A 114,303-nucleotide genomic window follows, 5' to 3' on the forward strand; every position below is an offset into this window, starting at 1 on the left:
CCGACCCACCCGACAACGCAAGCCCGGCGGAACCCAACCCGACCCCCCACCCCGCCACCCGCCGCTGGTCGCCTTTCACCCCGACCCGGGCACCCACCCCCGACGAAACCCCACACCCCGAAGCCCCCACCGGCAGCGGCCCACCCCACGACCCGGACCAACCCTGCACCAGCCGGCCCGCAACCCCAAGCGCAACCCCCGCCGGAGCCGTCCGGCTCAAGTCGCCGACGTTGTTGTCAGGAACCTGGCGATCGCGCCGATCGCCGTCGTGGATTCCGGGATTTCCGGGTCGATGGCGGGCCAGGCGTGGGGGACGTCGGGGATCAGGTGGGCCTGGACCTGGACGCCGGCTGCGGCGGCTCGGGAGGCGAAGGCCGTGGTGTCGCCGAGCAGGGCCTCGTGGCACGACGCCATCAGCAGTATCGGCGGCAGGCCGGACAGGTCGGCGAACAGTGGGGAGGCCAACGGGTCGCTCGGGTCGTGCAGTTGCAGGTAGATCTCGGCGGCCTCGCGCAGCGACCGCTTCGAGATGAACAGGTCCGTGGCCGCGTTCGAGTCGTATGTGGGCTTGGTCACCGTCAGGTCCAACCACGCGGACAACAGCACCAAGCCCGCCGGCATCGGCACCCGCGCACCCCGCGCCGCGATCGCCAGCGCCGCCGCCAGGCCGCCGCCCGCCGAGTCGCCGCCCACGAACGGCGCCGCGTCGAGGCCCTCCTCCTCCACCGTCACGAGCGCGTCGTACACGCTCGCCGCGTCGTGCAGCGCGGCGGGGAACGGCGCCTCCGGGGCGAGCCGGTACTCGACCAGGATCACCCGCGCCCGGGCCGCGAGCGCGATCCGCGACGCGATCCCCAGCCAGCCCTCGGCGTCGCCCATGCGATAGCCGCCGCCGTGGAAGTAGAGCAGCGTCAGCGCCGGGGCCGGGACCTCCAGGAACGTGCACGGCACCCCGCCCACCAGGCGTCGGGCAACCGCCACCCCCTCCTCGGGTTCCTCGCGGTACGCCGCCGTGCCGCGGCGCCGCGCCTCCAACTCCTCCGGCGCAGGCCGCCCTTCCCGTACCGGCGGCAACTGCCAACCGTCCAGGCTCATCCCAGCTCCTCCCCGACCGGGCTCGACCGGGCCCTACCGTCCCCGGCGGCCCGCTCGACCCCACCGATCCCATGGATCCCGTCGACAACCCGTCCCGGCCCGCGGATCCGGGCCCATCCACCGTCTGCCCCGCCGTCGATCGTCCACGCCGGCGGGCCCGGCCCACGAACGGACCCGTGCGACCGCCCGATCGACCGCCCGGCCGGGAGCGCGCGTGTGCGGATCGAAGCTTGCGACAAACCCTGGTGGGGATCAAGCGATTGGCCGGGTTGTGACCTGGGCGCCGGCGCAATTGGGCGCCGGGCGCACCGTTCGGTTCGTACGATGTGGCGCGCGGGGTCCTTCGAACCGCTCCCGGACCGGCGCCGGGGAATCGGTCGTCTCGCCGACGACAGCAGGAGGGGGGTCCGTCGCATGGTGGTCCGGGTACGTGTTCTCGGCCATGTCTGCGTCGACGGCCCCGCGGGTCGCGCCGCGGAGGACCTGCTGGGCGGACCGCAGGCCCGGCTCGTCTTCGCCGCGCTCGCGCTCGGTCGCCGACACCCGGTGCCGCGCGAGGAGTTGGCCGCGCTCCTGTGGCCCGAGCAGGCGCCCAAGTCGTGGGAGGGCGCGCTGCGCGGCGTGCTCAGTCGGGTGCGCGGCTTCCTGGGGCAGGCCGGCTACGACGCGTCGTCGGTGTTGCGCCACCGGGCCGGTTGTTACGTGTTGTCCCTGCCCGAGGGCACCGAGGTCGACGTGGAGGCGGCGGAAAGCGCCCTGATCGAAGCCGAGGCGCTGGCCGTGCACGGCGCGTTCGCGCAGGCCAGGACCCGGGCGCACGACGCGCACGAGATCCTCGCCCTGCCGTTTCTGCCCGGCCTGGACGGCGACTGGGTGAACGAGCGGCGTACCCGCTGGCGTTCGGCCCGACTGCGCGCGCTCGCCGTGTCGGTGACCACCGAACTGCACCTGGGCCGCGCCGACGCGGCCGTGACCCGCGCCGCCCAACTGGTCGACCTGGATCCGTTCCGCGAAAGCAGCCACCGCCTGCTGATGACCGCGCACGCCGCCGGCGGCGACCGCGCGGCCGCGCTGCGCGCCTACGAGCGGTGTCGGCGGCTGCTCAACTCCGAACTGGGCGTGGGCCCCTCGCCCGAGACCGAGTCGGCGTTCCTGCGCCTGCTCGGCGACGCCACGCCGCAACCGCTGCCGGTGCCCGCGCCCGCCGCCCGCTTCGCCTCACCGACACCCGGTCTGGACGCGCCGCCCGCGCCCGCCCCGACCCGCTCGGCGCACGACGTGTTCCCGCACGGCGCGCCCGGGCCGATCGTGGGCCGCTCCGCCGAACTGCGTCTGCTCGAGGAGTCCACCCGGGCCGAGGTCGGCTCGCGCGTGATCCTGGTCAGCGGCGACGCCGGGATCGGCAAGTCCTTCCTCCTCAACGAGTTCGCCACCCGCGCCGGCCGCAACGCGTTGGTGCTGACCGGGCGCAGCGACGAGGGTGTGGCCGCGCCCTTCCAACCGTTCGTGACCATGCTGCGCGCCCATCTCGGCGACGTCGCGGCCGAGGAGCTGCGCGAGCGGGTCGGCGACCTGGGCGGCGAGTTGCACCGGCTGCTGCCCGAACTGCCGCTGGAGCCCGCGGGCCTGACCCAGCCTCAGGGACCGCCCGACTCGGACACCGAGCGCTATCGGTTGTTCGAGGCGGTCGCCGGGGTGTTCCGGCACGCCGCCGGCGAACGCGACCTGATCCTGCTGCTCGACGACGTGCACTGGTCCTCCACCTCGACCATGCTGATGTTGCGGCATGTCGCCCGCGCCCTGGTCGGCACCCGTGCGGTGGTGGTGATCGCCTTCCGGGACACCGGTCTGGGCTCGGTGCATCCGATGACCCGGCTGATCGCCGACCTCTACCGCGACCTGCACCCGCTGCATGTGCCGCTCGGCGGCCTGGACGTGGCCGCCCTGGTCGAACTGGCCCACGTACTGGCCGGCCCGCTGCCGCCGCGCGCCGAGGGCGTCCGGGCCCACGTACTGCGCGAACTCAGCGACGGCAATCCGCTCCTGGCCACCGAACTGCTGCGCCAGTGGGCCGACGTCAGCGACTGGTCGGCGCTGGGGAAGAGCGTGCCGGCCGACGTCCCGCGCCGGGTGCGCAACGTGCTGCGCCAGCGGCTACTCGGCCTGCCGCAGTCCACCCTGGAGGCGCTCACGGTGGCCGCGGTGGTCGGCCCCTCGTTCGACATCGACCTGGTCGCGGCGGTGCACCCCGGCGGCTTCGACACCGTCGTGGACGCGCTCGACGACGCGGAACGCGCGCACGTGGTGCGCGGCGAGGAGACCGACCGCCCGGGCCGCTTCACCTTCGTGCACGCCCTGGTCCGCTCCACGCTCTACCAGGAACTGCCCACCGCGCGCCGCCTCCAGCTGCACCGCAAGGTCGGCCTGGCCCTGGAAGCCCGGGGCGATCGGGATGCCCATCTGCCCGAGTTGGCCCACCACTTCCGGCTCGCCTGCCGCTTCGGCGAGGCCCGCCGGGCCCTGGACTACGCACGCCGGGCGGGCGACGAGGCGCGCGACGGCGGCGCGTTCGAGGTCGCCGCCGAGCACTACCGGCAGGCCCTGGAGGTGCTGCCGATGGTCACGGACCCCGCCCCGGAGACCCGCTGCGACCTGCTGCTGTCGCGCGGCGCCGCGCTGGACCGGTGCGGCGACCGGCGCTGCCGCGAGGTGCTGCGCCGCGCCGCCGAGGAGGCCCGGGCGCTCTCCGATTCGCGCAGGCTCGGCCGGGTGGCGCTGGCCATGGTCCGCCTGGGGCAGGTGTACCAGGTGGGCGTGGACCTGGAGTTGGTCGCCCTGCTGCGCGAGGCGCTGGCCGCGCTGCCGATCGCGTCCGCGCTGCCCGCCGACATCGCGCTGCGCTCGCTGCTGCTGGCCGCGCTCGCGGTGGCGCTCACCTTCGGGCAGGATCGCGAGGCCCGGCTGGGCATGCTGTACGAAGCCCTGGAGGCGGCCCGCGAATCGGGCTCGCACGACGCGCTGGCGCAGGGCCTGGAGGCACACCACCTGGCCGCGTCCGGCCCCGACCTGGTCGAGGAACGGCTGCGGATGAGCGGCGAGTTGACCGTGTTGTCCGGGCTGACCGGTGATCAGGAGTCGTTGTTTCGCAGCCACTTGAACCAGGCCTACGACCTGGTGGTGTGCGGCGCGATCCCGGCCGCGGAGCGCGAGTACGCGCAGGCGCAGCGGGTCGCCCGGCGGCTGCGGCACCCGTGGTTCACGTGGGAGGTGCTGATCTACCGCTGCGGCCTGGAACTGCTGCGCGGACGCACCGCGCGGGCCGCGGACGTACTGGCCGACGCGCTGCGGCTGGCCCGCCGTTCGGGGCTGCCGCGCGAGGCGGTGCGCTCGTTCAACCTGTCGCAGATCCTGGCGGTGCGCTGGGAGCAGGGCCGGCTGGGCGCGATGGCGCGTCGGGCGGGGGTGGCGGCCGGCTGGTCCCGGGACGTGTCCTGGTGGCGGGTACAGGCGTGTTGGGCGGCGTCCGCGTCGGCGGATCCCAAGTCGGCGCGCGAGGAGTTCCACGCCCTGTGCGTACCGGGCTTCGCGACCATCCCGGTGGACCTGCTGTGGACCGGCTCGTTGATGCGGCTGGGCGAGGTGTCCCTGGAACTGGGCGACACCGAGCGAGGGTTGCTGGTGGCAGAGGCGCTGGCGCCGTACGCGGATCACCTGGACTGGACCGGCTCCTCACTCGGCCCGGTACGCCGGGTGCTCGGCGGCCTTGCCGCGCTGGCCGGCGACGAGGCCGCCGCCCGCGCGCACTTCGCGGCGGCGCACGCGCGCTGCGTCGAACTGGGCCTGCCCGGACACGCGGAGCGTACGCTTCAGGACGCGGTGCGATTGCTCGGGGACCCGCCGGACGCCAGCGTACCGTCGCGGAGCTGACTGGCTGTCACCTTGCGCTTTCGCGCTGCTCTGACGCTGTTCTGACGCTGTTTGCCTACCGTTGGTGACGACCCGGCCGGTGTGCCGGGTGCACAACGGGGAGGACGGGGCAATGGGGATTGCGGGCGCGGGATCGGCGGTGGCGCACGACGCCGACCGGGGCACGTTCAGTGTGTTGGGCTGGCCGGTCGTGTGCTTCGATTCGTTTCATCGGGTGGAACTGCCACGCCGGCTCGAGGGCGGACTCGGCGAACGGGTCGCCTGGGACGTGGCCGGCCGCGCCCCGATCGCCCTGTGCATGCCCGACGGTTCGGCGTACAGCTATGTCGAGGACCGGGGCCAGGTGCGCATCGTGCCGGGGGTCAGCGCGGACGCCGAACTGGTCGTCGAGCTGGCGTCCGGCGCGTGGCAGGACTACCTGTACGAACTGCGCACCAGCCGCGGTCTGGTCGAGTCGCACGCGGTGCGCTTCGTGCGCGGCACGTTCGCCGACTGGGACACGTGGGAGCCGGCGATCCGCTGCATGTACTCCGGGACGCCGATCTACCACCCCGAAGCCCTCGATCTGCGCGACCTGGCGGATCGGCCGATCGACCTGCACCGCGACTTCACCACCCGGGACGAACCCGACGAGATGGCGCATTTCCTGCGTACCACCGGCTATCTGGTGGTACGTCAGGTCTTCGACGCGGACCGGGTCGAGGAGTTGGCCGGCGAGGTGGACCGGATTCGCGGGTTGTGCCGTGAGGGTGACCGGGGTTCGTTGTGGGCCGCGGACCCGGCCGGCCGGCGCTCGCCCTACCGGTTGACCTACCTGGGCATGCGCTCGCCGCGGATCGCCGCGCTGGCCGACGACCCGACCGTGCGCATGTTGTGCGGCCTCGCGGGCCAGGACGTGGTCGCGGTGACCGACCGGGACTCCGGACAGATCGCCGTGCTCAAGGAGTTCGGCACCGCGCCCGAGCCGCTGTCGATCCCGGACCTGCCCTGGCACAAGGACTGTGCGCTCGGCGGTTGTCCGATCACGTGTCCGCGCGTGCACGTGGGCATCCGGCTCGACGCGGTGACCCAGGACAGTTCACAGCTGTACGCGCTGGCCGGGTCGTGGGGCACGGTCGCGCACGAGCGCTACACGGCGGAGCAGTGGGCCCGGCTGCCGGTGGTGGGGATGACCACCGACCCGGGCGACGTGACCGTACACATGGGGTGCGGGATGCACGCGGGCCCGGCCGCGACCGGCGCCGCCCGTCGGCGCACGCTTTACGTCCAGTTCGACAACCCGCGCATCTTCGACGTCACGAGCCCGTACGAGAGCTATGAGCATGTGATCCCGGGTTACGACAACAGGGGGGACGAGTCGGCCCTGTCGTGGATGTGAGGCCGGGCGCGTGTTCGCGGTGCCCGGGCGCGGGGCCGGGCTTGCGGCTGGGCTTGGGGCCGGGCCCGGCCCAGCGGATCCCGACTCGGCGAGGATCCGCCGGGCCGCGCGCGGCGCGGCGCCTATTTCCCCGGACGGGTGAGTTCGCACCTCCCGTTCGCGCAGGAGCGGCGCAGGCGGCCGGCCGAGATGGTCTCCATCAGGCCGATCGCCCAGCACATCGGGCAACCGCGCAGCGCGACCAGGCCGACCGGCGCGAGCAGCAGGCTCACCCAGCCGGCGACCGGCAGCAGGGCCAGGGACGCGACGAGCGCGCCGAACCCGACGGCGCCCCGGGCCAGATGGCGCGGGACGGTGGCACTGGCGAAGCCGGCGGGCTTGGGCGCGACGTGGACGGCGTGCGCGGCGAGGGCGGCCTGCGCGTCGCGGGCAGCCGGCCGGACCGGATCGGCGGGCGGGGAGACGGGCTCGGCGGTGCGTGTCTTCGTGAGCGTGGTCGTCATCGTGGTCGTGGTCGAGTCGAGGGTCATCGTCGGTTCTCCTCACTACGGGACGGTTCGTCGCGCAGGGCCTCGCGTACCGCCGAACGGGATCGATGCAGGCGGGACTTCATCGCGGCGGTGCTGATTCCGAGCCGGTCGGCGACCATCCGGCCGGGCAGACCCTGGATGTCCCGCATGACCAGCACCTGCCGCAGGTCGTCCGGCAGGGCGGCGACGGCGGCCGCGACGCGTTCGGCCTCCAGGCGCAGCAGAGCGTCCTCCTCGGCGGAGCGCGCGGTACCACCGGGGGTGTCGAACGGGTCGGACTCGGCGGCCGATGCGTGGTGGACCAGGGCACGAGTGCGACGCAGGCACTCGTTGCGGACGATCCGGAACATCCACGACGCCAACGCCCCCGAGGCGCGCAGCATGCCGATCTTGCGGTAGAGGATGATCAGCGCCTCCTGCGCGGCGTCCTCCGCATCCTGGGGGGTGGCGCACAACGTATGCGCGAACCGGCGCACGTGCGGATGCGAGCCGTGCACGAGCGCGGTGAGCGCGTCGACGTCACCGCGCTGCGCTGCCGCGACCAGGACCGCGCCGGGCCAGGTGTGGTCAGCCACGCTGACGCTTCCGGCGGCGCAGCGTGACGGTGCACACGCACAGCAGCAGCGCGACTGCCGCGACGACGATGACGACTACGGTCATGGGGTCCTCCCGATGGGATGCGGGGCGGACGAGGTGCTCGTCCGCACACCCATGAGAGGCGCGACGGACGCGAAAGGATTCACCCGGGTTCGCGAGCGGGATTCGCGCGGGTTCGCGCGGGTTCGCGCGGGTTCGCGAGACGGTGACGACAGATCACGAACCCGATGATCCCGCGCCGGGCGGGGGCGGCCTCAGCGCGGGTTGCGCTTGGTGATCCGGCCCTCGGTGTCCGCCTCCAGCGACGCCTTGCCTTCGGCTCCGGTCACGGTGACCCGGATGACCACGGACCCGGGCCCGGGCGCGGACCCGGCCACCGGCTCGAAGGTGATCCGCCACGAATTCGGCTCGGCGATCCCCAGTTTGGTCTGCGCGATGCGGACCAGTCCGGGCAACCGCTCCAAGGGCAGCGTCTTCACGTCGATCACCGCCCCGGGGTCGACCGGCGCGCCGAGCACGCCCTGCATCGAGATGCCGTGCTCGTCGATGGTGAACGTGGCGGCGTTGCCCGTGTGCATCCCGCTCACCAGCGAACCGACCAGCCGGCGAAGCTCCCCCTCGGCCAGCATCGAGTCGGACGACGCGGTGCCGGAGACGGTCGTGCCCGTCGACACGCTACTCGTGACCTTCGTCTCGGAGTACGACGAGGACGAGGACGACGAGGACGTGGTCTTCGTACTCTGGTCGCCGATCTCGTCGGCCAGTTCCGCCCGGCAGAGCAGTACCACGATCCCCGCGCCGACCAACAGGCCGAACAGGACGAGCAGGCAGAACGCACCGTCGCCGCGCGGGGACTCGACCATGGCGGACACCGGTGCGGAGTCCACCGTCTCCACACTCGCCCGCCGGGCCCACTCCGCGGTCGGCTCGGTCACGAGCTTGACGTCCCACAGATCGTCGGGGCGGTACTCCACCACCACGACGCCACGCGGCCGATAGTCGGGGATGTCGACCAGGTTGAGGTCCTGACGCATCTTCACCCGGTACGCCGTGCGCTCGTCCGGCGCCACGGTCAGCTCGAACTCGACCGGGATGTCGGCCGTATCGCTCCCGAGGGCCCGCCGGCTCTCGATCACGGCGAGGGCAAGCCGAGCCGGCGCACGCACGTCCCGGGCCTCCTGAACGCGCCCGCGGACGGCCCACGCAGCCATGTTGAACAGGAAGAGCCCGACCCCGATCACGCAGAGCCGCCAGCTCTCCAGGATGCACGCAACCACGAAGCAGCCCAGCGCGGCGCCGATCACGCCGCCGGAGAGAAATCCGAGCGCGCCGGACTTCAGCCGCTCACCGACGGATTCGCGGGTCTCGATCATCGCCATGGCGGCGATTGTGCCGGTCCCGGATGGACGCCGAAAGACGTCCGGGCGAAAACCGACCACCTGTTCGCAGGACGTGGGGAGTTCCCCCGATTCCGAGCCGGACAGCGGCCCGAACGGCCGCCGCCATGGCCGCTCGCCTCAATACTTACCTTTTCGTCAGTACCTCACTTATTAGTAGGTACTTGCCGACTGGAGTGCACCGATCAAGGATGAATCCCGGCGCCGAACACCGTCGTCTCGCCCCTCCACCCCCTCCGCCCTCTCTCTTCTTCCCTCCTTCGCGACATCCGGAGAACTTTGTGAACGCGCAGCAGTCCCACTCCCACACCCCCGCAACCGTCCTCGGCCTCGGCGCGATGGGCCGGGCCATCGCCGGCGCGATCCACCGGGGCGGCCACCCCACCACCGTCTGGAACCGCTCCGCCGGCCGCGCCGACGATCTGGTCGCCCAGGGCGTCACGCTCGCCCCGAGCGCCGCCGAAGCGGTCCGCGCCTCACCGGTGGTCGTGGTGTGCCTCCTCGACGACGCGTCGGTCCGCGACACGCTGGCCGCCCTGGTCGACCCGCTCGCCGGCCGCCTGGTGATCAACGTGACCACGGTGACCCCGAAGCAGGCCCGAGAGACCGCGATCTGGGCCGCCGAGCACGGGATCGAATACCTCGACGGCGCGATCATGGCCATCCCGGAGATGATCGGCCTGCCCGTCGCCTCGCTCCTGTACAGCGGCTCGCAGGCCGCCTTCGACACCCACCGCGACCTCCTCGAACTGCTCGGCGGCGCACGCTGGTTCGGCGAGGACGCGGGCCTGGCCTCGCTCTACGACCTGGCCCTGCTCGGCTCGATGTACTCGATGTTCGCCGGCTTCGCCTACGGCGCCGCCCTGGTCGGCAGCGAAGGCGTCCCGGCAACCGAGTTCGCCGAGCTGGCGGCCCCCTGGCTCACCGCGATGACCGGCGGCCTGGCCGGCCACGCAGAGTACTTCGACAGCGCCGACTACACCGCCGAAACCCAAAGCCTGGCCTTCAACAAGGCCGCCGTCGACACCATCGCCGAGGCCGGCCGAGACCAGGGCGTGGGGACGGAGGTGATCGCCGTCGTACAACACCTGATCGACCGCCAAATCGCAACGGGCCACGGCAAGGAAAGCTTCGCCCGAATCGTCGAAAGCGTGCGACGACCGGCGGCCGGTGATGGCGGCGGTGGCGGTGGGGTGAGGTGAGGTGAGGTGAGTCGGGCTCCGCAGGGGCCTTCCCGAGTGGGTCGGATGCCTCCGGCGAGCGTTGCGCCTTCGGTCCCGCCGGCCGGTGCGGGGCTGGTCGGAGTCGGGGTGGGTCGCCGCCGGCGTGCGGGGCGCCGAGACTTCGAGGTCCCGACGAGGCGGGTGTGTTGGTCGGCTTAAAAGCGACCAGCAGCGGCGGGCAGGGCGGGTGCTCGGGTCGGCTCCTCCGGCGGGCCTTCCCGAGTCGGCCGGGTTCTTCCGGCGGGCGTTGCGCCTTTGGTCGCGGGTGGCTGGTGGGGGGTCGGTCGGAGTCGGTGGTGGCCGCCGCCGGCGTGCGGGGCTCCGAGACTGCCGGTCTCGACGAGGCGGGTGTGTTGGTCGGCTTGAAAGCGGCCGGCAGCGGCGGGCAGGGTGGGTGCTCGGGGTGGGTTCGCCGGGCGTGCGTTCCCGAGTGGGCCGGGTGTTCCGGGCGGGGGTTGCGCTTGTGGTCGCGGGTGGCTGGTGCGGGGCCGGTCAGAGTCGGTGGTGGGCCGCCGCCGGCGTGCGGGGCGCCGAGACTGCTGGTCTTCGGCGAGGCGGGCGCCTTGCTCGGCGAAGACCGGCCGGCAGCGGGGGAGCGGGAGGGCGGTCGGGTTGGGTTCTCCGGGTGCCTTCCCGGGTGAGATGGACAGGGCATTTCGAGGTGCGGTGGGCTTGTGGGGGGCGGGAGTTCACGAAACCGGACGGCGTGGGGTGCCGTGGTCTCGGCGCGAGAGAAAACCGCAGGTCAGCGGGAAGGGAAGCCGTTTCGAGTGCCTCGGGATCCGGTTTCGGCTCCCACTGGACACTTTCGGCCGGCTTGCCGGCCTCTGCGAGGTCGCAGCGCCCGAAACCGACCCCCCCACCGGCCAGTTTCGGTCTCCACAGCGGCGATGAAGAGGCCGGAGAACACGAAACCGGCACTCGACGCCCGACTCTCCACCCCAACCACGCAAAACCGCAGGTCACCGAAGCTCGACGCCCACAACCACCCACCGCAATCCGGTTTCGAACCCCAACACCCCTCCAAACACCCCCGAAACACCCCGACCCACCCGGGAAGGCACCCGAAGAACCCAACCCGACCGCCCTCCCGCTCCCCCGCTGCCGGCCGGTCTTCGCCGAGCAAGGCGCCCGCCTCGCCGAAGGCCGGCAGTCTCGGCACCCCGCACGCCGGCGGCGGCCCACCACCGACTCTGACCGACCCCGGACCAGCTCACGCGACCAAAGGCGCAACGCCCGCCGAAAGCATTTGGCGCACTCGGGAAGGCTCGCCGGAGGACTCGACCCGACCACCCACCTGCCCGCCGCTGCCGGCCGGTTTTCGCCGAGCAACGCGCCCGCCTCGCCGGGAACCCGGAGTCTCGGAGCCCCGCACGCCGGCGGCGGCCCACCACCGACTCCGACCGGCCCCGCACCGGCCACCCGCAACCACAAGCGCAACCCCCGCCGAAAACACCCGGCCCACTCGGGAACGCACGCCCGGCGAACCCGACCCGAGCACCCACCCGGTCCGCCGCTGCTGGTCGCTTTTAAGCCGACCAACACGCTCATCTCGTCGGAAACCCCAGGTCTCGAACCCCCCACGCCGCCGGCGGCCCACCACCGACTCCGACCGGCCCCGCACCGGCCGGCCCGCAACCACAAACTCAACGCTCGCCGAAAACACCCGACCCACTCGGGAAGGAAGCCCCCGGAGAACCAGACCCCTACCCCCACCCCCACCCGCACCCGCACCCGCACCCGCACCCGCACCCGCCACCTCCCCCACCAACCACCCACCACCCTTGAATAGTTCACCAAGTTAAGTTACAACACGTAACGTAAATCCCAAGGAGCCCCGACAGCCCGACCCGATCCCACCCCGGTAATCCGGCACAAGTAATCACAAGTAATAGGGAGAAGCCCCATGGCCGATCTGCTCGTACGCGGAGGCACCGTCGTCGACGGAACCGGAGCGCCCCCCACCCCCGCCGACGTGCGGATCAGGGGCGGCGTGATCGTCGAGGTCGGCCCCGGGTTGCTCCCGGACGGTGGCAGCGAGCGCGTCGTCGAGGCGGGCGGGGCCTATGTCGCGCCCGGGTTCATCGAGGCGCATACGCACGTCGACGGGGCCATGTGGTGGAACCCGGACCTCGATCCGCTGCCCGCCTACGGCACCACCACGGTCGTGTTCGGCAACTGTGGGATGTCGGTGGCGCCGTTGCGGGAGAGTGCGCGTGGGCCCGTGCTCGATCTGTTCTGCTTCCTGGAGGACCTTCCGCTCTCCGCCTTCCAGGACAAGGTGCCGTGGACATGGGAGCGCTGGCCGGAGTACCGCGGCGCGGTCGAGGGGCAGGCCGTCGCGGTCAACGTGGCCGGGTTCGTCGGGCACCTGACCCTGCGCACCACGGTGATGGGTGCGGAGGCGTCCTGGGCGCGGGCGGCGACCGCCGAGGAGATCGCCGAGATGGCCGCGTTGCTTGACGAGTCATTGACTCATGGAGCTATCGGCTTGTCGACCAATGTCTTCGACAAGGATCGCTACCTCAAGCCCGTACCCACCCGGCTCGCCGAGGACGCCGAGTTCGAGGCGCTGGCCGACGTACTCGCCCGGCACCCCGGGGCCACCCTCCAACTGATCACCCGGTTCAACGAACCGGACAACATCGACGCCGATGTGGAGCGCTTCGCCCGCATCTGCAAGCCGCGTGGGATCCGGGCCCAGTGGACCGCCATCCCGTCCACCGTTCGGGAGGACTACCTGCGCGAACAGACCATCGCACTGCACCGCAGGCTGCGCGCCGACGGCGTCGACTTCTGGCCCAACGTGCCGCATAAACCGCTGGAGCCGTTCTTCAATTTCGAGCGTGCGCTCACCTTCCAGCGGGTCGCCGCGTGGAACCACTGGATCAACGGTCCGGCCGAGACCAAGCTCGCCACCCTGGCCGATCCGCAGTGGCGGGCCCAGGCCCGCGAGGACTGGGACAACCGGGTCTCGTCGTCGACATCTCGACTGGATCGCCCCGAGTCGCTGATCCTGGCCATCTCGGAGACCGGTCACGGCCCGCTCGGCATCTCGCTCAAGGAGTACGCCGACCGGGAGGGGCTGCACATCTCCGACGCGCTGGCCACCTGGATCGGCCACAACGGGATCCTGTCCTGCCTGCGCGGCATCCCGGACGCGTTCGACGAGCCGGTCGTGGCCGGCCTGTTCGCCGAGCCGCACACGCTGACCAACATCAACGACTCCGGCGCGCACCTGCAACTGTTCTGCGGCTCCGGCGAGAACGTCTACCTGCTCACCCGCTACGTACGCGACACCGGCCTGCTGAGCGTCGAGCAGGCGGTGCACAACCTCACCGGCAAGCTCGCCGGCTTCTTCGGCCTGGGCGACCGGGGCGTGATCGCCCCGGGCCTGGCCGGCGACCTCGTGGTGTTCGCGCTCGACGAGATCGAGGTGCGGCCGGAGGAGAAGCGCTACGACAACCCGGACGGCTCGTGGCGCTTCACGCGCGGACCGGCCGGCGTACGGGCCACCATCGTGCGCGGCGTGCCCACCGTGCTCGACGCCGAGCCCACCGGAGAGCGACCGGGCACGATGGTCGGACTTGTTTCGTTGCCCGACTGACGGAACGTCACATAACTCCCCTTACCCTTGGAACACGGCGGTGGGTCACCGACCCCCCGCCGTGTCACGGTTTCGTGACGATCCGGCCTGGCCTTCACCATGGGGCAGGCGCCACAGGGACGCTACGGCCAACGTGATCGATGCCACGGACCGCGTACGGGGAGCGGGACCCGCGGCCTCTTCACAGCGGGCATGCGCGGAGGGCAACCTTGTGGATACGAGCAACCGGTTCCACGACCGAAAATGGCTCGATCGACGTCCGAATTACGCCGATTTGGGCAATGTCGGTACGTCGTGAGCAATCACCGCCGGAAGCGCGATGGCCCTCCGTCTAGGTAGCATCCGCCGAGTGCCGCCCGTTACCGACGGGCACGCCCCCCGACAAAGGTTCTCGATGAGTGACGATTCCCCCTCGCCGGCTTCGGCGGGGTTCGTGCCGACGCAACGGCCGCGCCTGGCCAAGGGAGCTTCTCCCTGGCTGGTGCCGACGGCCGTGACCGGCGCGTTGACCGGTTTGGCCGCACTGCGCAACCGGCGCTGGGCCCTCGCGGCCGTGCCGACGCTGGCGCTCACCGGTGGCATGCTGTGGTTCTTCCGTGACCCGGAGCGCGTCATCGGCGACGGCGTGATCGCCTCGGCCGACGGCGTGGTCCAGAGCATCGACCCCTGGCCCGACGGCCGCACCCGGGTCGCGACGTTCATGAGCCCGTTGAACGTGCACGTGAACCGTGCGCCGCTCGACGGCGTCGTGAAGTCCGTGGAGCACAAGGCCGGCGGATTCGTTCCGGCGTTCAACAAGGAAAGCGAACACAACGAGCGCGTTGTGTGGATCTTCGACACCGCGATCGGCGACGTGGAGCTGGTGCAGATCGCCGGCACCGTCGCGCGGCGCATCGTGCCGTATCTGGAGCCGGGTACCGAGGTCGCCCGCGGCGACCGCATCGGCCTGATCCGGTTCGGCTCGCGCGTGGACGTGTACCTGCCGCCGGGCGTCGAGCCGGCGGTGACCGTGGGACAACGGACGACGGCGGGAGAGACACGTCTTGACCGGGACTGATTACGACGATACGGCCGACCTGGATGTCGCCGAGCTGAACATCCTGGGCACCCCGGTCGAGGACGATCCGCAGGCATGCCTGTCCTCGCGGATCTCGGTCGCCGACGTGCTCACGCTGGGCAACGCGGCGTGCGGGTTCATGGCGATCTACTTCCTCGCCTGCTCGGTGATGGCGCAGCGCGGCGGCGACGTCGGCGTCTCGGCCGAGCGCGGCATGGCGGCGGCCGTGGTGCTGATGCTGGTCGGCGCGTTGTGCGACCTGTGTGACGGCATGGTCGCCCGCAAGCTGCGGATGTCCTCGCTCGGCGCGCAGCTGGACAACCTCGCGGACGTGATCACCTTCGGGGTCGCGCCGGCGTTCTTCGTGGTCACCTGGGCCGCCGTGCCGGTGAACGCGGGTCAGGCGCCGGCCGCGGTACTGGTCGCGTTGTCGGTACTGATCGCCGGTGTCCTGCGGCTGGCCAGATTCGCGACCACGCCGGGGCGCCCAGGGGTGTTCCAGGGCATGCCCATCCCGATGGGCGCGATGACGGTCGTCTCGATCGTGCTGCTCGACCTGCCGTTCACACCGGCCGCGGTGCTGATCGTGGCCGTGTCCGGGCTGATGGTCAGTCGGATCGAGTACCCCAAGCCGCAAGGCAACATGGCGATCCTGGTCATGGCGGGGATCGCGCTGAGCATGAGCTGCCTGATCGCCTGGGCGGCCGACGCGCCCGGCAGCGACTGGATGCTCAACATGGGCGCGACCACCCAGGTCACCCTGGCCCTGCTCGTGCCCGCGATGGCGATGGCCCGCAAGGGCGTGGAGCGCATCGGCCTGCGGATGATCCGCTAGCAGCGCCGGTACCCGCACCACCGCTTCGGACGCCGCCACCCCTCGGGGTGGCGGCGTCCGGCGTTTGCGGGCCCGGAGCCGGGCCTCACGGGGTCGGGTGAGCCGAGGTCGCGGACCACCCCTACCGCAACCGGTGCGCCAGCCCCGTGAACCGTTTGCCCGCCGACACCGTGCGCACCGCCTGGCCGAGCGCGCGCCGCGAGCCGACCAGGACCACCAGACGCTTGGCGCGGGTGATCGCGGTGTAGAGCAGATTGCGCTGGAGCATCATCCAGGCGCCCATGGTCACCGGTACCACCACCGCCGGATACTCGCTGCCCTGCGAGCGGTGGATGGTCACCGCGTACGCGTGCGACAACTCGTCGAGTTCGGCGAAGTCGTAATCGACCTCCTCGTCCTCCTCGGTGCGCACCACGAGCTTCTGCTCCTCGGGGGACAGTGCGACGACCACCCCGCCGGTGCCGTTGAAGACGCCGTTGGCGCCCTTGTCGTAGTTGTTGCGGATCTGGGTGACCTTGTCGCCGACCCGGAAGACGCGACCGCCGAACCGCTTCTCCGGCAGGCCCTCACGCGAGGGCGTCAGCGCCTGCTGGAGCAGCAGGTTGAGCGCGCCGGCTCCGGCGGGGCCGCGGTGCATCGGGGCGAGCACCTGGATGTCGCGGCGCGGGTCCAGACCGAACTTGCGCGGGATGCGCCGGGCGACCACGTCCACGGTCAGCGTGGCCGCGTCCTCCGTCTCCTCGGCCGGGAACAGGAAGAAGTCGCTCAGCCCGTCGGTGACCGGCGGGCGGCCGGCGTTGATCCGATGTGCGTTGGTCACCACGCCCGACTGCTGGGCCTGGCGGAAGATCTGGGTCAACCGCACCCGGGGCACCCGTTCGGCCGCGAGCAGGTCGCGCAGCACCTCGCCGGCGCCGACGCTGGGCAGCTGGTCCACGTCGCCGACGAACAACACGTGCGCGCCCGCCGGTATCGCCTTGATCAACTTGTTGGCGAGCAGCAGGTCCAGCATCGACGCCTCGTCGACCACCACGAGGTCGGCGTCGAGCGGCTTGTCCTGGTCGTAGGCCGCGTTGCCGCCGGGCTGGAGCTGCAACAGCCGGTGCACGGTGGCCGCTTCGCATCCGGTCAGCTCGGCGAGCCGCTTGGCGGCCCGGCCGGTGGGTGCGGCCAGGATCACCTTCGCGTCGCGCGCGCGGGCCAGTTCGACCACGGATCGTACGGTGAAGCTCTTGCCGCAGCCCGGGCCGCCGGTGAGCACCGCGACCTTGCTGGTCAGCGCGAGCCGTACGGCCTGCTCCTGCTCGGGCGCCAGCGCCGCTCCGGTCCGGCCGCGCAGCCAGGTCAGCGCCCGGGTCCAGTCCAGGTCGGCGAAGGCGGCCAGCCGGTCCTCGCGCGCGCCCAACAACGCACGCGCCCGCCCGGCGAGGGAGAGTTCGGCGCGGTGGAACGGCACCAGGTAGACCGCCTGGACCGGATCGCCCTGGGTCCCGGACACCGTCACCGGGCCTGGCAGTTCCTCGCAGACCACGCCCTCCTCCCCGATCAGGTCGTTCAGGCAGCGCACCACGAGGTCGGAGGGCACGTCGAGGATCTTCACCGCCTGGGCGACCAGGACGTCGGCGGGCAGGTAGCAGTGGCCGCTGTCGGAGCCCTCGGACAGCGTGTACTGCAGTCCGGCCTTGATCCGCTGCGGCGCGTCGTGCGGTATCCCGACCGCCTTGGCGATCGCGTCGGCGGTCTTGAAGCCGATCCCCCACACGTCGGCGGCGAGCCGATAGGGCTCGGTGCGCACCACGGTGATCGACGCGTCGCCGTACTCCTTGAAGATCCGCACCGCCGGGGAGGTGGAGATGCCGATGCCCTGGAGGAAGACCATCACCTCCTTGATCGCCTTCTGTTCCTCCCACGCGGCGGCGATCAGCTTGGTGCGCTTGGGTCCCAGGCCCGGGACCTGGATGAGCTGCGTGGCGTCCTCGTCGATCACGTCCAGCGAGCGCACCCCGAAGTGCTCGACGATGCGGTCGGCGGTCTTGGGGCCGATGCCCTTGATCAGCCCGGAGCCGAGGTAGCGGCGAATGCCCTGCACGGTGGCCGGCAGCACGGTGCTGAACGATTCGACCTGGAACTGTTTGCCGAACTGCGGATGGCTGCCCCACCGGCCGCGCATCCGGATCGACTCGCCGGGCTGAGCGCCGAGCAGCGCGCCGACCACGGTGAGCAGTTCGGTGCCGCTGCGGCCGGTGTCCACCCGGGCGACGGTCCAGCCGTTCTCGTCGTTCTGGTACGTGATTCGCTCCAGCACGGCCTCGAGGACGGCCCCTCCCCCGGCCCCGGATTCCGGGCCGGGCGGTATCCCCGGCAGCGTGCTCGTCATGCCGCCCGAGCGTAGTCAAAGGGGGCGACACGGTGACTAGAACACGTTCTCTTTTTGCTCCCCGACACCATTGACTGTGTCACATATCGGCGGTACGTTCCGTGCACTCCATGCTCCGAGCCGCAAGCTCTCCGCAGATCGAAACAGATCGAAACCGTGAGGACACACGCATGCCCGTCATCAACGAGCAGGTCGAGGTCGCTGCCAGTCCCGAGGCCGTGTGGGCGAAGCTGACCGACTACAGCGTCTTCGGCGAATGGATGGTCCCGCACGTCGAGTTCCCGAACGGCGCCCCGGAGAAGCTCGAAGCCGGCGTGGCGTACGACGAGAAGATGAAGCTGATGGGCTTCCCGGCGGACATCAAGTGGACGATCAAGGACGTCGAGGCGGGCAAGTCCCTCGCGCTCGACGGCAAGGGCCCGATGGGCGTGATCATGACCGAGACCTTCATCGTCGAGGCGTCCGGCGACGGTTCGATCCTGCGGATCGAGTCCGAGGTCAAGGGCGGCGCGGTACAGATGATGGCCGGCAAGGTCACCAAGGCCACCCAGGAGGCGCTGATCGAGTCGCTGGCCAAGTTCGCCGCACTCGTCAAGTAACACCCCCGCGCGGCACGCACGACCAACACGCACGACGACCACCCGCCCCGGGCACGTGCCCGGGGCGGGTGGTCGTCGTGCGTTCGCAGTCGCGCCCGCTCGGTGCGTCCGCCTGAAACAATGGCGGTCCGTCGTCGATCGCCGCACCCCCGGAGGAACCTGACGTGCCGTCAACTTCCGCCCACTTCCCGTGGGCCCTGCACCGGACCAGGCTCGCCAACGGTCTGCGTGTGGTGGTCTGCCCCGACAGCACGGTGCCGCTCGCCGCGGTCAACCTCTGGTACGACGTGGGCTCGCGGCACGAGGTCGAGGGCAAGCACGGCTTCGCCCACCTCTTCGAGCACCTGATGTTCGAGGGCTCCGCGCACGTCGACAAGGGCGGCCACTTCGCCGCGATCGAGGGCTGCGGCGGCGACGGGATCAACGCGTCGACCAACCCGGACCGGACCAACTACTACCAGACGGTGCCCTCGGGCCGGCTCGACCTCGCGCTGTGGCTGGAGGCCGACCGGATGGGCTCGCTCGCGCTGACCCAGGAAACCCTGGACAACCAGCGCGAGGTGGTCAAGAACGAGCGCCGGCAGCGCTACGACAACGTGCCGTACGGGACCTGGAGCGAGGAGATGACGGCCCTCGCCTACCCGGCGGGCCATCCCTACGCGACGTCCACGATCGGTTCGATGGAGGAGCTGGACAGCGCCGAACCGGCCGACTTCACCGCCTTCCACGAGACCTACTACGCGCCGGACAACGCGGTGCTGACCGTGGTCGGCGACGTCGACCCGGACCGGGTGGTCGCGCTCGCCGAGCGCTACTTCGGCGGGATCGCCCCGCGCGGCTCCTTCCCGCAGCCCTCCCCCGACCCGCTGCCCGCCCGCTTCGGCGCCGGACAGCATGTCACGGTGTATCGGGACGTGCCTACGCCGCGCCTGTTCCTGTGCCACCGGGCGCCGCGCTTCGGCACCCCGGACGCGCCCGCCTCGACCGTGCTCGCCGCGGTCGTCGGGCGTGGCCGGGGCAGCCGGCTGTACCGCGAGCTGGTCACCGCCCGCAATCTGGCCCAGTCCACCGGCGCGTTCCTGTCCGCGTGGGGCTACCTCAACCACGAGTCGGTCCTGATGGGCTCGTGCGCGCCGAGCGAGGGCACCGAACCCGGCGAACTCCTGGACGCCTACGTCGCGGTGTGCGACCGGGTGGCGGACGAGGGGGTGACCGAGGCCGAACTCGACCGGGTACGGGCGATGCTCGCCGGCGACTGGCTGCGCGAGTTGTCCACCGCCGGCGGCCGGGCCGATGCGATCGGCCGCTTCACCACCCGCTTCGGCGACGCCGAGTCGATCCGCGACCACCTCGACCACCTGCTCGCGGTCACCACCGAAGACGTGCACCGCGTCGCCCGCGAGATCCTGCACGCGGACAACCGCATCGTGCTGGAGTTCCTGCCCGAGGCCGCCGAGGCGGGCGCCGGGATCGACACGGACGAGCCGGAGGCCGCCGCATGAGCGCACACATCGGGACCCGACACACCCTGGTCGCCGAGCGGCCCACCGGCACCGAGCCGCGCCCGTACCGCTTCCCCGAGGTCCGCCGGGTCGGCGTGGCCGGCGGCGAGGTGGTCGGTGCGCACCTGCCCGGACACCGCCTGGCCTGGGCCAAGTCGGTCATGGAGAGCGGCGCGCTGCACGAGCCGGTCGGCCTGGACGGCCTGGCCCGGATCACCTGCTCCCTGCTGGACGAGGGCAGCCTGGACCGCGACGCGGACGCGTTCGGCGTGGCCGTCGAGGCCCTGGGCGCACAGTGGCGCATCGCCTGCGGGTGGGAGACCCAGGAGGTGGGCATCGACCTGCCCGCCGACCGGCTCGCCGAGGGCCTGGACCTGGTCGCCGAGGCGATCCGCCGCCCGGCCTTCACCGACGCCGACGTCGAGCGTTTCCTGGCCGACCACGTGCGGTCCCTGAAGACCGCCTGGGCACAACCCGGCACCCGCGCCCAACTCGCCTTCCGGCAGGCTCTGTTCGGACCGGAGCACCGGCTCGGCGGGGTGCTCGGCGGCACCCCGGACACCGCCGCCGCGCTGACCGCGGACGCGATCCGGGCCTTCCACGCGGCCCGGATGACCGCGCCCGGCACCCTGGCCGTGGTCGGCGACCTGGACACGATCGACCTCCGGGCGCTGGGCACGATCGTCTTCGCGGGCGCGACCGGCACCGGACACCCCGCCGAACTCGCCGAGTTCACCGGCGCGCCCTCGACCCGGCAGGCGATCGTGGTGGACCGACCCGGCGCGGTGCAGTCCGTGTTGCGGATCGGGCACACCGCGGCGCCGCGCTCGACGCCGGATCTGATCGCCATCGAGTTGTGCGCGGAGGTGCTGGGCGGCAGCTTCGGCTCCCGGCTCAACCACCTGCTGCGCGAGGTCAAGGGCTACACCTACGGCGCGCACGCGAGCTTCGGCCACGGCCGCCGCTCGGGCACGTTCACGATGTCCGCCGCGGTGCACACCGAGGTCACCGCCGCGGCGGTGGTGGACACGATCGCGGAGATCCGGCGGATGCACTCCGACGGGGTCACGGACGACGAGCTCGCCGCGACCCGGGCCCATGCGCTGGGCAGCATGCCGATCAACCTGCAGACGCCGGGCGGCATCGGCGGCAGGTTGATCGAGGCGATCGTGCATGGCCTGCCGGACGATCATGTGACGCGTGAGTACGCCGAGATCGGGTCCACGGATCGGGCCGCGGTCTCTCGGGCGGCGGCGACGCATCTGCGGCCCGACGAGCTTGCCATTGTGGTCGAGGGCGATGCGGGTCGGGTGGCCCCGGACCTGGAGGCGGCCGGGTTCGAGGTGGTGCGGTCCGAGGTGTGACGCTGCGGGTGCGTCTTGATTGGGTGGTGTGCCCGCCCGCTCCACCCGTTGCTTTGAGCTTCCACGCTGGGGTTTCACAAGCTTCGGCGTGGCCGATCGGGCCCCTGGGGCAATCGGCCGCGCTGGGGTTTTAGGGGCTTCGGCGTGGCTGGTCGGGCCCCTGGGCCGATCGGCCGCGCTGGGGTTTTGCGGGCTTCGGCGTGGCCGGTCGGGTGCCTTGGGCGATCGGCGGGCGAGCGGGTGTCAGGTGGGGGCGTCGGCGAGGTATACCTGGCGGTAGCCGCTCCATACCGCCGGGCCCAGGTCCTGCGGTACGTGTGGGGGGAGTGGCCACATCGGGCCGCTCACCTCGCACAGCAGCACGTGCAGGCCGTTGCCCGCGTCGAACCAGCGCAGGCCCACCGCGCCCGGTGAGCGCAGGAGTTCGGCCACCGCCTCCTCGTGCAACCAGCGACCCATCGCCGTGCCGGAGCCGTGCGCGGTCAGGTGCAGCACCTTGTCGCCGGCCGGGAACAGCCGGCTCACCGACACGTTGGGCCAGCGCCGCACCTCGCGACAGTCCAGCCGGGACGAGGTGATCGCGCCGATCAGTTCGGGCGGCAGCGGGGTGTGCACGTCGTCGCCCGCGGCGGCAAGCACACCCACGTGCTTGAGGTCGTACACGGTCAGGTAGCGCGCGGCCGGCGGCCCGGCCTCGGCCTCACCGTTGGTGAACGCGCCGCACAACACGAAGCGCCGGGCGCGCCGAAAGCCGGGCACCTTGAGCAGATCGTCGTGGTGTCGATCGCACCAGGGGGAGAATGTTCCGTCCAGGGCCTCGGGCAGGTCCGATCGCAGGTGCAGCAGCCCCGCGCCCGTGGGGAATCCGTCCAGGTCGAGTCGCGGTATCGCGGCTTGGTCGGACATCGTGTGCGCCTCCCCCGACACCCTCACGCCCGGCTGTCCCTGGCGCAGGCGGGAACTGACGGAGGGTCATGGTTTTGTTACCCACCGGTCGCCGAAAGCATGTCCTCCTTGCCGAACATCCGCGCGGTCTCGCGCGCGCTCGGCGTGCCCGCGTCGGGGTCGGCGCCGGCCGCCAACAACGCCGCTGCCACCTCCGGCTCGTTCTTGAACACCGCGCCCGCGAGCGGCGTCTGGCCGCGGTCGTTGGCCCGGTCCGGATCCGCGCCGCGTTCCAGCAACGCGCGTACCGCGTCGGCGTGTCCGTGGTACGCGGCGAGCATCACCAGCGTGTCGCCCCGGTCGTTGGCCAGGTTCGCCGGCAGCCCGCCGTCCAGGTAGGTGCCCAGCGTCTCGGCGTCGCCGACCCGCGCCGCCTCGAACATGCGCCCGGCCAACTCCTCGATGGCGCGCTCGTCCGCGGCGGACGGCGACTCCGGCCGCGACTGGGGCTGCTGCTCGCTCATGACGACCTCCGTGCACGTGACGGCCCGCACGGCGCGGGCCGGGCCGCCGTGCGACCCGATCCGAACCTATCGGGTGGCACCCCGCGCGAGCCGTCCCACCCGCGCGGACACGCGTGTGAGAATCGGTCCACGCCCGGCCCCGGGCCCCGGATCCGAAGGAGACGGCTCTTGCGCCGGCAACGCCATCAGCACCATCCGGACCTCGACGCCTATTTCGCCCGGATCGGCTGGTCCGGTGAGCGCGTGCCCACGTGGGCGACGCTGCGTTCGCTGCACTTGGCGCACGTCGTCGGCATCCCGTTCGAGAACGTCGAGGTCGTCATGGGCGGCGTGCCCTCGCTGGAGCCGGCCGACCTGGAGGACAAGCTGGTCCGGCAGGGTCGCGGCGGCTACTGCTTCGAGCACAACCTGCTGTTCGCGGGTGTGTTGGAGGCGCTGGGCTTCGGGGTGACCCGGCTGGCCGCGCGGGTGCGGATGGGCTCCGACGCGATCCGGCCGCTGACCCACATACTGCTCGCGGTCGAGGTGCCCGGCGAGGCGCACCCCTACATCGCCGACGTCGGCTTCGGCAGCGGTGGCCTGTTGGAGCCGCTGCCGCTGCTGCCGGGGGTGTCCAGCCCGCAGGGCGCGTGGCGCTACCGACTGGTGCGCGAGGACGATCTGTGGCTGCTGCAGACCGTGTACGGCGACGACGGGTGGTTCACCGTCTACGAGTTCACGCTCCGGCGCCGGGAGTTGGTCGACTACGAGGTGGCGAACTGGTACGTCGCCACCCATCCCGGCTCCCCGTTCCGGCACACCCTGCGGGTGCAGCGCAGCGGCCCGCACGAGCGTGCCTACGTGGTGGACCGGGTGCTGACCGTGGTGCGCAGCGACGGCTCCACCGAGGAGCGCCGACTCGCGAACGATCACGAGGTGCTGCGGCTCCTGGTCCGCGACTTCGGGCTGCTGCTGCCCTGGGACACGGCCTTCCCCCAACCGCCCGAGCGCCCGGAACGACCCGAGGAGAATTGACCGATGTCCTTCGACAAGCAGGTGCGCGTCACCCCGGAGCTGTACGACTACGTCCTGGACCACTCCCTTGCGCCCGACCCGGCGCAGCGCGCGGTGATCGAACGCACCAGGGGCATGGGCGGGTTGGCCCAGCTCCAGGTGCCCGCCGAGCAGGGCGCGCTGTTGACGCTGCTCTCCGGTGTGGTCCGGCCGCGGGTCGCGGTGGAGGTCGGCACCTTCACCGGATACTCGGCGCTGTGCATCGCCAAGGGGCTGGCCGCGGACGGCCGGCTGCTGTGTTGCGACGTGTCCGAGGAGTGGACCGAGATCGCCCGCGAGACGTGGCGGGAGGCGGGCGTGGCCGATCGCATCGACCTGCGGATCGCGCCGGCCCTGGAGACGCTGGACGCGCTGCCCTCGCATCCGCACATCGATCTGGCGTTCATCGACGCGAACAAGGACGGCTACATCTCCTACTGGGAGGCGCTGGTGCCGAGGATGCGGCCGAACGGTCTGCTGATCGCGGACAACGTGCTCTACGACGGGCAGGTGCTCAAGCCGAACGGCGACCCGACGCCGGCGGCGGTGCACGCGTTCAACGAGCACGTGAAGGCCGACCGTCGGGTGGAGCCGGTGATGTTGCCGGTCGCGGACGGGATCACGCTGGCCCGGGTGAAGGCGCTCGACGAGGACTGACCCGCCCCGGGCGCACGCCGGGCACCGGTTCGGCGAGCCGACGCCGCGGTGCCGGACGGGTCGACCCCGACCCGTCCGGCACCGCGCACCCGGTCCGGCTCAGCCGGTGTCGCCGTCGAGCACCTTCCGCAGTCGCCGTGCCTCCACCACCGCCCGGGACGAGCCCTTGCGATCGGCGAGTTCGGCCAGACCGGGGATGGACACCCCCCGCGCGCCCGAACCGGCCGCGGTCTCCGCGGCGAGCGCGAGCACGTCGCCGAGCCCGGTGGCCTTCGTCCCGGCGAGCAGGTCCGGCAGGAAGCCGCTCAGCGTGCCCCAGACGGTGCCCGTCGCGCCCGCCCGGGCCGCGTCGCGCAGCGAGGCCACCACGCGGGTGGTCTTGAGCCCGCGTGTGCGCACCGCCTCGCCCAAGTCGCGGCCCAGCGCCTCGGTGTCCCACGCGTCGTCCCGGGCGCTGAGCGTCACGAACGCGTCCACCGCGCCGGTGCGGTCCTCGGCGGCCTGCGCGCCCAGCGCGTAGGCCAGGGCCAACGACATGCCCGGGCCCAGCGGACCGAACGACTCGGCCAACGCCGGCAGCACCTCCGCGCCCCGGCTCGTGCCGTCGATGCCGCGTTGGGTACAGATCGCCAGGTGCGCCGCGATCACGTCCCGGTCCCGGGGCAGCAGCAGCGGCCAGCAGTGCAGGTCCGGCCCGGAGTCCTCGGACCAGGCCGAGGTGCGCGCGGCGGCGCCCGGGTCGGCCAGTCCGTACAGCGCCCACGCGGTCTCCGGCACGGTGTCCGGGGCGCCGGGGGCGACCGTGGCCAGGGGCCCGTCGCTGTGTACCCAGCCGCCCTTCGGTGCGGAGTATTCGCGGTGGATCCGGTCGAATCGACCGCGCCCGATCACACCCGGGGCGGGCCCGCCGGCCGCCATCGTCCGGGCCACCCGGCGGCCCGCGGGCGAGGTGAGCCGGCCGGCACGGGCGACCAGCGCGGGGCCAAGGTGCGACGGCAGCCGCAGCAGGGCCTGGTCGACGTCGCGCCGCCAGGGGCTGTGCCCGGACGCCTCCCACGTCTCCAGGCCGGCCACCAGGGCCTCGGGGTCCACGAAGCCGGCCGCGTCGGCGATCTCGGCCAGGTAAGGGCCGGAGTGCGGCACCCGCAACCGGGTGCCCACCTCGTACAGCCGGGCGAGCAGGAAACGTTGCGGCGGGGCGATCCGCTCGATGTCGCGCGTCTCGCCGGGGATCAGGTCGTGCTCGGCCGCGTCGCCCTTGCCGAACAGGCTGCGGAACCAGCCCTGTCGGCCGCCGTGGCCGGTGGCGGCGGCCACCATGGCGCCGACCGCGCCCCGTACCTGGTGGGCGAACCACTGCTGGTGCACGATGTGCCCGTGCTGCTCGGTGAGCGGAAACAGCGCGGTGTGCAACGCCTCGCGGTCCCGAGCGTGTTCGCGCAGCAGGGCGGCCACGATCCGCTCCACCGCGAGCGGGTCGGTGGCCTGGCCGCGCGGATTGACCCACGGGTTGGGGGTGCTCCCGAAGAACACCGCCAGTTCCTCGACCAGTTCGGCCATGGAGGAGATCGGCGGCGGCAGCTCGCGCGGTGGCGGCGGGCCGAGCGGGACCACGAACTCGGGCTCGGGTGCCCCGCTTTCCCCGATCAGCGCGGCCGCTTCGGGGCGGATCGCGTCGCCGAGCATCGGCAGCGCGTCGCGCACCTCGGTGAGCACGAGGTCGACCTGGTCGGGCGGCAGCGTGCGGACGTGCTTGGCGATCAGCGCGACGGCGCGTTCCTGGAGGTCACCGGCGGGTGAGCCGAACGCGGTGCAGGCGGTGGCGAGCAGGGTGCCTGCATGCTCCGGGTGCCGCTTGATCGCCGCACCCAGCCAGGTGAGTTGGGTGCGTACCAGGGTCTTCTCGGCGCGGAAGAGCGCACTGCGACTCGCCTCGGCGATCCGCTCCGGATCAAGCAGGTCCGCGCCGTCCACCCGGCGCAGCGCGGCCTGGGCGAGTGCGGCCACCGTGGAGGGCGCGTCGGGCAGCAGCCGGAGGTAGCCCTCGACACGGGCGGCGAGTTCGTCGTCGGTGGGTGCCAGCGCCTCGTGCAGGCGGACGAACCCGCGTAGTGCGCCGGGGCGTTCGCCGCGCAGCAGCCGGGACAGGCAGCCGTCCAGGAGCACGTCGCGCTGGATCGTCTTCGCGTCGGCGAGCGCGGCCAGCGCGGTGTCCCAGCCGGGCCGCACGGCGTTCGGTCCGGTAGTGGGGGTGTCCAGGTTCTGTCCAACCCCGGCGACCTCGAACAGCGCGGGCAGCAGGTCCGGGAAGTAGCGGTCGGCGGCCAGGTGTTCGGCGAGCGGGCGGCCGGAGCCGCGCCATCGGCCGGCCACCTCGGCCATCCACCGCAGCACGAAGCCGGGCGTGGTCGGCGTGGGCAACCCGGCGCCGCGCACCAAGGCGTCCACCACGTGCCACTGGTTGCCCCACAAATCCAGCGGCAGCCGGGCGGCCATGCGGGTGGCGATGTCGGGGATCCAGGCCGGGTTGCGCTCGGCGAGGATCGTGTATATCGCCTCCTGGCCGAACTTCTCGGGCCACCCCATGTCCTCGCGCAGCAGCCACTGGGCGATGCCGGCGGGGCCGCCCAGGAGCGCGACGCCGACGTGGCGCAGCGGACGCAGCGGGCGTACCTCGGGGCTGCCGTCGCGGCGGGTGCGGACCGCCTCCTTGTAGGCGGGCACCAGCGCGCGGCGCTCGGCCTCGGTGCGGCCGGCGAACAGCGCGACGATCGGCGCGGGGTTGTCCATGTGCCGGCCCGGGTCGTCCACGACCGCGAGCACCCGCTCCCACGTCAGGGGCTCGCGCGCGGACTCGCCGCCCGCCGGGCCGGCGCCGGTGGGCTGGGCGCCGGTCGATGTGGTGCCGGTCATCGGTTCGCCTCCTGGGCTGCGGTCGCGGTCGCGCCGCCGTTCGCGGTGCCGGTGGTGCTCGCGGTGGCGGGGATCGCGCCGCCGCTCGCCCCGCCGCCCGTGTCGGCCCCGGCCCGGCCGCGGACGATCTGCGTGGCGAGCAGATGTTTGCAGGGCCCGCGCCCGCCGCGATACTCGGCCCACCACTGACACGTGCAGCTGCCGTCCCCGGCCAACCGCAGGCCGTAGGTGCGGTCCCCACTGCGCACCGACGCCTCCTCGCCGCCGGTGAGCGTGACGGCGCCGGCCGCGACCAGGGCGTGCGCGTCGCGCAGGCGCGGGTTCATCCGCTCCACGCTGCCGGTGTCGTAGGGCAGCTCGCGGTGGTAGTAGGCCGCCTCGGCGACGTCGTAGCCGATCCGGCCCGAGGTGCCCAGGCGCACCAGCGCGGCCCGCACCCGCTCGGTGTCCAGACCCGAGCGGGCGGCCAACTCGCCGATCTCGACCCGGGGTTCCCAGGCCAGCAGGGCGCAGATCAGGTCCGCGTCGGCGCCGCTCGTCTCGCTCGCCAGGCCGGTGAGCACCGCGCCCTCGCCGGAGAAGCCGCGGGCCGGATCCGGGGACAGCGTCAACGTCAGCCGCATGCCGGGCAATTCGACCTCCCAGGCGGACGACACGGCCGTGCTGCGCGCCTGCACGGCGGGTCCGTATATACGGAGTGCGAGCGCGTGCCGCAGCAGCCTGGCGAGCGCCTGGAGGCGATCGGGCCCGGGCAGGCACACCGCGCCCGGCACGGGGCGGGCGGTCAGCCGCAACGAGCGCCCGGCCGGGACGGCCCACAGCGCCTGCCGGGACCCGCGCGGCAGCGCCCGCAGGAGACGCACCGCCTCGCCCGCGCCGACCTCGGCGCGCAGGTCGAACCCGCCGGAGATGACCTGGACTTCGGCGAAGCCGCGCAACCAGCGCTCGGGCAGCGGCACCTTCTTCTCCACCACCGGGCCGTCGAAGGTGGTGACGGTGACGTCGTCGGGGCCGACCGCCAAGTGCAGCGGATCGGCGCCGCCGACCCGGGCCAGCGCCTCGCGCAGCGGCGCGTTGACGTCCACGTTGGTGGTGCCGGTACCGAACATCTCGCCGTCGATGCCGGCCGGCAGCACGTCGAGGCGCGCATGCACGCCGCAGCAGGCGGAGAACGACTCGAAGCGCAGTCGGTCCCCGTTGCCGGTGACCACCGGATCCAGCGAACCCGGCCGCAGCGGCTGGTAGTAGCGCGCCGCCGCGACGTCGGCGACCGCGAGCAGGCCGCCGGCCGCCGCCTCGGGCGCGGTCAGGAAGCCGGAGAAGAAGCGCGGGAAGGGGGTCAGGCCGCGCGATCCGAGCCCGCCGCAGGTCTGCAGGCCGAGGGAGGGGGAGCCGTCGACGGCGCCGAGCGCGGACGGCCGCAGATAGGTGAAGGAATGTACCGGGGAGGACATGTGAAGACCGTAGACAGCCCGTCCGACAGCGGGAATCGGATGTTGTCGGCGTCCTCTCGGGTGGTCTCGGCGCGGGCGCGAGGTGCTTTCGTGCCGCCTTCGGCTGCGAGTTCGGCCGAAAGGATGCGGGCCGCTTCACCCGAGTGCACGAGTGCGCCCACGTCACTCGCTCGGCGCAGGATGCGACGCGTGTCACCGACCGCGCGCGCAGCGTGCGTATCGGGCCGTCGGTTCGTCGGAAACTTCCGGATTACCCGGCAGTAGAGGGGGATTCGCGGTGCCACGGCATCGATTAGGTGGTATCACCTGTGCGAGCATGGGCGGCTGGGGCCCGGAGCCCGAACATGACAAGCCGAGTGTGCGGCACATGGTCGAGCCGGGTGGGTGGTGGCACATCGTCAAGAGAGTGCTGTTGTAACCATGATCCGAGGACGCGTGGCAACGCGCCGGCATACTATGCGCTGGTCCATTCAGCCGGAGGTAGCAGATGCCCGCAACGCAGCCGGGGAGCGGCTCGACGGTTCGCCGTATTCTCCTCGGTTCCCAGCTTCGCCGTCTGCGCGAAGCGAAGGGCATTACGCGGGAGGAGGCCGGTTACGAGATCCGCGCCTCCGAATCGAAGATCAGCCGAATGGAACTGGGGCGCGTCAGCTTCAAGGAGCGAGACGTGGCTGATCTGCTGACCATGTACGGCGTGGGCGACGAGACCGAGCGGGCCGCCCTCCTGGGCCTCGCGGCGGAGGCCAACGCCCAGGGCTGGTGGCACAACTACAACGACATCCTGCCGAGTTGGTTCCAGGTCTACGTGGGCCTGGAGGAGGCCGCCTCGGTGATCCGCACCTACGAGGTGCAGTTCGTCCCCGGCCTGCTCCAGACGCCGGAGTACGCGCGGGCCGTGGTGATCGCCGGACAACCCTCGGCGTCGGCGGCCGAGGTCGACCGGCGCGTCGGTCTGCGGATGCAGCGCCAGTCGATCCTCTACCGCGACAAGCCGCCCAGGCTCTGGGTGGTGCTGGACGAGGCGGCCCTGCGTCGCCCGATCGGCGGCCGGGACGTGATGCGCGATCAGGTCCGGCACCTGATCGAGATGGCCGCCCTGCCCAACGTGACGATCCAGATCATGCCGTTCAGGTTCGGCGCGCACGCGGCCGAGGGTGGTCCGTTCCTGCTGCTGCGCTTCCCGGAGAGCGACCTCCCCGACGTGGTCTACCTGGAGCAGCTCACCAGCGCGCTCTATCTGGACAAGCGGGACGAGGTGGACGCGTACACCGAGGTGATGGACCGGTTGAGCGTGGACGGTATGCCGCCGGACAAGAGCGTGGATCTGCTCCAGCGCATCCTCAAGGAGAACTGACCGACACGGTCGCCCCGTCCCTCGGCCGGCGCAGCCGCGGATACACCCACCCGGGTGGAGCGCCCCGGGCGGGTCGTCATGCCAGCAGGTTGTCGAAGTCCCCGTCCTTGACCCCGAGGATGAGCGCCTCGATCTCGGCGCGCGTATAGATCAGCGCCGGCCCGTCGGGGTGGCGCGAATTGCGGACCGCGACGTCGCCGTCCGGCAGCGCGGCCATTTCGACGCAATTTCCCTGCGAGTTGCTGCGGCGGCTCTTCTGCCAGGTGACCCCGTCGAGCGCGGTCGCCGATACCCCGTTGTGCGTTGCCTGCATGACGCTTCTCCTGGACCTCTCGCCGAGCGACCCGACGGCGGTCGCCCGCCCCCCGGTTGCGGCACGTGTCGTTCCTTCGTCCCGGTCCGTCGCAATTTCTTCCAAAACCGGTCCGACTTACGCATGCACGTGCATCTGACCATGCATTTGCAGCGTACAACGGCGATGATAGCGCAGCCGGAGTTCACCCACACGTGAGGGCTCATGCATTCCTCAAGGTTTCAAAGGAAGCGTAAAAGCTGCTTAAGCCGGCGGGGACGAAACGGGCGTAAGAATGCAGAAAACCCGTCGACGGGATCGACGGGTAAACGCTTGGCGTCGGGTGACTCGGATACCGCCGCATTCGTTGCCGCCGGCGAATGTGAATTAAAACTCGCCACTTCGCTGCAACACAATGCCGCCACGCAATGCGGTCCCCATATTGCGGAACGTGTGGATCAGCCGCGTATCTCGAACATCGCCCAGACGACCTTTCCGGTGCGTCGGCCCATACCGTTCAGCGGGAACCAGCCCCAGGAATCACTGAAGCAGCCCACCAGGTACAACCCGCGGCCCGATTCCTCGTCCTCGCCGCCGGCCTGGGCCTCGGGCAGACTCTCGCCCGGATCCTGCACCGCGCACATGACACGTTCGCCCTTGCGCAAAAGCGCCAGTTGGATGTTGTGCGCGACATCCGTCGCGTCGTCGCGGCCCGCACCCAGACCGTGACACAGTGCGTTCGTGACGAGCTCGGACACGACCAGGGCGAGGTCGTCCTCGAGACAGGCGGCGCCCCAGCCGGCGAGCACCGACTGCGTGAAGTCACGAGCGGCCTTGACCGACTCACGACGTGCGGCGAGGGCTTGTATCGCGATATCGGATGTTGGGCCCATATCCCCGGCCAGAGGCTCCATCCACTGAAACGTCGACGTCCGGAACCCTGCGGGACTCGCGACGGTCATCCGTGCCTCCGAGCGGGTACTGGTCCCCGGCCTGTTGGGAACGCCGCCAGAGGACTCGCCTCACAGAGCGTCCATGCACATGCGCGTGCACATGCACACACTTCATTATGAGGATGCCGACCCCAACTGCAAGACCGGATGCACGTGCATCGACGATTTCTGCGTCTGCACCGCGCCGATGCACGTGCATTTCGATCGACCAAGGGCCGCTTTACACCCGGTTCCCGGACATTCAGGGAACCAGTCTTTTCTTTCTTTTGGTCCTACACCAGGAATAATCCGGACAACCTAGACACACGGTTGACGGACGGTTCCGCTGCGTCGCCGTCGAGCGGTCAGACCGCCGCACCGGACGGTTGCCTCGGCGCCCCCGCGTTCGGGTCGGTGGAGCCGCTGCTGCGCCCTGTGAATTGGATCACCAGCGCGACGCCGGCCAGCAGGAAGACCGCCGCACCCGGGCCGAGCAGCAGCCACGGCATGACCGAGACCTCGGTGTCCTTGTTGGGGATGCTGTCCGCCTTGTCGAAGGTGTCGATGTTGGCGCCGATGTTCTCCACCAGGGCGTTGAACTTGGCCAGGATCCGGTCGGTCTCCGCGAGGCCCTTGCCGACCTTGGGGTACTGCGTGGCCAGCTCGGCGGTGAACTGCGGGACGGGCTTGCGCAGGAGCGCGGCCATCGACGGGATGGACCTGGTCTTCATCCCGACGGCCATCTTGCCCAGCGTGTCCAGGTCGTCGTGCGCCTGCTTGTACCCGGCGTCGGTGAAGGTCGGCCGGAACGCGGTGAACATCTTCTCGGATGCCTTGGTCTTGCCGATCACGTCGGTGGCGAGGGTGCCCACCACCATGCCCAGGCCGACCACCGCGGCGATCACCAGGCACACCGTGCTCACCACGGCGCGCGATCCGACGAAGGAGAACAGCAGCCCGCCGGCGCCCACCACGAGCAGCACGATGCCCGGGATCAGATAGAGGTAGGTGACCGCGGTGTTCGGCGCGTCCGCGGTGGGGATGTCGTCGGCCTGGCGGAAGTTCCCGGCCTGCGCGTCCATCGTGCCCGCGAGCTTGTTGAACCGCGGCATGATCGTCGGGATCTCCTTGAGACCCTTGCCGACCTCGGGCGTGGTGGTGCCCATCAGGTTGATCAGCGAGGGCGTGGGGATCCCGGCCTGCTGGGCGAGTCCGGGCAGCGTCTCCGCCTGGAGTTGCTCCAGCATCTGGTTCATGGTGGCCAGGTCGGTCCGGCTCTGCTCGATGGCCTGCGGCGTGAAGGCGGGCCGGAAGGCATTGGTCAGGTCGTCGACGGCCTGCGTCTTCTTCGGCAGGCCGGCGGCCAGCGGGAAGATGATCAGGGCCGCACCCAGCAAGGCGATCAACACCAGCGCCACGTGGCGGTATGCACGCACAGCGGGCTCTCCCTTCGCTTTCCGTTATTCCTCGGATCGTATGGGTGATCGGCTCGATCCCCCAGGACCGTACGGCGGAAAGCAGCTGTTCTCGTCGGATGTCACTCGGGCAGCCGATCTTCGCAAAGAGCAACCCGCCAGTCAGCTACCGGCAAGTAATGTCATGGGATCGAGATCTCCGGCACATCGGTCACTTCGCCCCCGCGATGCCATGGAAGGGTGCGCCGACACCGGCTAGCGTGCGCCGGCCGGCTCGTGCGAGCGGTGAGGTGTGAACGGAGGTCGCCGGTGGATCTTGAACCGACGGAAGATCAAAAGGCGGTACGGAGCGCCTTTTCGGAGTTCTTCCGGGACCGATGCCCGATTTCCGTGGTACGCGCGGCCGAACCACTCGGCTTCGCGGCCGATCTGTGGCGGCGCCTGGCCGCGATGGGCGTACCCGGAATGGCGCTGCCCGAAGGCGCCGGGGGTGGTGGTGCGAGCCGCGCCGATCTGGTTCTGCTGCTGCACGAGGCCGGTCGGGTGCTGGCGCCGGTGCCGTTGAGCGCGCACCTGGCCGCGTCCCGGCTGCTGCTCGACACGCCATGGTGCGCCGGGGTCGCCGACGGCACGCTGATCGCGGCGCCGGCGCTGCGGCCGACCGTGGACGGGCTGGCCCGACTGGTGCCCGGCGGCGCGGTGGCGGATGTGGTGGTGGCGCTCGACGAGGACGAACTGGTCGCGGTACGGGGCGAGGCGCCGATGAGCGGGCCGGTCAACCACGCGGCGGCGCCGCTGGCCGACCGGTACGTGCGCGACGACCGGGGCGGGCGGGTGGTGCTGGCCCGCGGCGAGGAGGCGGCCCGGCGGCACGCCGCGCTGCGCCGAAAGTGGCAGTTGTATACGGCCGCCGCACTGGTCGGGCTCGCCGAGCGGGCGCTGGAGTCGGCGGTGGCGTACACGCTGGAGCGCGAGCAGTTCGGCAAGCCGATCGGCGCGTTCCAGGCGGTCCAGCAGGGACTGGCCGATCTGGTCGGGCCGCTGGACGGGATCCGGCTGCTGACCGCGCGCGCCGCGTGGTGCGCGGACGAGGGCGACCCGGCCGAGGCGGGGCGGCTCGCGGTGATGGCGTTCCTGGCCGCGACGGAGGTGGCCCGGACCACGACCTATCGCGCGGTTCACTTCCACGGCGGATACGGCGTCACCCTCGAATACGACATCCAGCTCTACTTCCGGCGCGCCCGGGGCTGGCCGCTGGTCCTGGGTGATCCGGACGAGGAGTACCGGGCATTGGCCGACGATCTCTTCGGAGCGGTGGGAGGCGTCTGATGGACTTTCGACCCAAGGAATCGGTCGAGGAGTTCCGGCGGTGGATCCGGGGCTTCGTCGCCGAGCACCTGACCGAGGACATGATCGAGCGGGCCCGGCGCACCGGCACCTTCCACGACTGGGAGTTCCACCGCGCGCTGGCCGCGACCGGGGTGATCGCCGAGGGCATGGCCGGGCCGGGACGGGCCGGCGGGCGCGACCCGTTGGAGCTGTACGTCTTCTTCGACGAACTGGGGCTGGCCGACGCGCCGTTCTACGGGCTGGCCAACACCATGCTGGTGGCGGGAGTCGTGGAGCAGATCGGCAGCGCGTTCCATCTGGCCGAGGTACTGCCCCGGTTCCATCGGGGCGAGGCGATCGCGGCGCTCGGCTACAGCGAACCCGGCTCGGGGTCGGACGTCGCGGCGGCGGCCACCCGCGCGGAACGCGTGCCCGGGGACCCGCGGGACGAGCCGGTGTGGCTGGTGAACGGGCAGAAGATGTTCACCACGCTCGTGCACGAGGCCGGCTATGTGATCCTGCTGACCCGCACCGACCCGGACGTGGCCAAACATCGCGGCTTGACCATGTTCCTGGTGCCTACCGACCTGCCCGGCATCTCCTTCCAGGCGGTGGAGACGATGGGCGGCGACCGCACCAACATCACCTACTTCGCGGACGTCCGCGTGCCCGACCGCTGGCGGCTGGGCGAGGTGCACGGCGGGTGGGAGGTGATGAAGGTGGCGCTGGCCTACGAGCGGGGCGTGTTCGGCAACATGAACCAGGGCGTGTCGCTGCTGCGTCGGTTCACCCGATGGGCGAGCGAGACCGGGGCGATGGACGACACCGCGGTGCGCAAGCGGCTGGCCCGGATTGCGATCGACAACGAGATCACCGCGCTGCTCGCGCTGCGCCCGGCGCTGATCGCCAGCGCGGGCGGCCTGCCCACCACCGAGGGCTCGATCGCCAAGTTGTACGCGAGCGAGGCGTACAACCGGGCGGCGGAGGCGTGCCTGGACATGGCCGGACCCGAGGGGCTGCTGGGCGAGCCGGGCGACGCGTGGTTCGTCGACCACGCCGCGCGGGACGCGCCGGTGACCACGATCTACGGCGGGACCAGCGAGATCCAGCGCAACAACATCGCGGAGCACCGGCTGGGGCTGCCCCGGTCGCGATAGGTGTGGCGGGACCCGTGCGCGGGTCCCGCGCCGCATGGACGGGCCGCTCGCGGGCGCGCCGCCCGGTGTTTTACGGATATGACGGGCTCGGCGGGGGTGCCGCCGAACGGGTGGCCGGAAGCGGGCGCGCTTCATGGCAGACTTCGGCACCGTTCACACCGGTGAGCGAAACGGAGTTTCTGCCATGCGGCCGCTGCACGACGAGGACCCTTCGAGCGTTGGCGCCTACCGATTGGTGGGCCGGCTCGGCGAAGGGACCACGGCTCGGACCTATCTGGGCGCCGCGCCCGACGACGCCCCCGTCGTCGTGCGGGTGATCCGGGCCGACCTCGGGCGTGATCCCGCCTTCCGCGCCCGCTTCGGCGAAGAGGTGGACGCCGCGCGACGGTTGCCCGGTCCCGGCACCGCCGTGGTCCTGGACGCCGACACCACCGGCCGGCAACTCTGGTACGCCACCACGCACGTGCCCGGACCGACGCTGGCCGAGACGGTCCGTCGGCACGGCCTGCTCCCCGGCCATTCGCTGCGCACGCTGGCCGGCGAACTCGCCGCCTCGCTCGGCCTGTTGCACGCCGCCGGGCTGTACCACGGGCGGCTCGACCCCGGCGCGGTGCTGCTCGATCCGAACGGCCCCCGGCTGCCGCACGTCGGGATCGCGCACGCCTCGCTGGGCTCGTCGGTGACCGCCGACGGCGTGGTGATCGGCACCGTGCTCGACTCCCCCGGTTTTCGTTCGCCGGAGCAGGTACGGGATCTGACGGTGGGTCCGGCCAGCGACGTGTTCTCGCTCGGGTCGGTGCTGGTGTTCGCCGCGACCGGCGCGGGCCCGTTCGACCGGGGCGAGGAACGTTCGCCGGCCGACCGGGTCGCCGAGGGCGAGCCGGAACTGGGCGACGTGCCCGCCTCGTTGCGCGACCTGATCGCGGCCTGCCTGGTCAAGGACCCGGACCGGCGGCCCGCTCCGGAGGAGGTGGCCCGGGTCGCGGCCGGCACTCCCGGCCCGAGCTGGCTGCCCGCGGCCACCGCGACGTGGGTGGCCGAGCGGGTGGCCAACCCGTGGGAGCCGCCGGAGCCGATGCCCGGCAGCGAGCCGTACGCGGCCGACACCGTACCGGCCCCGCCACCCGGCGCGACCCCGCCGCCCGAGCCCGAGCCCACGCCTGCGACCGTCCCCTCCCCCGCCGCGCCGCCCGCCCCCGAGCCGGAACCGGCGGCGCCCACCACCGCGGCCCGGACCCACCGCGCGGCCCGGACCGAACCCGCCGCGCCGCCCGCCGGGGGCGAACCGCCCACCCGCGCGCACCGGGCCGCCGGCTCCTCCCGGGCCAAGTCCCGCCGCGGCTTCCTCGCCGTCGCGGCCGGCGCCGCCGTCCTGGGCGGCGGCGGTGCGGCATGGGCGCTGAGCCGGGGCGGCGACAAGACGCCCAAGACCGCCCCGAAGCCGTCCGCGACGGCGCCGAGTCCGACGGCACACACGCCGGGGCCGGCCGTGCCCGGCGCGGTCCGCGAACTCACCGTCTGGACCACGGAGAGCCTGGTCCCCGCCTCGCTGCTCGGCGAACTCGGCCTGGAATTCGGCAAAATGGGCACCACCGGCGCCGGCGTGCGGATCGGCACTCGGGTGCAGCCGAAGGCCGGCTACACCCAGGCCCTCGAACAGGCGCTGCGCGCGGGCCGCGGACCCGACGTGTTCGAACTCGACCTGCTCGCCCTGGCCCGGTTCAAGGCCGCCGACCTGGTGATGGACCTGACCCCGCTGCAGAGCCGGTTCGACGGCGGCAGCTGGTTCCCCGCCGTGCGGGCCGCGGTCACCTCGGGGGGCCGGATCATGGCCTTGCCCCTGGGCGCCGGCGTGCCCGTGGTGCTCTACGACAAGGGGCTGTTCCAGGCCGCGCAGGTGGGCGTGCCGACCGACCGGGTGACCTGGGTCGCGGACCTGGAGAAGTTGCGCCAGGCCAACGCGAGCAACCCCGACTACCGCGCGCTGTACGTACCCGGCGGGGCCTGGCCGGTGTTGGCCTCGTGCGTGTGGGAGGACGACGGGACCATCGCGGTGCAGGAGGGCGATGCCTGGCGCGGCACGCTCGACCTGCCCGGATCGGTCGAGGGGGCCCGGTTCTTCCGACACCTCCAGTCGTACGCGCCGGACGCGGTCGGGGCGGGCAACGACGACCCGGCGACCACGACCCGCGTCGCCAAGGGCGGGGTCGCGTCGGTGATCGCCGACGCGTCGCTGTACGACGCGGTGGTGGCGGCGAATCCGGCGCTGCGCCCGGTGCTGGGCGCGTTCGCGATCCCGGGCCGCACGGCGGGCAAGCCGGCCGCCGTCGGGGTGCGCGGCACGGTCTTGGCGGTGTCGGCGGCCAGCCTGTTCAAGGAGGCGGCGATCGACCTGCTCTCCCTGGTCGCCACCGACCGCTGGCGGGCGCGGATCGCGACGGAGGCCCGTCTGGTTCCGGTCCGCAGTGGCCTGGATCGAGCGGTGCCGTCGGACAATCCGATGATCCAGGCCGCACTGTCCGCGCTGCCCGTGGGCGGTCGGGCGTATCCGGTCGCCCCGGGATGGTCGGAGCGTCCGCTGACCGAACTCTCCCGGCAGACGCTGGCGGGCACCGACCCGCTGGCGGCGGCTGCTGCGGCGAACACGATCGTGGCCCGCGAATTCGGCGTCGACCCCACTTGACGGATCTCCCTGGCGGCAGGGATCGCCGCGCCACCTAGGGTTTGCGCAGGCATGGCATCCGGCCATGCCTGTCGCCCACTCTCGGAGGAGCCGCACCGTGTCGTCGTGGAACGAGGAACCACCCGCGTCGAGGGACGACGACCCGTCGGCCGAACCACCGCCTCGGCCCACGTATGCCCCGATGGCCGTGCCGCCGCCTCCGGGACGGCCGGCCGGACCGGCGGGGCAACAGCCGGCGGGCCACCCGGCCGGTGCGGCCGCGCAGTCCCCGGCCGGCCAGGCACCCGGGTACCCGGCGGGGGCACAGCCCCCGGCAGGCACGGTGCCGCAACCGTCGCCAGGCGCCGCGCCGGGCTACCCGCCCGGCCAGGCCCCCCAATACCCGGCGGGGCAATCCGCGCAGCCCCCCGGCCAGGCCCCGCAATACCCGAACCAGGCACCGCAGTACCCGGCGGGGCAACCCGCCCAGCCCCCCGGCCAGGCTCCCCAATACCCGAACCACGCACCGCAGTACCCGGCAGGGCAGCCCGCGCAACCTCCCGTCCAGGGGGCGCGGTATGGCGCGGGCTCGTCGTACCCGGGAGCCGCCCCGCAATACCCCGGCCCGCCGCAGTACCCGGGCGCGCCCGGGGGCTGGGGCCCGCAACCCCCGCAGCCCGCCGCAGGCGCCGGCACCTCCCGGCGCCGGGTGATCGTGGCCGGTTCGGTCGCGGCGGCCGTCGCGGCCGGCGGCGGGGTCGCGGCGTGGCTGCTCACCCGGGGCGACGACAAGAGCGCCGCCCCGCCGCCCAAGCCGAACCCGACCACCCCCGCACCGGTGCCGCCGGGGCCGCCGGCCCTGCCCGAACCGCCCACCACCGAGAGCGGTCCGTACACGCTCACCATGTGGCTGGACAAGATCTACACCCCGGGCGTCGACCAGGCGAAGACCACCACCGACCTGGCCGCCGCGCTGGTCAAGGCGGATCCGCTGGGCACCGTGCGCAGCGATGTCCAGGAGTACATCGACCAGACGAAGCTGGACACCGCGCTCGCCGCGGGCAACGGCCCCGATCTCTTCCAGATGGACAGCCTGGTCCTGGCCCGCCGGGTCAAGCAGGGCACACTGCTCGACCTGACCCCGTACGCGAAGCGGTTGAACGCGGACTCCTGGCACCCGGCGGCCCGGGCCGCCTGCACCGTCGACGGCAAGCTGTACGCACTGCCGATGGACGTGTACGCCCCGGTCGTGCTGTACGACAAGCGGCTGTGCGATCCGGCCGGGTTCGTCGTGCCGACCACGCGCGACGAGTGGATCACCCAGTTGGACAAGCTCAAGCAGCACTACGCGAGCGACCCGAAGTTCGAGGCGCTGCACCTGGTCGGCCGGGCCTGGCAGACGATCGCCGCGTGCCTGTACGCGAGCGGCTGCGAGATAGCCGTGCCGCAGAACGAGCGCTGGGCCGGGCGCCTGAACACCGACGCGGGCCGCGCGGGCATCGCGTTCTTCCAAAAGCTCCAGTCCTATTCGAGCGCGCCGAAGAACGTCGAGGAGTACAAGGACCCGGCCGGCAACATCATCGCCGTGCTCACCGCCGGCAAGTCGGCGATGGCGATCCAGCCGGACTGGGTGGTGGCCGAACTGCTGCGCACCTCCCCCGAGACGGCCCGCAACCTGGGCGCCTTCCCGATGCCCGGGACCACCGCCGGCAAGCCCGCGACGGTCGGCGTGTGGGCCGGTGTGCTGGCCGTGTCGGCGAAGACCGAACATCCGGTGGGGGCGAGCAATCTGCTCCGGGTGATGTCCTCGTCGGTGTGGCAGGAGCGCTGGGCGAACGAAAACGAGACGATGCCGGCGCTCGGCGGCCTGACCACCACCTCGGGTACCGCGAACCCGGCCCGGGCCGCGACGCTGACCGCGCTCGCCCAGGGCAAGCCGTATCCGGCCGCACCGGGCTGGACGGCGGTTCCGCTCAAGGACTTCGCCGAGAACGTGCTGGGCGGCGCCGACCCGGTCGTCGTCGGCGCCGACCAGGACGCGAAGATCGCGGGCACCTTCGGCCGATACCAGCCCTGACCCATGGCGGGCGACCGCTCCTCGACCGGGCGGTCGGAGCCCGGCCGCCGTGTCACCCACACGGCGCAAGAAATCCTCAAGCGTAAGCCCGTCGCGGTTGCCCGCGGCGGGCTTACCGCATTACCCACCCTCCGCAGTCGAACCAGCGCATACCGTCGGGTCACTTCCCCTTCGGGCGACCGGCGGTTTCCGGCTTCGGTGGTACATGTCCGGCCGTCGGATCGCTCTCCGAGCACACGAGGATGCGGTCCGTCATGTCCGGAAGTCCCGACCCCTCCCGGGCCGATCTGCTCCGCGGCAGCCTCGAGGCCGTCGCGCCCGCCGCGCACGATCTGGTCTCGCACTTCTACGCGCTGCTGTTCCTGCGCCGCCCCGACCTGCGCGCGCTGTTCCCGCCGGCCATGGACCACCAGCGCGATCGCCTGCTCGCCGCGCTGCTCCGGGTCGGCGGAAGCAGCGACGAACCGCACGAGTTACGCCGCTATCTGCGCGGATTGGGCCAAGACCACCGCAAGTACGGGGTGCTGGACGAGCACTACGACGCGGTCGGCAGCGCGCTGATCGGCGCGCTGGCCCGCTACCTGGGCGAGCGCTGGACGCCGGAACTGCAGGCCGCGTGGGCGGAGGTGTACACGTGGGCGGCGGCGGTGATGATCGAGGCCGCCGCCGACGACGCCGAGGACGCGCCCGCGTGGTGGGACGCGGTGATCACCGCCCACGAGCCACGCGGCCGGGACATCGCGGTGATCACCGTCGAGCCGGATCGCCTGCTGCCCTACCACCCGGGCCAGCACGTCACGGTGGAGACCCCGTGGTGGCCCAGGGTGTGGCGGCACTACTCGATCGCCAACGCCCCGCGCGTCGACGGCCGGCTGGAGCTGCACGTGCGCGCGGTGCCGGCGGGGTGGGTGAGCAACGCGCTGGTCCATCGGGCCCGGGTCGGCGACCGGATCCGGCTCGGCCCGGCACGCGGCGGCCTGGTGTTGCGCGGCGAGACGCTGCGCCGGACGTTGTGCGTGGCCTACGGCACCGGCCTGGCGCCGATCAAGGCGCTGGTGGAGCACATGGCGCAGCGTCAGCTGGCGCACCGCGCGCATGTGTTCATCGGCGCCAAGTACCGGGCGGACCTGTACGACCTGGGCGCGCTGTCCGCGATGGCCGACGTGTACCCGTGGTTGAACGTGATCCCCGCGGTCACCCACGACCGCTCGTTCGCGGGCGACCAGGGCGCGCTGCCCGACGTGCTGGCCAGGTACGGCGACTGGGCGGACCACGACGTGTTCGTCAGCGGCTCGGCGGCCCTGGTCCGGGCCACCGCGCACCGGCTGACCGACGAATTGGGAGTGGCCCCGCAGCGCCTGCGTACCGAGAGCCTGGACGGGGCGGCTCACGGGACGGTGCTGCTCCGGGGCCGCTGAGCTGCGGGGGACGGAACCCGGGGGCGTAACGTACGGGTCATCAGGGTCGTGTCGAGTCGTGTCGATACGACCGCTTCGAGCCGCAGGAGCACGCGCATGGTCAGCAAGCCGCCCGTGGACGACGTCGGCGACGAGGGGCTTGTGGTCGGGCCACCCAAGGAGTACGCGGCCGGGCTGCCGGCCGTCGCCTGGTCGCTGCGTCACGCCGGCCGCCAGATGGGGGTCAAGCGCAGCCTGCTGACCCTGGTGCAGGTCAACCAGAAGCAGGGCTTCGACTGCCCCGGGTGTGCCTGGCCCGAGCCGGACCACCGCAGTGTCGCCGAGTTCTGCGAGAACGGCGCGAAGGCGGTCGCCGAGGAGGCCACGGTACGCCGGGTGGGCGCCGACTTCTTCGCCGCGCACCCGGTGGCCGAGTTGGCCGACAAATCGGACTACTGGCTGGGCCAGCAGGGTCGGTTGACCGAGCCGATGTATCTCGCCGAGGGCGCCACGCACTACGCGCCGATCTCGTGGGATGACGCGTTCGGCGTGGTCGCCGAGGAGTTGGCGGCGCTGGACTCGCCGGACGCGGCGGCGTTCTACACCTCGGGCCGCACCAGCAACGAGGCCGCGTTCGTGTACCAGCTGTTCGTCCGCGCGTTCGGCACCAACAATCTGCCGGACTGCTCCAACATGTGTCATGAGTCGAGCGGTTCGGCGCTGACCCAGACGCTCGGGGTCGGCAAGGGCAGTGTCTCGCTCGAGGACCTGTACCGGTCCGACCTGATCTTCGTGGTGGGTCAGAACCCGGGGACCAACCACCCCCGGATGTTGTCCGCGCTGGAGAAGGCCAAGCAGGCGGGTGCCTCGATCGTGGCGGTCAATCCGCTGCCGGAAGCCGGTCTGCTGCGGTTCAAGAATCCGCAGAAGGTCTCCGGTGTGCTCGGCTCGGGCACCCAACTGACCGACGAGTTCGCGCAGATCCGGGTGAACGGCGACCTCGCGCTGTTCCGGGCGCTGAACCGGCTGCTGCTCGAAGCCGAGGACGCCGCGCCCGGCACCGTGCTCGATCGCGACTTCATCGACGAATACGCGCACGGGTTCGAGGAGTTCGCGGCCGACGTGCGGACCACGCCGTGGGCCGACGTGCTGGAGGCGACCGGGCTTTCGCGCGAGCAGATCGAGCGCATCCATCGACGGGTGCTGGGTTCGCGGCGGATCGTGGTGTGCTGGGCGATGGGCCTGACCCAGCACAAGAACTCGGTGCCGACCATCCGTGAGGTGGTCAACTTCCTGCTCCTGCGCGGCAATGTGGGTCGGCCGGGCGCGGGGGTGTGTCCGGTGCGCGGGCACAGCAACGTGCAGGGCGACCGCACGATGGGGATCTACGAGAAGCCCGCGCCGGCGTTCCTGGACGCGCTGGAGCAGGAGTTCGGCTTCGCGCCGCCGCGTGCGCACGGGCACGACGTGGTGGACACGATCCGGGCGATGCGCGACGAGAGCGTGAAGGTGTTCGTCGCGGTGGGCGGCAACTTCGTCTCGGCGACGCCGGACACCGCCGCCACCGAGGCGGCGCTGCGGGCCACCCGGCTGACCGTGCAGGTGTCCACCAAGCTCAACCGTTCGCACGCGGTCACCGGGCGGCGCGCACTGATCCTGCCCACCCTGGGGCGAACCGAGCGGGACCAGTTCGTCACGGTCGAGGACTCGATGAGCGCGGTGCACATGTCGCGCGGCAAACTGCCGCCGGCCTCGCCGCGGTTGCGCTCGGAGGTGGCGATCGTCTGCGGGCTGGCCGAACGGGTGCTCGGTGACCGGGTGTCGGTGCCGTGGCGCGACCTCGCGCGCGACTACGACCTGATCCGGGACCGGATCGAGCGGGTGATCCCGGGCTTCACCGACTTCAACCGCCGGGTGCGCGAGCCCGGCGGGTTCGTGTTGCCGCACGGGCCGCGCGACGCGCGGCGGTTCCCGACCACCACCGGGAAGGCCAACTTCTCCCGCAACGAACTCGCCGTGTTGCGGGTGCCCGAGGGGCGGTTGATCCTCCAGACGGTGCGCTCGCACGACCAGTACAACACCACCATCTACGGCTTGGACGACCGTTATCGCGGGATCAAGCAGGGTCGCCGGGTGGTGTTCGTCAACCCCGTCGACCTGACCGCGCTGGGTCTGGCCGACGGTGCGCTGGTCGACCTGGTCAGCGAATGGCACGACGGGTCGGAGCGGCGGGCCGAGGCGTTCCGGGTGGTGTCCTACGACACCGCCGCGGGCTGCTGTGCGGCCTACTTCCCCGAGACCAACGTGCTGGTGCCGCTGGACAGCACGGCCGACGAGAGCAACACGCCGACGTCCAAGTCGATCGTGGTCCGCCTGGAGCCGCACTCGCATTGAGGGCGGTCGCGCCGGACGGGCCGTCCGCCCGTCCGGCGCCCGGGCGATCGGCCCGGTCCTGCCGCGTCGGCCCGGTCAGCCCGGTCAGCCCGGTCAGTCCTGGAATCGGGCCGCCAGTACCGCCGCGAGTCGGCGGGAGGCGAAGTCGCCGCCGTGGACGAAGCGCATCGCCGGGCCGAAGGTGGCGGCGGCGGGCGGGCCGGTGACGTACAGGCCGGGCACGGTGGTCTCGAACGACGCGTCGAGCGCGGGCAGTCCGCCCACCGTGGCGATCCGGCGCCGCACGGATGCTGTCAGGAAGCCGAGGGCGGCCAGATCGACCCGGTAGCCGGTCGCGGCGAGCACGTGGTCGGCGTGTACCTGGCGCTGGTAACCGGTCCGGTCCCGCAGCCACATCCGCACCCGCCCGTCGGGCTCGCGCCGGGCCCGGGTGACGGTCTGCGCGTCCCGGACCGGGACTCGCCCGTCCAGTCGATCGCGCAACCACCACGCGGCGGACGGGCCGAGGATGCGCCGGGCCAGGTCGACCCGGACGCAGGCGGGCAGCAGCCGGAACGCGGCCGGGCCCCGCGCGGCGGCAGCGATCGTCCAGCCGGCTCCCAGCGGCGAGTCCGGGGTGAGCCGCCGGACTCGGGGCGGGGCGCCGAACCGGATGTGCGCGGCCCGGCCGAACACCCGAACCCGTGCGGCGCCGCCCTCGTGCAGCAACGCGGCGCTCTCCAGGGCCGATTGGCCGGAGCCGATCACCACGATGTCCCGGTCCGCGCCGAGTTCGGCCAGGTCGGGGCGCTGCGCGGGGTGTGAGACCAGGTCGTCGCCGAGTTGTTCGAGCACGGCCGGCACATGGCGGTGCGCGGCCAGGCCGGTGGCCAGCACCACCGCGTCGACCGCCAGGTCCGGGCCGCCGTCCCGGGCGAGCACGAAGCCGTGCCCGGCCGGCTCGATGCCGGTGACGCGCTCGCGCTCCACGTCCGGGACCAGGCGCTCGGCGAACCACCGCCCGTAGGCCACGAACAGCTCCAGGGGCACGGGCTGATCGCCCGTCAGCGGGCGCTCGCCGCGGGCGCGTTGGAAACAGGCCAGGGTGAATCCGGGCCTGGGCGCGGCGATCGAGGAGGCGTCGGGCCTGGATTTCAGCAACATGCCGATCGGCATGTGCCGCCGCCAACTCTCCAGCGGTTCGCCGAACACCCGGGCGGTCACCCCGAGTTGGCGCAGGTGGGCGGCGAGCGAGAGGCCATAGGGGCCGGCTCCGACGATGGCCACGGTCATGGCGGTGCCCTTCGGGTATTCGAGTGGATTATTGGCTTATCCGGTGAAAAGTCGGTTCACGCTGCTAGAAAGGTCCGGACGGGGAGGCGACGAAATGGTTGTCCGAGGAGTCGAGCTGGATCGTTCGGTGCCCGCGCTGCTGTTCAAGGTCGGCCGCTATCCGCTGCACCAGGGCTCGGTCGGCGCGGTGCGCTCGCTCGGCCGCGCGGGTGTGCCGGTGCACGCGGTGGTCGAGGACGCGTACACCCCCACCGCCCTGTCCCGGCACCTGAGTCGGCGGCACGTGTGGCCCACCACCGGCCTGGAGGACCCGCGGGCGCTGGTGGAGCAACTGCTCGGGATCGGCCGCCGCTTGCCCGCCCGCGCGGTCCTGGTGCCCACCGACGACGAGGCGGCGCTGCTGGCTGCCGGCGCCCAGGACCGCCTCGCGGAGTGTTTCCTGCTGCCCAAGATCGATCCGGACCTGCCCGCCGGGCTGGCGGGCAAGCGCGGGCTCTACCGGCGCTGCCTGGCCCACGGGGTGCCCGCGCCGGATACCCGCTTCCCCGCCGACCGGGAACAACTGACCGCGTTCGCCACCGAGTTGGGCTACCCGGTGGTGGTCAAAAACCTCGCGCCGTGGGATCGGCTGCGGGCGCCGGTGGTGCCGGGCACCACGCTGGTCCGCGACCGGCGCGCGCTGCTCGCGCTGGTCGGCGAGCCGCGCGGGGTGTTGTTGCAGGCATACGTGCCGCGCGAGGCGGCGCAGGACTGGATCGTCCACCTGTACGCCGCGCCGGACGGTCGGTGCGCGCCGGTGTTCACCGGACTCAAGCTCCGCTCCTGGCCGCCGCACGCGGGGGTGACCACGTACGCCCGGGCGTTGGCCAACCCGGGTCTCGCCCGCCGTTCCGCCCGGCTGTGTCGGGCGCTCGGCTACCGGGGTCCGGCCGATCTGGACTGGCGGCTCGACCTGCGCGACGGGCGCTACAAACTGGTCGACTTCAACCCGCGGGTGGGCGCCCAGTTCCGCATGTTCGAGACGGCGCGGGGCCTGGACGTGGTGCGTGCGCTGCATCTGGACCTGACCGGGCGGCCGATTCCCCCGGGTGGCCAGCGCGAGGGTCGGCGCTATGTAGCCGAGCATCTGGATCTCGCCGCGTTCGTGGCGTACCGGGGGCGCTGCGGCGTGGCCCGGCCACCCGGTCGGGCGCCGGGGTGGGGCGGGGTGGAGGCAGCCTGGCTGGCCCTGGACGATCCGCTGCCGGCGGCGGTCACGGCGGTGCGCACGCTCGCCCTGGCCGTGCGCCGGCGGCGGCACTGAGGAGAGTGGGTGGGTTCGATGGGGACGGGTCGAGCGATGCGGGTCCGCCGACGGCTGTCCGCGGTGTTGCCGGTCGTGGTGCCGGTGCTGCTGCTCGCGGGGTGCGAGTCCGCGCCGCCGGCCGGGCCGCGGTTGTTGTTCGCCGACGACTTCGCCGGGTCGGCGCTCGCCGCCGAGCGCTGGGTGACGTGCTACGACTGGAACGTGGCCGGCTGTACCAACGCGGGCAACCACGAGCAGCAGTGGTACCTGCCCGAGCAGGTCCGGGTGCGGGACGGGCAGGCGATCCTGACCGCCGCGCGGCGGCCCACCACCGGTTCGGACGGCGTGGCCTACCCGTGGGTCTCGGGCATGTTGTCCACCGGGCGACCGAGTTGGTCGGGTCGGCCGAGGTTCACCTTCACCTACGGCCGGGTCGAGGCCGAACTGCGGTTGCCTCGCGAGCCGTTCTCGTTCCCGGCGTTCTGGCTGATGCCCGCCGCCAAACGCACCCCTCCCGAACTGGACGTGGTCGAACTGATCGGCCTGGACGGCCTGGCCCGGGCCACGGTGCACTGGACGGGGCCCGACGGCCGGCCCGACGCGGAGACGCACGCCTCCCCCGAGCGCGACTGGGCCGGCAGGTTCCACCGGTTCACCCTCGACTGGCGGCCGGATCGGGTGACGTGGTCGATCGACGGCGAGCAGGTGTTCGCCGTGACCGACCGGGCGCATGTCCCGCACGAGCCGATGGAGGTGTTGTTCACCCTCGCGATGGGCTACCCGGAGCCGGTCCCCGACTCGGTGACCGGCGCGGAGATGCGGATCCGGGCGGTGCGGGTCTGGGAGCGCTGAACCCGCCCGCGCCGGCCCCGGTCGGACGCTCACCTCAACCGGCCCGGCCGGCCACCGGGTCGGAGTGCTCGTGCCAGGGATCGGGCCGGCCGCGCCGGCGGGCCCTGATCCGGCGCCAGGCCCGCCAGCCGAGCGTGGGCAGCCCGTCCCGAAACGGCGCGACCCGGGGGCCGACACCGGCCAGCCAGGCGTCCAGGCGGTCGAGCCCGGTGTCCGCGCGCACCATCAGCCGGGAGATCCGCCACGGATCGTCCTCGCGCGAGCTGTGCGCGTCGCGTACCGCCATAGCGGTACGAAAGCCCGCGTGCCGCACCGCGGCCCGCACGGCGGCGTCGTTGTAGCCGAACGGGTAGGCGAACGAGGTTACCGGGCGCTCCAGTTCGCCCTCCAGGCGCTGCCGCGAACAGACGATCTCGCGGTGCATCGATGCGAGCGGGAGGGTGTCGAGTTCGCGGTGCGTGCAGCCGTGCGCGCCGATGGTCAGGCCCGGCGCGTCGGCGATCCGGCGCAGCTCGCGCCAGGTGAGCATGGCGGCCGGCGGCAGTACCGGGTTCGGGGTGGGCCACAGCGCGTCGGTGGTGACGTAGAGCGTCACGGGCAGGTCGCGTTCGACCAGTTGCGGCAGCGCGTACCGGGCGAAGTCGGCGTAACCGTCGTCGAAGGTGATCAGCACGCTCTCCCGGGGCAGGTCGCGACCGCCGTGCAGGGCCTCGGTGAACCGGTCCAGGCCGATCGGGACCCGGCCGCTCGCCGACACCCGGTCCAGGTGTCGGCCGAACTCGGCCGGGGTGACGGTGAACGGCGCGATCCACGGCGGCGGGTCGTCCCGTACCGCGTGGTAGAGCAGGACCGGTACCGCGGCCTCGGATCTCATCGAAGCTCCTCTCGGGAGGTGTGCGTACGCACGACGGTGCGGATCAGCGCCGCGGTGGTGGTCAGGCCGGCGAGGGTGCCGATCACGCGCGGGGCGGAGAAGGCGCCGGCGAGCAGGTATGCCTCGGCGGTCAGCGCGCACAGCGCTGCGCTGCCGGCCACCGAGGTCACCGCCGTGGCCAGGACGCTCGCACCCTCGCCGGCGAGGGCGTAGCCGGGTCCGACGGCCAGGAAGGCGACCACGACCAGGACCCGCAGCGGGTGTTCGGCGGGCAGTTCGAGCGCGCCGAACGCCGACCACCCGGCGGCTGCGGGCCACAGGGCCCGGATCGGGCCGGTCATCGCACGGGCCCCGGTCGTGGGCCGATCCGGTAGATCACCGCGTCCCGGTCGCGCAGCAGCAGGGTGAATCGGGGCGCGGTGGACAGCGCCCGGTCGATGCGCCCGAGGGTGCCCGCCGGCAGCAGTCCGGTCTGTTCGCACTCGGCCCGCTGGCCGGCGGTCAGGAAGAGGTACGCCGTGTCGCCCGGATACTCGTCGGCCAGCGCGCTCAGCCCGGCCACCGGATCGCGCACCACCCCCTCGCGCAGCGCGGGCGTCTCCATCGCGAACCAGCGGTGTCGCTGTTGCTCGTAGTCGGCGTAGGCGCCGGGGAAGTTGTTGCTCGCCGCGACGATCAGGTCGCCGGGCGCGGACACCCGGGCCAGCCACTGCCGGGCGGCGATCTCGCCGTCGTCGAAGTGGTTCTGGCGCTCCTTGCCGTAGTAGCCGAACACGAATCCGGTGAGCAGCAGCGCGAACAGCACGGGCAGCAACACCGCGCGCGGGCGCGGCCGGCCCCGGTCGCCGAACAGCGGCGCGAGCCATCCGGCGATCAGGAACGCGGCGGCGGGCAGCGCGAACAGGTAGACCCGGAAGATGATTTCGCCGCCGTACGCACCGGCCGCGAGCAGCGGCAGCGGTGCCAGCACCAGTGGCATGGCGGGCGAGCGGCGCAGGCGCGGACAGCGGATCGGCGCGGCGGCGGTGAGCAGCGCGACGCCCGCGGTCAGCGCCCGGTCCACCCGGGCGACCAGCACCTGGCCCGGTTCGGCGCTGCCCAGATTGACCATGCCGGCATGCGCGTTCGACTTGAAGTCGCCGAACTGGGCCCAGGAGGAATCGAATTGGTCGAACAGGAAGGGTCGGGCCACGGTCAGGTCCCAGCCGAGCACGGCCACCGCGGTGAGCCCGAGCAGCGGAAGGGCGACGGGCCGATGGGCGCGCGAGCAGGCAAGCGCGGCCAGCGCGACGACGAGCATCAGCGGGGTGAGCTGATGCGCCGTGACCACGGCGAGCACCAGCGGCGTGCACAGTCCGACGGTGGCGAGCGGGCGCCGGTCGCGGTCCAGGACCAGCGCCAGGATGCTCACGTACAGGACGAACGCGAAGGTCTGCGGGGCGAAGTAGTCCTGGCCGACCCAGGCGGTGGCGAAGTAGATCCACACCGCCGCCCAGACGATCCGCCGGTTGCGGGTGAGCGTGCGGTAGAGCAGGACCAGGGGGCCGATCAGCAGCAGGTCGAAGGCGAGCGGCGACCAGGTGGCCATGGTCAGCGCGTCGGGCGCGCCGGATGCGCGCACGGCCGTGGCGGCGGCGGAGAAGAACCCGGGCCACTGGTGGTAGGGCGCCAACTCGCCCGCGTCCGGCAGGGTTCGGCCGGTGCGCAGGAACTGGTCGACCACTTCGACGTGTTTCCAGGCCCACGCGTAGCGCAGGTGCTCGTACAGCACCGCCGGTGTGGCGTGCAGCATGGTCACCAGGGCGCCGGTGTACAGCGCGTAGCGCCCGGTCCGGGCGGTGCGGTCGAGCAGGCTCACCGCGAAGCCGACGGTGAGCACGGCCAACGCGCACCAGTACAGGGCGGGCAGCACGTCGAGCAGCCCGAGTCCGCCCATCCGGTCCACCGCGACGGGCATCCGCATCGCCAGGATCCACAGCAGTACGGCGAGCGGCAGGGCGAGCCGGCCGAACGCACGGAACGCGAGCGCGGCGGGGGTGGGCAGCGGGTCCCGCCCCAGACCGCGCGCCCGGCCCGCGGCGTAGCCGAGCGCGGTGGTGAGCACGCCCAGGACCAGCGCGGGGATGGTGGCCTTGGGCGGGCCCGGTTCCGGGGCGAACGGGCGCACCAGGGCGCGCGGGATGGTCGAGGCCAGGTAGGAGCGTTCGGAGGCGAGCGCACGGCCGGTGCCAGCGTGCCGGCCGACCGCCGCCTTGGACAGGCCCTCGGCCCAGCAGCGGGCCCGGAAGTAGCGCCAGGTGGTGCGCGCGGCGGGCACGCGGTGGCGGACCACGGCGGCCGGCTCGTACCCGAGCACGCCGCCGCGGTGTCGGGCCGCGGCGCGGATGCACAGCTCGGTCTCCTCGCAGCCCAGCGGGCGGGTGCCGACGCGGCCCAGGTCGGTGCGGAAGCCGCCGACGTCGAGCAGCACGCTGCGCCGGAAGGACATGTTGGCGCCGATCAGGTTCCGTACCGGCGCGGCCTGTTCGGGCATGCCCCGGTAGGTGCAGCCGACCACCCAGTCGAATTCGGCGGGGAACCAGGTCGGGCGTCCGGTGTCCCAGTTCGGCCGGATCCGGCCGCCGACGCCGAGCACGTTCGGGTCGGCGTAGCCGTCGAGCAGGCGCATGGTCCAGTCGGGTTCGGCGACGGCGTCGTCGTCGAGGAAGGCCACGACGTCGCCCCGCGCGCCCTCGACGCCGGTGTTGCGGGCGCCGGAGAGGCCGCGTCGGCCGCGGTTGCGCAGCACGGTGACGTCGGGGAACGCGGCGCTCGCGCGGGCGGCGAGTTCGTGGCAGTGGTCGGCGACCAGGATGACCTCGGCGGGCGCCTCGTCCTGGGCCCGGAGCGAATCGAGCGCGGCGGTGAGGTCGTCCCAGCGGTCCATGGTGTACGCGCAGACCACCACGGTCAGGGTGGGGCGGGGCGGGGTGCGCTCGACGGCGGGGCCGGCGCCGCGGGCGCGGGCCAGGGCCCGCTTGGCGGCGGCCTCCTCGGCGCGGATGGCCACCCAGGCCAGGCGCCTTGTGCGCGGTGGGGTCTCCGTCATGCGGACCTCCCGGAAACGGTGGGGAGCCAGATCCGGCGGGCCGCGAGCAGCACGAGCGCGGTCGCGGTCTGGGCGCCGAGCCAGGCGATGCCGGCGCCGAGCAGGCCGAGCGCGGGCAACAGGACGACGGTCAGGGTCAGTACGGTCGCCGCGAGGCCGGCCTGGATGGCGACCACGACGCGCATCCGGCGCAACACCCGGCAGGCGCTGATCGCGGTCGCGACCACCAGGTGCGGCAGCGCGGACAGGGCGAGCAGTTGCAGCAGTCCGGCGCCGTTGCGGGCGTAGCCGGGGCCGAACACGCGCAGCACCAGCGGCGCGCCGAGGACGAGGACGCCGATCGCGAGCAGGAGCAGCGCCCCGGTGTGGCGCAACACCCGCCGGCAGCCGGCGGCGAGCCCGGCGGTGCCGCCGGCGGCCTCGACGAGCAGCGACGCCCCCATGTTGAGTCCGACCAGGTAGAGCGTGTTCGCCACCACCCAGGCCAGTGAGAAGTAGGCGCTCTCCCGGGCGCCGACGCGTTCGAGCACGATGATCGGCGGCACGGTGGTCGCGGCGAGCCAGCACAGCGTGCCGAGGTAGTCCGCCCCGGCGTACCGCACGAGCCCGGCTCCGGGTCGAAATCGCGCGTCGGGGTGGGGGGTTCGGTGCCGGGCCGGCGGGCGCGGGTCGTCGCCCGCGGCCGGACGCGAGGTCACGCGTGGGTTGGGGCCCGGGGTGACGCCCGCCGCCCGTACGGACTTCCGGGCGGGCAGCAGGCGCGCGAACAACCAGGTGTCGACGACCAGCAGGGTCGACACCAGGGCCAGCGTCCAGGACATCAGGATGCCGAGCGTGGGCAACAACGCGGCCAACGCGGCGACCAGGACCAGCTTGGCGATCGCGAAGCCGCTGTTCTTGCCCACCACCAGGCCGGGTCGGCGCAGGCCGGTGAGCGCGCCGTCCTGGAGCGCGAACAGCGCGTAGGCCACCGTGGTCGCCGCGAAGCAGCAGCCGGCCGCCGGTTCGCGCAGGAAGCCGAGGCCCGGCGCGCACAGCGGGATCAGCGCGAGGAAGCCGAGGACGGCCACCAGGGTCGCGCCGAACGCGGCGGCGTACGCGGTGCGGATCAACCCGCGCCGGTCCGCGCCCGGCTGCGGCAGGAAGCGTACGAGCACGTTGGCCAAGCCGAGTTGGCCCAGCCCGGAGAGCAGCATCATCGCGGACACCGCCGCGTAGGTGCGCCCCACCGTCGCGTCCCCGTACCAGCGGGTGGCCAGCGCCCAGTAGCCCGCGCCGAACGCCGAGGTCACCAACGAACCCACGGTCAGCACATGCCCGTTGCGCAGCAGCGGGTCCACCCGGGGTCGGGCCGACCGGCGCAGCCCGGCCTGGATCACCGGCCGGACTCCGCCTGCTCCCAGGGCGTGCGCACGCCGTGCATCCGCACCCGCGAGCGCAGGTAGGCGAGCGGGCCGGCGGCCAGCGCGCGGCGCTCCAGCGTGGCCAGCCGGGCGGGCCAGGGGATGTCGGGCCGCCCGGGCGCGCGGGTCCGGGCCAGCGCGTATCGGATGCCGTCGGGGGTGCGTCGGGCGAGCGCGCCGAGGGTGCGCGGCTCGCGCAGTACGGCGGCGGTCAGGTAGGCGCCCAGACCGGTGCCGTACCCGCGCACCTGGGCGGCCACCGCGGCCCGATCAGCCCGGTGTCGGTGCCAGATCAGCGCGCCGGGTTCGTAGCCGATCCGGTGTCCGCGCACGATGGTGCGGAAGAAGGCGAGCAGGTCGTCGCCGCCGCACGCGGGGGTACCGACGCCGGTGGCCGGGTCGAAGCCGCCCATCGCGCGCAGTACGTCGGCCCGGAAGGCCATGTTGGCGCCCGAGCCGAAGCGGCCGGCGGTGAACGGGAACAGCGGGTCGGCGGGCGGTGCCTGGGGGTCGTACAGGATCGGCTCGAAACCCTTGGCGAAGCCCCCGTGGTGATGGAGCATCAGTTGTGCGGGGGTGCGCAGTTCGGCGGGCAGGATCAGGCCGGTGACGCACGCGGGCCGGCCCGCGCGGGCGAAGCCGGCGACCAGGGCCGCGACCCACCCGGGGTCGGCCAGGACGTCGTCGTCGGTGAACGCGAGCAACTCGCCCGTGGCCGCGGCGATGCCCCGGTTGTGCGCGAGGGCCAGTCCCGGGCGGGGTTCGCGCACGTAGCGCACCAGGCCGGCGCAACCGCCGCGGACCACGCTCGCGGTGCGGTTGGTGGTGGGGGCGTTGTCCACCACGATCAGTTCGATGTCGGGGTAGGTCTGCCACAGCAGGGTGCGCAGGCACGCGGCGAGCAGTTCGGGCCGCTCGCGGGTGGCCACGATCACGCTGACCCGGGGCGTACCGCGCGGGGTTGGCGGGCCGGGGGCGTGGTCGGGTGCGGCGGGGGTGCCGAAGCGGGCCGTCGCGCAGGCGATCAGCCGATCCGGGCCGGGGGTGGGCAGTTCGAGGTCGAGCAGGCCGACGGGGGTGCCGGCGTGCCGGACCAGGGCGAGCATGGCGCCGGCGGGGCAGTCGGCGGGGGTGCCGTCGGGGGTGCTCAACCTCGGCCCGGCGTCGGCGACGAGGTCGAGGACCCGGACGTGCACGAGGTCGGGGGGTGGGACGGGCGGAGCCGGGGCGGGCGCGGCGGACTCGGCCTGTGGCGCGGACTCGGCCTGTGGCGCGGACTCGGCGGGCGCGGCGGACTCGGCCGGTGGCGCGGGCCGTTCGTCCGTGGGCGTGGCGGCGGTCGGCGCGGCGGCCGTCGGCGAGGCCGGGCGCGGGATGGCGATCGGGGTCGGCGTGGCCGGTGGGCGCGGGCCGGGCAGCGGGGCGTTCGGTTCGGCCGGACGCTGCCTCGGGATCAGCGGCCTCGGGTCGGGTTCGGGATCTCGGCGGGGCGTCAAGCGTCCTCCCCCGCTCGCTTCGGGCGGGCGCCGGCGTGCTCGCGCAAAACGGTGCGCAGCACCCGGTGTCCGTCGCGGAGCGCGTTGAGGTTGGATCGGCCGCTCCGGCGCGGCAGTTCGAGGCTGGGTACCTCGGCGATCCGCAGTCCGGCGCGCAGGGCCCGGACGATCATCTCGGCCTCGATCTCGAAGCCGGTCGCGCGCAGGTCCAGGTGCTCCAGGAAGCACCGGCGAAACGCGCAGAACCCATAGCACAGATCGGTGAGCCGATATCCGTACAGCCGGCTGACCAGGGCCATCAGCGCGTGGTTGCCGAGGCTGCGGACCGCGGTCAGGTCCAGCGATCCGCCGCCGCCGACGAACCGGGAGCCCTTGACGAAGTCGTAGCCGTTGCTCAGGAAGTGCACGTAGTGCGGGATCTCGTGCGGCGACATGCTGCCGTCGGCGTCGATGGTGACGATGATGTCGCCGGTGGCGTGCCGGAATCCGGTGCGCAGGGCGCTGCCCTTGCCGGGGCCGGACTGCGGGATGACCCGGGCGGCCGGCAGGTAGCGGCGGGTGATCAGCGAGGTGGCGTCGGTGGAGTCCCCGTCGATCAGCAGGACTTCGTCGACGCCTTCGGGTATCTGCTGGAGCACCCAGGGCAGATTGCGGGCCTCGTTGCGGGCCGGCACGACCAGGGTGACCCGGTCCCGGGACACCGGGTCGGCCGGTGCCTGTCCGGCTCGTACCGGTGCGCCGCCGGGCAGTTCGGCAATCCGGGGCAATGGGCGTTTCGGGTGCGTCGCGTGCGTCGTGTCGTGCATGAACGGCCCCCTCCCGTCTGCCGCGTGCCCCGGAGAGCACACGGCATCGGGCCGGCGGAACCGGCCCGAGATCGGTGACACCGGGTGCCGATCGCACGACACCCGGTCATCGCTGATCGTGGTTGGGCGGCGAAAGCAGGGTCAATCGGACCGAAGATGCTTTGCCAAGACGTTACGGTTGGGCGTTTTTCCCGTCGAATGCCAGTTCGGGAACTTTCTCGGCTTTCCGATGCCTTGTCGGATACGGCGCGCCCGGCGGGAGCGCCCGGCAGCGGGTCGGTGCGGGCGCCCGCGCGAAGATCGACGCGAGCGCCCGCGTGTGGTCCGGCGCGCTCAGCAACCGCAGTCGCACGAGCAACATTCGCCGCATTCGCAGCAGTTGCCGCAGCAGTCGCATCCGTCGCAGCAGTCCCCGCAGTCACACTTGTGGCAACACCCCTGCCGCTGTTGGCCGGTGCACGGGTCCTCGAAGGTCTCCCGGCAACACCACTGGCAGGTACAGCACAGCCCGGCCCAGATCGCGCAGGCGACGAACACGTTGTGCCCGCCGGGCGGCGGCGGGGGCGGGGTGGGGCCGCCGGGCGGACCCCACGGGCTGTTCGGGTCGTACGGGCTGCCGGGCGGCGGCTGGGTGGGCGTCTGGTTCGGCGGCTGGTTCGGCCAGGACCCGTCGGGGCGCGCGGCGAGCCGGGGTTCGGCCCGCTCGCCGTGCTTGGCGCAGCCACTGCCGTGCTTGCCGCCAACCGCGCAGGAGGGGTTCTCGACGGGGAAGCCCGCGTGCCGGAACGACCGGTCGATCGCCTCGTCGACCTCGTGCACGAGCAGCCGGTGGGCGAGCGCGCCCGTGACGAACTCGACCTCGGCCAGGGCCAGTCGAATCCCGGTCGCCGCGTCGCGGCACAGCCGGTACGCCTCGTCCGGCCCGGTCCCGGTGGCCAACAGCGGGTTCCACGCGCCGGCCGCCCGGTCGGCGTGGACGTCCTCGACCGCGTCGAGCAGGTGCGCGAGCCGGCCGAACAACCGTCCCGCCTCGGCCAACGACTCGGCGTTGTCCGGCCGTTCGGCCAGCACCGCGGTGTGCGCGAACGCCGCGCCGGTGGCCGTCTCGGTCGGCTCGGTCACCACCAGCACCGACCCGCCCGGTCCGGCCAGCGCCTCGACCTCGACCTGCCGGTCCACCGCCTCGACCATCACGGCCGTATCGAAGCCCACGTCGAGCGCGGTGCCCGCACCCTGCCGGGCCCAGCGCTCGGCGACCCGGCGCGCGCCGCCCGCGACCGCGCGCCGCCGGTACACCCCGTCGCCGTCGTCGATGTGGTCGCGCATCTTCGCCGACGCGAGCACCAGGGACACCGCGCCCGCGAGCCGCGCCCCCTCGCCCATGGCCACCTCGGCCCGGCGCATCGCGCGCAGCGGACAGGGACCGGCCTTGCGCCGCCCGTCCGCGGTCGGCCGGGCGGACTGCGCCTCGACCAGGACCGAGATGATCAACCCGTCGTAGTTGGTGGCGACGCGCGCCGCCTGCCCGTGGTCGTCCCGCAGCGCCAGACACATGCCGCACAGGTGCGCCATCCACTCGCTCTGCAACTTCTCCGACAGTCGATGCCGGCACGGCCGGATGATCCCGAACAAGCCCTCGCCCCATTCACTGCGCCGATTCCTGGCCCCCTCAGCGCGGTCAGCCTACTGATCACCGGTCATCCCCGTACGGATCCGCTCCGGGATCCGCCCCGGGGGCGATCCGAGGACCGCGCTCGCGGCGTTCTAGGATCCGCAGCGTGACTGCATCGGTGCTGGTCGTATGTAGTGGGAACATCTGCCGCTCCCCCGTCGTCGAGGCCATGCTGCGCGGCCGGTTGGCCGGGTCCGCGCTGCCGAGCGAGGTGTCCTCGGCGGGCACCATCGACTGGAACGCCCGGCCGATGGCGGACAACAGCGCGCTGGTACTGATCGAGCACGGCATCGACCCGCCCGTGCACCGCAGCCGCAAGCTCACCGCCGAGCTGCTGCGCGCCGCCGACCTGGTGATCGGCATGTCCCGCGAGCACCACTGGGCGATCGACGCCCTTGCCGCCGACGCCCTGCCGCGCACCTTCCTGCTCGGCGAACTGGTGCGCCTGGGCGAGGCCTTCGGCCCGCGTGGCGCACTGCCGCTCGCCGACTGGGTGGCCGGGGTGGACGCGCGGCGACCGGCGAGCCGACTGGCCCGTCCCGCCGACGAACTCGACGACCCGATGGGCGAGCCGATCGAGTCGTTCCGGGTGATGGCGGCGCGGGCCGACGAGCTGACGACCCGGCTGGCAGCGCTGCTGACGACGTGATCCCGGGGCGTCCGCCGCGGGTCGCCGAGCGACTCCTTGTTCGAACAAGTGCGCTTTCCCCTCGGCGACAAAAGGGCCTTGGCGCCCACCGACTCTTTGGCGGGCCCGTAAACTCACGCCCCTGCCGCCGGAGCCGGCGGCACCGCATGGGGGTGGGCATGCACGACGCAGAGCACTACCGGAGCGAAGAGCCCGACGAGCGCGACGAGCGCGAGTACGGCGGCGGATTCGGCGACTACGAAGACGCGGACCACGGCGGGGCCGGACGCCGGGGCGGTTGGATTTTCCTGGTCCTGGCCCTGGTGTTGGTCCTCGGCACCGGCTACGGGGCCTATTCGTTCCTGAAGGACGACGACGTCTCGACCCCGACCGCGCGGTCGAGCGAGACCGCGGCTCGGGCCGAGCAGAGCCCGCGCAACGCCGCGCGATTATTCCTCGGCGAATGGCAGGCGGGCAATTGGACCCGCGCGGCTCGGCTCACCAGTGATGTGACCGCCGCGTCCACGGCGCTGCCGGCCCTGAACGACGGGCTGAAGGTCACCGCCCGCACGCTGACCGTGGGCGAGCCGGCCCCCGCACGGCCGGACGGGACGGTCCCGGTGCCGTTCACCGCCAAGTTGACCCTCGGATCCGCCGGCGACTGGTCGTACACGGGCACCCTCGACGTGGTCAAGAGCACCGATCGCGGCTACCTGGTCGCCTGGTCCCCGGCCACGCTGCACCCGGAGCTGACCTCGGGCACCTCGCTCGAACTGGCGCCCAACCAGGGCGGCGTGGGCGGCGACGTGTTGCGGGCGAAGGACGGTACGGCACTTTCCCCGACCGACAACCCGTCCCTGGCCGCGATCCGTACCGGCCTGGCGAGCAAGGCCAAGCCCGGCGAGCAGGCCAAGCCGGGCGGCGTGGTCCGGCTGGTCGACGCGGCCACCCGGACCCCGGTCAAACAACTCGCCACGCTCGGCGAGCCGGTCACCGCCGCGCCCCGGGACGGCGGGATCCCCACCACGCTCGACGCGAAACTCCAGACGGCGGCCGAGCGGGCGGTCAAGGGCGAGTCGCGGACCGCGTCGCTGGCGGCGGTGCGGATCAGTACCGGCGAGATCGTCGCGGTGGCCAACAACCCGGCCGCCGGCCAGAACAACGCCTTCCTGGCCACCACCCAGCCCGGCTCGACGTTCAAGATCGTCTCCGCCGCCACGCTGCTGTCCAAGGGCGCGGTCGGCCTCGACGAGAAGGTGGGCTGCCCCGAATCGGCCGACGCGGGCGGCATGCGGTTCACCAACTCCGAGGGCCGCGCGTTCCCGGAGGGCAGCTTCAAGCTGGCCTTCGCCCAGTCCTGCAACACCACCATGGCCAACCTGTCCGGCAAGCTCGGCGGCGCGGACCTGTCCACCATGGCGCACGACTGCTTCGGCATCGGCGGCGACTGGAAGACCGGGATCGTCTCGTTCGACGGCCGGGTGCCCGCCGCGTCGAACGACACCATGAAGGCCGCGAACATGATCGGCCAGGGGCAGGTACAGATGAACCCGCTCACCATGGCCTCGGTGGTGGCCACCGCCAAGTCCGGCACCTTCCGCCAGCCGCACCTGCTCACCGACCAGGAGGGCCTGTGGCGGGCCCCGAACTCGTTGTCCCCCGCGGTGAGCGGGCAGTTGCGCACGCTGATGCGCGCGGTGGTCACCGAGGGCACGGCGCGCGCCTCGCTCGGCGGCCTGAGCGGCGACGTGGGCGCCAAGACCGGCACCGCCGAGGTCGGCGGCGGTCGGCCCAACAACGGCTGGATGGTCGCCTACCGGGGCGATATCGCGGTGGCGGTCTGGGTCGAGGGCGGGGTGACCGGCGGGCAGTCGGCCGGACCGATCGTGAAGGCGTTCCTGAGTGCGGCGGGCTGAGCGGAGGCGCGGGCGACGGGCCGGGCGACCGGCCCGGGCCCCGGCGCGGGCGGCCGTCGACGGGCTGAGCGACGGCCCGAGCGGCCGTAGTCCATCATGGGCAGGGTGAGCGAACACGATCTTGCCGACGAGGGCCCGGGCCGGGCCGAGACCTTCCTCGACCTGCTGCGGCTGGAGCAGATCGAGGAGAACATCTTCCGCGGCTGGTGCCACGCGGGCGCCCCGCTGCGCGCCTTCGGCGGCCAGGTCGCCGCACAGGCCCTGGTCGCGGCGGGCCGCACGGTGGTCCCGGAGCGGCACGTGCACTCGCTGCACAGCTACTTCCTGCGCCCCGGCAGCACCACGGCGCCGATCGTGTACCAGGTCGACCGGGTCCGCGACGGGCGCTCCTTCGCGACCCGGCGCGTGACCGGCGTCCAGCACGGCGCGGCGATCTTCACCCTGTCGGCGTCCTTCAAGGTGGCCGAGGACACCCCCGGACACCGCCGCGCGATGCCCGACGTACCACTGCCGGAGGACCTGCCGGACCCGTACGAGAAGTTGTCCACCGAGGAGCGCGCGCACTACGAGGAGTCGCAGACCCGGCTCCTGATGGACCTGCGCTTCGTCCCGGAGGACCGCTCGCCGGGCACCCACATGGTCGACGGCATCCCGCACCAGCGGGTGTGGATGCGCGCCGCCAAGCAGCTGCCCGACGACCCGCTGCTGCACGTGTGCGGGCTGACCTACATGTCCGACCTGACCCTGGCCGGCACCGCCGCGAAGCCGTACATCACCAACCCGGCGACGCTCCAGATGGCCTCGCTCGACCACGCGGTGTGGTTCCTGCGCCCGTTCCGGGCCGACGAGTGGCTGCTGTTCGCCCAGGCATCCCCGTCCGCGCAGGACGCGCGCGGGCTGGCGATGGGCGAGTTCTACAACCACGACGGCGTACTGGTGGCCTCGGTGGTGCAGGAGGCGGTGATCCGGCAGCGGTAGCGCCGCTCAGCCCACCCAGACCGTCTTGGCGTTGCAGAACTCGCGGATGCCGAGCGCGGCGAGTTCGCGGCCGTAGCCGCTGGACTTGATCCCGCCGAAGGGCAGTTCGGGGTAGGACGTGACCATGCCGTTCACGAACACCGCCCCGGCGGCCAACTCGGCGATGCAGCGGTCCTGTTCGGCCTCGTCGGTGGTCCAGGCGTTGGCCCCGAGGCCGAACGCGGTGGCGTTGGCGAGGTCGATCGCCTCATCGAGGTCGGCGACCCGGTACAGCCCGGCGACCGGCCCGAACACCTCCTCGGTGTACATCCGCATGTCCGGGGTCAGGTCGGCGACCACGGTCGGCGGGTAGTACCAGCCGGGGCCGGCCGGGCGCTCGCCGCCGCACCGGATCCGGGCGCCCTTGGCCCGGGCGTCCTCGACCTGCTCGGTGACATCGCGCAGCCCCTGCTCCTGGGCGAGCGGGCCGACGTCGGTGCCCTCGGCGGTGGGGTCGCCGACCCGGAGTGCGGCCATATTCGCCGTGAACGCCTCGGCGAACGCGTCGTACACGTCGGTGTGCACGATGAACCGCTTGGCCGCGATGCAGCTCTGCCCGTTGTTCTGGGTCCGGGCCGTGGTCGCGGTCCGCGCGGCGGCCTCGACATCGGCGGAGGGCAACACCAGGAACGGGTCGGAGCCGCCCAGTTCGAGCACGGTCTTCTTCAACTCGCGCCCGGCGATCGCCGCGATCGACCGCCCGGCCCCCTCACTGCCGGTGAGCGTCGCGGCCACCACGCGCGGATCCGACAACACCCGCTCGACCAGCTTCGACCCGATCAACAACGTCTGGAACGCCCCCTCGGGAAACCCGGCGCGGGTGAACAACTCCCCCATGTACAGCGCGGTACGCGGCACGTTCGACGCATGCTTGAGCAACCCGGTGTTGCCCGCCATCAACGCGGGCGCCGCGAACCGCATGGCCTGCCACAACGGAAAGTTCCACGGCATCACGGCCAACACCGGCCCGAGCGGTTCGTACCGCACATAGGCCCGCCGCGCCCCCACGGCATCGGCATCGGCCGCCTCATCCGCCAAAAACCCCGCCGCCCGCTCCGCATAAAACCGACACAGCCGAGCACACTTGCCCACCTCGGCCCGAGCGGCACCCAGCGTCTTCCCCATCTCGGCGGTCATCACCGCCGCAACCTCGTCCCGCTCCGCATCCAGCAGATCGGCGGCCCGCCGCATAAACCGGGCCCGAGAGTCATACGAGTCCCCCCGATGCCCCCGAAACACCTCATCGGCCCGCCCGATCCGAGCATCGATCTCGGCTTCCCCAATCTCGGCGAACTCCTCGATCGTCTCCCCGGTCGCCGGATTGACGGACGCGATGGCCATGGGTCCTCCACGGATGCGGATGGTGAGTGCGATGGGCACCGAGCGGACCGCCCGCTGCCTCCGCCGACCCGTTACCCTCTGGCCCCCGGATGACACGGCACTCGGCGAGGAACCGGCCGGATGTCGGAGCGGGGTGCGAGGGTGGACGGCATGAGGGAACAAGTCATCCCGATCCTGCGTGTGGTCGATGCCGCCGTGTCCGTTGCCTGGTACGGCCGGTTGGGCTTTGTCAAGCAGTGGGAGCACCGCTTCGAGCCGCACCTCCCGGCCTTCGTCGAGGTAGCGAGGGGTGATGTGAAGCTGTTCCTGAGCGAACACACGGGCGATGCGACCCCGGACACGCTGGTCTACGTGTGGGTCGCCGACGTGGATGAGCCGGCGCGCGAATTCGGCGTGGCGGTGGAGGAGCAGCCGTGGGCGCGGGAGGTGCATCTGCGGGACCCGGACGGGAACCGACTGCGGGTGGCGACGCCGACGCCGTCGGAGGGATGAGGGGAGTCAGTCGTCCAGCGTGGCGGCGACGTCCAGGGTGAGCCGGCCGGTGGCGACGTGCTCGGCGAGGGCGCCGAGGTGTTGTCGCTGAGATTCGTCGATCCGAAGGCCGGTCAGGGCCGGGAGGGCGGCCAAAGAGGTCAGATCCGACGTCGGGCAACGCCGAATACTCAGGCAGGCGAGGCGGGACAACGCCGCCAGGGGAGACAGGTCCTCCACCGGGGACTTGTCGATGTGCAGGTCCGCGAGGAGGGGTAGGCCACACAGTGGCCTCAGATCCCGGACGCGAGAGCGATACAGGTCGAGAGTCTCCAGCTTCGGATACTTCGGCAGTGTCGACACATCCGCGATCCGCGTGCCGGCCAGGGAGAGTGTGCGCAAATCCGGGGCATCCGGCAGGATTTCCGAATCGTCCAGCGGCCCATTGATCATGACGGTGGTGATCCAGGGAAGCCGGGCCAACACCATTGGATCGGCCAACTGCGCCCGCCCCATGGACAGGCCGACCAGCTGCGGTAACTCCACCAACGAGCGCAGATCCGTGATCCGAGTGTCGGTGACGTACAACATGCGCAGGCGTGGGAGGGCAGCCAGCGCTTGTATCGGGATCTCCGACATCGCGACAGGCAGTTGTATGTTCCGCAGATCCATCCGGCCGGCCAGGAGTTCCAGAGCCGCGCGATCCGGAACCGGAACGGAACACGTGCCGAAGTCCACATGCTTCAGGACGGTTTCGTAATACCGCTCCCGATCCCTCGGCGCCTGCCAACCCTGAATCAGCATCCGCCGAACAGAGATCGCGCTCCGGCCGCGAAAGCACGCCATCAGTGGAATCACATCGTCGCCGCCGATCAATTGGGCGGTACGCAGGATGTTGCACGCCTCGTCGTCCGACACATGCCGGCTCCGAGCCACGTCGACGAGCAGATCCACCACGAACTCACCCGCGCCCGCCAACAGACCGGCCGCGTCCCAATCCCACGGCGGCAGCAAGTCGGTCGTCTCCGCCCGAAACCGCGCCGCCCGCCCCGGATCCACCATGCCGACCCCCGACACGCACGCGGCGCCCAACAGCCACAACCGCATCCCGTGCTCCGGAGCCGCCTCCGCTCGGGCGATCAGCCCGTCCAGCAACTCCTGTTGGCGCGACGGATCGTCCTGTGTCCGACCGACCGCCATGATGAACACGTCGTGGTAGAGCGGGTCGTGGGCGTGGTTGAGCAGATGGTCCACGTGCTCCGATCGGATGATCTCCAGTGCTGCCAGGTAGTCCTGGAAGCTTGCGTGTCGGAACTCGTAGACGTCCACCTCCGGTTGTTGGAGCAGGCCGCTGCGGTCGACCAGGCTGTCCAGCACCTCCCTCGCGGTGTAGGGCGGTTCGACCGTCTGGCGGAATCGGGTGAGCACGTCGGCCACGCATGACGTCGCGACCCGATCCGGGATCGATCGGCGGCCGTTGAGGGTCATCCACATCGCCAGCGCGGCCAGTACCTTCTCCATCTGCGTCGGCTGGAGACGCACCCGGCTCGTGGAGATGCGCCGCGCTCGTTCCCGGCCGCCGAGCAGCATCGCCATCGCCGAGCGGTACAACTCGGTGCGGCCCTCGGGGAGGGCCTGGTCGGCGTGTCGGTGCAGGGCGCACATCAGCGCGCACAGCAGCGGGTTCGTGCCGAGTCGGGCCAGGTCCCGGCGGCTGTCCAGGGTGTGCTTCAACTGCCCGGCGCAGGCCGCGAGATCGTCCGGGTCTCCGGGCTGGGCGCGATGCCAGCGGTCGACGAACAGCTCGACCTGCGCGCTCGACATGGGCTGGAGTTCACCGGCGACGAAGCCCGCCTCCCGGAACCGTCGATGCCGCCGCTCGGACAACACCCGGGGCCGGGAGGTGAGCAGGTAGGCCGCGTCCGGATAGTCCACACACAGCTGTTCCACCCAGTCGAGGGCGTCCGCCCGGTGTTCCTCGGGCAGTTCGTCCAGGCCGTCGACGAAGACCGCGGCCCGCCCCGCCCGCAGCCGGCGGGCCGCCCACCCCGGCGGCTGCTCGCCGCCCAGCGTCGACCCGGACGCGGTGACGAAGTCGGCGACGTTCGGCAGCACCAGCCGGTCGTCCACCACCATCGCCCGCAGCTTCAACAGGAACGGCACCCGCCCGGCCCAGGACGCCAGCCGGTCCGGCAGATCGCCCGACGCCACGTGCACCGCGAGCCGGCGCAGCAGCGTGCTCTTGCCCGATCCGGCCGGGCCTTCGAGGACCATGCGGTCGCGGCGGGCGAGGGCGTCTTCGAGGAGGCTGCGCGTGGTATCCGCCTGTACCGCCTCGTCGTCCCACCGCCGCAGCGGCCTCGGGTCGCGGCGGGTCTGCACCACGAGGCTCACGTAGGCCGTGGTCAACTCGTATGTGCTGTCCTCCGGATCGAGTTCGGTGACCCCGAACAGTCTGGCCTGGTCCAGCTTCGCCCGCAGGCCGGCGCGGTAGCGTCGCGCGAACTCCTCGTCCAGCGCTTCGGCTTCCGGCACTCGGCGTAACAACTCGGCCTGGCCGGACGCCTGTTCGACCAGGGTTCGGGCCAGGAACTCCGGCTGCTTGGTGAAGAAGTCCACGATCTGCACGCAACACTCGTCGAGCAACACGCCGTACAGCGGCGCCGAGCGCTCCGCCGACGCCTCGACACGGGCCTCCATCCGCACCCGCAGCGCGGCCGGATCCAGGCCCGCGGCCTGGACGTCGTCCATGGTCACCGTGCCGTCGAGGGTGCGCACGACCGCCGCGACGATGCGCTCACCCTCGGCCGGCGCCAGGCGGGCGAAGTCCGGCTCGACATCGGCCAGGCGCAGGGTCAGTGTGCGGGTCAGCCGATCCACGTCGGCCGTACGCACCTCGCGCCGCTCCCGCCGCCGCGCAACCCGCCCGCCCATCCGCACGGGCGCATCCACGAGTCGCGCCCCCGCCGGCGGCGCGGTCAACCGCCGCAACGCACCCCCGATCGCCGTCGCCAACAACCGCCCCTGCACCGGATCCACCGCGCTCCGCCCCGATCCCCACATCGACCGTGCACTCCAAGCCGTGGCACCCAGTATGAGCGCCCAACGTTCGAGTCGCGCCGACTCGACGACCGGCGTCTCACCCCCCGTCGTCGACCCGGAACGCCGTGATCGACGTCGGTGACCGCACGGGCGAAGGCGGCACGGTCGGGGGGAGGTGGGCTCTTCGGGCCGAGGCTCCCCCCGCCCCGGCGGCCCATCCCACAGCCGGCCCACGCCGTCGCTATCGCCGGATCAGGCCCGCGTCGTATGCCAGCAGGCCCGCCTGGGTGCGGTTTGCGCAGGCGAGTTTGGTGAGCATTCGGGAGACGTAGCTTTTGACCGTGGCTTCGCTGAGGAACAGGCGCTCCGCCGTCTGGGCGTTGGACAGGCCCTCTCCGATGCAGGTCAGCACCTCGACCTCGCGTTCGGTCAGGGACGCGACGGCGAGGGCGGCGCGTTCACGGGCGGCGTTGCGGCCGGAGGAGGCGGTCACCAGGTCGCGGGTCACCGCCGGGGACAGCACGGTGTGGCCGTCCATGGCCACCCGGACCAGGCCGATCAGGTCCTCCGGCGGGGTGTCCTTGAGCAGGAAGCCGGCCGCCCCCGCATGCAGGACACGCAGGATGTACTGCTCCAGCCCGAACGTGGTCAGCACGATCACCCTGGGCGCGCCCGGCAGGTCGACGATCTGTTCGATGGCGGTCAGCCCGTCCACGCCCGGCATGTGCAGGTCCATCAGGACCAGGTCGGGTCGATGGCGCAGGACCGACTCGACCGCCTCGGCGCCGTCGTACGCCTCGCCGATCACCTCGATGTCGTCGGCCACGCCGAGAATCGTGCGCAGGTGGGCGCACACCATACGTTCGTCGTCGACGAGCAGGACGCGGATCATGCGGGCTCTCCGGTGGTCGTGGTCGTGGCGCCGGCGGGCAGTATGGCCAGCAACTCGTAGCCGCCGTCGGGCAGTGGGCGGGTGCGCAACGTCCCGGCCACCAACTCGACCCGCTTGCGCAGACCGAGCAGGCCGCTGCCGCCCGTACCCAGGGCGACGTCGACCGCCCGGGTGGGAGCCGAGTTTCGCACGGTGATCCGGACCTCGTCGCCCACGTAGTGCAGGCGGATGTCCACCCCCGCCCCCGGCGCGTGTTTGTGCACGTTGGTCAGCGCCTCCTGGACCACCCGGTAGGCGGCCCGGCCGACCACGGGCGAGGTCGGGTGCGGCTCGCCGAGGGTGACCAGGTCGACCGGGATGCCCACTGAGCGCGAATCGGCCACCAGGTCCGATACGTCGAGCACCGCACGCGGGCCGACTACCACCGAGCCCATCTGCCGCTCCGACCGGGTCACCGCGACCAGCCCGCGCAACTCCTCCAGCGCCTTGCACCCCACCAGGCGCAACTCCTCCGCCGATGTCCGTACGTCCTCGTCCCGGGCGCGGGTGCGCAGCGCGCCCGCCTGGAGCACCATCAGGCTGACCCGGTGGGTGATCACGTCGTGCATCTCGCCCGCGATCCGGGCCCGCTCCTCCAACCGCACCCGCTCGAAGCCCAACTCGCGTTCCCGAAGCTCCCGTTCGGCCCGATCCGCGCGCAGGCGGCGGCGCGCGGCGACGTAGAGGCCGAGCAGGACGGGGACCAGCGCGAGACTCGCGGCGGCGACGACGTCCAGCGGCGCCGGCCGGCTCCACGGTTGTGTGGCCGCCACCACGAGACCTCCGATCAACCCCCACGCACGCCGTCGGTCCTCGACACAGGCCCCCGCGGCATAGGCCGCGAAGTAGAGCGCGTGGGTCGGATACACCAGCCCCACCACACAGATCGCGGCGCCCGAGCCGAACGGCGCACGTCTGCGGTACAGCAGCAGCGCACCGCTCAGCACCGCGCTCACCTGGTGCAGGTACGGCCAGCCGACCAGGCCTGCATCGCGCCCCATGCGCAGCGTCAGTCCCGAGGCGACGGCGATCGCCGCGACCAGCACATCGAACCCGAACGAGCGGCGACTCGCCCACCAGGCGCGGATGCTCACCAGGTCACGGTAACCGGCCTCGGGCGCGGGTCGCACGAACGGCGCCGGCGGTGCGTCGGCACGGGAGGCCGACGCACCGCGGCGGGTCATGGGACCGTCGATCATCGGCCGGTGGTCATTCCGTGGAGATCGCGGCCAACACGTTCATCCGCGAGGCCCGCAGCGCGGGCAGCAGGGCGGCGAGCAGGCCGACGACCCCGGCGCCGACGACCACCGCGGCGATCGTCCCCCACGGGATGGTCAGCACGTCGAGGCCCTGCGAGGCGAGCATGCGCTGCGCCGCGACACCCCAGCCCACCCCGAGCGCCAGCCCCAGGACCGCGCCGAACACCGCGATCACCGCCGACTCCAGGCGGATCATCCGCCTCAGCTGGATCCGCGACATGCCGATCGCCCGCAGCAGTCCGATCTCGCGCGTGCGCTCGATCACGGACAGCGCCAGGGTGTTCACCACCCCCAGGATCGCGATGATGATCGCCAACCCGAGCAGGCCGTAGACGAGCCGCAGAACGATGTTGGTCTGATCCTGCACGGTCTGCTTGTAGTCGGCCTGATCGCGCAGTTTCACCTGTGGGTAGGGCTTGAGCGCGGTCTCCAGCGCGGCCCGCACGGTCGAACTCTTCGCCCCGTCGGCGACGTTGGCCATGATCACCGAGTCGAGCAGGTCCGGGACGAGCTTGGCCAGCGTGTCCAGGCCGACCACGCCGGACCCGGCGCTCGCGAGGCCGATGCCCTCGTCGTTGATCACCGCGCCGACGCGCAACTCGGCGGTCCGGCCGTTGGGTGTGCGCAGCGTCACCGTGCTGCCGACGCCCAGGTCATGCTTCTTCACATAGGACTTGGGCAGCGCGATCCGACCCGGGGCGAGCCCGTCGGGCGCGGTGCCGGCGGTGTACTTCTGCTTCAGCATCGCGTCGATGCCCGGATCGGCTCCGGTCACCGTGATGGTCTCGGACGATCCGTTGAACAGCACCTTCGCTTCGGTCTCGCGCTGGCGCACCACATTGCTCACGCCGGACACCTTGCGCACCGTCTCCGCCACGTCGTGCGTGAAGTTGAGCCCGCCGTCGCTTTCCAGGGTGTAGTCGGCGCCCAGGCGCTGGTCGATCTGCTTGCCGACCGAGTCCTTCATCGACGTGGCCACCACGGACAGCGAGGCGACCAGCGCCACGCCGATCATCAGCGCGGCGGCGGTGGCGCCGGTGCGGCGCGGATTGCGCAGCGCGTTTTCCCGGCTGAGCCGGCCGACCGTGCCGAACAGGCGCGGGAACGCCCCGGCCAGCCACGGGATCACCGCGCGGGCCAGCACCGGCCCGAGCACGATGAAGCCGACCAGGGTGCCGACCAGACCAACGGCCAGGGCGAGCCCGTGCGCCGCGTCCAGCTTGGTCGCGGAGGCGCCGACCGCCAGGCCGATCGCGCCGAGCGCGGTGACCGCGGTGCCGCCGACGGCGCGCCCGCGCAGCGACTTCGCGGGCGGCGCGCCGGCCTCGCGCAGCGCCGCCATCGGGCTGACCCGGGCCGCCCGGCGCGCGGGCAGGTAGGCGGCGACCAGGGTCACCACGACCCCGACCGTGTAGGCGATGATCGGCGTCGCGGATTTGATCACCAGCGGGGCGCCCTTGAGGTCGACCCCGAGCGACTTCATCAGCATCAACAGGCCCTGGGCCAAGCCGAGTCCGCCGAGCAGGCCCAGCGTGGAGCCGACCACCGCGAGCAGCGTCGCCTCCACCAGCACGGAGCGGTTCACGTCGGCCCGACTGGCGCCGATCGCGCGCATCAGGCCCAACTCGCGCGTGCGCTGGGCAACCAGCATCGAGAAGGTGTTGAAGATCAGGAACGTGCCGACCAGGAGCGAGACACCGGCGAAGCCGAGCAGCGCGTACTTGACCACGTCGAGCGCCTGGCCCAGGTCGGCCGAGGAGGCGTCGGCCTCCTCCGCGCGGGTCCTGACGTCGACGTCCCCGCCCAGCTTGGCGACGACCCGCGCCTTCAGCTCCTTCTGGTCCACGCCGGACTCGGCGGTCAGCGACACCGACGTCACCATGCCCGGCTTGCCGAGCAGCCGATCACGGGCGGCGGCGCCATCCAGGAACAGCATGGTCGTGCCCGGGTTGATGGTCTTGAAGTCGGCCAGGCCGACCACGGTCGCGTCGAACGCGCCGGGCGCGGCGACCACGTGCACCTTGTCGCCCAACCGCACCTTGTTGTGGTCGGCCGAGTCGCTGTCCAGGATCACCTCGCCGGGACCCTGCGGCGCCTTCCCGCGCTTGAGCACGACGGGGGACTGCTTGGTGGGGAACCAGTCGGCGGCCTGCACCTGGGGATCCGAGGTCAGCCCGACCTTCTTGCCCTTCCCGTCGACCACGATCACGTTGGTGACCGTGATGTCGGGATGCGCGTCGGCCACGCCCGGCACCGAACGGGCGGCGGCCACGATCGAGTCGGGCACGGTCGGCTGCTGGCCGCTCTTGCCGAGCCGGTCCTCCCGGAACTCCTTCTTCGGCTTGACCGTGACATCGGCCGCGGCGGTGCGCGAGAGGTCGTGAAACGTCTTGCTGATCGTGTCCGTGAACATCAGCGTGCCGGCCACGAACGCGACCGAGAGCAGGATCGCCAGCGCGGACAGGACCATGCGCGCCTTGTGGGCCAGGAAGCTACGGAACGTCGCCTTGAGCATGTCGACGCCTCAGTTCGCGGAGCGGGCGAAGCGCTGCATACGCGCGAGCACCGTGTCGGAGGTCGGCGACAACATCTCGTCCACGACCCGACCGTCGGCCAGGAACAACACCCGGTCCGCGTAGGAGGCCGCGTTCGGGTCGTGGGTGACCATCACGATGGTCTGGCCCAGGTCGTAGACGCTGCTGCGGAGGAAGCCCAGCACCTCGGCGCCGGAGCGCGAGTCGAGGTTGCCGGTCGGCTCGTCGCCGAAGATGATCTGCGGTTTGCTCGCCAGCGCGCGGGCGCACGCGACACGTTGCTGCTGGCCGCCGGACAACTCGCTCGGTCGGTGCTTGAGCCGGTCGCGCAGGCCGACGGTCTCGATGACGGTGTCGAGCCAGGCCGGGTCGGGCTTGACCCCCGCGATGTCCATCGGGAGCGTGATGTTCTCCAGCGCGGTGAGCGTGGGCAGCAGGTTGAACGCCTGGAAGATGAAGCCGATCCGGTCCCGCCGCAGCCGGGTCAGGTCCCGGTCCTTGAGCCCGGTGATCTCGGTGTCCCCGATCCAGCTGTGGCCGGAGGTCACCGAGTCGAGGCCGGCCAGGCAGTGCATGAGGGTGGACTTGCCCGACCCGGACGGGCCCATGATCGCGGTGAACCGGCCGCGGCCGATCGCCACGTCGACCTCGTCGAGCGCGACCACGCGGGTCTCGCCCTCGCCGTACCACTTGCTCAGCGCCCGGCAACCGGCCGCATTGCCCTTGGCCCGATCCTCGTGATCGATGCGCCGGTACGCGTCGGGTTCGGCGGGCCCACCCGACGGGGAGGTCGGGGTCGGGGGGCGCCGGCGGTTTCCGGGAGACATGCGGGGTGCTCCTTGCGGTGGGGGTCCTGACTACCTCCCCAGCTTTCGCCCCGGGCGGTTGCGCCCGATAGCCGCGAACGTGGCCACCGCTGTCACTAAAGTTGCATCCAGAATTTCCTTTGTTGTCGAACGGTCTGTCGTCAACGGGACGTCCGCCGTCGAACAGTCGCCCGCCCTCACGCCGTCGACGTCAGCCGGGCCAGCACCAACCCACCCACGATCAGCACCAGCGCCGCAATCCGTCCCGCGCTCAGCGCGTCGTGCTGGATCGTGATGCCGAGGGTGATCGCGCCGACGGTGCCGATCCCGGTGAACGCGGCGTACGCGGTGCCCACCGGCAGGTCCCGCATGGCCACCGACAGCAGATACACCGCCGTCGCGCCGAGCAGGAAGCAGATCACCGTCGGCAGCGGCTTGGTGAACCCCTCGGTCGGCTTGATGCTCTGCGACCACACGACCTCGACGAGGCCCGCCGCGAGCAGGATCAACCAGGCCATCAGTACCCCTCCACGAGTGAGCGTCCCAGCTCCGCGGCGCGCTCCAGCGCCTCCGCGTGCGAGGAACGGTGCTGCTCGAGCCGCTCGGCCAGCGCCGGGTCGACGAGCGAGTTGGTCAGTTCGGTACCGAGCACGATCGCGTCCGTGACGGCGTAGTGCCCGGTGAAGAAGTCCAGGAGATAACGCGTCTGGTGGTCGAACGGCGCCCGGGGGGTCCCCGGCAGGTAGGACCCACCGCGGGCGGAGGCGACCACGAAACGACGCGGCGCGAGCGACATCTTCGGGAAGGTGACCTGGTCGATCCACGCCTTGAGCTGCGCGGAAACGCCGAAGTTGTACATCGGCGCGCCGATCAACACGACGTCCGCGGCGACCAGTTCGGCCAACAGCGGCTCGACCGTGGCCCATGCCTTGCGCTGCTCGGGCGTACGCACGGCCTGCGGGTAGTCGGCGATCGCGGTGATTCCCTCGCGCAACATCGTGTCGCAGATCTCGGTCCATGCCTGGTCGATCGGCGGGACCGGCCGCGCGGTGAGATCCCGGTAGGTGTACTCGGCGTCCGACCGCGCGCCGCGCCAGGCGTCGGCGAAGGCGGCGCCCAGGGTCCGCGAGAACGAGTCGGCGCGGGCGCTGGAGTCGAGGTGGAGCAGGCGAGGCATGGTAACTCCCGAGGTCTAAGTGGACGGACTGTCCGCTTCATCGGGGAGACCGTAACAGGCAAGCGGACATGCCGTCCACTTAACCGATCGCACTGCCCCTCGGACTGCCTCGAATAAATGGACGCGGCGTCCACTTGCTGGTTAGGGTGGGGATCATGACGAAACGCACCGACTTGCTCACCGGTCTCCCGGTCGCCGCGGACGGTGCGGCGCCGGCACGGGAACGTGCGGACGCCGCCCGCAACCGGGCCCGTGTGCTGGCCGCGGCCGAGGAGTTGTTCGCGACCGGCGATCCGGCCGAGGTCACGATGGAGGACATCGCAAGGGCGGCCGGCATCGGCCGCGGCACGCTCTACCGCCGCTATCCGGACCGGGCCTCCATCGCCCGCGCCCTCCTCGACGAACACGAGCGCGCGCTGCAACACGAAATCCTGCGCGGCGCACCGCCGTTGGGCCCGGACGAGCCGGACCCGGCGGCCCGCCTGGCGGCCTTCTATGCGGCGATGGTCGACCTCCTGGAGCGGCACGTACACCTGCTCCTGGGCGCCGAAACCGGCAGCGCCCGCTACCGGACCGGCGCATACGCGTTCTGGCACACGCACGTACGGATCCTGGCCGCGGGCACCGCAGACCCGACAACCCTCGCCGACGTGCTTCTCGCCCCACTGGCCCCGGAGCTGTACCGCCGCCAGCGCGACCAGCACATCGAACCCGCGCGGATCAAGGCGACACTGGCGGCCTTGGCGGACGCGATGTTGCGGGCGGCTCCGGGGGAGGGGTCGGCGGCGACGTAGCCGGGTGAATCCGCGCCCGATCCGGTGTCGACGTGCTTGGGCGGCGGCTGGTGGGGGAGCCCGGGGCGTGAGGTGGGCGGGGGTGAGCGAACGGTGGCGCCGGTGGTCGAGGGGCTGCGGGTGAGCGGGCGGCCGGTGAACGGGTTGTGGGGACCGGTGGGTGTGGGTGGTGAGCGCCGCAGGTGGTTCGCTGGTGGGCGCCGGAGGGTGGAAGGGCGGTAGGTGTCGGGGGTGGTTGGGGATCGAACGCCCGGGGTTGCGGCCGGCGTTGGGGGCCGTGGCTGGTTCGCTGCGGTGGATGGCCCGCGTCGGTAATGTCGTACCGGCCGGCCCGGTGGGGTCCGTGAAGCGGAGGGGTGCGCATGTCGGTGACGCTCTCGAAGGGCGGCAACTGCCCGCTGGCGGTGGCCGCCGTGGTGGTGGAGGTCGCCTTCGCGGCGCCGGTGGACGTATCGGCGCTGCTGCTCGCCGGGACCGGAAAGGTGCGCTCCGACGCCGACTTCGTCTTCTACAACCAGCCGAACGGACCCGGTGTCCGGTATCTGGCGGCCGGCCCCGGTCGACCGGCCGCGGTGCACGTGGACACCGCCGCGGTGCCGGCCGACGTACAGACGATCATGGTGACGCTGAGCCTGGACGGCGGCCCGGGCGCACCGGTCACCTTCGGCGGCACCACCCCGCCCACCGCAACCGTGCGCGACCCGTCCGGCGAGGCGCTGGTCACGTTCACCCCGAGCGGCCTGGGCCGCGAGACCGCACTGGTGCTGCTCGAGCTGTACCGGCGCGGCGGCGTGTGGAAGGTGCGCGCGGTCGGCCAGGGATACGCCAATGGACTTGCGGGCATCGCCACCGACTTCGGCGTCTCCGTCGACGACGACCCGGCCCCGCCGCCGCCCACCCGCCCGCAGCCGGCGCCGCCCACCCGCCCCGAGCCCCCGGCGTACGACGACGCCCCGACCGCGCCGGTCGCCCCGCTGCTTCCTCACGAGCCGCCCAGGCCCGCGCCGATCCCGCCGCCGATCCCCCGCCGCCCGGTGACGACGCCGCCCCCGCCGCCGGCCCCCGTCGAGGCCCGTACTGCCCCCCTGCCCACCGGCACCGGCACCCGCACCCGCACCGACACCCCGATCAACCTCGACAAGGGCCGCGTCAGCCTGCGCAAGGACCAGTCGGTGTCGTTGGTCAAGACCGGCGCACCGCCGCTGACCCGGGTGCGCATGGGACTGGGCTGGGACCCGGCCAAGTCCGGCGGCAGCATCGACCTGGACGCCTCCTGCATCGCCTTCGACGCGCACGGCCGGAAGGTGGTCGCGGTCTGGTTCATGAAACTGTCCGGCCTGGGCGGCGCGATCAAGCACACCGGCGACAACCTGACCGGCGAGGGCGAGGGCGACGACGAGTCGATCGTGGTCCGCCTCGACGCACTCCCCCCGCACGTCACCGGCCTCGTCTTCACCGTGAACTCGTTCCTGGGCCAGAAGTTCACCGAGGTCTCGCGCGCCTTCTGCCGCCTGGTCGACGACACCACCGACACCGAACTGGTGCGCTTCGAGTTGTCCGGCTCCGAACCGCGCACGGGTGTGCTGATGTGCAAGCTGGTCCGCGAGGGGCCGATCTGGACGATGACCGCGCTGGGCCGATTCGCCGACGGCCGCACGGTACGCAAGCTGGTGGATCCGGCCCGCGAGGCGCTGGAGCTGTGACCGACGGCGGCCCGTCCGGGCCTCAACTCGGGCAGCGTTCCCCGTACTTCACCACGCCCACCCCCACCGTGTCCGGCACCGGTTGCCCTTCGGCCGGTCGCTGCGTACAGACGACCCAGTGCGTCTCGATCAGCACCGGTCGCCCGCCGCCGAGGTCGTCCACGTCGACGTGGGCGTCACCGCGCAGGCCGCGCCGGACGACGATGACGCTGCGCCCGACCAGGTTCGGCATCCGGCCGTCGACCACCTTGGGCTCGGCGGTCGGCGCCGCGCCGGTGGGGCACTTCTCGTCGTGCCGGACCACGCCCAACTCGACCCGGAGTCCCTTGTCCAGCGGCCCCGGATCGGGACTTTGGTCGCACACCTTCCAACTGCTGAAGATGAACTGCCGCCGCCCCCGCCCGCTCGCGTCGTGCGAGGTGACGAGCCGGTAGCCGGCCCGGCGCGCACCGTCCCACGCCTCCTGCAGGTCCGCGCCGACCAGATCGGGCAGCACATTCCTCGGCACGGACGACAGCTTCGTCGCCCGAGGACTCGCGGACGCCGCTCGGCTCGAAACCGCCGGGGTACTCGGGGACGCCCGAGGGGGCGCCGAAGGGGGCGTCAAAGGGGACGCCGAAGGAGACGTCTCCGCCACCGCGCCGACCGGGGCCCCCTCGCCCGACGCCGGACCGGTCGCGGCCGGCCCGTCGCGATGAGCCAGACCCACGGCCACCAGCACGGCCAGCACCGTGCCGAGCACCGCGAGCAGCTTCGGGTTCTGCCACCACTTCATCCGTCCACGATGCGACCGGTCCGCGCCGAACGGGAGGAATTCGGCCGCCGATCACCTGTCCGTGTGGTTCGTCCGGGCATCCGCCCCCGGATCGTCGCCCGGCTCGGCCCCCGGCTCGACGCCCGCCTCGCGTACCGCGAACCCGGTCGCCTGCCGAACCATCTCGGCCCGGGACGGCCCGGGCGCGCCGATCACGATTCGCGTGGCCAGCCCGTCGAGCAGCGCATGCAGGCGCAACACGTACCCGTCGGGATCCGGGTGCGGCTCGATCATCGCCCGCAGATCGGCGATCCACGGGCCCTCGATCTCCACGCTCGCGGCCAGCACGTCCGGGTCGGCCAGGGAGCGCGTCCACACCTCCAGCCACAACGTCCAGCGCGGGTCGGCGCGCTCGTCGGGCAGGTACAGGTCGATGTAGCCGGCCAGCCGCTCGGCGCGCGGCACCTCGGTCGCGCCCAGCAGGGCCCGTCGCCGCTCGGCGAATCCCTGTTCGCTCCAGCGCAGCGTCTCGACCAGGAGTTGTTCCTTGGACCCGAAGTAGTAGGCGACATGGCCGCCGCTGATCCCGATCCGCTTGCCCAGGCCCGCCATGGTCAGCTGCGCCAGCCCGTGCTCGGCGATCGCGCTCATCGCGGCCTGGAGCACCACCTCCCTGGGCTGCTCCAGCCGTTTGCGCCGTGTCCCCGCCATGCTCAGCACCCCTGGTTCGTTCGACGGCGGACCTCGCCTGCCGCCATGTTAGAACGTCGTTCAATACCGCGCCCGGCGAACCGACGCCGCCATACTGGCGGGAGCCGGTGACGCGACCGGAGCCGGTTCCCGGTCCGCGATCCCGGCGTCCGCGCCCACGTCCGACGAGAGGATCCACCGTGGCACCCCAGCCGCTCACCGACGCCGAACTGACCAAGGCCCTCGCCGACCTCCCGGGCTGGCAGGTCGCCGACGACGAACTGACCGCGACGTACGCCTGCGCCCGCGCCGACGTACCCGCCTTCTACGCGACCGTCGCCGCCGCCGAGGACCAGGCGAACCACCACGCCCGGATCACCATCCTCTACGGCACCCTGACCTTCGCCCTGACCACCCACGACGCCGGCGACCGAATCACGGCCGCCGACACGGATTTCGCCACCCGAATCGCCGCCTTCGCAGCCGCACACGGCGCGACGCTCAAGACCTGACCCGACCGCCCGGCGGGGCGGGAGGCCGAGGGCCGAGGGGCCGGGATCGACCCACCACGGCGGGCCCGGCGCCCCGAACCGCTCCATTCCGGTCCGATCCCGCCCCGTCCCTGCCCTGTCCCGGTCCCTTCCCTGCCCCACCCGGTCCGCCCGCCCGCCGGGCCACGCAGCCTTCACTCCACGCTTCCTGGCCGTTCATCCGCGCGTCCCGCACGCCGCCTAGCCTCCGACCATGAGCACCGACGCACCGGCGTCCCACCCCGTCCCGGCCACCCTTCGCGGGTGGCTCCTCCCGTTCGCCGGAGCGACCTCGGCGGGCTGGCTGATCGGGACGTACGCGATCCGCGCCGCCGCCCTGGGCTCGTGCGACGACTTCGGACAACGCGGCTGCACCGGAGACGACTTCGGGCCGTCCCTGATCGGCCTGTCCGGCCTGCTGCTGGTGCTCGCGCTGATCGCGGGCGCGGTCGCCGCCGGCGCCGGTCGGCGCGGCATACCCGCCTTCGCGGGCGCCCTCCTCTACGCGGGCGGGATAGCAACGCTGGCCGCGCTCACCGAACCCGCGACCGACGCCGGCTGGTACATACCGACCGTCACCACCGGCGCCCTGGCCATACTCCTGCTCGCCCTCGCCGCATTCGGCGCCGGCGAGCGCGGCCACTCCACCACCACCCCGCCCCCGAAGCCGACCGAACCGCCCACCACTTCGGACGAACCCGCAACCGCCCCCGGCAACACCAGCGCGGCCACGGCACTGACCGCCGGCCGGCCACGCGCCGACCGGACGCTCGCCGCAGTGCCCGTCAGGCCCTCGGCTGCTGCTGCGTGATGCAGTGGATGCCGCCGCCGTTGGCGAAGATGTCGCGGGCGTCCACGAGTTCGATGGCGCGGCCCGGGAACAGCTTGCCGAAGGTCGCGGCGTTCTCCTCGTCCCGCGGGTCGTCGAACGCGCACAGGATCACCGCGCCGTTGGCCACATAGTGGTTGATGTAGCTGAAGTCGACCCAGTCGTCGTGGGCTTCGAGCACCGTCGGCGCCGGGATCTCGACCACCTCGAGCGAACGCCCCTTCGCATCGGTGGCCGCGCGCAGCAGAGCCGCGTTCTCCTTGCCCACCTCGTGGTCCGGGTGCGCCGGATCGGGCTGCACGTGCACGAGGACCAGGCCCGGTCGGGCGAACGACGCGACGATGTCGATGTGACCCCGGGTGCCGTACAGGCCGTAGTCGCGGGTGAGTCCGCGCGGCAGCCAAATCACCTTCCGCACCCCGAGGAACGCCTTCAGCTCGGCCTCGACCTGCTCCCTGGTCCACCCGGGGTTGCGGCCCTCGTCGAGTTGCACGGTCTCGGTGATCAGCACCGTTCCCTCGCCGTCGACGTGGATGCCGCCACCCTCGTTGACCATCCGCGACGCGTAACGACGTACGCCGGCCGCCTCGATCACATGCTCCGCGATGTGCCGGTCGTGCTCCCACGAGGCCCACTCCTGGGCGCCCCACCCGTTGAACACCCAGTCGGCGGCAGCGATGCCACCTCGCCCGTCGGTCAGGAAGGTCGGCCCGATGTCGCGCATCCACGCGTCGTCGAGCGGCTTCTCCAGCACGGTCAGCGGCCGGTCGACATAGCGCGCCACGGTGTCCGACTCACCGAGGTCGGTGATCAGCGTGACCGGCTCGTAGCGGGCGATCGTCGCGGCCACCCGGCCCCACGCGGCGCGCGCGGTGTGCAGGTCCTCCTCGGCGAAGGTCTCGTTGCGGCTGGGCCAGGCCATCCAGGTGCGCTCGTGCGGCACCCACTCCGCCGGCATCGAAAAGCCGTCGGCGACGGGGGTGTTCGTCATGTCATTGCTTCTTTCGTCCTTCGTCGGGAACCACGGGACCTACGACCGCTACAGGAAATACAGCCGGTTCAACGACACCGATTCGGCGGCCTCCGACATCACGGGCTCGCCGTCCATCGTCACCAGACCGGTGTCCGCGGCGACCCGGACCTCCGCCAGGCGGTTGTTGTGGATCATCGCCGCGGGGCCGATTCCCCGAGTGCCCCGTACGCCCACCCGGCGCCGCCGGGTCGGCATCAGGTCGCCGCCCGTGGCCGCCGCGGCCTGCGAGGTGAACGCCACCGACAACTCGGCCGGCGCCGCCCCGTGCGCGCCGAACTGCGGACCCAGGACCAGCGGTTCGCAGTTGTCGGTGGAGGCGTTCGGATCGCCCACCACGCCGTACGCCGGGAATCCGCTCTTGAGCACCAACTGCGGCTTCGCGCCGAACCATTGCGGCTGCCACAACACGATGTCGGCCATCTTGCCCACCTCGATCGAGCCGACCTCGTGCGCGAGGCCGTGCGCGATCGCCGGGTTGATGGTGAGCTTGGCGATATAGCGCATGACCCGTGCGTTGTCGTGCCGTTCGTGCTCGGCGCCGCGCTCCAGCTTCATCTTCCCGGCCATCGCGAACGTCCGCCGCACGGTCTCCCCCGCACGCCCCATGCCCTGCGCGTCCGACGAGGTGATCGGGATGACCCCGAGGTCGTGCAGTACGTCCTCGGCGCCCATCGTCCCGGCCCGAATGCGGTCCCGGGCCATCGCGGCGTCGCCCGGCAGATCGGTCTTGAGCCCGTGCGCGGAGACGATCATGCCGAAGTGCTCGCCGAGCGCGTCCCGCCCGAAGGGCAGCGTCGGGTTGGTCGAAGAGCCGATCACGTTGGCCACCCCGGCCATCCGCATCACGTTCGGCACGTGGCCGCCGCCGCAACCCTCGATGTGGTACGCGTGGATCGTGCGCCCGTCCAGCACGGAGAGCGTGTCGTCCACGGACAGGCACTCGTTGAGGCCGTCGGTGTGCAACGCGACCTGTACGTCGTGGTCTTCGGCCACCCGCAGCGCGGTGTCCAGGGCTCGGGCGTGCGCGCCCATGTCCTCGTGCACCTTGAAGCCGGACGCCCCGCCCTCGATCAACGCCTCGTCCAGCGGCCCCCGACCCGACGACGAACCGCGGGCCAGGAAGGCGATGTTGACCGGCCAGGCATCGAACGCCGCGAACGCGTTCCGCAGCGCCCACGGCGAGTTCACCCCGACACCCCAGACCGGCCCGAACTCCTGGCCGACCAGCGTGGTCACTCCGGAGGCCAGCGACGCCTCCATGATCCGCGGCGAAAGCAGGTGCACGTGCGTGTCGATCGCGCCGGCGGTGGCGATCAGCCCCTCGCCGCTGACGATCGTGGTGCCGGTGCCGACGACCACCTCGACGCCGTCCTGGGTGTCCGGGTTGCCGGCCCGCCCGATCGAGGCGATCCGCCCCTCGCGAATGCCGATCGAAACCTTGCGAATGCCCTGGATCGCATCGATCACCACGACGTTGGAGATCACCACGTCGCAGGTGTCGCGCACCGGAATCGCCCGCAGATGCAGCCCGTCCCGGGCGGTCTTGCCGAAGCCCGCGAGAAACTCGTCACCCGGCAGCGCCGAGTCGTGCTCGATCTCGATCACCAGCCCGGAATCCCCGAGCCGCATCCGATCCCCGGCCCGCGGCCCGTACGTGGACGCGTAGTCACGCGGATCCATCACATCACCACCGCCACTCACAGCGCACCCCGCTCCCCACCGTCGCCGAAACCCCACGTCACATCGGAGCCCGCCGCATCCCCGGAACCCGCCGCCGGATCCAACCCGGAGCCCGAAGCCGCGCCGCCGACAGGCTCCGCACCCAGATACCCGCACGCGTGCGCCCGACGCAGCGCCTCCTCACGCGCACCCGGCGCGTCCAACGGCCCGTCCACCAGCCCCGCGAAGCCGATCGCGACCCGCGCGCCGGCGATCGGCACCAGCCGTACCTCGACCGTCGCGCCCGGATCGAACCGCACGGTGGAACCGGCCGGGATGGCCAACCGACGGCCGTACCCCGCCGCCCGGTCGAAGCGCAGGCGCGGGTTGGTCTCGAAGAAGTGGAAGTGCGAGGTGACGCTGATCGGCACCTCGGACGTATTGGTCACCGGCACGAAGACCAAGTCGGCGTCCACGTACGGGTCGACCGCGGGCCCACCGGGAATCACCGCCCCCGGCGCGTCGTCCCCCAACGAGCCGGGCCCGGACACCGGCGCCGCGACCGCCCCCGAGCGCGAACCGTGCCCGTGACAGTGCACCTCACCCGCACCGACCGGCCGACCCTCGCCGGAGCGAAACGGGTCGGTCACCACGGCCAGTCGCGTCGCGTCGTCGAACACCGCCTCGACCTTGACGTCGGCCAACACGTCCACCACCCCGGGCAACACGTCGGCGACACCGAGCACCGACCGCCCGGCCTCGATGGCGTCGGCGAGCCGCGCCCCGTCCCGAGCCGCCTCACACACCGTGTCCGCGATCAACGCGGCTGCCTCGGGCACGTTCAAAAGCAGCCCCCGGGCACGCCGCGCCCGGGCCAACTCGGCGGCTGTGAAGATCAGCAACCGATCCCGCTCGGTGGGCGTCAGCCGCATACGAACCTCCGTATTGAATGCCGTTCAATCCAGATTGAACGGCATTCAATACAACGGTGTCAACGCCCCGCGCCCGACGCCGACGCCACGGCTCCCGCCCCGACACCACGGCCCCCCACCCGGCCGCAACGACCGGCGGCCCGCGGGGTCAGTTCTCCAGGCGGGCGGCCAGGCCGTCCAGGAGGAGTCGCAGGCCCGTGTCGAAGCCGCGGGTGTTGAGGGTGTCGCGGTCGCCGGCGGCCAGGGAACGGGCCAGTGACGGGTACTCGGCCCTGTACTCCTCGGCCGGCCGGGTGAAGCCCTCCTCGTACGTCTCGATCACCGACCCGACCACGAGGTAGTCGAGCGCCGCCGAGAATTCGGCCGCCTCCGCCGCGGGGAGGCCGATCCGGATCAGCGTGCGGGCGACGGCGTCGTAGGCCGACAGGGCCTGCTCCGTGGACACCGGTCGGCGGGCGATCACCGGGAGCGCGTCTGGGTGGCGCAGGTACGCGGCGCGGTAGCCGCGAGCGAAGGCGGTGATGCCGACCCGCCAGTCCGGGTCGTCCAGCGGGGCGCGGTCTATCTCCCTCGTGATCACCACGGTGATCGCGTCGAGCAGTTCCTCCTTCGACGACACGTGGTTGTACAGCGACGGCCCCCGCACGTCCAACCGGCCGGCCAGCGCCCGCATGGTGAGCGCACCCATGCCGTGTTCGTCGACGAGATCCACCGCCGCGCGGGCGATCAGTTCCCGATCGAGTTTGGGGCGGTTGGGTCGACCCATCGTGCGCTCACCTCGTGCCGTTCGCGAGCGCCGTCGTCGGTCACTCCGCGTCGCCAACCTAGCCGGAATCGACCTCTTCCCCTGCACCCGGCCGGAGGCTATGGTCCTCAAACTAACTAAGTAAGTTTTATTCGCTCCCGTTGCGAGGTCCCGATGAACCACGGCACTTCTCGCCCACCGACCCCCACCGGCAAGGCGCCCGACCACGACGCCGCACGGCTCGGCGAGCTGGGCTACGAGCAGGAGCTCAAGCGCGGTCTCGGCGTGCTGGGCAACCTCGCCATCGGCTTCGCGACGGTCTCCCCCGTGGTGGGCCTGTACGCCGTCGTCCAGGTCGGCGCCACCGTCGCCGGCCCAGCCTGGGTGTGGGTGCTCCTGGTGGCGCTGCTCGGCCAGGCGCTGCTGATGTGCGTGTACTCCGAGCTGGCCTCGCAGTATCCGATCGCCGGCGGCGCCTACCAGTGGGCCCGTCGCCTGCTCGGGCCCACCTACGCGTGGCTCGCCGGATGGGTGGCGCTGTGCGCGGTGGTGTTCGCCAACACCACGATCGTCTATCTCGGCGCACCCTGGTTCTTCGCCCTGTTCGACGCCGAGCCCACCCCCGGCCGAATCGTCGCGGTGGCCGCGACCTTCCTGCTCTGCTGTACCGCCGTCAACGTGCTCGGCATCGACGTACTGCGCCTGGTCCTCGCCGCCGGCATCGCGGCCGAGGCGGTGGCCTCGCTCGGCGTGGGTCTGGCGCTACTGCTGCTCTTCCGGGAGAACGGGTTCGGCATCCTCACCGAGACGATGGGCGCACAGGCACTGTCCGGGGGCTCGACCCCCTCGGCGCTGCTCACCGTGCTCGCGGTCGGCGGCTGGGCCTTCATCGGCTTCGACGCGTGCGTGGCCTCCTCCGAGGAGACCAGGGACGCCGCCCGGCAGGTGCCCCGCGCGATCTGGTGGACGCTGACCAGCGTCGGCGGCCTGGTCGTACTGAACGCCTTCGCCGTGCAGTTGGCCCATCCCGACCCGGCCAAGGTGGTGCACGGCGAGGACTTGGACCCGGTCACCACCGCGGTGGTGAACTCGTTCGGCTCGTGGTCGGCCAAACCCTTCGTGGTGGTGGTGATCATCGCCTTCATCGCGTGCGCGCTCGCCTCCCAGGCGTCCGCCGCCCGCGCGGTGTACTCGGTCTCCCGCGACGACGTACTGCCCGCCTCGCGCGCACTGCGAAAGATCAACAGGCGCCAGGCCCCGGTGGGCGCGCTGCTGATCACCTCGGCGATCAGCTGCTCGGCCCTGCTCCTCGCGCTGGACAGCTCCGCGATCGGCAGCCTGATCACCTTCGGCAGCGCCGCCATCTACCTCCAGTTCCTGCTGATCGCGGTGGCCGCGCTGATCGCCCGAGTGCGCGGCACCTGGACACCCGCGGGACTGGTCCGGCTCGGCCGGTGGGGCACCCCGCTGAACGTGCTCGCCGTCGCCTGGCTCGCCTTCGAATTCGTGAACATCGCCTGGCCGCGCAGGATCCTCGCGCCGCCGGACGCCCCCGCCTACCAGGTGTGGGCCGCCGTCATCGGCATCGCCATTGTGGTCGGCACCGGCGTGCTGTACCTGCTGATCAAGCGCCCCCAGGACAAGGTGCGGATCAGCGTGAGCTTCGCCGACGGCGGCACCGATCCCGAACCCTCGACCCCCGTGGAGAGCACCGCATGACCACCGCCGACCTCGTCGTCCCGGACGCGCACGTACTGACCATGGATCGGGACCGACCGGTCACGGACACGATCGCCGTCCGGGACGGGGTGATCGTCGCGCTCGGCGCCGACGCCCGGGCGCTGATCGGCCCGCGTACCGAGGTGATCGAGGCGACCGGACACACCGTCACTCCCGGCCTGACGGATTGTCACCAGCACTCCGTGATGGGCGCCGGCAGCACCCGCGGGGCCGACCTGGTCGGCGCGGTCACCCTGGCCGAGGTGCAGCGCCGCCTCGCCGAACAGGCCGCGCCGTGCGGTCCGGACGACTGGGTGGTCGGTTTCGGCGGCGAGTACGCGGCGTTCGCCGGTCGGGCCATCCACCGCGACCTGATCGACGCCGCCGTGGCCGGTCGGCCCGCGTTCGTCTGGATGGCGGACAGCCACACCGCGCTGCTGAGCACGGCCGCGCTGCGCCTGGCCGGGCTGACCGGGCCGCGCGAGTTCGCGGACCGGAGCGAGATCGTCTGCGACGAGCGTGGTCCGACCGGCGAGTTGCACGAGATGACCGCGTGCTTCCTGGGCTACCGCGCGGTACCGCCGATGCCGCGCGGCGAAATGCTGGCCCGGGTCGAGGAGTTGTTCGCCGAACAGAACCGACACGGGGTCACCGGCGTACACATCCTCGACGACGCGCCGGGCACGGTCGACACGCTCGCGGGCCTCGACGCCGAGCGGCGGCTGAGCATGCGGGTACACCTCGCGCCGTGGTGTCCGCCGGGCGAGGTGGACAACCTGGCCCAGCGCATCGGCGAACTGCGGTCCCTGGGCGGGCCGGACGCGCTGGTCAGGCTCGCGGCGATCAAGTTCTTCGCCGACGGCGCGATCGACGGCGGCGGCGCGTGGCTGCACGAGCCGGACTGCTGCGGCCAGTCGCACCGATCCCAGTGGAAGGACTTCGACCGCTACGCCGATGCCGTCGCCATCGCCGCCCGCGCGGGCCTGCCGGCCTGGACACACGCGATCGGCGACCGGGCGGTGGCCCGCGCCCTGGACGTATACGCCGAGCACACCGCGCCGTTCGGCACCCGGCATCGCATCGAGCACGCCGAGGTGTTGAGCGACGCCGACGTACCGCGCTTCGCCGCGCTCGACGTGGTGGCGTCGATGCAACCGACGCACATGGACTGGTCGTTGCCGGACCACTCCGACAACTGGTCGCGCCGGGTGGGCCCGGAGCGGGCCGCCCGGGCCTGGCGCTGCGCGGACATCCTGGCCGCCGGCGGGCACGTCGCGCTCGGCTCGGACTGGCCGGTCGCCGCGTTCGACCCGCGGCGCACCCTGGCCGGTGCCCAACTGCGGCGCCCGGCGGGCGAGATCGACCGCGTCGCGTACGGGGCCTCGGCCGGCCTCACCGCCCGCCAGGCCCTGGCCGGCTACACCACGCAGGCGGCCTACGCGGCGGGCGAGGAGAGAATGGCCGGCCGGATCGCCGTCGGCTGCCGGGCCGACCTGACCGTATTCGGCGGCGACCCGCTGACCTGCCCACCCGACGACCTACCGGAACTCCCCATCACCGCGACGGTGGTCGCGGGCCGCGTCGTACACCGGGCGTAGCCCCTCGAAGCACCCCGCGCGGCCGACCCGACCGTCCCCGGTCGGGTCGGCTCGTCCGCGCCCTCACCGCCCCTCGAACGGCCACTCCCCCGCGTCCAGTTCGCGCCGCTCATACGCCGCCACGATCTCCTTCTCCGCGGCGTCCCGCCCCTCCCAGTGCGAACCCTCCACCGATTTGCCGCGTTCGAGGTCCTTGTACACCTCGAAGAAGTGCGCGATCTCGTTCAACTGGAAGGCCGGCACATCGGCGATGTCCTGTATCGCGTGCCGCCGCGGATCGCGGGCAGGTACACACAACACCTTCTCGTCCGGACCGTTCTCGTCGCTCATCACGAACATCCCGACCGTGCGACAACGAATCACACAGCCCGGGAAGGTCGGTTCATCCAGCAGCACCAGCACGTCGAGCGGGCCGCCGTCGCCGCCCAGGGTGCGATGTACGAAGCCGTAGTCGGCGGGATAGGCGGTGGACGTGAACAACATGCGGTCGAGCCTGACGCGTCCCGTGCGGCGATCCATCTCGTACTTGTTCCGACTGCCCGCAGGAATTTCCACAACGACGTCGAACTCCACGACGGCTCCTTAGCGGCTATGGATCAAGACCCGATATGCGCGGCATTCCGTATTCCCGACGTACCGTCCGAGGACTTTCCCACGTCACCGGGCCGTTACGCACGTGAAGCACGGGACAACCGACCCATTCGAAGTGCCGCGACCACCCGATCGCCGAGACACTTGACTCGGTCAACTAAGTAAGGTTTCCTGTCCATCGAACCCGAGACCGCATCCACCCCACCCCGTCACCAGGAGCACCCGTGATCCGGATCGAGGACGCCGACCGCGTCCGGACCCTCACCCTCGACCGTCCCGAGGCGCTGAACGCGTTCAACGAGGCGCTGTACGACGCGACCGCCGACGCGCTCATCGAGGCCGCCGCCGACCCCGCGGTGGCCGTCGTGGTGCTCACCGGCGCAGGTCGGGCCTTCTCGGCGGGGACCGACCTGATCGAGATGGCGCAGCTCAACAGCGGCACCAAGGTCAAGGGCCGACACGGCTTCGGCGGCATGGTCGATCACATCCAGGCGTTCCCCAAGCCGTTCCTGGTCGCGGTCAACGGACTCGGGCTCGGCATCGGGGCGACCATCCTGGGCTTCGCCGATCTCGCCTTCATGGCCGACACCGCCCGGCTCAAGTGCCCGTTCACCTCACTCGCGGTCGCCCCGGAGGCGGGCAGCAGCGTGACCTTCCCGCAGCTGATCGGCCGGCAGAACGCGATGTGGGCGCTGCTGAGCAGCGAGTGGCTGAGCGCCGCGGAGTGCCTGGAGATGGGTCTGGTGTTCAAGGTCTGTCCGGCCGACGAGCTGATGGCGGTGACCATGCGGCACGCCCGGATCCTGGCCGCCAAGTCGATCCCGTCGCTGATCGAGGCCAAGCGCACCGTCCTGGACGGCCTCGGGGACACGATCGCCCGGGCCCGCCGCCGCGAGGACGCGGCCTTCGGCCGACTGCTCGGCAGCCCCGCCAACATCGAGGCGCTGACCGCCTTCGCCGAGCGCCGCGAGCCCGACTTCGCCGCGATCGACGCCCGGGAGGCGTGAGGGGGCAACGCCGAGGCCGGGACGGGCGCTCGAACATCGCGGGGTTGTCCGGGTTTGCCGGGAACGATGTGGGCTAGGCCATACTGACCGTCCGCACGCCCGTTCCCGTCCCCAGGATCAGCGCCAACCATGAGCAACCCAGACACCCCTGACATCTCGGGCACCGCGAACACCGCAGGCGAGGCCGCCCCACCCGGCCCCGCCTCGGCCCACCCCGCCCCCGCCGGCACCCATCACCTCGGCCACGCCCTCAAGCCCCGCCACATGACCATGCTCGCGCTCGGCGGCGCGATCGGCGCGGGCCTGTTCGTCGGCACCGGCGCCGGCATCCACACCGCCGGCCCCGGCATCCTGATCTCCTACGCGCTGGCCTCGGTCCTGGTGTTGCTGGTGATGCGGATGCTCGGCGAGATGGCCGCGGCCGTCCCGCGCAGCGGCTCGTTCTCCGAATACGCCGGAGCCGCGTTCGGGCGGTGGGCCGGTTTCACCGTCGGCTGGCTGTACTGGTGGATGGTCACCATCGTGCTCGCCGTCGAGGCGTCGGGAGCGGCGGCGATCGCGCACGGGTGGGTGCCGGGTGTACCGATCTGGGTCTTCTCGCTGGTGATCATGCTGGTGTTCACCGGCGCGAACCTGCTCACGGTGCGGTCCTTCGGCGAGACCGAGTTCTGGTTCGCGACGATCAAGGTCTCGGCCATCGTCGGCTTCCTGGTGCTGGGTGTGCTGGCCATCGTGGGATGGCTGCCGGACACCGATCCCCCGGGGCTCGACAACCTCACCGGCAACGGCGGCTTCCTGCCCAACGGCTGGGACGGGGTGATCGCCGGCCTGCTCGCGGTCGCCTTCTCCTTCGGCGGCCTGGAGATCGTCACCATCGCCGCCGCCGAGTCGGACGACCCCACCCGCAACGTGGCCCGCGCGGTGCGCACGGCGGTCTGGCGCATCCTGCTGTTCTACATCGGCTCGGTGGCGGTCATCGCCACGCTGCTCCCGTGGGACTCGGACCGGCTGGGCAGCCCGTACGTGTCCGTCCTGGAGGACATCGGCATCCCGGGCGCGGCCCACGTGATGGACGTCGTGGTGTTCACCGCGCTGCTGTCCGCGCTGAACTCGATGTTGTACGGCGCGTCCCGAATGGCCTTCTCGCTGTCCCGGCGCGGCGAGGGTCCGCGCGGGTTGTCCCGGCTCGCCGGCAACGGGGTGCCGCGGACGGCGGTGCTGGCCTCCTCGGCGTTCGGCTTCCTCGCCGCGCTGCTCAACGTGTGGTGGCCCGAGCAGGTGTTCAAGCACCTGCTGAACTCGGTCGGCGCGATGTTGCTCTTCGTCTGGTTCGCCATCGCCGCCGCGCAGCTGGTGTTGCGCCGGCGGATGGAGCGTGAGGATCCGGAGCGGCTGATCATCCGAATGTGGGGCTTTCCGTATCTGACCTGGTTCGTGATGCTCGCGCTCGCGGCGGTGTCGATCCTGATGTTGTTCGACGCCGACGCCCGGCCACAGCTGTTGTCCTCGGTCGTGGTGGTGGCCGTGGTCCTCGGCTTCGCCCTGGTCCGCGAGGCGCGGCGGCGCGATCTGCGCAGGCGGGCCGGGGGCCGCTTCTGAGCCGGCCCGCCGCTCACAGCCCGGCCCGCGCCAGCGCCCGCAGGTGCTCGCTGGTGGGGCACCAGTTGGAGCGCAGTTCGTCGGTCGGCCAGCCGGCCAGGGTCGCGCTCGCGGCGAAGTTGGACTGGAGGTAGCCGAGCAGGGTGCGGCGCGGGTCCTCGGCCAGGCGGACCACGTCGTATTCCAACGTGGAGCGCGAACCGTCCGGCAGCCAGACCGCCTCGCGCGGGGACAGTGGTTGCCGTTCGACACCGTCCGGTTTGGGCGCGGCATACGAGTAGTAGGCGGGATAGGTGACGGTCGGGTCACCCGCCCAGAAGCCGAACGAGATCACCTCGTGCGAGTACGCCTCGGCGGTGACCGGGTCGACCCCGCTCATCGGCGGATCGACCCGCTTGCCGGAGAAGCGGGTGAGCGCGAGGTCGAAGGAGTGCCAGAACAGCTGGACCGGCGAGCTCTTGCCGTCGAACCAACCCATGAACTCCTCGAACACGTCCGCCGACCAGGTCAGGACGCGCCAGAACCGCTGCGCGTACTCGGCCTGATAGGTGCAGTGCCCGGTGTCCTCGCGAAACGGCGTGGTCAGGTGCGGCACCCCGAAGGGTTTCTCCAGCAGCGGTACGTCGATCCCGAGGTCGGCGAGCACGCCGTGGACGGCGAGGTCGAACGCGGCCACGCTCAGCCCGTCCACGAGCGCGATCTCGCGCACCTCGCCGCGATCGGTACGAAAGACCACACGATGGTCGATGAAGTCGAACGCGATGTCGAAGGCGATCCCGGCCACGTTCAACCGGCGGGTGGTCAGGCCGCGGGCGTCGACCGTGAAGGTGATGTTCCACCAGTGATTCTGCGGATGGCTCGCGGCCAGCTTCACCTTGCCCACGATCTGCGCGAACAGGTGCAGTGTGTCCAGGGTGTCCGCCCATGCCGCATAAGGGAGTTCGGGCAGGTCGGGACGGGGTTCGGGGGATCCGGAGGGGTTCGCGCGGTTGCTCGAAGCGATGGCCATGTACCGATTCTCGCCGCCTTGCGGCCCGTGCGTCCCGTTATGCTCCGCCGTCCGGGCCCCCGCGCGCACGATCCGCGACACGGTTCGGCGACACCCCCCGAACGGGCGAGTGCGGTCGACGCGTACCCTGCGTGCGACAACATCCCTTCCACCTGTACAGGGGCACTCGTGCGCGTTGTCGTCGCCGGAGCCGGCATCGGTGGGCTGGCCACCGCCCTGAGTCTGCACGCGGCGGGTATCGCCGACGTGACCGTGTACGAGGCGGTCGAGGAGATCCGCCCGCACGGCGTCGGGATCGACCTGCCACCACCCGCCGTTCGCGAACTGGCCGCGCTGGGCCTGTACGACGACCTCGCCGAGATCTCGGTGGCCACCACCGAACTGGTCCACCACGACCGTCTCGGCGGCCGGATCCACACCGAGCCGCGCGGCCTGGCCGCCGGGCACGCCTGGCCACACCTGTCGGTCCATCGCGGCGAGTTGCAGATGCTCCTGGTGCGCGCCCAACTGGCCTGGCTGGGCGCCGAGTCGCTGCGCACCGGCCTGCGGCTGAGCGGATACGCACAAACCGCGGCCGGGATCACGGTCGAACTGACCGACCGGGACGGGAACATCGTCACCGACGAGGCCGACGTGCTGATCGCGGCCGACGGGATCGACTCGGCCGGGCGGGCGCTGATGTATCCCGGCGAGGGGCCGCCGTCCTGGCACGGCCGGGTGCAGTGGCGCGGGATCTCGCCCGCGCCGGACCTGCTCACCGGCCACACCACGATCGTCGCCGGGGACGGCGTGCAGACCTTCGTCGCGCACCCGCTGCGGGCGGCCGAGGGGGAGCGGCCCGCGCTGCTGAACTGGGTCGCCGAGCGCCCGTCGGTCGGCCCGCCGCCCGAGCGCGGCGACTGGCGGCGGCCGGCCGAACCGGACACGGTGGTGGGCTATTTCGCCGACTGGGAGTTCGACTGGCTGGACGTGCCGGCGGTGATCGCCGACGCGGACGTGGCGTACGAGTACCCGCTGATCGACCGCGAGCCGCTGCCGAGTTGGTCGGACGGGCGGGTGACCCTGCTCGGCGACGCCGCGCACGCGACCTTCCCCAGGGGCGCCCACGGCGCGGCGCAGGCGATCCTGGACGCGGCGGTGCTCGCGCACGAATTGGCCGCACACGCGGACCCGATCGACGCGCTCGCCCGGTACGAGGAGCGGCGCCGACCGGTGACGACGGCGCTCCAGGCGGCGAATCGTGCACCCGGCCCGGGCCTCCTGCTCACGCTCGCGCACGAGCGCGAGCCCGAGGGGTTCGCCGATCTCGACGCGGTGATCACGCCCGACGAGCAGGCGGAACTCGCGGCGTTGGAGCGGGAGATCGGCGCGGCGAACCGGGATACATCGGGCTGATCCGCACCACCGCGACGGCCCGCCGCTCGAACGGCGGGCCTGCGGCGGGGGCGGCCGTTCGCCGATCGAGCGGCGTCAGGGGATCAGCACGACCTTCCCGACGGTCTGCCGGTCGCTCAGCGCGGTGTGTGCGGCGGCGGCCTCGGCCAGCGGGAACGTGGTGATCGCCGGGGTGAGTTCGCCCGCCGCGGCGGCGGCCAGCGCCTGCTCGGCGAGGGCCTTGATCCCGCCCGGACGGTTCATCATGCGCGGACCCAGCGGGTTCTCCACGCTCACCCCGGCCGCCGCAGCGACCTCGTCCAGGTCGGCGATGGCCGCGCCCGAGGACCAGCCATAGGTCACCACACGACCGCCGCGGCCGACCAGGTCGAGCCCGGCGCGGCCGATCTCGCCGCCGACGCTCTCCAGCAGCACCGTCACCGGCCTCCCGCCGAGGCCCTCGCGCACCCGTTCGGCCCAGTCGGGGGTGTTGTAGTCCACCGCGAGGTCGACGCCGGTCTTCGCCACCGCCTCGACCTTGGCGGGCCCCCCGGCCGCCCCGATCACCACCGCGCCGAGTCGGTGCGCGGCCTGGACCAGCAGCGTGCCCAGGCCGCCCGCCGCGGCGGTGACCAGCACCACGTCGTCGGCGCCGATCGCGGCCACCTCCAGGATGCCCATCGCGGTGCGCCCGGTGCCGACCATCGCCACCGCGACCTCGGCCGGGAGGTCGTCGGGCAGGGGCAGCAGGGCCTGATCATCGACGATCGCGAACTCCGCGTAGCCGCCGCCCCGGTTGCCCAGGTGCGCCACCACGCGGCGACCGACCAGGGTCGGATCCACCCCGGCACCGACCGCATCCACCGTGCCGGCCACCTCGCGGCCGAGTGTGGTGGGCAACTCCGGCTCCGGGAACGGCCCTTCCACCCGCCCCGTGCGCAGCATCACGTCGACCAGGTGGACCCCGGCCGCGGCGACCGCGATGCGGACCTCGCCGGGGCCCGGCTCCGGCGTCGCCACCTCCTCGAAGCGAAGGTTCTCGGCCGGACCGAACTCGTTCAATCGCATCGCGCGCATCGTGCACTCCTGGGTTCTGTGCCGGCCCATTCGGGACGGGCCGGTGCCGACGGGGCCAACGGGGACCGGACCGGGACGCATTCCCCCCGATCGCAATGCGAGAATTCTCGAACTTCAAGCCGACTTCATGTCAAGCGAACCGGCCCACCGCGCGCATCCGCGCACCGTGACGCGCACCGCCTACGGTGGGCCCATGTTCGATCCCGACGAAGCCACCACGGCCCTGCTCGCCGACCTCGCGGCGCTCGGCACACCGGCACGCGCCGAGGCCGAGAAGGCGTATCTCAAGAGCGATCTCAACTTCCTCGGCGTCACGGTGCCGGTGCTGCGCAAGACGGTTACCGCCGCGACGCGTGCCCGGCCCGCGCCGACCCGGGCCGAACTGCTCGCCTGGGTCGAGGCGTTGTGGGCCCGGCGGCTGCACGAGAGCCGCTTCGCGGCGATCGAACTGCTGCGGATCCACCTGCGCGTGCTCACCCGCGCCGACCTGCCGCCGATCGAGCGGCTGATCCGGGAGGCGGCCGGCTGGGTGTACGTGGACATGCTCGCGGACAAGGTCGCGGGTCCGCTGATGGGCCGTACGCCCGCCGACTTCGGCACCGCCGACGCCTGGGCCCTCGACGCCGACTTCTGGGTTCGCCGTTCGGCGCTGCTCGCCCTGCTGCCCGGCATCCGGGCCGGCGCGCCCGACCTGGTCCGGTTCGACCGCTACGCGGATTCGATGCTGGACGAGAAGGAGTTCTTCGTCCGGAAGGCGATCGGCTGGGTGCTTCGGGAGATCTCCAGGCGGGATCCGGCCTACGTGATCGCCTGGACCGAGGCGCACCGGTCCCGGATGTCCGGGGTGACGTTCCGCGAGGCGGTGCGCCGGCTCCCCGAGGCGGACGCCGCCCGGCTGCGGGCCGGGTGATCGGCGCGTCGGCCCGCGCCCGTACCGGTGGAAAATGCCTCGTCGCGGGCCGCGCGCACGCGGCAGGATGAGCCGATGACGACACACCTGGTGGCCATGGGCGGCGGCGGATTCTCGATGAACGACGGGGCCACGGCGCTGGACCGCTACGTCCTCGACCTGACCGGCCGCGCCCGCCCCAACGTGTGCTTCGTACCGACCGCCTCCGGCGACGCCGACAGCTACGTCGAGCGGTTTCGCGGCGCGTTCGCCTCCTGGGACTGTTCGCTCGACCACCTGAGCCTGTTCAAGCGCACCGACACCGAACTCGCCGACGTACTGGACGCGTCGGACGTGATCTACGTCGGCGGCGGCTCCACCCTCAACCTGCTCGCGCTGTGGCGCCTGCACGGCCTCGACGCCGCGCTCTGCGCCCGCGCCGCCCGGCGCGACCTGGTGGTGTGCGGGCTGAGCGCGGGCGCGCTGTGCTGGTTCGAGGGCGGGATCACCGACTCCTACGGGCCTCGGTTGCGCCCGCTCGCGGACGGCCTCGGCTGGGCCCGGGGCAGCGTGTGTCCGCACTACGACGGCGAACCCGGCCGCCGCCCGGCCTACCACGCGGCGGTGGCGGCGGGCACCCTCGCACCCGGCTACGCGCTGGACGACGGCGCGGCGATCCACCTCGTCGATGGCGAGCCGTACCGGTTCGTGACCGAACTCCCCCGGGCGCGGGCGTACCGCGTCGAGGCGGGTCCGAGCGGCGTCCGCGAGTCGGAGCTGCCGATGGTCGGGCTCTGACCTGGATACTTACCATTCATCCGGTGGGTGACTTTCACGTAGGTACTTGAGCGGCGGTCGGTGTCCGAGCAACATCGGGAACGCGCGCCGAGCTTCCCGGGGCGGTCGCGACGCCCCCCGGACGGTCTCGCCGCGCGTTCCCGTCACCGCCATGGAATGAGACCGACATGTCCGCCGCCGCATCCTCGCCCGCCACCCCCGTGACCGTCCTCGGCCTGGGCGCGATGGGCACCGCGCTCGCCGGCGCGCTGCTGACCGCCGGGCATCCGGTCACCGTCTGGAACCGCTCCCCCGCCCGCGCCGACACCCTGATCGCGCGCGGGGCCGTGCGGGCCGAGTCGCCCGCCGCCGCAGTCGCCGCGAGCCCGCTGGTGATCGTGTGCGTGACCGACCACGCCGTCGCGGACGCGATCCTGATCGCCGCGACCGAGGCCGGCGACGCCGACATGTGGGCCGGCCGCACGCTGGTCAACCTGACCTCGGACACCCCCGAGCGGGCCCGGCGCACCGCCGAGTGGGCCGCGGGCGTGGGCGTCGCGTATCTCGACGGCGCGGTCATGGTGCCGACCTCCGTCGTGGGCACCCCGGGCGGCCTCCTGCTGTACAGCGGGACGCGGTCCGGGTACGACGAGCACGCGGCGACGCTGCGCGTACTCGGCCCGAACTCCCCGTTCCTGGGCGAGGATCACGGCCTGGCCGCGCTCTACGACCTGGGCCTGCTGGACCTCTTCTACACCACGATCGCCGGCCTGGTGCACTCCTTCGCGCTGGTCGGCGCCGATCGGGTGTCGGCGAGCGAGTTCCTGCCGTTCGCCCGGGGCATCCTCGGCATCCTGCCGGACATCATGACCCGGGTGGCCGGCGCGATCGACGCGGGCGAGTTCCCCGGGGACCAGGGCAACCTGGCGATGGAAGCGGCCGGCATCGGGCACATCGTCGACGCCGCCCGGTCGCGCGGCCTCGACGTCGGCGTGCTCGAAGCGGTCGCCTCCGTGGTCGGCCGGGCGATCTCCCGGGGCCATGGCGCCGACGACTTCGCGAGCACGATCGAGGCGATCCGAAACCCGGTTTGAGGCGTACGAGCGGGCGAACCGCACCGGCCCGTCGGCCCGTTGCGCGCGTCGGGTGGGCGACGACGAGCGGACCGGCCTACTCGGCGACGTCGCGGGCGAGCAGGTCGGCGATGCCCTCGCGGCGCAGCAGGACCCGGGCCCGGCCGGCGCGGACGGCCACCACCGGGGGGCGGCCGACCAGGTTGTAGGTCGAGGCCATCGACTGCTGGTACGCCCCGGCGGCCGGCATCGCGAGCAGGTCGCCCGGACGCACGTCCTCGGGCAGCTCGACATCGGCGGCCAACACGTCGCCCGACTCGCAGTAACGGCCCACCACGGTGACCTGCCGGGTGCCGGGCGCGCCGACGCGGCCGACCAGGCGCACCGTGGTGCGCGCGCCGTACAGGGCCGGCCGGGGATTGTCCGCCATGCCGCCGTCCACCGCGACGAACACGCGGTGCGCGGTGCGCTTGACCACCAGCACGCGGTACAGCGCCACCCCGGCCGGCCCGGTGATCGCCCGGCCCGGCTCGACGATCAGGCGCGGCACGGGCAGTTCGTACAGCGCGCACTGCCGGGCCAGCCGGCGGCGCACGTCGATCGCGAACGACTCGATGTCCAGCGGGTGTTCGCCGCTCCGGTAGGCGATTCCGTGGCCACCGCCCAGGTTCAGCTCGGGCAGTACGATCCCGTGCCGGTCGCGCAGCCCGGCCAGGAACGCGGCGAGCGTGCCGATGGCCTCCAGCCAGGGTCGTACCGAGCCGATCTGCGAGCCCAGGTGGCAGTGCAGGCCGGTGAGTTCGAGGTGCGGTTGGGCCACCGCCCGCAGCACCGCGTCCTCGGCGTCGCCCCGGGCGATGGACAGGCCGAACTTCTGGTCCTCGCCGGCGGTACGGATCGCGTGGTGCGCACCGGCCTCGATCCCGGGCACCACGCGCACCATCACCCGCTGCCGCTGCCGGGGCGCCACCAGCGCGGCCAGCCGGGCGATCTCGGCCGGGTTGTCCAGCACGATCCGCCCCACGCCCAGGCGCAGTGCCGCACGCAGTTCGTCGCCCGACTTGGCGTTGCCGTGCAGGATGATCCGCTCCCCGGGCATGCCGGCGAGGGCGGCCGACTCCAACTCCCCGGCCGAGCAGACGTCGAGCCCGAAGCCCTCCTCGCGCAGCCAGGCAACCAGACCGCGGCACAGGAACGCCTTGGCCGCGTAGGCGATCTCGACGCCGGGCAGCGCGCGGCGATAGGCCCGGCAGGTGTCCCGCACGTGTTGTTCGTCCAGCAGGTACAGCGGCGTCCCGAACCGCTCGGCGAGTTCGGCCGCGGGCAACCCGCCGACCGCGAGATCCGCCCCTAGCGCCTGCGCCGAACGAGGCCACACACCCGCGTCGAGAACCGGCTCCGCAAGCGATATGGACATGGCAACTCCCTTGTGCGCGTACATGGCTGACGAAGATTCAGGCGAAGAGGGAAACCGTGCCCGTGCCCGGGTCGGGGTCGGCCGACAAGTGATGGGATCCGCAGGCGACCCCGGCGCCTCGCGCGGCGGCCGTACTCGGTTCGGCCCCTTCGCCCTGCTGCCCCGCCTCGCCCCACGCCCGGCGCACCGGTGGCGCCGACAGGCGCGGGTCGACCAGCATGCGCTCGACGCCGATCTCGGCCGCGAGCGAGCGGGCCGCGCCGGCGCCGAGGCGGATCCACTCCTGCTCGACGCCCAACACCGCCCGCAGCCGCGCCACCGAGGTGAACGCCACCAGGACCCGGGCTCCCAGGGGATCGCGGCACAACCGCACCACCCGCGCCCCGGCATCGGCCCGCACCGGCACGATCAGCACGCGCCGAGCGGTGGTCGCTGCAGCAGGTTCCTCATCGGTGATCAACACGTCCGACACGACAGCCTCCGAAGTCCGGCCCCGCCACCATGCGCGAGCCCTGAATTCGACGCTACGACCACCGCATACCGGGCAACCCCACCCCTACCGCGCCCTTGATCGTCGATGAGCCCATGTTGACGCCCCGTTGACGCGGAACGCCCGCCGGCGCCCCCTCACGCCCCCACGGAGGCCCATGTCCAGGTCGTCGTGGCGATCAGCGGCTCCCCGGGGCGGACCAGGTGGGTGGTGGGCGCGGTCAGCCCGTTCGGCGGGCCGGTCTGCGGCTCCACGCACACGTGGTCCACCGGCATGTCGTACACCACCGTGTAATCGCAGTCCGACGTCATCCGCAACCGCAGCGCGCCCGGCCAGAGCAGTGTCGCGTCCAGGCCGCCGGGGGTTCCGTAGCAGTCGTCCCGGGGCCCCGGGACGACCGGTATCCGCCGGCCGGTGGGCAGGTAATCCGGGCCGCGCTCCTCCTGCCAGGCGGGCTCGAAGGACAACTCCAGCGGCTCCCCGACGGCCAACCGCCGCCGAAACCACGGATGCCAGCCGGCCTGGGCCGGAAACGCCTCCGCGGCGGACTCGATCCGCAGCACCGTGGTCAGCCCGTCGGGCCGGATCGTGAAGGTCTGCTCGACCCGTCCCGCGAACGGCCACGGATCGGTCAGCGCGAGCTCGAAGGCCGCCGACCCGGTGTCCCCCGCGATCTGCTTCCACGCCGCCCGATAGCCGAGCCCGTGCAACGCGTGCGGAGGCGCGTCGGCGGGAAACTCGTGGACCGCACCGGCGAATTCGAACCGGGCCCCGCCCATCCGACCCACCCACGGCACCATCGGATAGCTGCCCCACTCCTCGGGCCGCTCCCCCCGCGTCCGGAGCAGTTCGAGCCCGTGCGCCCGCAGCGAGCCGAGCCGGCACCCGGCGTCCGGCAGAATCCGCGCCTCGGCGCCTTCGGAACGCAACCACACTTCGCCGTCGATCATGGGCGGCAGATTACGCGCAGCGCCCTCGACCCCGACCCGCCCGCCCCGGCGGCCTCAGATGTACAGGAAGTGCGGCGACAACACGATCACCGACGGTACGAGCAGCGCCGCCGCCGTGAGCACCCGCAACCCCGCCGACGCGACCGGAGCGCCCACCCGGACCCCCGCGACGGCCACCTCGGGGTGTGCCGCGGCGTGCGTCTGGTGCACGATCAGCTCCTCCTGGCGCTGCTGCGGCCAGGCGAAGCACGGGCAGAACGGCCCGCCCGCCTGGCCCGGCCCGGACAGCTTGACGATGGCCCGGCGCAGATTGGCCCGCGCGATGGATCCGCGCACGTCGGCGTCGGCGGCCTTCTCCGACAGTTCGGCCGCGTGATCGGCCCAGTCGGCGAAGAAGCGCACCCCCGGATACGCGTCGGCCAACGTGTCGGCGCAGACCATCCATTGTGCGTCGCGCCGGCGCAGGTGCCCGGCCATGTGGGTCAGGACCGCGTTCAACTCCTCCGGGCGCAGCAGGTCCAACGCCCGGGTGGTGGCCTCCACGCGCGGCGGCCGGGACGGCAGCAGCACCAGGCGCGGCGCCTCGTCCTCGACGATCACCAGGCGCGGCCGGCCGCCGTCCTCCTCGTCGAGCAGCGGCGCCGAGTTCTCCAGCCGGTCCAGCTGCACCCGCAGCGCGCGCCGATAGTCGCGCATCGCGCCCGCGCCCCGGTGCCAGCCGAACGCCACGAGAAGCAGCGCGAGGATCGCGACGGTGATCTGCGCGGGCAGCGGCACGTGCGGCATGCCGATTCGCGGGTCGAATCCGGCCGCGCGCATCGGCGCCTGCCACAGGTCGGGGGTGTAGACGGGGACGGCGAGCGCGAACGAGGCGAGCACCCCGCCCGCGGCGGCCCGCCAGGCACGCTGCACGTGTCGGGGGCTGAAGCCGCTGCGTTCGGCCCGGCGCAATACGCGCGGGGCGGTCACCAGGATGGCCGCCGCGAAAGCCGTCAGCACAAGTCCGTACAACACGTCCCCGCCGCCCCTTTCCGGCCTCGTCCGTTCGGTGACCCGTTCGGCCCTGCAACGGTTCTAGGCGCCAAGTGGTTTCCGCGTCCAGGAGACAGGCCACATCGGTCGGGTGATTTATTCGGCCGACACCAACCACCCGGTGGTATTGCGGACCCGCCACGGACCCGGATCGAATCGTGGTCGAAACCCCGTCCGAAAGCGCGCCGAATTGCATCGTCGCACCTCCACGCGCGTAATTCCGAACCGACAGGAGTTCGTTCATGCACGAGTTTTCGCGTTCCGCTGTGATCGCCGCCACACCCGACCGGGTCTGGGCGGTGATCGGCGACTTCGGCGCCCTGGGTGATTGGCACCCGGTGGTGCCGCCGAGCACGATCGAGGGCGGCGGCGACGCCAACACCCCGGGCGCGATACGGGCGTTCGCAATCGACGGCGAGGTGCTCTCGCGCGAGGAACTGCTCAGCCACGACGACGCCGCGCACCGGATGAGCTACCGGTTGATCCAGGTGCCGCTGGCGGTGACGGACTACGTCGGCACGCTGGCCGTGCACCCGCACGCGGACGGCAGCGAGGTGGTCTGGTCGGCGACCTACGAGGGCGAGCCGGACGTGGTGGAGACGGTGGACGCGGTCTTCGCCGAGGGCACGTACGGAGCGGGCCTGGCCGCACTCCGGGAGCGGTTCGCCTAGGCCGACCACCCAGAGGCCCACGCCGGCCGCCCCGACCCCGGTCCCCGGGCGGCCGGGGACCGGCCGCGCCCGCCCGCCGCCCCCCGGCGCGCGTATCGCATGGTGAGACGATCGCCGTATGCTTCGGCCACCCCGACCGATCTTGAGGTGACCATGCACCGCAGCGACACGGACCACGCCGCGTCCGCTCTCGGCATCGACCTGTCCGTCCTCGAAGCCGTCCAGCGCCGCGTCCTGTGGCTCGCGACGCGCATCGTCGACTCGGCCAACCACGACCGGCCGAACGCCGACGGCATCAAGGTCGGCGGCCACCAGGCGTCCTCCGCGTCGCTGGTCTCGGCGATGACCGCGCTGTGGTTCGCCCACCTCGACGGCCCCGACCGGATCAGCGTCAAGCCGCACGCCTCGCCGGTCTTCCACGCGATCCAGTACCTCCTGGGCAACCTGGACCGGTCCTACCTGACCACGCTGCGCGCCAAGGGCGGCCTCCAGTCGTACCCCTCCCGGACCAAGGACCCGGACCGCGAATGGGTGGACTTCTCCACCGGCTCGGTGGGCCTGGGCGCGGCGGCGCCGCTGTTCGGCGCGGCCGCCCGCCGCTACGTCGACGCGCACTTCGGCGCGCGTCCCGCCTCGCGCTTCGTCGCGCTGCTGGGCGACGCCGAGTTGGACGAGGGCAACATCTGGGAGGCCATCGCCGACCCGGCCACCCAGGGCCTGGGCAACGTGATGTGGCTGGTCGACTTCAACCGGCAGTCGCTCGACCGGGTGGTCCCCGGGGTCCGGATCGACCAGTGGCGCGGCCAGTTCGAGGCGGCCGGCTGGCATGTGGTGGAGGTCAAGTACGGTCGCCGGCTCCAGGCCGCGTTCGACCGGCCCGGCGGCGCGGCGCTGCGGGCCTGGCTCGACGCGATGCCCAACGAGCAGTACCAGGCGCTGTTCGGCCTCGCCGACACGGACGTGCGCGCGCACTTCCTGGACGGCGCGCCGGCCGACGTCGCGGCCACCGTCGCCGACGTGCCCGACGCCGAGCTGCACACCCTGGTCACCGACCTCGGCGGGCACGACATCGCCGCCCTGCTCGACGCCTACCGGCGCTGCGACGCGGTCACCGACCGGCCCAGCGTGGTCTTCGCCTATACGGTCAAGGGCTGGGGCCTGCCGCTCGCGGGCAACCCGCGCAACCACTCCGCGCTGCTGACCACCGATCAGGTCGCGGCGCTGCGCGCGGAGTTCGGCCTGAGCGAGCGCACCGAGTGGGACCGCTTCGACGCCGCCACGCCCGAGGGCATCCTGGCCGGGCAGCGCCGCGAGCACCTGGCCCGCGCGCCCAGGCCGGGCCCGCTGGGCGTGCCGGTCGCCGCCTCGACGAATCAGCGCATGAGCAAGCCGGTGTCCACCCAGGAGACCTTCGGCCGGGTCCTGGTCGACCTCTCCCGCGACCCGGCGCTCGCGCCGTACCTGGTCACCACCGCCCCCGACGTGGCCACCTCGACCAACCTGGCCGGCTTCATCAACCGCACCGGCGTGTTCTCCCCCACAGAACGCCGGGCCTGGTCGGGCGAGGGCGCGCTGAAGTGGGTCGAGGGCCCCGGCGGGCAGCACATCGAACTGGGCATCTCCGAGATGAACCTGTTCCTGCTGCTCGAACAGCTCGGCCTGGCGGGCGACCTGTCCGGCCAGCCGCTGATCCCGATCGGTACGGTCTACGACCCGTTCGTGTGCCGCGGCCTGGACGCGTTCATCCACGCCGTCTACTCCGGCTCTCGTTTCATCGTGGCCGGCACCCCCTCCGGGGTCACCCTGGCCCCCGAGGGCGGCGCGCACCAGTCCACCATCACCGCCTCGATCGGTCTGGAGCTGCCCGGCACCACGCTGATCGAGCCCGCCTACGGCTCGGCCCTCGACTGGCTGCTGTGCGACGCGGTGGGGCGGATCGCGGGCGGCCCGGACCACGGGGTCGAACCGGACAACGGCGCCTACTACTTCAGGCTCACCACGCGCCCGATCGACCAGGCGCCGTTCGAGGCCGCCCGGACCCGGCTCGGCGACGCGGTGTTGCGCCGGCAGGTGCTCGCGGGCGGCTACCGGCTCCTGGAGGCGCCCGACCTGCCCGGCGCGCCGAGTGTGTACCTGGCCGCGTCCGGCGCGGTGTTGCCCGAGGTGCTGACCGCCGCCCACGAGCTGCGCGACGAGGGCATCGCCGCGCACGTCGTGGACATCACCTCGGCGGATCGGCTCTACGCCGCCTGGCAGCGCACGCTGCGCCAAGGGGTGCGCACCGCAACCACGCCGTCCGCGCCCGGCGCGTTGCGTACCGCGTTCCCGTACCGCGCGCCGGTGGTCACCGTGCACGACTCCTCCTCGCACACCCTGGCCTGGCTCGGCTCGGCGCTCGGCGTGCCGTGTGTACCGCTGGGCGTGGACCAGTTCGGCCAGACCGGCCGGATCGAGGACCTGTACGAACTGCACGACCTGCTGCCCGGTTCGATCGTCAACGCGGCGCTGGCCGCACTGTCCCTGGCCTGAGCACCCCCGCCGGGCGGGGCCGCCCCCGCTCCGCCCGGCTCGCTCACGCGTACGGTATGCGTGCTGACGCAGCGTTCGGCCGGACCGAGGCGAGGAGTGGTGGATGCGACACGGGGGCGTGGGACGACGGTGGAGCGCGTGGGCGGCGGCGGGCCTGAGCGCCGCCGTCGTACTGACGGGGTGCTCGTCGGACTCCGACGGCGGCAAGGACGCCGAGAGCGGGGACAAGCCGGGCACCATCGGGGGGCCGTCGGGCGGCGCCCCGGCGCCCGGCGGGGCGGGCGACAAGGACCCCAGGGCGGTCTGGGCCGCACTCGTCGCCGCGACCACCACGCAGCAGGTGGTCGAGTACCACGGGGTGCGAACCGCGGCCGGCGACACCGCCAAGGAGGCGACGGTCAAGGAGGAGTTGTGGTCCTGGTACGACGCGGGCGGCAAATCCGCGTTCACCGACCGCGCCTACCAGGTCGCCGCCGACGCGCCGATCAAGCGCTCCCAGTGCGAGGCGGGCCGGGAGTGGAGCTACAACAACGCGCTCAAGCAGTGGAGCGACACCAAACGCACGTGTGTCGTGGACATGGCCCATGAGGGCAAGTACGTCGGCGACGGCATCCTGCCGACCGGGCTGACCGCCGAGCAGGCGAAGACCTTCGCCGCCCAACTCGAGGCCACCCCGGGCTGGTTGACCCCCTCGGCGGTGGAACCGGCGCAGCAGGGCGGCAAGTCCTGGCTGCGCCTGACGGTGGACCTCAAGCCGCAGCAGAACGGCGGCGCGGCGGCCAACACCGATCTGTTGCTCCGGGCGTTCCGGGCCACGATCCCCGACTTCACCAAGGGGCCGTACCAGATCGAGAACTTCGGTCAGCAGAGCGGCTCGCCGGTGCGCGCGGTGTTCTGGCTGGACCCGGCCACGCACCTGCCCGCGTACTCCGAGGTGAGCACGACGGTGGTGGACAAGGGTGTGGCCACCGGCGCGACGCGGCACCTGCGCACCGAGTACGTCTTCGGCGGCGCCGCGCCCAAGCCGGATCGCGCCACGCTCGTCCCGGCGCCCGCGCCGAGCTGGCCGGACCAGGGCACCAAACCGCCCCAGGCTTGAGAGACGGAGCGCGAGCGAAAGGGCGGGCCCGGCATTTCGGACCCGCCCTCTCCACTCGGGTGTCCGCTCAGCGTGCGGCCAGCGCCGCCAGCGGTGCGCGCACCGGTTCGAGCACCGCGCTCAGCCACGCCGTGTGATCGTGCTCGGCCAGCCACGCGTCGAGTTCGTCGAGCGGTACGTACGCGACGTCGTCGACCTCCTCGGCGTTGAGCCCGAGTTCGCCGCCGACCAGGCCGACGAAGAGGTGGTTGAACTCCTTCTCGACCAGGCCCGAGACCTCGTCGGTGACGTCGTAGGTCACCAGACCGGCGGGTTCGAGGACGGTGGGCTTGGCGCCCAGCTCCTCGGTCAGCCGGCGCAGCACCGCCTCCCGGGGCTCCTCGCCCGGGAACGGGTGGCTGCAACACGTGTTGGACCAGCGTCCCGGCGAGTGATACTTCGTCAGTGCCCGGCGCTGCATCAATACCCGGCCCTGCTCGTCGAGGAGGAAAACCGAGAACGCCCGGTGCAGCAGACCCGGCGGCTGGTGTGCCTCCAGTTTCTCCGCGAGGCCGATGGTGTTCCCCTGCGGGTCCACCAGTTCGACCATGACCCGACCGTCCGGCTGCTCCTGCGCCATGTGCTCTCCCTGCTGTTCGGCCTTGCCCAGCACACTATCCGGCACGCGCGGCGCGGATCCGCCGATCCCGGGCCGGGCCCACCCCAACGTGTCGTGCGCCGCCTACATCGTTGTCTGTACGGCGGGATCCGCCCTGTCGACGATCCGCCGCGGGCGCGGGCGGGAGAGGCTGGTGGGGTCTGTTCGAGACCGCCGTCGCCCGCCCGGGGCCCGGGGTCGGACGGGCCCGCAACCGCCCGAGGGAGAGATCGTCGTGGTCGTCGCCATGATCGTGGCCTGCGAGGTGGGCTTCTGGGTGCTGATCGCCCTGGGCCTGCTCAGCCGCTACGTGCTGCACCGCCGGCGGCTGAGCAACGTGTTCCTGTACGCCACGCCGCTGTTGGAGGTGATCCTGCTCGTGGTCGCCGTGGTGGACCTGCGCGGCGGCGCCACCGCCGGGTCACGGCACGGGATCGCCGCGCTGTACATCGGGACGACCGCGGTCTTCGGGCACCGGGCGATCCGCTGGGTGGACCAGCGGGTGGCCTACCACTTCCTGGGCGGCCCACTGCCCTGGCGACCGCCGCGGCGGGGCCCGGAGCGGATCCGCTACGAGGTCGTCGAGTTCGCCCGCGCGGTGGCTGCGATGGCGATCGCCGGGGCGCTGCTCGGCGTGCTGATCCTGATCACCGGCGACGCCGACCGCACCGAGGCGCTGCGCGGCTTCTTCGGGGTGCTGGGCGGATTCACCCTGATCTGCCTGGTGATCAGCGCGTACGGCGTCTGCGAGGCGTTCGGGAAGCCCCCCAAGGACAAGCCCGCGCCGCGCCGGCTGCGCGAGCCCGGCCCGGCGGAGCGCACCCCGGTGGGCTGACCCGCCCGCACCGGCCCGGAAACCGGCCGCGGCCCCGGCACACCTGGGAGGTATGCCGGGGCCGCGGCCGTGACGTGGGTGCTCAGCCCATCATCGAGCCGGTGGCACCGCTCGCCAGGGCGGCCGGACCGGTCGGGTCCTGGCAGTCGTCCGTCGGCGGGACGTGCGGCGGCGGGGGCAGCTCCGGCGGGCAGTCGTCGACCGGCGGGACCGGCGGCGGACAGTCGTCGGTCGGCGGGACGTGGTGCGGCGGCGGGGCCGGGTGACCCGGCTTCGGCAGCTCCACGCCGTCACCGTTCACGCAGGTGTTGCCGAACGTCGGGTTGATCGCCGCGATGATGTTCACGGTGTTGCCACAGACGTTGACCGGCACGTGCACCGGCACCTGGATGTTGTTGCCGGAGAGCACGCCGGGCGAGTCGACGGCGGCGCCGTCCGCCTGGGCGGACGCGAACGCCTGGCCCCCGACCGAAACCGAACCGCCGAGAATGGCGGCGGTGACGACCGCACCCTTGGTGAGCTTGTTCACTGGTAGTTATTCCCATCGATCGATAGACGGTGGAACCGGGGTTCCACGACGTCCAACGCGCGAAGGGTGATGCCGGTGACGGGGAGCGCGCGATCTTCCCCCGTAAGTAGCAAGCCGCGCAGGGGGGAACGCCGGACCGCACCGACGCGGGGACCGCGGACGTCCGTGATCGATTCAACGAGCCGGACGGCGATCGATCACGCGATCACGCGCCCGCGATCGCTTTGTGGTGGTGAATCACCTCGGCCACCAGGAAGTTGAGGAACTTCTCCGCGAAGTCCGGGTCGAGCTTGGCGCTCTCGGCCAGCGCGCGCAGCCGGCGGATCTGTACCGCCTCGCGCGCCGGGTCGGCCGGCGGCAGCCGATGCTCGGCCTTGAGCACGCCGACCCGCTGGGTGCACTTGAACCGCTCGGCCAGCAGGTGGATCAGGGCCGCGTCGATGTTGTCGATGCTGTCCCGCAGGTCCAGCAGCTCGGCGGGCTTGTCGGGCGCCTCGCCCGACCTTTCGTCAGTGGTTCCGTTGGCCATAACGGGTGACCCTACCCGGCGCCCTCGCGCGCGCGGAGGCACGCACGCCGACGGGCCCGCGCCGGCTCCCCCGACGCCCCGCCCCCGGGCCCACCGAGCGATCCGAGGAAATGTCACCACCTGTCATCTCTCGTTCTGCCAGGTGTCACATCGCCACCTGCGGGGGACCCTCTGAGTACGGTCCGCGCCGTCGGCTGTCCCTGCCGTGTCGCGACGACCGTTCGGCCGTACTCGTGGGATGCGGGCGGAACTGCGGTAGGGGGCGAACGACATGATGGAGGAAGTGCGTCTGACGCCGAACGAGCGGCGGATGCTGGAAGAGATCGAGTACGAGCTGCGCAAGGACGAGGAGTTGGACCTCGCGCTGCGCACGATGCGTCCTTCCCGCAACCGTCGGCGCGGCGGTGCGCGCGGCCGGGTCGTCCCGGGCGCGGGCTCGATGCCGGCCTCGGGGCGCGCCCGCCGAAGGATGCGCCGACCGACGCTCTCCGGCACGTGGCACGTGCTGTTGCTCGTCGTGCTGTTCGCGGCGGTGTTCGCGGCGCTGATCACCACGTCCGGCGCCTACCTGGTGGTGATCGCGTTCGCGCTGATCATCATGGGCTGCACCACCACGCTGGTCTGGCTGTGTGTGTCCTTCCTCCTGCGTCGCGGTGGCGGCGGCCGGACCTGATCGGTCGCGGGAGGCGGATCACCGGGCACGATGGTCGCGACCCGCGGCCGTGCGGCCGAGGCCGCGACCGCGGGCCGCGACCGTCAGCGTGCCCGCCGGGGCGGCCACACCGAGCAGCAGCGCGGCGTCCAGCGCGCCCATCCCGCCCTGACCGATCGAGTAGAACACCAGCGCGAGCGACGCGAACATGCACATCAGCACCGCGGCCGTCATGCGCTCGGCGCGGCGCGCCCGGGTGAGCAGCCACAGGCAGCCGGCGAGGCCGACGAACAACGTCGCCAGAGCGGCGATCGCGGTGGTGGTCATCGCGTCTCCTGTCTTCCTGCTGCGTTCGAACGGGTCCTGTTTCGGCGGTCTACTTCGGCGGTCTACCCGAGGCGACCGCGATGATGCGCGACCCCACCGGAATCGAATCCTAACCGCCATGTACCCCTATGGGGTATACGATCGGGGCATGACACCCACCACTGCCCCCTGCGGCGGCACCGCGCGCCTGGATCTGCTCCGACACGCGGGGTCCGCGACCGTTCGAGTGACGCTCGCCGTCGAACGTTGCCGGCGCGCCTGCGCCCGGCAACGCGGGTAATAACGCCCGCCCCGGACCCGCGCGGGATCGATCGGCCCACGCCGGACACTGTGCGTAACATCGTCGTTACGCTCGTGTCGAAAGCCGGAAACGGTCGGGCTGTTCACTCCGGGGAGATCGGTTCCACTCCCGGGACCGGGCCCCGACCCAGGTGACGGCGCGAGATGAAGACACAGGACCGTACGACGGCGCCCCCGCGCCCCGGCCGACCGCCGCGCCCGGGGGCGATCCGATGACGCCGGACTCGCCGGTGGCCGACGTGGTGATCGTCGGGTCCGGCCCCGTGGCCATGGCGATCGGGTACGCGTTCACCCAACGCGGGATGCGCGATGTGCTGGTGTGCCCGGCCGGGAGCGACGACGCGGCGGCGCTCGGCGTCTTCGGGGCCTTCGGGGCCTTCGGCGGCCCCGGGCCGGGCGGCGGCGCCGTGTACCGCCCCACGACCGCGCCCGCGCTCGCGGCGATGGCCGCGGCGGGCATCCGGCTGTTCGAGAACGCCTCGGAGGAACTCGGCGAGGATGTCGGATTCCGTCGGTGCGGCCGGCTGGTCGCGGTGGCCGCCGCGGATCCGGACGCGCCCGACGCGGGTGTCGGGATGCCCGGCGTCCTCGGCATCGGCGTGCGGCGGATGTCGCCCGAGGAGGTCGGTACTCACTGGCCCGAACTGATCGTCGACGCGTGCACGGGCTTCACCCACGACCCCGACGCCGGATACGCCGACACCCGACGCACCGCCCGCGCCTTCGCCCGCGCGGCCCGCCGCGCCGGCGCCGCGTTCCTGCCCCGCGCGCCGGCGGTGGGCCTGTCGGCGCGCCGGGACCGGATCACCGGGGTGCGCCTGGGCGACGGCCGCGAAGTGGCGTGCGGCACGGTCGTGGTGGCCGCCGGGGTCGACGCGCCCGCGCTGCTCGCACCGCTCGGGGTGAACCTGCCGCTGCGCGCCGTCCGTGAGGTGGCGGTCCGGGTCCGGGTCGGCCGGGCGCTCGGCGAACGACCGGTCCTGGTCGACCCGTCCGGCCACTGGCTGCGCTCGGACGGTCCGGACCGGCTGCTCGTCGGCACCCCCGATCCGGGCGCGGCCGGCGCCGACCCGGCCGCGCACGCCCTCGCCCACCTGGCGGCGCGGCTGCCGGGCCTGCCCGACCCCGTCCCGGAGGCCGTGTTCGACATCCGGCGCGAGGCCGGGCCCGATCACCTGCCGATGATCGGATCGACCGGACCCGACGGGCTGTTCGTCGCGGCCGGCTGCGACGAGCACGGACTCGGCGTGGTACCGGCGGTCGGCATGCTGACGGCCGATCTGCTGTGCGACGGCGCGAGCGGCCGACCGGACATCCCGGCCGGCGACTTCCGCCCGGATCGCTCGGCGGGAATCCTCAGCCCCGGTCGGGCGTGAAGAACGGCAACACCCGTTCCTCCCCCGTCGGTCGCAGGTCCACCCGCACCCGCATCCCCGAATGGATCTCCGCCGGTTCGACCTCGACCAGATTGGTGAGCATGCGATAGCCCTCGTCCAGATCCACGATCGCCACCGCGTACGCGCCGCCGAACGGGCGCGCCTCGGGCCGGCGCACCACGGTCCAGCTGTACACGCTCCCGCGCCCGGCGCTGGTGGCCCACTGGAGCGCGCGCGACGAGCAGCCCCGGCACATCTCGGTGGGGGCGAAGTTCGCCGTATCGCACGCACCGCACCGCTGATAGCGCAACTCGCCCGATTCGGGCGGGATTCGCACCGACGCGGCAGGAGAGACGGGTACACCGATCTGCGGTCCCAACACGGGTGTCACGGCCTTTCTGGTCGAACATGCCTCGTCGAGTTCTGCGGGCCCGCCGGCGGTCGAACACGAGCCCCGGCTGCATGCTCGCGCACCAAGCGCCCGGTTGCCGAATCGACCGCACATCCGTTCCCGTTCCGAAATCGGGCCACTCGAAGAGAGGACGTCGACAGGACTTCTCGGCCAAGTCAAAGACATGGCTTGCGTGATTGGCGCAGGATGGGTAGCGCAAGTGATCCGCCACGGCGCGTAATCGATCCGCGCGGGCTCGGGGTGGGGACGCACGGCAGAGAGGTTGCGCGATGACGGCAGGACGCACGGCAGCGCGCCCGGAAGGCACGGGGCGCGAGCACACACCCGACTCCACCTCCCCGGCGGAGCCCATGCCCCTGGTCGAGCGCGACCTCCTGCAACACGAACTCCGCGAACAACTGGCCGCGGTGCGGGAAACCGGCACGGGCCGCGTGGCGATCGTCAAGGGTGTGGCCGGCGTGGGCAAGTCGGCCGTGCTGGAGTGGGCGAAGCTCACCGCACGGGCCGAGGGCTTCGACATGCTCGCGGTGACCGGCTATCCGCTGGAGCGGGTTCGTGTCTACGGCCTGGTGAAGCGGCTGTTCCAGGATCTGAACGGGATCGCCGAGCACACCGCGAGGGAACGACTCGGCGAGTGGTACGGGATCATCGCGCCGATCTTCGGCATCATCCCGCGCCAACCGGCGGAACCACCGGACCCGGAGAACGTCCTCAACGGCCTCGACGCGGTCATGCGCGGCTACCTGGCGTCGGATCGCGGGCCGCTGCTCATGGTGGTGGACGACGCGCACTGGGCGGATCCCTCCTCGCTCGCCTGGCTGGCCAATTTCGCCGCGCAGATCACCGAGTTGCCGATCCTGATCATCGTTTCGTATCGGCACGACGAGGTCGACGAGCAGCTGTGCGAATCGCTGGACGCGCTGGAGCGGATCGCGGTCGCCGGGCTCGGCAAGCTCGAACCGCTCACCCTCGAAGGTGTCACCCCGCTGATCCGGCACCGCTTCGCCGGCCGCCGGGTCGACCCCGAGTTCGTCGAGCACTGCCACCGCTGCTCCGAGGGCCTGCCCCAGACCCTGCGCGAACTGCTGCGCTTCGTCGAGGAGAAGCGGATCCCACCGACCTCCGATGCGCTCGCGCAGCACGGCCGAGCAATGCGGCAGCACGCCGTCTACGCCTACCACAAGGGTCAGTTCGACGAGCGGTTCGGCCGCCTCGCGCCCGATTCCCGCAAGGTGGCGCTGGCCGCGGCGATCCTGACTCCGCATCTGACCGTCGGGCGTGTCGCGCGGTTGGCCGGACTGAGCGGCGACGCCACCCGCGCCGCGGCCGCGGACCTGCGCAGGCGGGAGATCCTGACCGCCGTCGACGACGAGGATCTGCCCTGGGGCTTCACCCACTCGCTGGTGCTGCGCGCGGTGTACGACCACTGCTTCGAGGCGAACGACCGCTGTGTGATGCATGCCCAGGCGGCCCGGATGTTGCGCGAGGACGGCTTCTCCGCGCAGACCGCCGCCACCCACGTGCTGAACATGTTCGCCGTCTCCGACGAGTGGGCGGCGGGCATCGCGGTGGACGCGGCCCGGGAATGTCTCGCGTCCGGTGTCCCGAAGGCCGGTGTGACGTATCTCGAACACGCCCTCGCCGAGGTCGCGCCCAGGGAGATGCGCCCGCTGATCCACTACAACATCGGCCGCGCGCACTTCGTGAACGATCCGCCGGCGAGTCTGGAGCCGCTGCAGCAGGCCCTCGAAGGCTGCCCGCCCGGGGATCTGCGCACCAACATCATCTGTGAGCTGGGCCGTTCGCTGGCCTTTTGCGGTCAGCTCGACAAGAGCATCGAACTCCTGGACCGGGAGATCAAGAAGACCCCGGTCGGCCAGACCCGACAGCGGCTCTACGCCGACCTGTTCATGTGGGCCGCGTTCTGGGAGCACGACTCCAGTTTCGCGTCGCGGGCGCACGACCTCCAGCGGTTGACCGTGCGGCTGAACACCGAGAGCGCCACCACGCGCACGAACTACTCGCTGTTCGCGCTGGTCGCCTGGTACGGCGTGCTCAGTGGGCGCCGGCTCCAGACCACCACCAAGTTCGCCCGGGCGGCGCTGGGTCCCGAGCTGCCGAACAAGGAGCGCAACGGCTTCAGTTGGGTCGAGGACGGTTGGGGCTTCGAGATCCCGATGGTGCTCACCCTGACGTTCATCTACTGCGACCTGTTCAAGGAGGCCCGCGAACTCCTGGAGCGCGGCATGGCCGAACTGCGGGCCAACGGCCGTCAGCGCTCGCACCTTTCCTACGGCCACGCGTTCCGGGCGATGCTGCACTACCGGATGGGCCGGCTCAAGGAAGCGCGCCGGGAGGCCGAGACCGGCCTGGAGATGGCGATGGACCTCGGCGAGAACACCCCGTCGAAGTGGTACGCGGCGGGTGTGCTGATCCAGACCCTGATCGCCCAAGGCGATCTCGAAATGGCCGAACACACCTGCCATCGCATCGGTTTCGACGATCCCGCCAAGGTCGATCAGTCGGCCCGCGTGTTGCCGGTGCCCGCGATCGTGCTCGCCGAGTTGCGGATCGCCCAGGGCAGGCACCACGAGGTGATCCGGCCGCTGACCGAACTCGGCGAGCGGCTGCGTGCCCAGGGCATGGACAACCCGGCATGGTGCCCGTGGGGCCTGCTGCTCGCGGAGGCGTTGAACGCCGAGGGCCCGCAGCAGGACCAGGAACTGGCCAAGAAGGTGGCGAAGCAGGCGGTCGCCCGCGCCGACACCTTCTACGCCCCGGTGGCCGCCGGCCAGGCCAAGCGGGTGGCCGGGGAGGTCGAGGACAACGTCAACGCGCAGCAGGCGCTGTGGGACGCGGCGGTCGCCCTGGAGGGCGTCGGCGCCGAGTACGAATACGCCAAGGCGCTGCTCGCGTACGGCGACCGGCTGCGCAAGGACGGTCACAAGCCGGACGCGATCGGCGAGTTGGAGCGGGCCCGGATCACCGCGGCGAACTGCGGCGCGATCCCGTTGCAGACCCGGGCGACGAAGATGATCGAGGCCCTGGTCGGCGGCAATGCGCTGCCGGCCGATCACGGACGGGCCGACTCCGACGAGTGGGTCGAGGAGTACACCGGCGGCTACAGCCCGTTCGGCATCCCGCACCGCGACGAGTCCCGCCCGGACGCGGACGCGGATCGCACCGAGACCTGGCCCTTCCGCGGCGGCCCGACGCGCGGATCGGAGCTGTAGCGGGGCCGCGCCGTAGCGGGCCCACGATCGGGGTGGGCGGCCCGTGACCCGGGCCGCTCGGAGCCGCCGCGCGGCCCGCTCCGAGCCGGGTCGATGCCCGGTCCGGCCCCGGCTCGACGCGTCGGGGCGCGGTCGACCGGCGCTCGGTGTCGGCCCGGGCCTTCGGTACGGTAGCGGGGTGATCGACACTGCTGCTTCCTCCCCCGTTGGTGCCGTCGCCGCCGGCCTCGCCACGATCGCCGCCGATGGCACCGTCCTGGACACCTGGTACCCCGCACCCGAGCTGACCTCGGGCGACGCCGACGGCAAGGCCGAGACGGTGCGGCTGTCGGCCGACGAGGCCCTGGCCGCGCTCGGCCCCGACGCGATCGCGGGCCTCGGCGCCGACGCGGTGCGCGGGGTCGAGGTCGTCGCCGTGCGCACGGTGATCGCCTTGCTGGCCGCCGCGCCGGTGGACACCCACGACGCGTACCTGCGCCTGCACCTGCTCAGCCACTGCCTGGTCCGCCCGCACGGGCAGAGCCTGGAGGGCCTGTTCGGCCTGCTCCCGAACATCGCCTGGACCAACCTGGGCGCGGTGCCCGTGGACGGCCTCGCCGCGGCCCGGCTGCGCGCCCGCGCCGCGCGCGTGCCGTTCGAGGTGGCCGGGGTGGACAAGTTCCCCCGGATGACCGAGTTCGTGGTGCCCGCCGGCGTCCGGATCGCCGACACCACCCGGGTCCGCCTGGGCGCGCACCTGGCGCCCGGCACCACGGTGATGCACGAGGGCTTCTGCAACTTCAACGCGGGTACCCTCGGCGCGTCCATGGTCGAGGGCCGGATCAGCGCCGGCGTCGTGGTCGGCGACCACAGCGACATCGGCGGCGGCTCGTCGATCATGGGCACGCTGTCCGGCGGTGGCAAGGAAACCATCTCGGTCGGCGAGCGCTGCCTGCTCGGCGCCAACGCCGGCATCGGCATCTCGCTCGGCGACGACTGCGTCGTGGAGGCGGGCTGCTACATCACCGCCGGCACCCGGGTGACCACCCCGGACGGCACGGTGGTCAAGGCCGCCGAACTCTCCGGTCGCGACGGCCTGCTCTTCCGCCGCAACTCGGTCACCGGCACGATCGAGGCGATCGCCCGGACCAAGTCGTGGGGCGCGCTGAACGAGGACCTGCACAAGAACGACTGACCGAACGCCGCGTTGCGCGGTGGTGGTCCCGAGCGGGGCCGGCGGCGAACCACGGCCGCCGGCCCCGCTCGCGTCGTTCACTCCTCGACGAGGTCGGCGGGGCGGCCGCCCGTGGCCACCGCGCGGATCACCTTGCCGGTCGGCGTCCGGGGCAGCGGCTCGGCGCGCAACTCCCAGTGCGCCGGCACCTTGAAGTGGGCCAGCCGCTCGGCCACATAGGCGCCCAGCTCGGCGGCGGTGATCGGGCTGCCCTGGGCCGGGACCACGATCGCCTTGACCTCCTCGCCCCACTCCGGGTGCGGTACGCCGACCACCACCGACTCGGCGACGTCCGGGTGCGCGTCCAGGCAGTGCTCGATCTCGGCCGGGTAGACGTTCTCACCGCCGCGCAGGATCAGGTCGCTGCGCCGGGTGGCGAGGTGGAAGCGGCCGGCGCGGGCGAAGCCGAGGTCGCCGGTGCGCAACCACCGGTCCGGCGTGAGCGCCTTCGCGGTGGCCTCCTCGTTGCGCCAGTAGCCGCGCATCACCAGCGGGCTGCGGATCCACAACTCGCCCTCGACACCGTCGGGCTGTTCGGTGCCGTCCTCGTGACGGATCGTCACCTCCACCGTCGGCACCGCCGTACCGATCGCCCCCGGCTCGCCCTCCAGTTGCGCGGCGCCCGCCGTGGTGGCCACCCCGCCGGACTCGGTCAGCCCGTACCCGACGCCGAGCGCGCCCTTGGCGCCCGGGAACACCTCCTGGAGCCGGCGCACCAGTTCGGGCGAGAACGCCGCGCTGCCGCCGCCGAGGCGCACGATCGAGGACAGGTCGTGCCGCGCGGTGTCGGGATGGTTGACCACCCGCCAGCCGAGCGTGGGCACCAGCGACCACGTGGTGCACCGCTCGCGCTCGATCAGCTCCAGAAGCCGCGGCACCTCGAAGCGCCCGGCGTAGAGCACCATCGTCTGCCCGCCGGCCAGCGCCGCCACGGCGCCCGCCAGCAGGCCCGAGACGTGAAAGAAGGGGCTGTTGACCAGCCATCTCCCGGGCGGCGCCTGGGCCCGTGCGGCGGCGGGCAGGTGCGCGCTCGCCCGGGCGGCGAGCAGCGCCTGGAGGTTTTGCATGGCCACCACGTTGCGATGGGTGAGCACGGCGCCCTTGGGCCGGCCGGTGGTGCCGGAGGTGTACAGGATCAGCGCCGGGTCGTCCTCGTCGGCGGCGCCCGGCGGCAGGTCGGCGTCGGGGGCGTACTCGGTCAGCGCGGCGAAGTCGCCCTCCATCTCCACTACGGGCAGGCCCAGTTCGCCCGCGGCGGCGATCGCGCCGCCCAGCCGCTCCAACCGGCGCCGGTCGGCGATCAGCACGGTGGGCGCGCAGTCCGCGACGGCGTAGCGGATCTCGTCGGCGGCCCACCACCCGTTCATGCCCACCGCGATCGCGCCGAGCGCCGCGGCGGCCTGGAAGGCGGTCAACCACTCGGGCCGATTCGCCGCCAGGATCGCCACCCGGTCCCCCGGCCCGACCCCGAACCGCTCGCGCAACGCGTGCGCGGTCGAGGCGACGTCACGCACGTGTCGAGTGAAGCTGATCCGGCGGTCCTCGTGGACCAGATACTCGCGATCCCCGAACCCGCGCGCCCGCTCGACGAAGGCGGTGATCGAGCGGGGCCGTTCGGCCAGGACGCGCAGCGGAACGCCGAGCACGTCCTCCTCGACGAGCGCGAACGGGCCGTCGGGGGCGGTCAGGGCGGCGAGTACGGGATCGGGCGCGGCTGCGGCGGACCCGGCGGAACTGGAGGTGGCCATGGCGGGGACCCTAGGATCCTTGACCGAGTCATTCAAGCGATCCGCGATGTGATCTGCGCATGGATGCGACGAGCGCGCGACAACGCACGAGGGCGACCCGCCCTTCGGCG

General features: G+C 72.3%; 92 protein-coding genes. 45 read left to right on the forward strand and 47 right to left on the reverse strand.

Annotated features, from left to right (window positions below):
* Positions 1 to 216: 216 nt before the first annotated feature.
* Positions 217 to 1,095, reverse strand: a complete 879-nt coding sequence (locus ACFXKZ_RS38690; RefSeq protein ID WP_380008076.1) for an alpha/beta hydrolase fold domain-containing protein — start codon at positions 1,093 to 1,095, stop codon at positions 217 to 219.
* 414 nt (positions 1,096 to 1,509) lie between these two features.
* Here ACFXKZ_RS38690 and ACFXKZ_RS38695 point away from each other — a divergent pair, with 414 nt between their 5' ends.
* Together ACFXKZ_RS38695 and ACFXKZ_RS38700 are read left to right on the forward strand one after the other, a co-directional pair.
* Positions 1,510 to 5,022 carry an ATP-binding protein gene (locus ACFXKZ_RS38695; RefSeq protein WP_380008079.1) on the forward strand — a complete coding sequence of 1,171 codons (3,513 nt, stop codon included), beginning with the start codon at positions 1,510 to 1,512 and terminating at the stop codon, positions 5,020 to 5,022.
* 112 nt (positions 5,023 to 5,134) lie between these two features.
* The gene (locus tag ACFXKZ_RS38700; RefSeq protein WP_380008081.1) at positions 5,135 to 6,400 is read left to right on the forward strand and encodes a phytanoyl-CoA dioxygenase family protein; all 1,266 of its coding nucleotides are present in this window, start codon (positions 5,135 to 5,137) and stop codon (positions 6,398 to 6,400) included.
* Positions 6,401 to 6,522: 122 nt separating this feature from the next.
* Here ACFXKZ_RS38700 and ACFXKZ_RS38705 read toward each other — a convergent pair whose 3' ends face one another.
* From ACFXKZ_RS38705 to ACFXKZ_RS38715, 3 genes are all read right to left on the reverse strand, one after another.
* The gene (locus ACFXKZ_RS38705; protein WP_380008084.1) at positions 6,523 to 6,930 is read right to left on the reverse strand and encodes a hypothetical protein; all 408 of its coding nucleotides are present in this window, start codon (positions 6,928 to 6,930) and stop codon (positions 6,523 to 6,525) included.
* Entirely contained in the window at positions 6,927 to 7,505 is a 579-nt protein-coding gene (locus tag ACFXKZ_RS38710; RefSeq protein ID WP_380008086.1) for an RNA polymerase sigma factor, read from the reverse strand. The genes ACFXKZ_RS38705 and ACFXKZ_RS38710 overlap by 4 nt, the downstream gene beginning before the upstream one ends.
* A 276-nt stretch (positions 7,506 to 7,781) precedes the next feature.
* Entirely contained in the window at positions 7,782 to 8,906 is a 1,125-nt protein-coding gene (locus ACFXKZ_RS38715; protein ID WP_380008089.1) for a hypothetical protein, read from the reverse strand.
* A gap of 299 nt (positions 8,907 to 9,205) precedes the next feature.
* Between ACFXKZ_RS38715 and ACFXKZ_RS38720 the strand changes: the two genes are divergently transcribed.
* The 4 genes from ACFXKZ_RS38720 (at position 9,206) to pssA (ending at position 15,646) form a co-directional block, all read left to right on the forward strand.
* The gene (locus ACFXKZ_RS38720; RefSeq protein WP_380008092.1) at positions 9,206 to 10,126 is read left to right on the forward strand and encodes an NAD(P)-dependent oxidoreductase; all 921 of its coding nucleotides are present in this window, start codon (positions 9,206 to 9,208) and stop codon (positions 10,124 to 10,126) included.
* 1,927 nt (positions 10,127 to 12,053) lie between these two features.
* Positions 12,054 to 13,754, forward strand: a complete 1,701-nt coding sequence (locus tag ACFXKZ_RS38725; protein ID WP_380008095.1) for an amidohydrolase family protein — start codon at positions 12,054 to 12,056, stop codon at positions 13,752 to 13,754.
* 394 nt (positions 13,755 to 14,148) lie between these two features.
* Positions 14,149 to 14,811, forward strand: coding sequence for a phosphatidylserine decarboxylase (locus tag ACFXKZ_RS38730; RefSeq protein WP_078977923.1), 663 nt, complete (start codon positions 14,149 to 14,151; stop codon positions 14,809 to 14,811).
* Entirely contained in the window at positions 14,798 to 15,646 is an 849-nt protein-coding gene (gene pssA / locus ACFXKZ_RS38735; RefSeq protein WP_380008098.1) for a CDP-diacylglycerol--serine O-phosphatidyltransferase, read from the forward strand. The genes ACFXKZ_RS38730 and pssA overlap by 14 nt, the downstream gene beginning before the upstream one ends.
* Before the next feature lie 121 nt (positions 15,647 to 15,767).
* Here the strand turns inward: pssA and ACFXKZ_RS38740 are convergent, their stop codons facing one another.
* Positions 15,768 to 18,023: an ATP-dependent RecD-like DNA helicase gene (locus ACFXKZ_RS38740; protein ID WP_380008101.1), complete on the reverse strand. Its 2,256-nt coding sequence runs from the start codon at positions 18,021 to 18,023 to the stop codon at positions 15,768 to 15,770.
* 170 nt (positions 18,024 to 18,193) lie between these two features.
* On the opposite strand from ACFXKZ_RS38740, the gene ACFXKZ_RS38745 reads away from it, so the two are divergent.
* The 3 genes from ACFXKZ_RS38745 to ACFXKZ_RS38755 all read left to right on the forward strand — a co-directional run bounded on the left by ACFXKZ_RS38745 (position 18,194) and on the right by ACFXKZ_RS38755 (position 21,488).
* The gene (locus ACFXKZ_RS38745) at positions 18,194 to 18,622 is read left to right on the forward strand and encodes an SRPBCC family protein (RefSeq protein WP_380008103.1); all 429 of its coding nucleotides are present in this window, start codon (positions 18,194 to 18,196) and stop codon (positions 18,620 to 18,622) included.
* 164 nt (positions 18,623 to 18,786) lie between these two features.
* On the forward strand, positions 18,787 to 20,124 hold the full coding sequence (locus ACFXKZ_RS38750) for a M16 family metallopeptidase (RefSeq protein WP_380008105.1): 1,338 nt from the start codon (positions 18,787 to 18,789) through the stop codon (positions 20,122 to 20,124).
* Positions 20,121 to 21,488, forward strand: a complete 1,368-nt coding sequence (locus ACFXKZ_RS38755) for a M16 family metallopeptidase (protein WP_380008107.1) — start codon at positions 20,121 to 20,123, stop codon at positions 21,486 to 21,488. The genes ACFXKZ_RS38750 and ACFXKZ_RS38755 overlap by 4 nt, the downstream gene beginning before the upstream one ends.
* Before the next feature lie 243 nt (positions 21,489 to 21,731).
* On the opposite strand, the gene ACFXKZ_RS38760 is transcribed toward ACFXKZ_RS38755, so the two are convergent.
* Both ACFXKZ_RS38760 and ACFXKZ_RS38765 read right to left on the reverse strand, forming a co-directional pair.
* The gene (locus ACFXKZ_RS38760; RefSeq protein WP_380008109.1) at positions 21,732 to 22,394 is read right to left on the reverse strand and encodes a hypothetical protein; all 663 of its coding nucleotides are present in this window, start codon (positions 22,392 to 22,394) and stop codon (positions 21,732 to 21,734) included.
* A 77-nt stretch (positions 22,395 to 22,471) separates the two neighbouring features.
* Positions 22,472 to 22,897 (reverse strand): ankyrin repeat domain-containing protein, encoded by a 426-nt coding sequence (locus tag ACFXKZ_RS38765; protein ID WP_380008112.1) that lies wholly within the window; start codon positions 22,895 to 22,897, stop codon positions 22,472 to 22,474.
* A gap of 168 nt (positions 22,898 to 23,065) precedes the next feature.
* Between ACFXKZ_RS38765 and ACFXKZ_RS38770 the strand changes: the two genes are divergently transcribed.
* Entirely contained in the window at positions 23,066 to 23,911 is an 846-nt protein-coding gene (locus ACFXKZ_RS38770) for an arylamine N-acetyltransferase (protein WP_380008115.1), read from the forward strand.
* A 3-nt stretch (positions 23,912 to 23,914) separates the two neighbouring features.
* Positions 23,915 to 24,586: an O-methyltransferase gene (locus tag ACFXKZ_RS38775; RefSeq protein WP_380008117.1), complete on the forward strand. Its 672-nt coding sequence runs from the start codon at positions 23,915 to 23,917 to the stop codon at positions 24,584 to 24,586.
* 99 nt (positions 24,587 to 24,685) lie between these two features.
* On the opposite strand, the gene ACFXKZ_RS38780 is transcribed toward ACFXKZ_RS38775, so the two are convergent.
* Together ACFXKZ_RS38780 and ACFXKZ_RS38785 are read right to left on the reverse strand one after the other, a co-directional pair.
* Positions 24,686 to 27,499 carry a DUF6493 family protein gene (locus tag ACFXKZ_RS38780; RefSeq protein WP_380008119.1) on the reverse strand — a complete coding sequence of 938 codons (2,814 nt, stop codon included), beginning with the start codon at positions 27,497 to 27,499 and terminating at the stop codon, positions 24,686 to 24,688.
* Positions 27,496 to 28,953, reverse strand: coding sequence for an SWIM zinc finger family protein (locus tag ACFXKZ_RS38785; protein WP_380008122.1), 1,458 nt, complete (start codon positions 28,951 to 28,953; stop codon positions 27,496 to 27,498). Before ACFXKZ_RS38785 ends, ACFXKZ_RS38780 begins: the two co-directional genes overlap by 4 nt.
* A 487-nt stretch (positions 28,954 to 29,440) precedes the next feature.
* Between ACFXKZ_RS38785 and ACFXKZ_RS38790 the strand changes: the two genes are divergently transcribed.
* Complete coding sequence (locus tag ACFXKZ_RS38790) at positions 29,441 to 30,307, forward strand: helix-turn-helix transcriptional regulator (protein ID WP_126643644.1); 867 nt, start codon at positions 29,441 to 29,443, stop codon at positions 30,305 to 30,307.
* Positions 30,308 to 30,383: 76 nt separating this feature from the next.
* On the opposite strand, the gene ACFXKZ_RS38795 is transcribed toward ACFXKZ_RS38790, so the two are convergent.
* The 3 genes from ACFXKZ_RS38795 to ACFXKZ_RS38805 all read right to left on the reverse strand — a co-directional run bounded on the left by ACFXKZ_RS38795 (position 30,384) and on the right by ACFXKZ_RS38805 (position 32,967).
* A complete protein-coding gene (locus ACFXKZ_RS38795; RefSeq protein ID WP_020554482.1) occupies positions 30,384 to 30,620 on the reverse strand; it encodes a DUF397 domain-containing protein in 237 nt (78 codons plus the stop codon).
* 437 nt (positions 30,621 to 31,057) lie between these two features.
* Positions 31,058 to 31,513 carry an ATP-binding protein gene (locus ACFXKZ_RS38800; RefSeq protein ID WP_235618757.1) on the reverse strand — a complete coding sequence of 152 codons (456 nt, stop codon included), beginning with the start codon at positions 31,511 to 31,513 and terminating at the stop codon, positions 31,058 to 31,060.
* Positions 31,514 to 31,896: 383 nt separating this feature from the next.
* Entirely contained in the window at positions 31,897 to 32,967 is a 1,071-nt protein-coding gene (locus ACFXKZ_RS38805) for a hypothetical protein (protein WP_380008126.1), read from the reverse strand.
* A gap of 288 nt (positions 32,968 to 33,255) precedes the next feature.
* Here ACFXKZ_RS38805 and ACFXKZ_RS38810 point away from each other — a divergent pair, with 288 nt between their 5' ends.
* The 6 genes from ACFXKZ_RS38810 to ACFXKZ_RS38835 all read left to right on the forward strand — a co-directional run bounded on the left by ACFXKZ_RS38810 (position 33,256) and on the right by ACFXKZ_RS38835 (position 43,962).
* Complete coding sequence (locus ACFXKZ_RS38810) at positions 33,256 to 34,275, forward strand: acyl-CoA dehydrogenase family protein (RefSeq protein WP_380008129.1); 1,020 nt, start codon at positions 33,256 to 33,258, stop codon at positions 34,273 to 34,275.
* Positions 34,275 to 35,432, forward strand: a complete 1,158-nt coding sequence (locus tag ACFXKZ_RS38815; RefSeq protein WP_380008132.1) for an acyl-CoA dehydrogenase family protein — start codon at positions 34,275 to 34,277, stop codon at positions 35,430 to 35,432. The genes ACFXKZ_RS38810 and ACFXKZ_RS38815 overlap by 1 nt, the downstream gene beginning before the upstream one ends.
* A 184-nt stretch (positions 35,433 to 35,616) precedes the next feature.
* Positions 35,617 to 38,115 carry a protein kinase gene (locus ACFXKZ_RS38820; protein WP_380008135.1) on the forward strand — a complete coding sequence of 833 codons (2,499 nt, stop codon included), beginning with the start codon at positions 35,617 to 35,619 and terminating at the stop codon, positions 38,113 to 38,115.
* A 97-nt stretch (positions 38,116 to 38,212) separates the two neighbouring features.
* On the forward strand, positions 38,213 to 40,171 hold the full coding sequence (locus ACFXKZ_RS38825; protein WP_380008138.1) for a hypothetical protein: 1,959 nt from the start codon (positions 38,213 to 38,215) through the stop codon (positions 40,169 to 40,171).
* Positions 40,172 to 40,425: 254 nt separating this feature from the next.
* On the forward strand, positions 40,426 to 41,589 hold the full coding sequence (locus ACFXKZ_RS38830) for a globin domain-containing protein (protein ID WP_380008141.1): 1,164 nt from the start codon (positions 40,426 to 40,428) through the stop codon (positions 41,587 to 41,589).
* 96 nt (positions 41,590 to 41,685) lie between these two features.
* Positions 41,686 to 43,962 carry an FdhF/YdeP family oxidoreductase gene (locus tag ACFXKZ_RS38835; protein WP_380008144.1) on the forward strand — a complete coding sequence of 759 codons (2,277 nt, stop codon included), beginning with the start codon at positions 41,686 to 41,688 and terminating at the stop codon, positions 43,960 to 43,962.
* Positions 43,963 to 44,055: 93 nt separating this feature from the next.
* On the opposite strand, the gene ACFXKZ_RS38840 is transcribed toward ACFXKZ_RS38835, so the two are convergent.
* The gene (locus tag ACFXKZ_RS38840; RefSeq protein ID WP_380008147.1) at positions 44,056 to 45,234 is read right to left on the reverse strand and encodes an FAD-dependent oxidoreductase; all 1,179 of its coding nucleotides are present in this window, start codon (positions 45,232 to 45,234) and stop codon (positions 44,056 to 44,058) included.
* 94 nt (positions 45,235 to 45,328) lie between these two features.
* Between ACFXKZ_RS38840 and ACFXKZ_RS38845 the strand changes: the two genes are divergently transcribed.
* A complete protein-coding gene (locus ACFXKZ_RS38845) occupies positions 45,329 to 46,537 on the forward strand; it encodes an ATP-grasp domain-containing protein (RefSeq protein WP_380008150.1) in 1,209 nt (402 codons plus the stop codon).
* Between the two features lie 18 nt (positions 46,538 to 46,555).
* Positions 46,556 to 47,371, forward strand: a complete 816-nt coding sequence (locus tag ACFXKZ_RS38850) for a family 16 glycosylhydrolase (protein WP_380008153.1) — start codon at positions 46,556 to 46,558, stop codon at positions 47,369 to 47,371.
* Between the two features lie 34 nt (positions 47,372 to 47,405).
* On the opposite strand, the gene ACFXKZ_RS38855 is transcribed toward ACFXKZ_RS38850, so the two are convergent.
* From ACFXKZ_RS38855 to ACFXKZ_RS38885, 7 genes are all read right to left on the reverse strand, one after another.
* Positions 47,406 to 48,245: a polysaccharide deacetylase family protein gene (locus ACFXKZ_RS38855; RefSeq protein WP_380008156.1), complete on the reverse strand. Its 840-nt coding sequence runs from the start codon at positions 48,243 to 48,245 to the stop codon at positions 47,406 to 47,408.
* Positions 48,242 to 48,586 carry a hypothetical protein gene (locus ACFXKZ_RS38860; protein ID WP_380008159.1) on the reverse strand — a complete coding sequence of 115 codons (345 nt, stop codon included), beginning with the start codon at positions 48,584 to 48,586 and terminating at the stop codon, positions 48,242 to 48,244. The genes ACFXKZ_RS38855 and ACFXKZ_RS38860 overlap by 4 nt, the downstream gene beginning before the upstream one ends.
* Positions 48,583 to 51,333: a glycosyltransferase family 2 protein gene (locus ACFXKZ_RS38865; RefSeq protein WP_380008161.1), complete on the reverse strand. Its 2,751-nt coding sequence runs from the start codon at positions 51,331 to 51,333 to the stop codon at positions 48,583 to 48,585. Before ACFXKZ_RS38865 ends, ACFXKZ_RS38860 begins: the two co-directional genes overlap by 4 nt.
* Positions 51,330 to 52,712, reverse strand: a complete 1,383-nt coding sequence (locus ACFXKZ_RS38870) for a lipopolysaccharide biosynthesis protein (protein ID WP_380008164.1) — start codon at positions 52,710 to 52,712, stop codon at positions 51,330 to 51,332. Before ACFXKZ_RS38870 ends, ACFXKZ_RS38865 begins: the two co-directional genes overlap by 4 nt.
* The gene (locus tag ACFXKZ_RS38875; RefSeq protein ID WP_380008167.1) at positions 52,709 to 54,232 is read right to left on the reverse strand and encodes a glycosyltransferase family 2 protein; all 1,524 of its coding nucleotides are present in this window, start codon (positions 54,230 to 54,232) and stop codon (positions 52,709 to 52,711) included. Before ACFXKZ_RS38875 ends, ACFXKZ_RS38870 begins: the two co-directional genes overlap by 4 nt.
* On the reverse strand, positions 54,229 to 55,038 hold the full coding sequence (locus ACFXKZ_RS38880; protein ID WP_380008170.1) for a glycosyltransferase family 2 protein: 810 nt from the start codon (positions 55,036 to 55,038) through the stop codon (positions 54,229 to 54,231). Before ACFXKZ_RS38880 ends, ACFXKZ_RS38875 begins: the two co-directional genes overlap by 4 nt.
* A 333-nt stretch (positions 55,039 to 55,371) precedes the next feature.
* Positions 55,372 to 56,670 carry a DUF5685 family protein gene (locus ACFXKZ_RS38885; RefSeq protein ID WP_380008173.1) on the reverse strand — a complete coding sequence of 433 codons (1,299 nt, stop codon included), beginning with the start codon at positions 56,668 to 56,670 and terminating at the stop codon, positions 55,372 to 55,374.
* A gap of 146 nt (positions 56,671 to 56,816) precedes the next feature.
* Here ACFXKZ_RS38885 and ACFXKZ_RS38890 point away from each other — a divergent pair, with 146 nt between their 5' ends.
* The 3 genes from ACFXKZ_RS38890 (at position 56,817) to ACFXKZ_RS38900 (ending at position 60,232) form a co-directional block, all read left to right on the forward strand.
* A complete protein-coding gene (locus ACFXKZ_RS38890; protein ID WP_380008176.1) occupies positions 56,817 to 57,359 on the forward strand; it encodes a low molecular weight phosphatase family protein in 543 nt (180 codons plus the stop codon).
* Between the two features lie 158 nt (positions 57,360 to 57,517).
* A complete protein-coding gene (locus ACFXKZ_RS38895; RefSeq protein ID WP_380008179.1) occupies positions 57,518 to 59,254 on the forward strand; it encodes a penicillin-binding transpeptidase domain-containing protein in 1,737 nt (578 codons plus the stop codon).
* 96 nt (positions 59,255 to 59,350) lie between these two features.
* Entirely contained in the window at positions 59,351 to 60,232 is an 882-nt protein-coding gene (locus ACFXKZ_RS38900; protein ID WP_380008183.1) for an acyl-CoA thioesterase, read from the forward strand.
* Positions 60,233 to 60,238: 6 nt separating this feature from the next.
* On the opposite strand, the gene ACFXKZ_RS38905 is transcribed toward ACFXKZ_RS38900, so the two are convergent.
* On the reverse strand, positions 60,239 to 61,612 hold the full coding sequence (locus ACFXKZ_RS38905; protein ID WP_380008186.1) for an NADP-dependent succinic semialdehyde dehydrogenase: 1,374 nt from the start codon (positions 61,610 to 61,612) through the stop codon (positions 60,239 to 60,241).
* 150 nt (positions 61,613 to 61,762) lie between these two features.
* Here ACFXKZ_RS38905 and ACFXKZ_RS38910 point away from each other — a divergent pair, with 150 nt between their 5' ends.
* Positions 61,763 to 62,104, forward strand: a complete 342-nt coding sequence (locus ACFXKZ_RS38910) for a glyoxalase superfamily protein (RefSeq protein ID WP_380008188.1) — start codon at positions 61,763 to 61,765, stop codon at positions 62,102 to 62,104.
* 6 nt (positions 62,105 to 62,110) lie between these two features.
* Here the strand turns inward: ACFXKZ_RS38910 and ACFXKZ_RS38915 are convergent, their stop codons facing one another.
* The 7 genes from ACFXKZ_RS38915 to ACFXKZ_RS38945 form a co-directional block, all read right to left on the reverse strand.
* Positions 62,111 to 65,122 carry an NACHT domain-containing protein gene (locus tag ACFXKZ_RS38915; RefSeq protein ID WP_380008192.1) on the reverse strand — a complete coding sequence of 1,004 codons (3,012 nt, stop codon included), beginning with the start codon at positions 65,120 to 65,122 and terminating at the stop codon, positions 62,111 to 62,113.
* Positions 65,123 to 65,366: 244 nt separating this feature from the next.
* On the reverse strand, positions 65,367 to 66,017 hold the full coding sequence (locus ACFXKZ_RS38920) for a response regulator (protein WP_380008194.1): 651 nt from the start codon (positions 66,015 to 66,017) through the stop codon (positions 65,367 to 65,369).
* Positions 66,014 to 67,150: a sensor histidine kinase gene (locus ACFXKZ_RS38925; protein WP_380008196.1), complete on the reverse strand. Its 1,137-nt coding sequence runs from the start codon at positions 67,148 to 67,150 to the stop codon at positions 66,014 to 66,016. Before ACFXKZ_RS38925 ends, ACFXKZ_RS38920 begins: the two co-directional genes overlap by 4 nt.
* Positions 67,151 to 67,265: 115 nt before the next feature.
* On the reverse strand, positions 67,266 to 69,830 hold the full coding sequence (locus ACFXKZ_RS38930) for an ABC transporter permease (RefSeq protein WP_380008199.1): 2,565 nt from the start codon (positions 69,828 to 69,830) through the stop codon (positions 67,266 to 67,268).
* Between the two features lie 9 nt (positions 69,831 to 69,839).
* The gene (locus ACFXKZ_RS38935; protein ID WP_380008203.1) at positions 69,840 to 70,676 is read right to left on the reverse strand and encodes an ABC transporter ATP-binding protein; all 837 of its coding nucleotides are present in this window, start codon (positions 70,674 to 70,676) and stop codon (positions 69,840 to 69,842) included.
* Positions 70,677 to 70,852: 176 nt separating this feature from the next.
* Entirely contained in the window at positions 70,853 to 71,173 is a 321-nt protein-coding gene (locus tag ACFXKZ_RS38940; protein ID WP_380008206.1) for a DMT family transporter, read from the reverse strand.
* Positions 71,173 to 71,832, reverse strand: coding sequence for an FMN-dependent NADH-azoreductase (locus ACFXKZ_RS38945; protein ID WP_380008209.1), 660 nt, complete (start codon positions 71,830 to 71,832; stop codon positions 71,173 to 71,175). Before ACFXKZ_RS38945 ends, ACFXKZ_RS38940 begins: the two co-directional genes overlap by 1 nt.
* Before the next feature lie 155 nt (positions 71,833 to 71,987).
* Between ACFXKZ_RS38945 and ACFXKZ_RS38950 the strand changes: the two genes are divergently transcribed.
* Both ACFXKZ_RS38950 and ACFXKZ_RS38955 read left to right on the forward strand, forming a co-directional pair.
* Positions 71,988 to 72,626, forward strand: a complete 639-nt coding sequence (locus ACFXKZ_RS38950; protein WP_380008212.1) for a TetR/AcrR family transcriptional regulator — start codon at positions 71,988 to 71,990, stop codon at positions 72,624 to 72,626.
* Between the two features lie 362 nt (positions 72,627 to 72,988).
* The gene (locus ACFXKZ_RS38955) at positions 72,989 to 74,329 is read left to right on the forward strand and encodes a TerD family protein (RefSeq protein WP_380008215.1); all 1,341 of its coding nucleotides are present in this window, start codon (positions 72,989 to 72,991) and stop codon (positions 74,327 to 74,329) included.
* A gap of 22 nt (positions 74,330 to 74,351) precedes the next feature.
* Here ACFXKZ_RS38955 and ACFXKZ_RS38960 read toward each other — a convergent pair whose 3' ends face one another.
* Positions 74,352 to 75,104, reverse strand: coding sequence for a hypothetical protein (locus ACFXKZ_RS38960; RefSeq protein WP_380008218.1), 753 nt, complete (start codon positions 75,102 to 75,104; stop codon positions 74,352 to 74,354).
* A gap of 51 nt (positions 75,105 to 75,155) precedes the next feature.
* Positions 75,156 to 75,794, reverse strand: a complete 639-nt coding sequence (locus tag ACFXKZ_RS38965) for a TetR/AcrR family transcriptional regulator (protein WP_380008221.1) — start codon at positions 75,792 to 75,794, stop codon at positions 75,156 to 75,158.
* A 179-nt stretch (positions 75,795 to 75,973) separates the two neighbouring features.
* On the opposite strand from ACFXKZ_RS38965, the gene ACFXKZ_RS38970 reads away from it, so the two are divergent.
* Positions 75,974 to 76,285: a 4a-hydroxytetrahydrobiopterin dehydratase gene (locus ACFXKZ_RS38970; protein WP_380008224.1), complete on the forward strand. Its 312-nt coding sequence runs from the start codon at positions 75,974 to 75,976 to the stop codon at positions 76,283 to 76,285.
* 232 nt (positions 76,286 to 76,517) lie between these two features.
* Positions 76,518 to 77,114, forward strand: coding sequence for a hypothetical protein (locus ACFXKZ_RS38975; RefSeq protein ID WP_380008227.1), 597 nt, complete (start codon positions 76,518 to 76,520; stop codon positions 77,112 to 77,114).
* On the opposite strand, the gene ACFXKZ_RS38980 is transcribed toward ACFXKZ_RS38975, so the two are convergent.
* The 4 genes from ACFXKZ_RS38980 to ACFXKZ_RS38995 form a co-directional block, all read right to left on the reverse strand.
* A complete protein-coding gene (locus ACFXKZ_RS38980; RefSeq protein WP_380008230.1) occupies positions 77,089 to 78,123 on the reverse strand; it encodes an agmatine/peptidylarginine deiminase in 1,035 nt (344 codons plus the stop codon). The genes ACFXKZ_RS38975 and ACFXKZ_RS38980 overlap by 26 nt on opposite strands.
* Positions 78,124 to 78,171: 48 nt before the next feature.
* Positions 78,172 to 79,845 carry an urease subunit alpha gene (locus ACFXKZ_RS38985; RefSeq protein ID WP_380008233.1) on the reverse strand — a complete coding sequence of 558 codons (1,674 nt, stop codon included), beginning with the start codon at positions 79,843 to 79,845 and terminating at the stop codon, positions 78,172 to 78,174.
* Positions 79,846 to 79,862: 17 nt separating this feature from the next.
* On the reverse strand, positions 79,863 to 80,756 hold the full coding sequence (ureA, locus tag ACFXKZ_RS38990) for an urease subunit gamma (RefSeq protein WP_380008236.1): 894 nt from the start codon (positions 80,754 to 80,756) through the stop codon (positions 79,863 to 79,865).
* 148 nt (positions 80,757 to 80,904) lie between these two features.
* The gene (locus ACFXKZ_RS38995; RefSeq protein ID WP_380008239.1) at positions 80,905 to 81,522 is read right to left on the reverse strand and encodes a TetR/AcrR family transcriptional regulator C-terminal domain-containing protein; all 618 of its coding nucleotides are present in this window, start codon (positions 81,520 to 81,522) and stop codon (positions 80,905 to 80,907) included.
* Positions 81,523 to 81,675: 153 nt separating this feature from the next.
* Between ACFXKZ_RS38995 and ACFXKZ_RS39000 the strand changes: the two genes are divergently transcribed.
* Positions 81,676 to 83,220, forward strand: coding sequence for an APC family permease (locus ACFXKZ_RS39000; protein WP_380008242.1), 1,545 nt, complete (start codon positions 81,676 to 81,678; stop codon positions 83,218 to 83,220).
* The gene (locus ACFXKZ_RS39005; RefSeq protein WP_380008245.1) at positions 83,217 to 84,818 is read left to right on the forward strand and encodes an amidohydrolase; all 1,602 of its coding nucleotides are present in this window, start codon (positions 83,217 to 83,219) and stop codon (positions 84,816 to 84,818) included. Before ACFXKZ_RS39000 ends, ACFXKZ_RS39005 begins: the two co-directional genes overlap by 4 nt.
* 63 nt (positions 84,819 to 84,881) lie before the next feature.
* Here ACFXKZ_RS39005 and ACFXKZ_RS39010 read toward each other — a convergent pair whose 3' ends face one another.
* Positions 84,882 to 85,391 (reverse strand): inorganic diphosphatase, encoded by a 510-nt coding sequence (locus ACFXKZ_RS39010; RefSeq protein WP_380008247.1) that lies wholly within the window; start codon positions 85,389 to 85,391, stop codon positions 84,882 to 84,884.
* Positions 85,392 to 85,633: 242 nt separating this feature from the next.
* Here ACFXKZ_RS39010 and ACFXKZ_RS39015 point away from each other — a divergent pair, with 242 nt between their 5' ends.
* Both ACFXKZ_RS39015 and ACFXKZ_RS39020 read left to right on the forward strand, forming a co-directional pair.
* Positions 85,634 to 86,416 carry an enoyl-CoA hydratase/isomerase family protein gene (locus tag ACFXKZ_RS39015; protein WP_380008250.1) on the forward strand — a complete coding sequence of 261 codons (783 nt, stop codon included), beginning with the start codon at positions 85,634 to 85,636 and terminating at the stop codon, positions 86,414 to 86,416.
* 129 nt (positions 86,417 to 86,545) lie between these two features.
* Positions 86,546 to 88,015: an amino acid permease gene (locus ACFXKZ_RS39020; RefSeq protein ID WP_380008253.1), complete on the forward strand. Its 1,470-nt coding sequence runs from the start codon at positions 86,546 to 86,548 to the stop codon at positions 88,013 to 88,015.
* Positions 88,016 to 88,028: 13 nt separating this feature from the next.
* On the opposite strand, the gene ACFXKZ_RS39025 is transcribed toward ACFXKZ_RS39020, so the two are convergent.
* Complete coding sequence (locus ACFXKZ_RS39025) at positions 88,029 to 89,024, reverse strand: DUF5996 family protein (protein ID WP_380008256.1); 996 nt, start codon at positions 89,022 to 89,024, stop codon at positions 88,029 to 88,031.
* 168 nt (positions 89,025 to 89,192) lie between these two features.
* On the opposite strand from ACFXKZ_RS39025, the gene ACFXKZ_RS39030 reads away from it, so the two are divergent.
* Positions 89,193 to 90,419, forward strand: coding sequence for an FAD-dependent monooxygenase (locus ACFXKZ_RS39030; RefSeq protein ID WP_380008260.1), 1,227 nt, complete (start codon positions 89,193 to 89,195; stop codon positions 90,417 to 90,419).
* A gap of 75 nt (positions 90,420 to 90,494) precedes the next feature.
* On the opposite strand, the gene ACFXKZ_RS39035 is transcribed toward ACFXKZ_RS39030, so the two are convergent.
* The gene (locus ACFXKZ_RS39035) at positions 90,495 to 91,475 is read right to left on the reverse strand and encodes a zinc-binding dehydrogenase (RefSeq protein WP_380008263.1); all 981 of its coding nucleotides are present in this window, start codon (positions 91,473 to 91,475) and stop codon (positions 90,495 to 90,497) included.
* A 193-nt stretch (positions 91,476 to 91,668) separates the two neighbouring features.
* Here ACFXKZ_RS39035 and ACFXKZ_RS39040 point away from each other — a divergent pair, with 193 nt between their 5' ends.
* The 3 genes from ACFXKZ_RS39040 to ACFXKZ_RS39050 all read left to right on the forward strand — a co-directional run bounded on the left by ACFXKZ_RS39040 (position 91,669) and on the right by ACFXKZ_RS39050 (position 94,235).
* A complete protein-coding gene (locus tag ACFXKZ_RS39040) occupies positions 91,669 to 92,385 on the forward strand; it encodes a DNA alkylation repair protein (RefSeq protein WP_380008266.1) in 717 nt (238 codons plus the stop codon).
* A gap of 75 nt (positions 92,386 to 92,460) precedes the next feature.
* Positions 92,461 to 93,162 carry a Type 1 glutamine amidotransferase-like domain-containing protein gene (locus ACFXKZ_RS39045; RefSeq protein WP_380008269.1) on the forward strand — a complete coding sequence of 234 codons (702 nt, stop codon included), beginning with the start codon at positions 92,461 to 92,463 and terminating at the stop codon, positions 93,160 to 93,162.
* A gap of 167 nt (positions 93,163 to 93,329) precedes the next feature.
* On the forward strand, positions 93,330 to 94,235 hold the full coding sequence (locus ACFXKZ_RS39050) for an NAD(P)-dependent oxidoreductase (RefSeq protein WP_380008272.1): 906 nt from the start codon (positions 93,330 to 93,332) through the stop codon (positions 94,233 to 94,235).
* Between the two features lie 76 nt (positions 94,236 to 94,311).
* Here ACFXKZ_RS39050 and lysA read toward each other — a convergent pair whose 3' ends face one another.
* The 4 genes from lysA to ACFXKZ_RS39070 form a co-directional block, all read right to left on the reverse strand.
* Positions 94,312 to 95,631: a diaminopimelate decarboxylase gene (gene lysA / locus ACFXKZ_RS39055; RefSeq protein WP_380008274.1), complete on the reverse strand. Its 1,320-nt coding sequence runs from the start codon at positions 95,629 to 95,631 to the stop codon at positions 94,312 to 94,314.
* 37 nt (positions 95,632 to 95,668) lie between these two features.
* On the reverse strand, positions 95,669 to 96,103 hold the full coding sequence (locus ACFXKZ_RS39060; protein WP_380008277.1) for an SAV_915 family protein: 435 nt from the start codon (positions 96,101 to 96,103) through the stop codon (positions 95,669 to 95,671).
* A gap of 155 nt (positions 96,104 to 96,258) precedes the next feature.
* Complete coding sequence (locus tag ACFXKZ_RS39065) at positions 96,259 to 97,071, reverse strand: aldose 1-epimerase (protein WP_380008280.1); 813 nt, start codon at positions 97,069 to 97,071, stop codon at positions 96,259 to 96,261.
* A 54-nt stretch (positions 97,072 to 97,125) separates the two neighbouring features.
* Entirely contained in the window at positions 97,126 to 98,085 is a 960-nt protein-coding gene (locus ACFXKZ_RS39070) for a hypothetical protein (RefSeq protein WP_380008283.1), read from the reverse strand.
* A 260-nt stretch (positions 98,086 to 98,345) separates the two neighbouring features.
* Between ACFXKZ_RS39070 and ACFXKZ_RS39075 the strand changes: the two genes are divergently transcribed.
* The 3 genes from ACFXKZ_RS39075 (at position 98,346) to ACFXKZ_RS39085 (ending at position 102,402) form a co-directional block, all read left to right on the forward strand.
* The gene (locus tag ACFXKZ_RS39075) at positions 98,346 to 98,774 is read left to right on the forward strand and encodes an SRPBCC family protein (RefSeq protein WP_380008286.1); all 429 of its coding nucleotides are present in this window, start codon (positions 98,346 to 98,348) and stop codon (positions 98,772 to 98,774) included.
* 153 nt (positions 98,775 to 98,927) lie between these two features.
* Positions 98,928 to 101,303: a pyruvate dehydrogenase gene (locus ACFXKZ_RS39080; RefSeq protein WP_380008289.1), complete on the forward strand. Its 2,376-nt coding sequence runs from the start codon at positions 98,928 to 98,930 to the stop codon at positions 101,301 to 101,303.
* Between the two features lie 103 nt (positions 101,304 to 101,406).
* The gene (locus tag ACFXKZ_RS39085; protein WP_380008293.1) at positions 101,407 to 102,402 is read left to right on the forward strand and encodes a hypothetical protein; all 996 of its coding nucleotides are present in this window, start codon (positions 101,407 to 101,409) and stop codon (positions 102,400 to 102,402) included.
* Between the two features lie 67 nt (positions 102,403 to 102,469).
* Here the strand turns inward: ACFXKZ_RS39085 and idi are convergent, their stop codons facing one another.
* Complete coding sequence (idi, locus tag ACFXKZ_RS39090; RefSeq protein WP_380008622.1) at positions 102,470 to 103,021, reverse strand: isopentenyl-diphosphate Delta-isomerase; 552 nt, start codon at positions 103,019 to 103,021, stop codon at positions 102,470 to 102,472.
* A gap of 253 nt (positions 103,022 to 103,274) precedes the next feature.
* Between idi and ACFXKZ_RS39095 the strand changes: the two genes are divergently transcribed.
* Positions 103,275 to 103,874: a hypothetical protein gene (locus ACFXKZ_RS39095; protein WP_380008296.1), complete on the forward strand. Its 600-nt coding sequence runs from the start codon at positions 103,275 to 103,277 to the stop codon at positions 103,872 to 103,874.
* A gap of 82 nt (positions 103,875 to 103,956) precedes the next feature.
* Here ACFXKZ_RS39095 and ACFXKZ_RS39100 read toward each other — a convergent pair whose 3' ends face one another.
* Both ACFXKZ_RS39100 and ACFXKZ_RS39105 read right to left on the reverse strand, forming a co-directional pair.
* Positions 103,957 to 104,403: a chaplin gene (locus ACFXKZ_RS39100; RefSeq protein ID WP_380008299.1), complete on the reverse strand. Its 447-nt coding sequence runs from the start codon at positions 104,401 to 104,403 to the stop codon at positions 103,957 to 103,959.
* Positions 104,404 to 104,608: 205 nt separating this feature from the next.
* A complete protein-coding gene (locus tag ACFXKZ_RS39105) occupies positions 104,609 to 104,932 on the reverse strand; it encodes a chorismate mutase (RefSeq protein ID WP_126642106.1) in 324 nt (107 codons plus the stop codon).
* Positions 104,933 to 105,203: 271 nt separating this feature from the next.
* Here ACFXKZ_RS39105 and ACFXKZ_RS39110 point away from each other — a divergent pair, with 271 nt between their 5' ends.
* Complete coding sequence (locus ACFXKZ_RS39110; RefSeq protein ID WP_126642107.1) at positions 105,204 to 105,605, forward strand: hypothetical protein; 402 nt, start codon at positions 105,204 to 105,206, stop codon at positions 105,603 to 105,605.
* An 18-nt stretch (positions 105,606 to 105,623) separates the two neighbouring features.
* On the opposite strand, the gene ACFXKZ_RS39115 is transcribed toward ACFXKZ_RS39110, so the two are convergent.
* Positions 105,624 to 105,911, reverse strand: a complete 288-nt coding sequence (locus ACFXKZ_RS39115; protein ID WP_380008302.1) for a hypothetical protein — start codon at positions 105,909 to 105,911, stop codon at positions 105,624 to 105,626.
* A gap of 148 nt (positions 105,912 to 106,059) precedes the next feature.
* Here ACFXKZ_RS39115 and ACFXKZ_RS39120 point away from each other — a divergent pair, with 148 nt between their 5' ends.
* Both ACFXKZ_RS39120 and ACFXKZ_RS39125 read left to right on the forward strand, forming a co-directional pair.
* Positions 106,060 to 106,191 carry a hypothetical protein gene (locus ACFXKZ_RS39120; protein ID WP_380008304.1) on the forward strand — a complete coding sequence of 44 codons (132 nt, stop codon included), beginning with the start codon at positions 106,060 to 106,062 and terminating at the stop codon, positions 106,189 to 106,191.
* A 232-nt stretch (positions 106,192 to 106,423) separates the two neighbouring features.
* A complete protein-coding gene (locus ACFXKZ_RS39125) occupies positions 106,424 to 107,587 on the forward strand; it encodes an NAD(P)/FAD-dependent oxidoreductase (RefSeq protein ID WP_380008307.1) in 1,164 nt (387 codons plus the stop codon).
* On the opposite strand, the gene ACFXKZ_RS39130 is transcribed toward ACFXKZ_RS39125, so the two are convergent.
* Entirely contained in the window at positions 107,568 to 107,978 is a 411-nt protein-coding gene (locus ACFXKZ_RS39130; RefSeq protein ID WP_380008310.1) for a Zn-ribbon domain-containing OB-fold protein, read from the reverse strand. The genes ACFXKZ_RS39125 and ACFXKZ_RS39130 overlap by 20 nt on opposite strands.
* Positions 107,979 to 108,268: 290 nt before the next feature.
* Here ACFXKZ_RS39130 and ACFXKZ_RS39135 point away from each other — a divergent pair, with 290 nt between their 5' ends.
* Positions 108,269 to 111,232 carry an ATP-binding protein gene (locus ACFXKZ_RS39135; protein WP_380008313.1) on the forward strand — a complete coding sequence of 988 codons (2,964 nt, stop codon included), beginning with the start codon at positions 108,269 to 108,271 and terminating at the stop codon, positions 111,230 to 111,232.
* A 178-nt stretch (positions 111,233 to 111,410) separates the two neighbouring features.
* Positions 111,411 to 112,406: a 2,3,4,5-tetrahydropyridine-2,6-dicarboxylate N-succinyltransferase gene (gene dapD, locus ACFXKZ_RS39140; RefSeq protein WP_380008316.1), complete on the forward strand. Its 996-nt coding sequence runs from the start codon at positions 111,411 to 111,413 to the stop codon at positions 112,404 to 112,406.
* Between the two features lie 77 nt (positions 112,407 to 112,483).
* On the opposite strand, the gene ACFXKZ_RS39145 is transcribed toward dapD, so the two are convergent.
* Positions 112,484 to 114,193, reverse strand: coding sequence for a class I adenylate-forming enzyme family protein (locus ACFXKZ_RS39145; protein WP_380008319.1), 1,710 nt, complete (start codon positions 114,191 to 114,193; stop codon positions 112,484 to 112,486).
* Positions 114,194 to 114,303 lie beyond the last annotated feature (110 nt).

It is taken from the genome of Embleya sp. NPDC059237, from assembly GCF_042754105.1.
GTDB lineage: Bacteria > Actinomycetota > Actinomycetes > Streptomycetales > Streptomycetaceae > Embleya.

What these genes read in the sequence shown, in the direction of transcription:
- ACFXKZ_RS39025 (WP_380008256.1), bottom strand. Translation starts at nt 89,024, where the DNA reads ATGGCCATCGCTTCGAGCAACCGCGCGAACCCCTCCGGATCCCCCGAA.
- ACFXKZ_RS39115 (WP_380008302.1), bottom strand. Translation starts at nt 105,911, where the DNA reads ATGACCACCACCGCGATCGCCGCTCTGGCGACGTTGTTCGTCGGCCTC.
- ACFXKZ_RS38850 (WP_380008153.1), top strand. Translation starts at nt 46,556, where the DNA reads ATGGGGACGGGTCGAGCGATGCGGGTCCGCCGACGGCTGTCCGCGGTG.
- ACFXKZ_RS38815 (WP_380008132.1), top strand. Translation starts at nt 34,275, where the DNA reads ATGGACTTTCGACCCAAGGAATCGGTCGAGGAGTTCCGGCGGTGGATC.
- ACFXKZ_RS38705 (WP_380008084.1), bottom strand. Translation starts at nt 6,930, where the DNA reads ATGACCCTCGACTCGACCACGACCACGATGACGACCACGCTCACGAAG.
- ACFXKZ_RS39045 (WP_380008269.1), top strand. Translation starts at nt 92,461, where the DNA reads ATGACGACACACCTGGTGGCCATGGGCGGCGGCGGATTCTCGATGAAC.
- ACFXKZ_RS38855 (WP_380008156.1), bottom strand. Translation starts at nt 48,245, where the DNA reads ATGAGATCCGAGGCCGCGGTACCGGTCCTGCTCTACCACGCGGTACGG.
- ACFXKZ_RS38690 (WP_380008076.1), bottom strand. Translation starts at nt 1,095, where the DNA reads ATGAGCCTGGACGGTTGGCAGTTGCCGCCGGTACGGGAAGGGCGGCCT.
- ACFXKZ_RS38700 (WP_380008081.1), top strand. Translation starts at nt 5,135, where the DNA reads ATGGGGATTGCGGGCGCGGGATCGGCGGTGGCGCACGACGCCGACCGG.
- ACFXKZ_RS38820 (WP_380008135.1), top strand. Translation starts at nt 35,617, where the DNA reads ATGCGGCCGCTGCACGACGAGGACCCTTCGAGCGTTGGCGCCTACCGA.
- ACFXKZ_RS38730 (WP_078977923.1), top strand. Translation starts at nt 14,149, where the DNA reads ATGAGTGACGATTCCCCCTCGCCGGCTTCGGCGGGGTTCGTGCCGACG.
- ACFXKZ_RS38960 (WP_380008218.1), bottom strand. Translation starts at nt 75,104, where the DNA reads ATGAAGTGGTGGCAGAACCCGAAGCTGCTCGCGGTGCTCGGCACGGTG.
- ACFXKZ_RS39020 (WP_380008253.1), top strand. Translation starts at nt 86,546, where the DNA reads ATGAGCAACCCAGACACCCCTGACATCTCGGGCACCGCGAACACCGCA.
- ACFXKZ_RS39105 (WP_126642106.1), bottom strand. Translation starts at nt 104,932, where the DNA reads ATGGCCAACGGAACCACTGACGAAAGGTCGGGCGAGGCGCCCGACAAG.
- ACFXKZ_RS39035 (WP_380008263.1), bottom strand. Translation starts at nt 91,475, where the DNA reads ATGCGCGCGATGCGATTGAACGAGTTCGGTCCGGCCGAGAACCTTCGC.
- ACFXKZ_RS38975 (WP_380008227.1), top strand. Translation starts at nt 76,518, where the DNA reads ATGAGCACCGACGCACCGGCGTCCCACCCCGTCCCGGCCACCCTTCGC.
- ACFXKZ_RS38940 (WP_380008206.1), bottom strand. Translation starts at nt 71,173, where the DNA reads ATGGCCTGGTTGATCCTGCTCGCGGCGGGCCTCGTCGAGGTCGTGTGG.
- ACFXKZ_RS38980 (WP_380008230.1), bottom strand. Translation starts at nt 78,123, where the DNA reads ATGACGAACACCCCCGTCGCCGACGGCTTTTCGATGCCGGCGGAGTGG.
- ACFXKZ_RS39040 (WP_380008266.1), top strand. Translation starts at nt 91,669, where the DNA reads ATGTTCGATCCCGACGAAGCCACCACGGCCCTGCTCGCCGACCTCGCG.
- ACFXKZ_RS39125 (WP_380008307.1), top strand. Translation starts at nt 106,424, where the DNA reads ATGACGCCGGACTCGCCGGTGGCCGACGTGGTGATCGTCGGGTCCGGC.
- ACFXKZ_RS38965 (WP_380008221.1), bottom strand. Translation starts at nt 75,794, where the DNA reads ATGGCGGGGACACGGCGCAAACGGCTGGAGCAGCCCAGGGAGGTGGTG.
- ACFXKZ_RS38745 (WP_380008103.1), top strand. Translation starts at nt 18,194, where the DNA reads ATGCCCGTCATCAACGAGCAGGTCGAGGTCGCTGCCAGTCCCGAGGCC.
- ACFXKZ_RS39080 (WP_380008289.1), top strand. Translation starts at nt 98,928, where the DNA reads ATGCACCGCAGCGACACGGACCACGCCGCGTCCGCTCTCGGCATCGAC.
- ACFXKZ_RS38725 (WP_380008095.1), top strand. Translation starts at nt 12,054, where the DNA reads ATGGCCGATCTGCTCGTACGCGGAGGCACCGTCGTCGACGGAACCGGA.
- ACFXKZ_RS38765 (WP_380008112.1), bottom strand. Translation starts at nt 22,897, where the DNA reads ATGAGCGAGCAGCAGCCCCAGTCGCGGCCGGAGTCGCCGTCCGCCGCG.
- lysA (WP_380008274.1), bottom strand. Translation starts at nt 95,631, where the DNA reads ATGTCCATATCGCTTGCGGAGCCGGTTCTCGACGCGGGTGTGTGGCCT.
- ACFXKZ_RS38740 (WP_380008101.1), bottom strand. Translation starts at nt 18,023, where the DNA reads ATGACGAGCACGCTGCCGGGGATACCGCCCGGCCCGGAATCCGGGGCC.
- ACFXKZ_RS38995 (WP_380008239.1), bottom strand. Translation starts at nt 81,522, where the DNA reads ATGGGTCGACCCAACCGCCCCAAACTCGATCGGGAACTGATCGCCCGC.
- ACFXKZ_RS38865 (WP_380008161.1), bottom strand. Translation starts at nt 51,333, where the DNA reads ATGACGGAGACCCCACCGCGCACAAGGCGCCTGGCCTGGGTGGCCATC.
- ACFXKZ_RS39135 (WP_380008313.1), top strand. Translation starts at nt 108,269, where the DNA reads ATGACGGCAGGACGCACGGCAGCGCGCCCGGAAGGCACGGGGCGCGAG.
- ACFXKZ_RS39075 (WP_380008286.1), top strand. Translation starts at nt 98,346, where the DNA reads ATGCACGAGTTTTCGCGTTCCGCTGTGATCGCCGCCACACCCGACCGG.
- ACFXKZ_RS39005 (WP_380008245.1), top strand. Translation starts at nt 83,217, where the DNA reads ATGACCACCGCCGACCTCGTCGTCCCGGACGCGCACGTACTGACCATG.
- ACFXKZ_RS38835 (WP_380008144.1), top strand. Translation starts at nt 41,686, where the DNA reads ATGGTCAGCAAGCCGCCCGTGGACGACGTCGGCGACGAGGGGCTTGTG.
- ACFXKZ_RS38985 (WP_380008233.1), bottom strand. Translation starts at nt 79,845, where the DNA reads ATGGATCCGCGTGACTACGCGTCCACGTACGGGCCGCGGGCCGGGGAT.
- ACFXKZ_RS38910 (WP_380008188.1), top strand. Translation starts at nt 61,763, where the DNA reads ATGAGGGAACAAGTCATCCCGATCCTGCGTGTGGTCGATGCCGCCGTG.
- ACFXKZ_RS39065 (WP_380008280.1), bottom strand. Translation starts at nt 97,071, where the DNA reads ATGATCGACGGCGAAGTGTGGTTGCGTTCCGAAGGCGCCGAGGCGCGG.
- ACFXKZ_RS38845 (WP_380008150.1), top strand. Translation starts at nt 45,329, where the DNA reads ATGGTTGTCCGAGGAGTCGAGCTGGATCGTTCGGTGCCCGCGCTGCTG.
- ACFXKZ_RS39110 (WP_126642107.1), top strand. Translation starts at nt 105,204, where the DNA reads ATGATGGAGGAAGTGCGTCTGACGCCGAACGAGCGGCGGATGCTGGAA.
- ACFXKZ_RS38715 (WP_380008089.1), bottom strand. Translation starts at nt 8,906, where the DNA reads ATGGCGATGATCGAGACCCGCGAATCCGTCGGTGAGCGGCTGAAGTCC.
- ACFXKZ_RS38900 (WP_380008183.1), top strand. Translation starts at nt 59,351, where the DNA reads ATGGGCAGGGTGAGCGAACACGATCTTGCCGACGAGGGCCCGGGCCGG.
- ACFXKZ_RS39050 (WP_380008272.1), top strand. Translation starts at nt 93,330, where the DNA reads ATGTCCGCCGCCGCATCCTCGCCCGCCACCCCCGTGACCGTCCTCGGC.
- ACFXKZ_RS38755 (WP_380008107.1), top strand. Translation starts at nt 20,121, where the DNA reads ATGAGCGCACACATCGGGACCCGACACACCCTGGTCGCCGAGCGGCCC.
- ACFXKZ_RS38950 (WP_380008212.1), top strand. Translation starts at nt 71,988, where the DNA reads ATGACGAAACGCACCGACTTGCTCACCGGTCTCCCGGTCGCCGCGGAC.
- idi (WP_380008622.1), bottom strand. Translation starts at nt 103,021, where the DNA reads ATGGCGCAGGAGCAGCCGGACGGTCGGGTCATGGTCGAACTGGTGGAC.
- ACFXKZ_RS39000 (WP_380008242.1), top strand. Translation starts at nt 81,676, where the DNA reads ATGAACCACGGCACTTCTCGCCCACCGACCCCCACCGGCAAGGCGCCC.
- ACFXKZ_RS38780 (WP_380008119.1), bottom strand. Translation starts at nt 27,499, where the DNA reads ATGACCGGCACCACATCGACCGGCGCCCAGCCCACCGGCGCCGGCCCG.
- ACFXKZ_RS39145 (WP_380008319.1), bottom strand. Translation starts at nt 114,193, where the DNA reads ATGGCCACCTCCAGTTCCGCCGGGTCCGCCGCAGCCGCGCCCGATCCC.
- ACFXKZ_RS38935 (WP_380008203.1), bottom strand. Translation starts at nt 70,676, where the DNA reads ATGTCTCCCGGAAACCGCCGGCGCCCCCCGACCCCGACCTCCCCGTCG.
- ACFXKZ_RS38790 (WP_126643644.1), top strand. Translation starts at nt 29,441, where the DNA reads ATGCCCGCAACGCAGCCGGGGAGCGGCTCGACGGTTCGCCGTATTCTC.
- ACFXKZ_RS38760 (WP_380008109.1), bottom strand. Translation starts at nt 22,394, where the DNA reads ATGTCCGACCAAGCCGCGATACCGCGACTCGACCTGGACGGATTCCCC.
- ACFXKZ_RS38695 (WP_380008079.1), top strand. Translation starts at nt 1,510, where the DNA reads ATGGTGGTCCGGGTACGTGTTCTCGGCCATGTCTGCGTCGACGGCCCC.
- ACFXKZ_RS39120 (WP_380008304.1), top strand. Translation starts at nt 106,060, where the DNA reads ATGACACCCACCACTGCCCCCTGCGGCGGCACCGCGCGCCTGGATCTG.
- ACFXKZ_RS38920 (WP_380008194.1), bottom strand. Translation starts at nt 66,017, where the DNA reads ATGATCCGCGTCCTGCTCGTCGACGACGAACGTATGGTGTGCGCCCAC.
- ACFXKZ_RS38830 (WP_380008141.1), top strand. Translation starts at nt 40,426, where the DNA reads ATGTCCGGAAGTCCCGACCCCTCCCGGGCCGATCTGCTCCGCGGCAGC.
- ACFXKZ_RS38945 (WP_380008209.1), bottom strand. Translation starts at nt 71,832, where the DNA reads ATGCCTCGCCTGCTCCACCTCGACTCCAGCGCCCGCGCCGACTCGTTC.
- ACFXKZ_RS38905 (WP_380008186.1), bottom strand. Translation starts at nt 61,612, where the DNA reads ATGGCCATCGCGTCCGTCAATCCGGCGACCGGGGAGACGATCGAGGAG.
- ACFXKZ_RS38795 (WP_020554482.1), bottom strand. Translation starts at nt 30,620, where the DNA reads ATGCAGGCAACGCACAACGGGGTATCGGCGACCGCGCTCGACGGGGTC.
- ACFXKZ_RS38930 (WP_380008199.1), bottom strand. Translation starts at nt 69,830, where the DNA reads ATGCTCAAGGCGACGTTCCGTAGCTTCCTGGCCCACAAGGCGCGCATG.
- ureA (WP_380008236.1), bottom strand. Translation starts at nt 80,756, where the DNA reads ATGCGGCTGACGCCCACCGAGCGGGATCGGTTGCTGATCTTCACAGCC.
- ACFXKZ_RS38860 (WP_380008159.1), bottom strand. Translation starts at nt 48,586, where the DNA reads ATGACCGGCCCGATCCGGGCCCTGTGGCCCGCAGCCGCCGGGTGGTCG.
- ACFXKZ_RS38955 (WP_380008215.1), top strand. Translation starts at nt 72,989, where the DNA reads ATGTCGGTGACGCTCTCGAAGGGCGGCAACTGCCCGCTGGCGGTGGCC.
- ACFXKZ_RS38785 (WP_380008122.1), bottom strand. Translation starts at nt 28,953, where the DNA reads ATGTCCTCCCCGGTACATTCCTTCACCTATCTGCGGCCGTCCGCGCTC.
- ACFXKZ_RS38840 (WP_380008147.1), bottom strand. Translation starts at nt 45,234, where the DNA reads ATGACCGTGGCCATCGTCGGAGCCGGCCCCTATGGCCTCTCGCTCGCC.
- ACFXKZ_RS38775 (WP_380008117.1), top strand. Translation starts at nt 23,915, where the DNA reads ATGTCCTTCGACAAGCAGGTGCGCGTCACCCCGGAGCTGTACGACTAC.
- ACFXKZ_RS39085 (WP_380008293.1), top strand. Translation starts at nt 101,407, where the DNA reads ATGCGACACGGGGGCGTGGGACGACGGTGGAGCGCGTGGGCGGCGGCG.
- ACFXKZ_RS38895 (WP_380008179.1), top strand. Translation starts at nt 57,518, where the DNA reads ATGCACGACGCAGAGCACTACCGGAGCGAAGAGCCCGACGAGCGCGAC.
- ACFXKZ_RS38880 (WP_380008170.1), bottom strand. Translation starts at nt 55,038, where the DNA reads ATGCACGACACGACGCACGCGACGCACCCGAAACGCCCATTGCCCCGG.
- ACFXKZ_RS38800 (WP_235618757.1), bottom strand. Translation starts at nt 31,513, where the DNA reads ATGGAGCCTCTGGCCGGGGATATGGGCCCAACATCCGATATCGCGATA.